The sequence below is a fragment of the Mesorhizobium sp. M0239 genome (assembly GCF_040321815.1).
In the GTDB taxonomy this organism is placed as follows: domain Bacteria; phylum Pseudomonadota; class Alphaproteobacteria; order Rhizobiales; family Rhizobiaceae; genus Mesorhizobium.
In genome coordinates, this window is the sequence record NZ_JAMYSG010000011.1 from 55,400 (window position 1) to 167,992 (window position 112,593).

Sequence of the window (112,593 nt, forward strand, 5' to 3'; positions counted from 1 at the left end):
TCTACCAGCAGCAACGCGCGATCGCCGACAAGCAGCAGCAGGCACAGTTCGAGCGCCAGCAGGCGATGCTGGCCAAGGAGATCGCCTTCATCGAGCGCTTCAAGGCGCGCGCCTCGCATGCCGCGCAGGTGCAGAGCCGGGTGAAGAAGCTGGACAAGATCGACCGCGTCGAGCCGCCCAAGCGCCGCCAGACCGTATCCTTCGATTTTCTGCCGGCGCCGCGCTGCGGCGAGGACGTGGTCACGCTGAAGAACGTCCACAAGGGCTATGGCAGCCGCTCCATCTATGAGGGGCTCGACTTCCAGGTTCGCCGCCGCGAGCGCTGGTGCATCATGGGCGTCAACGGCGCCGGCAAGTCGACGCTCTTGAAGCTGGTCGCCGGCGCTTCCGAGCCCGACACCGGCACGGTCGCGCGCGGGCCAAGTGTCAAAATGGGTTATTTCGCCCAGCACGCGATGGAAGTGCTGGAAGGCGAGCGCACTGTGTTTCAGACACTGGAGGACGCGTTTCCGCAAGCCGGCCAGGCGCCGCTCAGGGCACTTGCCGGCTGCTTCGGTTTTTCCGGCGACGAGATCGAGAAGAAATGCCGCGTGCTGTCAGGCGGCGAGAAGGCGCGGCTGGTGATGGCGCTGATGCTGTTCGATCCGCCCAACCTTCTGGTGCTGGACGAGCCGACCAACCATCTCGACATCGCCACCAAGGAGATGCTGATCACGGCATTGTCGCAGTACGAGGGCACCATGCTTTTCGTCTCGCACGACCGGCATTTTCTCGCCGCGCTGTCCAATCGCGTGCTGGAACTGACGCCCGAAGGCATCCACACCTATGGCGGCGGCTATACGGAATATGTCGAGCGGACGGGGCAGGAAGCGCCGGGGTTGAGGAGCTAGCCCTTACCGCAGCGAGATGCTCATACCACTAAGGTCGGCATTGACCTGCAGGCCGACCTGCCTGCCCGTCAATTCGAGCCGGGCGCCCTTGTCATTGCTCATGACGATCACCTGAGCCCCTTTGCCAAGCGCGCCGCCACCCCCCGCCGCACCATAGACCCCGGTCACATCCCGTGCACGTTTGATGTGGCGCACGGTACCTTGGAAGTAGGTCTTGGAGACGCCGAAGGCGAGACCGCCCGAGACGCCGCCGACCGAGATGGGATAGCGACGGCCATGGAAGGTCAGCGTTCCTTCGCCTCCGGAGCCGCCGACGAAGAAGGCCGCCTTGTAGATGGCGAAGCGGATCGTGCCGCTGTCGGCATGCGCGGCGCTGGAAAAGCCGATGCTCGCGGTAGCGATGGCGGCCACCGCGATGGAACGAAATCCGGATGAAATCTTCATGGTGAGAACTCCTCAATGTCGCCGCTTTGCCCGGCCGCAGCGTGGGATCAAAGTTACAACTGAACAGTCTCGCCCGTGATTTGGTTCCAGGCCCCGCGATTTGGTTCCAGCATGGATCGAATCCGGCGGCTGGAGGGCCGGGGAGAAGACGGCAGGTTGCGGAGGGTGGGGAAGGCGCCCGACCGCAGCTATCGCCTTGTGGGATGAAGAGGTCTATGCAGGCCCTTCACAAGGCTCAGGAGAGGCTTCGGATGAGAATCGCAATCTGCCTCGCATTGACTGCGGCAGTGGCCGGATGCGCAGCCTCCCCGGTCGACTATGAGGCGTCGCTTTCGCAGCAGGACCAGAAATGGGCTTCGCCGGCATGCCAGCAGGCCCGCAGGGCGGCTTCGGATTACGAGGCTCGCGAGAAAGAGCATCCGGGATGGGGTTTCGGCGTCTTGCTTGGTCCATACTCGATGGGGCTCGTCGCAGCTATCAAGGAGCATGAGCAGAAGCAACGAAAGCTGTTCGCCCGGGAAGTGCACCTGCAATGTTCAAGCTTGCCGCTGCCGAAGGAACTGCAGGGCGATTTGAACCCTGGCGTACCGCCAACGAAGTATCCATAGCCTTGGCGGCGCCTTCCGGGCAAAAGGCGCCGGGGCTGCGGAGCGCGCGAGTGATGGATAGGGGCCGTTGGCGCGCACCAGCCCCGAGGCCGTTGAAGCGCGGCTGCAAAGCATCGGCGACGCCCCGAAGCTCCAATGCCTCGTGCAGCAGCTGGCCAGCAACGATAGTCTCTCCGTCAAGAGCAGCCTGCGCTACGTCGACAGGATCGTCAAAAGCATCGAGAGTGGCTTCAACAAGGTTGATGGCGATATTCCGGTCAAGAATGACAAAGGCCAGTAGCGGCTTGTGATTTCTCGATCTCGTTCAAGGGCCAGGCGATGCTGACCTCCAGGGACACATTCGAAGCCTTCACGGGCTGAGTCCCCCTCGCGGCGCCCGTCACCTCGGCGTGAATTTCCCGGTGCTGACGACCCTGCTGACCATCCTGCAGGCGGATCCTGTTTGTGCTGATCGTGCTGTTCGTGACGGCAGCTTATTTGAGGATTGTCGAGGAAAGGTAGGGGGCGAACGGGCCCCAGACGGATAACTGCCTCCGACCCGTGGCAGGCTCTAAATTGTTCGGAGCAGCGGCCTCACGCAAGATTTCGGCGACGCCAACCCGGTTGCGAAACTTGTGAGTTTTGCAGCAACCTTGTTGGCGAGAGATACAATATTTTGTATACCTTGAACGGTCGCTGGGCGTTCCTAGCTGAGCAGGCTAAGGATCCGCAGCGGATGCAAGTTCAGTTGAAGCAGCTAAACGGAAGTTGGAACCTGGGGTATGCGCTGCACAAGCACACCCTTTCGAGTGTCTATTTGGGCGATGACGCATACGGTCATGCTCAGTTTGATACGACGCGCTCCGAACCAGGCGAAGCCCTCTTCAAGCTCAAGTATCGCAGTGATTGGGCGCAGGTTGGCCCGATCGCTGCGCAAGTCCAAACCTCGTTGCTGCCTCTTTTCCAGAATGTCGGGCTAATCATTCCTATGCCTGCATCGACTGTCCGGGCTCGCCAGCCTGTCAATGAGATCGCCAACGAGCTCGGTAAACTCACGAATATTCCGGTCTTCAACAGCGTCGTGGTAAAGGCCGAGACGCCGGAGGGAAGCCCACAACTCAAAAATATGAATACCAGGGAGGAAAAGGACGCAGCCCTGCAAGGACGGTTTTCTATAAATCCCAGCATAACAAACGAGGGCCGTTGGAACGCTTTGCTGCTCGACGACTTATTTGACACTGGTGCAACTATGGATGCGGTCTGCCAGGTCCTTCGAACCTACCCAAAAATTGGCCAAATCTATGCAGCCGCCGTTACGTGGAAGTAAGCCCATGACCACTGTATTCATTGCAGGATCGATCGCTATCAGCAGGCTTCATGAGAAGGTCAAAGCGCGGATTGAAAAAATCGTCGCTTCAGACCTAGACATTGTCGTCGGCGATGCTGACGGCGCAGATTCTTCTATCCAAGAATGCCTTCTTGCTTACGGAGCAAAACGAGTAAAAGTTTATTGCAGTGGCGATCGTCCCCGAAATAATCTTGCCGACTGGCCTATTAATAATGTCTATTCGAAGGCAACGCCCGGCAGTAGAGCGTTCTATACCGCAAAAGACCTGGAAATGGCTCATGCCAGCAATTATGGCCTCATGATTTGGGATTGCAAGAGCACAGGAACGCTGAGTAACGTAGTCGAATTAATTAGGGAAGAGAAAAAATCTGTTGTTTTTGTCAACAAAAATAAGGAATTTATTACCGTATCTAATGTTGATGGACTAAATCATTTACTTTCGTTCATGTCGGACCATGCTCGCGCAAAGGCCGAGGAAAAAATCGGACTTTCCTCAAAAATCGCGGCCATCTCACCGCAGCAATTCTCTTTGGCTATGGAAGAAAATCAATCCAATCAAAAGCCTGATATAGCCGTCACGCCTGCAGTGGAAGACGCAGATCTGGCACGCACCGCAAACATGAAGCTTCGATCTACTTTGATGGAAGCCATCGAAAAACATGTTAAGGCGCAGGGATGGACGCAAGCAGAGGCTGCACGCAAACTTGGTGTTACGCAACCACGCATTTCTGACCTCTTGCGTCACAAGACCGGGGTGTTTGGTCTTGATTCGCTTGTTAACATGGTCGCGGCTGCCGGCCTGCACATCGAAGTTCGCGTAGCAGCATGAACTATTCCTGTCGCAAAAAATAGCGACCGCTCCCTGCATATCGCCCCGCGCAGACATGAGATGCCCGAAGGGGCTGACGTCTGGAAAGGCGGTTCTGTAGTCACTGGTGATCGCTTCCGGCCATCGGAACGATGGGATTCATATCGCAACGATCGCGCTAACTTCAGCCAACAGAAGCGGCGATAGGCCAAGGCTGTCGGGTGGTCGGGTCCTTAGCCATTGAAGGGCGGCTGCGACGTCGAGATCCTTCCGCGCGGAAAGCTCGTTGAGCTTCATCGCGGTGACTCGCGAAAGCCCAAGCGCAATGAAACTGATCATTGTCTTGTCGGATGCTCCGACTTCTAGATAGAGAGGAAGCGACGGGATGCTCGCTACGAGGTCGACCATTCCTGCACTGTCGAGCGCATGTACCAGGAGAGCGCTGTAGCAGCCGAACAAGCGAACCGCCTGAAACCGAATTTCGGTCTCGATCAGATCGAGCGTGTTACGAATAATGGTCTGCGGAGCCTTCTTGGCGTCGCGTTTGATTTGTTCGTCGATGATCTGCGGAAGGGGCAATCCTCGCATCCATTTGATCGCCATAAGAGCATGAAAACGATGTAAGCCTTTCGACGTGTCGATTCCAAGAATGATCTCATGGCACAGCTCAAGAATACCCGCGTATGACTGGAAGGCTTCGCTTTCACGCGGGTGACGCGGAATGAGAGTCTTCGCTGCATCGACGCCCTGGCCAACAGTCACCTTGAGACGGGCAAAGAGACGCTGCTGCTTGTGCGCCGAAATGTTGGGCGTGCGGCGCAATATCTCGGCCGGAATGGACACCATAGCTTCGGCCGCCATTAGTGCAGCTGACAAGGCCCGGGCCTCAGGACCGTCTGCAGCAATGCCAATTCGTGCAAACGTGGTGGATAGTTCGCCGCGCTTGTGGTCGGAATAGAGGCGCCCGAAGGCAGTCTCAAGATCGGGTTGATCTCTCAGACCGGCTGCTACCTGATCAATAATGACAGTGACAAGCTGTGCCTCATGCTCCCTCACGCTGGTCTCGATAGCCGGGACGACAATGGAATCCTTCGGACCATCCAAAGGTTTCTTCTTCCAATTGGCGTAGTCGATGAGAAAAATATTGCCTTGGAATTCGCGCCGCAGGCGACCGGCACGGCCGGAGAGGTTCCAAAAATCGGTGGATTCAAGCGCGTTGGTACGTCCTTTCTCGGGGGCGTACATGAAAATGTTCTTGGCAGGCAGATTGACGCCTTGAAGAAGCGTACTGGTACATACTAGGTAGTCGATATAGCCAGAAGAAACAGCGGCTTCCACGGCTCGGCGAAGCTGCGTCGGGATGTTCGAATAGTGAAAAGCGATGCCCCGTTTGACGCATTCCACAAGGACATAATTCGGGTGAACCGCCTCCTTGGCAAGTTCGGCCAAAGCTAGCTGCTCCGTGGTGGGCTCCCGATCAGAGAAGAGGTCCGCCAGCTGAATCGCTATCTTCTCTGCCTCTGCGGCGCCATTGGCGTAAACGATATTCGATTGGCCGAGTCCAAACCGAGCAGCAACGTGCACCAGCTTCTCCACGCGGCTCGCAATCGTTTGATTTAACTGGAGGCTGATTACTTCGACAGGTGCTGCAGACCCGTCGCCGATGGTATGGACAACTATTCGGCCCTTAGTCGCAGAGTCGATTTTTAAGGTAAGAAAGTTCTGCGCGACGGTGGGCTCGACCGACATGAATTCAACCACGTTTGGCAGGCCGAACAGTCGAGCAAAGACACCGAGGTTTCGAATGCTGGGGCTAGCAAAAAGTATCTGAGTCTCGGGATTGCGAGCCAGCAAGTCGTCAATGACCCACTGAAGAAGAACCCCGCGAGCTCCATCTGCGATGGAGTGAGCCTCGTCGACCACTACCACATGCATATTGAAATCGGGATGAGCCGCAAGCGCAAGTTGAATGCGCTCCTGTGTCATGACGTAAATCGCTCGAGTCGGAAGCGCCGTTTCCGCGTCAATCGGGATCGTGACGATATCCGGAACCTGGCCAGCGAAACCTTGGAATTGAGTAGCGAGATCTTCTGCCACTTGGCCGATGAGCGCACGTGTAGGCACGAGGTACACAACGGATTGGGGTCGGTCAGCAGCGAAGAGCGACGATAGGTAATTTTGCAGAACGTAAGATTTTCCGGCAGACGTGGGTGCGGCCAGTGCAATCCGTTTTCTGGCTACAAGGCTCGTCCATAGGTCGTGCTGAAAATCGGTGAGATAGATCTTCTGCTGATTGACGGCGATTTCGCGCCCGTCGGCTGAGGCAATCTCTTCGGCGGCTAGAATCAGTGGCAGTGACGGCCGGGCATGGGCAACTTCCGACCGCGTGCTAAACGACGGAAAATTCCCAAGCCGCGCGAGGACAACACGAAGCGCCTGGTCCAACGGGAGTGTCGATGCGCCAAAAAGTTCATACGTACAGGTCGCCACGCGGAATGCCGTCTTGCGGTGCCGCTGGTCGCTCGAGCATGAGAGAATCGCAGCGGCGCGGATTAGCTTGCTTGCTTCCTCTGCAGTGACGATGATCTCCTTGGCACCGAGTTCCTTGCGCAGCCACGCTAGCTCGATGCGGCGTGAAGCCTCATGAAAGTTCGCGTTGCTCCAAACCTTCTCGATTAGCTCCAGGGTCATGATTTCCAGCCGATCTTGGCCTGAAACAGATCGCGCAATTCCTGGACCGAAGGCACTGGGAAGAAGAAAATCTCTATGGGACGGTTGACCAGATTCGCCGCCTTGATGGTCTGTGCCAGCTTGGGTGCCAAATCCTTCAACTTCGCTTCCGCGAGTTTTACGAACTCAGCGTCGGTCTTCTCGGGTTGTGTCGACGCCAGTGCTTGAAAGGCGTCAAAATTGAAACCAAGCAGACAGGTCGTCACGTCATGGCGTTCATTGTAAGCGTCGTCGTAAGGGTCAAGATATTTGAGGATGGCCGATTTACTTGCGTCATTCAGGCCGGAAAAATCGATATTCCGCTGCACAAGCTCAATCTCGTGCTGCATTTTAGCGGGCTCCAACGCGTCTGTGATTGATGAAATTGCTGCGGCTATCGCGTCGCCGACGTCCGAATAGAGTTTCGACTCTCCCCAATATAAGAGCAGCCGTGATTGCTCGGCAGAATAACGCACATGGATACCATCCGAGCCATGTACGGGCATCTCTCGGTTGGTCTTTAGGGACATTTTCGCAACCAACTGCGGCGCGTCCAAAACCCACTCAGTCAATAGGTACAAGAGCAGCTCGCCGGCTTCGCCACTACGGTTGGTGGCTTCATTGGCGCGTTTGAAGAGCGCCTTTGCGGATTCCGAAAGCTGCGAGATCTTAAATTTAAAATCGTCCACGCTCACTTTGCCGTAGAGGTCGTCGACGGCCTTAACGTCTGATCGCGGCAACGCGAAGGATGTTAAAAAATGAACGACGGCATCTACGAGTTCGTGGACGGTAGCCTTTCCCTGTCGGAACGCCGGAAAATGCAGTCGCAGGACTACACCTTCACATTCGCACTGGACGGTGTGTTCGAGTGCCCGAAGGCGCGGTAATAATTTCGAGTAATCACGCCGCAGACCTGCAAGAGCGACCTCCAAATCCAAAGCCTCATACTCTGCATTCTCGATTGCCGTCACGTTGTCCCGCAAATCAATCCAGTGAATTCACGCACGTTGGGGCTTTGTTAGTATCAAATGCAAGTGGGCGAGACCAATTTAGTGGTGCACAGGATCAAGAGCCTGCTGTGTCACGACGACAACAGAATGGATGCTTTGTTGGCTCAAGCGTAATCCGGGCGAACGTGGGGCCAATAAGCGGAGGATTTGTATCAATTTGCCGAGTTCATCCTGGCTTGAGAAGCCTGGAATGACGCCTAACAGTTGAGTGGCTTCTTGAGCGGAATGAACGTCAGTGTTTATTGCACACTAGAGACATTGCTGAGTTGTCGCCTCTCGCCGATTCAGTGGTGTTCTGCTCTTACCCATCCCCCTCACATCGCTACCCCCTCCGCCTCCATCGCCTTGCCTGCCTGCAGGTCTTGCGAAAGTCCGGCCGCCCCTCGCGTCATGCACGACGTCGTTGCTGGCGCCCAGCGGCAACTCGGTCGGAGGCCGAGGCGACTACACACCGGCAGTATCATCGACGCACTGATCCTCATCATGCTGGCGACGCTGCTGTCGATCCTGCAGATGCCGGAGGTGACAATCGTGCGGTTCGTAACGGCGGCTTATTTGCGGATTATCGAGGAACGGTAAGTGTTCGCTCACCCCCCCGCCAGCCTCGGCAACAAAAAAATCTCCGCTCCCTGCGGCAGCTTCTTCGACCACGTATCCCTATAGATCGTCCCGTCGATCGCAACCGCGATGCCTTTGTCGATCAAGGGCTCGAGGCCGGGATACTGTTCAGCCAGCTTCCTGAACAGTTCCCTTATGTCCTTGGCCTCGATCTCGACCTTGCTGTTGCCTCCGGCGGTCGCGGCGAGCGAGCCCCAGAGCGTTACTTCGACCATTCGCGAGACCCCTATTCGGGATGGAGCATGATGTTATCCGAAAACCGCCTCGCACTTTTCGGCATCATGCTCTAGCCGCCTCGATCGCCGCCAGGATGCGTGGCGGCGACATCGGGATGTGGGTCATGCGCACGCCCGCGGCGTTCGACACCGCGTTGGCGATCGCCGCCAGCGGCGGCACGATCGACGTCTCGCCGACCCCGCGCACCCCATAGGGATGGTTGGGGTTGGGGATTTCGAGGATCTGCGTGTCGATCATCGGCAGGTCCGAGCAGACCGGGATGCGGTAGTCGAGGAAGCCGGCGTTCTGCAGCCGCCCGTCCTTGCCGTAGATATACTCCTCGTTGAGCGCCCAGCCGATGCCTTGCGCGGCACCGCCCTGGTACTGTCCCTCGACATAGGTCGGGTGCACCGCCTTGCCGGCATCCTGCACCACCGTGTAGCGGATGACCCTGGTGGCGCCGGTCTCGGGATCGACCTCGATATCGCAGATATGGGTGGCGAAGGAGACGCCGGCGCCATCGGCGACGAGCTCGCTGTGGCCGGCGATCGGTCCGCCGGTCTTGCCCGATTCGACCGCGATCTCCTTCAGCGACAGCTTGCCGAGATTGCCGTGCTTCTCGCCCTTGGCAATCGCGTGGCCCTGTTCCCAGACCACGTCGTCGACGGCAATATCCCACATCTGCGCAGCGCGTTCGCGCAGGATCAGAATCGCATTGCGGGCGGCCGAGATCGTCGCCATGGAAGACGAGAAGGTGCCGCGGCTGCCGTCCGTCATGTCGTTGTAGCCGAGGCTGGAGGTGTCGGCGACGATTGCCTTGACCTGGGAATAGTCGATGCCGAGTTCCTCCGCCGCCACCAGCGACAGCGACGCGCGCGAACCGCCGACGTCGACCGTGCCGACGGCCAGCGAGACCGAGCCGTCCATGCCGATGTTGAGGTCGGTGCAGGTCTGGCCGCCAAAGTTGAACCAGAAGCCGCAAGCCATGCCGCGGCCCTGGTTCGGGCCGAGCGGCGCCTTCATGTGCGGATGGCTCTTCACCGCCTCGAGCGTCGGGCCGATGCCGATCGGGCCGTAGACCGGGCCGTAGGAGGACCGTGTGCCTTCCTGCGCGGCGTTCCTGATCCGGAAGTCGACCGGGTCCATGCCGATCTTCTTGGCCAGCTCGTCGACCGTGCTTTCCACCGCAAACGCCGCCATCGGCGCCGAAGGCGCGCGATAGGCCGCGGTCTTCGGCCGGTTGACCAGCACTTCGTAGCCGACCGTCTTGACGTTATCGAGCTTGTAGCAGGCGAAGGCCGTCATGGCGCCGATCTCGGCCCAGGAGCCGGCATACGGGCCGCAGCTGTAGCGCAGCGTCGCTTCGGCGGCGGTGATCGTGCCGTCCTTGCGGGCGCCGATCTTCACGTCGATCGAGGTGGCGCTGGTCGGGCCCGAGGCGCGGAACACCTCGTCGCGGGTCATCACCAGCTTCACCGGCCGGCCTGCCTTGCGCGACAGCGCCAGCGCCACCGGCTCGGCCCAGACATGGGTCTTGCCGCCAAAACCGCCGCCGATCTCCGAGGAGGTGACGCGCAGTTTCGAGGCTTCCATGCCAAGCAGCTGGGCGCAGTGCTGGCGGTAGACGAAATGGCCCTGCGTGCACACCCAAAGGTCGGCGGTGCCGTCCGAGCTGAAATTGGCCACGCAGGCATGCGGCTCGATATAGCCCTGGTGCGTCTGCTCGGTCTTGAAGGAGCGCTCGACGATGAAGTCGGCGTGGCCGAAACCCTGATGGACATCGCCGTGGCCAAACTGGCTGCGCTTGGTGACGTTGGAGGGTTTTACCGGCTTTTCCTCAAGGCCCTCGGTGAAGATGGCATCATTGATCAAGGGCGCCGTGTGCTTCGCCGCCTCGTCGACATCGGTGACATGCGGCAAAAGCTCGTATTCAATCTCGATGAGCTTCAGCGCCTGCCTGGCGGTGCGGGCGTCGATCGCGGCGACCGCGGCCACCGCGTGGCCGTCATAGAGCGCTTTCGTGCGCGCCATGCAATTGTCGAGGACGTCGTACATGGCGGCATCGCCATCGGTGAGGTCCGGCAGGTCGGCCGCGGTGATCACCGCCTTGACGCCGGCGAGCCTTTCCGCCTTCGAAATGTCGATCTTCACGATCCTGGCGTGGGCGTGCGGGCTTCTGAGAACACGCCCGACCAGTTGGCCGGCCATGTTGAAGTCGGCGCCGTAGCGCGCGCGGCCCGTCACCTTGTCGATGCCGTCGGGACGGATCGGACGCGTGCCGACGGAGGTGAATTTACGTCCGGAAAAACGTGGATCGAAATTCATCTCAGGCTCCCTTCATCACGATGGCCGCGTCCTGGACGGCGCGCACGATCTTGTCGTAGCCGGTGCAGCGGCACAGGTTCCCGGCGAGGCCGAAGCGGATTTCTTCCTCGGTCGGGTCGGGGTTCTTGGCCAAAAGGTCCTTGGCCGCGATCAGGAAGCCCGGCGTGCAGATGCCGCATTGCAGCGCCGCATGCTCGAGGAACTTCTGCTGCAGCGGGTGCAGCGTATCGCCATGGGCCATGCCCTCGATGGTCTCGACGCGGCGGCCTTCAGCCTCGGCGCCGAGCACCAGACATGAGCACACCAGCCGGTCGTCGAGGATGATGCTGCAGGCGCCGCAGTCGCCGGTGCCGCAGCCTTCCTTGGCGCCCGTCAGCCCCAGCCGATCGCGCAGGACATCGAGCAGCGTCTCGTCCGGCTGGCAAAGATACTCGACAGCGTCGCCGTTGATTGTCGTTGAAACCGCAACTCCAGCCATTATTTGCCTCCCGCACGTGCATAGGCGGTCGTGGCGGCCCGCTTGGCCAGCACGCCCGCAACTTTTCTTCTGAATTCGATGGTGCCGCGCTTGTCGTCGATGGGACGGCATGCCCCCGCGCAAACCTTGGCGAGCCGCTCCAGCGTCGCTTCGTCCAGCCTGGAGCCGATGAGCACCTCCGCCGCCTCTTCGACCAGAAGCACCGTCGCCGCCACGGCGCCCAGCGCCACGCGGGCCGATTTGACCACACCGTGCTCATCGAGCGTCAGGTTCACGCCGGCGCTGACCACCGCGATGTCCATTTCGGTGCGTGGAATGAAACGCAGATAGGCATCGCCCGAGCGCGGCGCTTGGCTGTCGAGCAGGATCGCCTCGATGATCTCGCCTTTGGCGAGCGACGTCTTGCCCGGCGCGGTCGGCACGCTCTGCACGGGGACAGTGCGCCTGCCCGCCGGCCCGACGACCACTGCCTTGGCGCCGGCGGCAACCAGCGCCGGCACGCTGTCGGCAGCCGGCGAGGCGTTGCAGAGATTGCCCACGATGGTGCAGCGTCCCTGCACCTGCTTCGAGCCGATCAGCTTGGCCGCCTCGACGACACCGGGCCATGCCTTTTTGAGGGCGGTGTTCTCTCCCAGGACGGCGCAGGGAACCGCGGCGCCGATGCTGAAGCCTTCAGCCGTTTCCCGGATTTCGCTCAAGCCGTCGATCGCCTTGATGTCGACGATCAACTCTGGTTCGGCAAAGCCGCCCTTCATTCTGACCAGGAGGTCGCTGCCTCCCGCAAGGATGGCGGCCGTACCAGCCGACCCGGCCAACTGGCCAACGGCATCTTCTATTGAAAGCGGACGTATGTAGCGCATCGTCTCCCCTTGGTCATCGCGATTTCAGCGACCGTTATAAACAGTCTCCTCATAATGGCCATCCGGTTCCTCATCTGCGGCGATTGGGCCAGGCGCCGCAATATCCAGTCCAACAGACCGAAAGTGGCGCACTGAATGGCAGCAACCGGCTTTGAGACGAGTTTCGTGAAACTTCGGTTGTGGATCAAGTGCGCTCATTCGCTTTTGTCCGCCTTTGGACCGGAACGGCCTTTAGGCCGGGCAGAGCCGCTGCCTGGCCGCCCCGGCTGAAGCCCCTGTGTTCGGCAGCCGCCCGAAACGCCTGCGGCGGCTGGCCAAGGGTACGCAGGAAGGCGCGCCGCATGCGGCCGGGATCGCCAAAACCGGCGGTTTCGGCGATGCGCTCAAGCGGGAGATGGCTGGTCTCGATCGCCGTTCGGGCCGTCTCAAGGCGCATGCGCTCTACGGCTTTTGCCGGCGTGACGCCGGTCTCGGCGGTGAAGGCGCGGGCGAAGTTGCGGGGACTCATGGCCGCGTGATCGGCCAGGCATTCGACGGTCAGCGGTTCGGCCAGGTTTGCCCGCACCCATTCGATCAGCGCGGCAAAGCGCCCGGTTCGCCCGCCCAGCTCGACGAAGGCCGAGAATTGCGACTGGCCGCCCGGCCGGCGCTGGTGCACGACGATCTGCTGCGCGGTGCGGCGCGCCACCTCAGCGCCAAGGTCATCTTCGACGAGGGCGAGCGCCAGGTCTATTCCGGCCGAGATGCCGGCCGACGTCCAGATGTCGCCATCCCTGATGAAAATACGCTCGGCATCCAGCCTGACCTTCGGGTAGCGGCGGTGGAAGTCGTCGCTGCTGGCCCAGTGCGTGGTCGCGCGGCGGCCGTCGAGCAATCCCGCCTTTGCCAGCAGGTACGCGCCCGTGCAGACGCTGCTGATGCGCCGCGCCGAGACGCGCCTCAACCAGGCGACGATCTCGTCCATCGCCTCCATGGAGCGGATGATTTCGCCGCCCGATACGATAACGGTGTCGAAAGGGCCGTCGCGCAGAGGCCTGGTGAGGAGCTTCAGACCCGAAGAGCTTTCAACGTCGCCGCCGCCGGGCGCCAGCAAAACCAGCTCATAGCTGTCCGGGCGGCAGCGCTCCGCAATCTCGAAGACTGTAGTCGGCCCAGCCGCATCCAGAAGCTGGAAACCGGGGTGAACGACGACGGCAACTTGCCTGCGCATGGCAGTATTCGCCCGATTTATGTCATGTCGGACGAAACGTAACGCCGATACCCTCGTCGTCAAGCCATCTGGAGATCGGACCCCATGAGCTGGCGACTTGCCTTGTGGAGCAGTGCCGGTGCCGCCGGCCTTGTCGTGGCGGAGCACGGATTGCTACGCCAACTGGCCCACAGGGCGCTTGCTAGCGCCAGCCACGGTGCCCGCACGGCCGACTTCGTCGCCATGCAACTCGAATATCCCGGGTCGGGCGCATCGCGGTGACGATGCCGTGCTGAAGCGACGGCGGGTGTGTGGCCGTCCTGCGAGCACCGATCTTTCACAGCAAGGGAGTGACTGATGAAAGCATTGATCGCCGGGGCCGGCATCGGCGGCCTCACCACTGCTCTGTTCCTGCATGGGGCAGGCATCGAGGTCGAACTGTTCGAGCGGGCCGACGACATCCGCGAACTTGGCGTCGGCATCAACATGCTCCCGCACGCTGTCAAGGAGTTGGCCGGGCTTGGGCTGATGCCGGCGCTCGACGCGGAGGGGGTGAGGACACGCGAGCTTGTCTACACCAACCGCTTCGGCCAGATCGTATGGCAGGAATTGCGCGGCATCGATGCCGGCTATGAGGTTCCGCAAATCAGCATTCATCGCGGCAGACTGCTGGGGCTGATCCACAGGGCCGTGGTGAGCAGGCTTGGCGGCGACATCATCAATACGGCAAGCCTTGTCGATGCCTTCGAGCAGAGCGAAGGCGGGGTCGTGGCGCATTTCCGCCGGCATGACGGTTCGCGAGGCGAGGCGCATGGCGACCTGCTCATAGGCGCTGACGGGATCCATTCCGCCGTCAGGGCCGTGCTCTATCCCGAAGAAGGGCCGCCGATCTGGAACGGCACGATGCTGTGGCGCGGCGCCACGCCATGGCCGGTCTGGCGCGACGGGCGCACCATGGCGGTTGCCGGCGGCAATTTCGCCAAGTTCGTGTATTATCCGATCGAACCGGATCGCGAAGAGCCGGAGACCAGGCTGACGAACTGGGCGGTGATGGCCAATACCGGTGATAGCGGCACATCACCGCTGCGTCCCGGCGACTGGAGCCGCCCGGGCGTGATCGACGATGTGCTGCCCTTCGTGCGCGACCGGTTTCAGCTTGATTTTGTCGACCCTGCCTCGATCATCCAGGCAACGGATGGCTTCTACGAATATCCGAACTGCGACCGCGACCCGCTGCCGCGATGGTCGTTCGGGCGGGTGACGCTGCTCGGCGATGCGGCGCATCCCATGTATCCGGTCGGGTCGAACGGAGCCAGCCAGGCAATACTCGACGCCGGTTGCCTCGCGATGCATCTGGCCGCGGGACCAACCGTCGAAGCCGCGCTCGCGCGATATGATGGGGAGCGGCGGCCGGCCACATCGGCCATCGTGCTGGCCAATCGGCAAGGCGGGCCGGAAGCGGTCATAGACTTGGTCGAGGCCCGGGCGCCGCATGGCTTTGATGACATCGACGCCGTCGCTTCGCGCGAAGAACGCAAGAGCGTGGTACGCGGCTATGCGTCCCTGGCCGGGTTTGCAAAACCGAATTGACCGGGAGCGGGCGTTTTTGCGCCCTAGAGATCGGCCTCGGCGAAGATGCGCGAGGCCCAGTCGAGGAAGACGCGCAGGCGTGGCGAGAGCTGACGGTTCTGCGGGTAGAGCGCCGACAGCGGCGTTGGCGAGGGCGGATAGTCGGCCAGCACCTCGACGAGTGTCCCATCCGCCAGATCCTTTTCGAAGCGATAGCGCGGCGCCTGGATGAGGCCGAGGCCAAGCCGCGCCAGATCGGCGGCGGTGTCGGAATTGTTGGCGGCGACGCGGCCGGGCAGCCGCACCTCACGGATATTGCCGGCGACGGTGAATTCGAACGGAAGGGTCTCGCCAGTGCGCGACGAAACAAAGCCCACCGCCTGGTGACCGTCGAGCGCATCGGGGGAGGCGGGCGTGCCGTGGCGTTCGAGATAGCCACGGCTGGCGCAGGTGATCTCGCGGATGACAGCCAGCCGCCGCATGATCATGCCGCTGTCGGGTAGCTCGCCGACGCGGATGACACAGTCGACGCCTTCACGCACGAGATCGACCAGCCGGTCGCTTTGGCCGATCTGCAGGTCGATTCTGGCATAGCGGTCGAGGAACTCCGGCAGGCGCGGCAACAGGAATGTGCGGGTGAGCAGCGTGCTGGCATCGATGCGCAGCAGGCCGAAAGGCTCGGCATTGCGAAAGGCGGCCTCCGCATCCTCGATTTCGGCCAGGATCGACAGGCAGCGCCGATAGTAGGCTTCGCCGTCCTGGGTGGCGTTCACCTGCCGCGTCGTTCGTTCCAGAAGCCGCGCGCCGAGATGCTCTTCCAGTCGCCGGATGGCTTCCGTCGCCGTTGAACGCGGCAGGCCGAGATCGGCTGCGGCAGCGGTGAAGCTGCGCCGCTCCAGAACGCGAACGAAGAGCCGCATCGTGTCCAGTCGATCCATGGCCTTTGTTCGCAGTTTCCGAATAGTGATGTCAATAGGTGGCTGATTATCCGGAAAGCGGGCCGGCCTATATCCGTGTGATCAAGCGGAGACACTTCCATGACAAATGATCAAACCAGAACGGCGATCGTGACCGGCGCCTCCAAGGGCATCGGAGCCGCGATCGCGCAGCGGCTCGCCCGCGACGGCGTTGCCGTCGTCGTCAACTATGCACGGGGACGCGCGGAGGCCGAGGAGCTTGTGCGCGCCATCGAAGCCGGCGGCGGCAAGGCGATCGCCGTACAGGCCGATATCGCCGATCCGGCCGGCATAGCGGCGCTGTTCGACGCCGGCGAGAAGGCGTTCGGCGGCATCGACATCCTCGTCAACAATGCCGGCGTCATGAAGACGTCGCCGGTCGCGCAGACCGATGACGCCTCGTTCGACACGCAGGTCGCGATCAATCTCGGCGGCGTGTTCCGTGGCATGCGGGAAGGCGCGCGCCGGCTTCGCGACGGCGGCCGCATCGTCAATTTTTCCAGCAGCGTCGTCGGTCTCTACCAGCCGGGCTACGGCGTCTACGCCGCCACCAAGGCAGGCGTCGAGGCAATGACCCACATCCTGGCCAAGGAGCTTGGCGCGCGCCGCATCACCGTCAACGCGGTGGCGCCCGGACCGATCGAGACGGCGCTGTTCACGGACGGCAAGAGCGAGGCCCAGATCGAGGCCATCGGCAAGATGATCCCGCTCGGCCGGCTCGGCCAGCCCGACGACATTGCCGGGCTGGTCTCGTTCCTGGCCGGACCGGACAGCGGCTGGGTCAACGGACAAATCATCCGCGCCAATGGCGGGGTGGTCTGAGGATAGACAATCTTGATCACCGGCGCTTCCAGCAGCTTCGCCGAAGTGCTCCATCCCAAAGCCTGAAACCCACCTCACACAGCAAGGAAGCCACCATGCCATTCGCCAACATCAAGATACCGCAGGCCGCGCTTTCCAAGGCGCAGAAGGAAGACCTCATCCATCGCACGACCGCCATGTTCGTCGACTTTTTCGGCGAGGGCGTTCGCCCTTACACGATGGTGCTGGTGGAGGAGGTCGCCGATGGCGGCTATGGCCGGGCCGACGAAGTGTTTGTCGTGCCGGACCCCTATTGCGCCAGGGAGTAGGCGTTTGCCCACGTCACCACTGAAGTCCTCCGTCTCGGCTTCGCCGAGCCACCTCTCCGCTTTGCGGGGCGAGGAACCCAAGCTGGAATGAAGCCGCATCCTTCGCCCCGTCACCCCTTCCGTTTCTCCACCTCCGCCTTCCGCAACAGAAACCTTTGAATCTTGCCGCTCGGCGTCTTCGGCAACTCGCTGACGAACTCGACCTCGCGCGGATAGGCGTGGGCCGAGAGGCGCTTGCGGACATGCTGCGCCAGTTCCTCGGCCAGCGCCTCGCTGCCTCGAAAGGCGGGCGCCAGAACGACGAAGGCCTTGACGATTTCGGTGCGCTGCGGATCGGGCACGCCGACGACCGCTGCCTCGTTGACCGCCGGATGCTCGAGCAGCGCGCTTTCGACGTCGAACGGGCCGATGCGGTAGCCGGCCGAGGTGATGACGTCGTCGGCGCGGCCGATGAAGGAGATCGAACCGTCGGGCTCGAACTCGACCGTGTCGCCGGTGCGGTAATAGCCACCCGCAATGGCAGGGGTTTCGGCCTGATGATAGCCGCCGAACCAGCGCAGCGGCGAGTTGGCGATGTCGACGGCGAGAATGCCGGGCTGGTTGGGGCTAAGCTCGTTGCCGGCCTCGTCGAGCACGACGACGCGGTAGCCCGGCATGGCAAAGCCGGCCGAGCCGTGGCGTACGGGGTGCGACAGGCCGTGATGGTTGTTGACCATCATGCCGTTCTCGGTCTGGCCGTAATGGTCGTGGATGGCGGCGGCGAGATGAGCGTCGAACCAGCGGATCACCTCCGGGTTGAGCGGCTCGCCGGCGCTGCTCACCACACGCAGGCGGCCCTTGACGCGGGCGGCGGCCTCGGGTCCTTCGGCCAGCAGCAGGCGGAAGGCGGTGGGCGAGCCGGCAAGGCTGGTGACGCCGAGGCGCTCGATGATGTCGTAGGTGCTCCTGGCGGTGAAGGCGCCCTCGTTGAAGGTCGTGGCGATGCCAAGCAGCAGCGGGCCTGTTATGGCGTAATAGAGGCCGTAGGCCCAGCCGGGATCGGCGATGTTCCAGAAGACGTCGGCGGGCCGCAGCCCGATGGCATCGCGCATATAGGCGCCGAAGGCCAGCAGCGCGCTGAGCGGCACCGGAACGCCCTTGGGGAAACCTGTCGTGCCCGAGGTCGACATCATCATGAACAAATCGTCGCCCTTGCGCATCACCGGCTGGCAGTCAGGCGAGGCGGCGGCGAAGTCGGCGCGGAAATCGATATCGCCGGCCGGCAGGGCTTCGCCTGGGGCAAGGATGGTTGCAACCCGAGGGCAATCCTCCACCTGGTCGAGTTTGCCGCGATTGGCAATGTTGGTGACGACGAGCTTCGCGCCGCTGGTCCTGAGCCGGTGGTCGATGGCCTTGGGGCCAAAGGCGGTGAACAGCGGCTGGTAGACCGCGCCGATGCGCCAGGTGCCGAGGATGAGCGCCACCAGTTCGGGAATGCGCGGCAGCATGCCGGCGACGATGTCGCCGGAGCCGACGCCAGCCGCTTTCAGCATGTTGCCGACGCGCGCCGACATCTCCTTGAGATCGTCGAAGCTGAACTCCCGCAGCTCGCCACCGGCGGAGATGGCGCGCAGCGCCAGCCGGTTCTGGCCGGTATGGCGATCGCAGCATTCGATGCAGGCGTTGATGCCCGTCGCGGGATCGCCGTGAAGTCTTGCGATCTCATCGTCGATGCGAAAGCGTGCAATGGCATCGGTATAGCGCGGCAGCGCCGGTGTATTGGTCATGGCAGTCCTCCCTGGCGGCGCCGCATCTCCCCATGCGGCGCTGTCGGGTGCGAGCTTGCCCGAAATTGTGGTTGTGGTCGATGCGGCGAAAGTTGGTGGGTGGGAAGGTTGGTGCTTGAACACCCCCCTCTGCCCTGCCGGGCATCTCCCCCGCAAGGGGGAGATCGGCGCCTCAACGACATCCAATCTCCCCCCTTGCGGGGGAGATGTCCGGCAGGACAGAGGGGGGTGTGAAGGATCACAGCGCTGACAATCTGCGTGGTTGACCTAATCAGTCATCCAGCGGATAGGTCCGGCCCAAATATACCCGCCCGAGAAACTCCGATGACCACAGACACCAAATTCCACCCCGACACCGCCTGGCAGGCCGAAATTCGCGCCGGCGTGCGCCACGTGCGCGATCTGGCGTCCCTGCCGTTGTCGCCAGCTGAGCGCGCGGCGGCGCAAGCGGCGGCGGTGAACCACAAGGTGCGTGCGCCCAAAGCCTATCTGGACCTGATCGACTGGAACGACCCGGCCGATCCGATCCGGGCGCAGGTCATCCCCTCTCCGCAGGAACTGGAGGAGGTGGAAGGCGAACTCGACGATCCGATCGCCGACCATGAATTCAGCCCGGTGCCGCGATTGACGCATCGCCATGCCGACCGGGTGCTGCTGTTCCCGACCTATCAATGCGCCGTCTATTGCCGGTTCTGCTTCCGCAAGGAATCGCTGACCGCGATCGGCCGCGGCTACACGCGCGAGGCGCTGGAACCGGCGCTGGCCTATATCGCGGATCACCCCGAAATCCGTGAGGTGATCCTGACCGGCGGCGATCCGCTGTCGCTGCCCGACAAGGCACTGGCCGAAATCTTCGCGCGCATCGAAGCGATCCCCCATGTGCGGCTGCTGCGCATCCATACGCGCGTGCCGGTGGTGCTGCCGTCGCGCATTACATCAGGGCTCGTCGCGGCGCTGCAGGGCCGGCTGATGGTCACTGTCGTCACCCATTTCAACCACGCGCGCGAGATCACCGACGCAACCGAGGCCGCCTGCCGCACGCTTCGGCAAGCCGGCTTCGTGCTGCTGAACCAGAGCGTTCTGCTCAAGGGCGTCAACGACAGCATCGAGGCGCTGGAAGAACTCTGCCGCGAGCTGATGTACCGCCTCGGCGTCAAACCCTACTACCTGCACCATGGCGACCTCGCGCGCGGCATGGCGCACCGGCGCACGACGATTGCACAGGGACAGGCGCTGACTGAAGCGCTGCGGGCGCGGCTGTCGGGCATCTGCAACCCCGTCTATGTGCTCGACCTGCCGGAGGGCGGCGGCAAGGTGCCGATCGGGCCTTGCCATGTCGAGGGACGGGACGGCGAGAACTGGCGGCTGCGCGGGCTCGATGGCGAGGTGAGGGGATATAGGGAGATCGTTGGCGAATAGGGCTGCGCGCTACCGCGCGTTTTTCTCGACAAATGCCAGCACCACCACGCGCGGGGCAACGCAATAGGCGAGGCTGGCCTTGCGGCGCGTCTTCGTCGTTGCGCGGCCTGCGTTCAGGTCGATGGCGATGTTCTCATAGCCCAGCACCTCGCGATCGAGCGGATAGACGGCCTTGTAAACGGCTTCCTTGGCGGCAAAGAGGATGCGGCCGGCAAGATGCCGGTCGGCTGCGTCCGTGCGGTCCGCGGGTGTTGTCACGAGCGCCAAAATGTCATCCGGGAGAGGCTGCGCGGGCTCGACGTCGATGCCGAGCGAGGCGATATCGCCAATCGGTGCAATCGCCGCCACGGCCATGTCGTCGTCGTGCGCGAGCGAACCGGTTATTCCGTCAGGCCAGACCGGCGCGCCGGTTGGCGAGCGCAAGATGGCGACGTCGCCAACGCCAAGCTCCGCCAGCAATCCGTGCGCGATCCACCGGGCCGCGCCGCTGGCGCGCCGCATGCCAGGCTGACGCGCGGGGATGGAATGCGCTTCCCCAGGCAGCAGATGGGCGTCGTCGCCGTCGCGGATCATCCGGCATCCGATCCGGACTCCCGATGGTGCGATGGCGGCGATCGCTTCGGCCAAGGCGATTTCCTCGGGCAGCCGCATCACGGCGCGTGCGTCCGGGCCGGCAAAGCGAGATCGGCGATCATTTCTCCGTCCTCGTCGAGCCCTTCTTCGACGAAACCGGCGCTGCGATAGAGATTTCGCGCCGCATCGTTCTCCGGTTCGTAGCAGATCGAGACGTGGCTGATGTGGCCGAGCCCCTGTATTTCGACCAGCACTTCGAGCAGTGCGGCCTTGCCGTAGCCTTTGCCCTGAGCGGCGCGGTCGATCATGAAGCGATAGATGCGTGCCTCGTCGTCATCCTTGGGCGCCTCGTACATGAGGAAACCGACGACACGGGTCCCGGCCATGACGACGCGTGGCCGCGCGTCTTTGTCGGTTTCGGCTTCTTCCAGCGACTCCGCATTGCCGGCGACGAAATCCCTCTGCTCCGGAGCCAGTTCCAGGGCCGTGACCAGGGCACGGTTGGCCTCGGTCACGGCAACGAGACGGATATCTCCGGTGTTCAAGCCGATGCCCTTCTTCAAGCCGATGCCCTTCTTAAAGCCAATGCCGGGGCCGATACCTTGGAGCCATCGTCGGTGATCGGCTCGACGAAGCGGTGCAGCTTGGCCGGGTTGCCCCGCCATATGGAGTTGGGCTCCAGCTCTTCGCCCTTCATGACGAAGGAGTCGACATCGACCACCGAGCCTTCACCCATCACGACGCCGTAATGGACAAAGGCGGAGGGTCCGAGCGTGCAGCCCTTGCCGATGCGGATGAAGTCGGACTTGAAGGCGCCTTCTTCCAGCGAATGGGCCTGGATGACGCAGCCCTCGTTGAGGGTGGCGTCGTCGCCGATCTCCACCAGCGAGCGTTCGGTCAGATTGCTGCCGCCGTCATAGACACGGCTGCCGATCTTGACGCCCAGCATGCGCAGGATCATCGGGCGGAACGGCGTGCCGGCGAACAGGCGCACGATCGGCGAATCCGCCAGCTTCCAGTGGCGTTCGTGGCGCCAGAACGTGACGTCGTAGATCGTCGTCATCTGCGGCTTCAGCCGGCCGAAACCAAGGCTCGCCCGTTCCACGAAGATGTAGAACGGAATGGTGATCGCCGAGGTCAGGAGCACGGCGACGAACAGTGCGACTTCAGCCCATTCGGTATAGTAGTTCAGCGCCCGGTCCCAGATCGCTAGCGTGGCGAACAACATGATCCATTGCGTTGCCACGAACAGCAGGATCGTCACCAGATTGTGGCGGTTCTTGTGCGGGATGCGCCGGCGCCGGTCGTCCTCGTCGATGCCGGCGATGAGTTCCTTGTCGCGGTTCACCATGCGCGGGATTTCAAATGCCGGCGAACCCAGAAGCCCGACATTCTCGCGCAGCGGCCCGTCGATGGGGATCATCACCTTGGTGCCGAGCAGGACGTTGTCGCCGGTGCGCCCGTCCGGCGGATAATAGATGTTGTTGCCGAGATAGTTGCGCTCGCCGATCCTCGTCGGCTCGAGCCGGAAGGCGGCGGCGGATTTGTGCATGTTGATCATGAACAGGCCGTCCGACACCATGGTCTCGGTGCCGATCTCGCACAGAAGCGGGTTTTCGTGCTGCTGGTTGGAGCCGAAATTGGAGCCGGTCTGCACCACCTTGTTGAGGTTCCAGCCGATGGCTCGCATGTAGTGCACGATGGCCGAGCTGTCGCCGGCCAGCAGGCCGAGCACGCGGGAGTTGCTGGAAAATTCAGCGACAGTCTGCAGCCAGTAGCGGAAGCCGTACAGCGTGTAGGTGCGGCCGGGCTTCAACAGCAGGCTGACCAGGCGCGGCACCAGCGTCGCCGCCAGGAAGGATGCGGCCATGTAGCCGAACAGCGTGACCGTGGTGCCGATCGCGACGACGCCGATGGTCTCCTGGTAGTCGTCGCCGACGTTTTCCCAATAGCTGTGGAATAGGAGCGGCAAGGGAGTGACGATGGCAAACAGCCCGATCAGCTGAACCGCTTCGAACAGAAAGCGCCGGATGTTGGACGGATCGACATTGCGCACCTTGCAATAGTCGGCCGTGGTCGGCACGGCCGGCGAGCCATGCCAGCGTTCGCCGTCCGGGATGCTTTGCCCGCGGTGCAGCGAGGACGAATGGCCGAGCTGGGCGCCATCGCCGATCCTGGTGTCGATGTCGAGCGTCGAGCCGACGCCGACGAAGGCATCGCGACCGATGGTCAGCGGCCCGGTGTGGATATAGCCGGACTGCGCCCGGAAGCCGAGGATCATCGATTCCTTGCGCAGGATGGTGTTGGCGCCGATCGAGATGAGATCCGTGCAGACGGGCACGGATTTCGATTCGATGACGGCGTTCTTGCCGAGCTTGGTGCCGAGAAGCTGCAGATAGATGCTGTAGAGCGGGCTGCCGCGGAACAGCACGACGGGCGCGGTGCGGATCAACGTCTTGACCACCCAGAAGCGGAAGTAACGCACGCCCCAGATGGGAAACGCCTCGGCCTTCCAGCGGCCGACCAGCACCCATTTGGCGATGACGGCAAAGCCCGACATGCCGAAGAACACGGCGGCCGAAAGCGCCACGCACCTGATGTACAGCTGCAGCGGATCGTCGAGCGCGTCATACATCCAGTTGAGGCCGTCATTGACCGCCCACAGGGCGCCATAGCTGTAGAGCGCGTAGAACAGCAGCTGTGCGGCGCCGCAGGTCCAGTAGGCGAAGTTCGAGGCCCGGCGGGTGAGGACGGGCTCGTTGGTGGCCGTCGTCATCTCGTCCGCCACGCCCAGATGCAGCGCGAGCCGCGCCACGGTCGGGTGGAGATAGATGTCGCGCATCGACGCCGTCGCCCATTCCTTCCTGGTGCGCAGACGCGCGCAGAAATGCGCCATCAGCAGCGAGTTGGCGCCGAGATCGTCGAAGAAATTGTCCTCGACGGACACGTCTTCGAATTTCAATACGGCGGCCAGCGCGTCGGCCAGGAAACGCTCGTCGTCATTGCCGGGCGCGACCATGGCGCGATCGCCCGAAAGCCGCACACTTGTCGGCTTCGGCAGCTGGCGCAAATCCACCTTGTTGGAAACCGTCATCGGGATGGCCGGCAGTTCCTCCAGATAGGAGGGCACCATGTAGTCGGGCAGCCGCCGCTTCATCGTCCTGGCGAGGTCGGCGCGCGAGATCGCCTTCTGGCCGGCCTTCGCTGCGAAATAGGCGACGAGTTCGACGCGGCCGGGCTCGATCTCCCAGGTGGTGACGGCGGCCTGGGCGATTTCGGGCTGGTCGAGCAGCACCGCCTCGATCTCGCCGAGCTCGATGCGGTAGCCGCGGATCTTCACCTGGGTGTCGATGCGGCCGTTATATTCGATCTCGCCCTGGTCGTTGATGCGGCCAAGGTCGCCGGTCCGGTAGATGCGCTTCGACGGGTTGTTCGGCAGGCCGACGAAATCGGCGATGAATTTCTGTTCGGTCAGGTCGGGCCTGTTGAGATAGCCGACCGCGAGCCCGATGCCGGCAATGCCGATCTCGCCCAGTTCGCCCGGCTCGGCAAGCTGCGGCAGCGAAGCGTCGAGAATGACGATCGAGTAGGTCGGCAGCGGCGCGCCGATGGTGACGGGGCTGTTCGGCGTCAGCGCGCCCATGGTGGCGGTGACGGTCGCCTCGGTCGGGCCATAGGTGTTGAGGATCTGCCGCCCCGGCTTCGACCAGCGCACCACCAGATTGTGCGGGCAGGCCTCGCCGCCGACCAGCAGCGTGCGCAGGCTGGGCACATCCGACGTCATCGACGACAGCAGCGTCGGGCTGCAGGCGATGCAGGTGATGTCATGGAGGCGCAGGAAATCGGCCAGTTCCTCGCCCACCAGCGGCATCTGGCCCGGTGCCGGCACCACCGTCGCGCCGGCGACGAACGGCACCCAGATCTCCTCGGAGGAAAAGTCGAAGGCGATGGTCATGCCCTGGTAGACGCGATCGCCCGGCCGGTAGCCGTAGGAGGCCGCGGCGACGCGGATGAAGTTGACGAAACTCTGGTGCTTGATGACGACGCCCTTGGGCTTGCCTGTGGTGCCCGAGGTGTAGAGGATGTAGCAGGTGTCGTCTGATGAAGCGGCCTTCGCATTCGGCTTCAGCGGCGCGCCGGACTCTTTGGAGATTTCGGCGGCGGCGCTGTCGATCAGCAGATGCGGGACCGGCAGCTGACCGGCGCGCGACGCATAGGCGGCGATGGTGACGATCAGGCTGACGCCGGCGTCTTCGATGATGAGCGCCATCCGCTCCTCGGGAAAAGCGGTGGCCAGCGGCACGAAGGCCGCACCCGCCTTCATCACGGCGAGCAGCGCGACATAGGTTTCCGCCGAGCGGTCGAGGATAAGCCCGACGCGGTGGCCCGGTCGCACGCCGCGCTTGACCAGCAGGCGGGCGAACTGGTTGGCCCGGCTGTCCAGTTCACGATAGGTCCAGACACGCCCGTCGGAGATCACCGCCGGCAGCGCTGCAAACATTTCGGCGAGCTGTTCGAAGACGGTGTCGAGCCGCTCGCCGGGGAGGCCGTGCCGGGCAAAGTCGGCGCCTGTCAGGATTTGCCCGCGCCTGGCCGTTGCGGGGGCCGTTTTTACCAGCGCATCGACATCTGCCGGGCCGCTTTCCAGCCCCGATCGTTCCGCGTCCAGTTCGGCGATGTCGACACCGTGATCCATTTCCATACTTTCCCGTCCAGGCCGGGCATCGCCCGGCACGGCCATTTTTCCAGTTGTTGTGGGATGCTTATGCCATCCGATCTTTTCGCCAGTTTTTCCGAACTGTTGAATATTGTTTCTGAACTGTGTCTGGGCGGGGGTTTTGGCCCTCTTTGTCGGGGCTTGCGGGGGAGGGAAGCCTCCGCCCGTCGCGCCCTACGGCGCCCCCCTCTGGCCTGCCGGCCGTTCGTCGTTCGGAAAGCCAAGCAATTGGCTTTCCGTCCGCTACGCGGAGCACTTCTCAACCCCCACTTGTGGGGAGATTGGTAGCTTCGGCGCCGGCCTTTTTCTGGAACCAGCCTTGAGGCCCCGCATTCTATGAGCAGGGACTTAAGGAGCGTGTCGTGAAAGCGGTTTTGGGACTGGTCTGCGGCTTCGTGCTGACCCTTGCGGTCTTCGGCAGCGGACTGGGCTTCGCCGCCTGGCTGCTTGCCGCGAAGCCGCCACGCCAGGCAACGGCTACTGTCAGCGTGGCGGAGCTGTGGACCAAGAAGGCGCGGCCGGTGAACAAAGCCGGGCAGGGCCTCGAACGCCTGCCGGCCAAACAGTCCGCGCCGCCCGACATCCCCGCCAAACCGCAGGAAACACCGCCCGACCCCACCGTCACCGGCGCCATCGCGCCCAAGACGACCGGATTGCCGCCTCCGCATCTCGCCTGGTGCGCCAGCCGCTATCGCTCCTACCACCCGGACGACAACAACTATCTCTCCTACAGCGGGCAGCTGCGCCCCTGCATCTCGCCCTATCTCGAAGCCGCCGGCCAGCTCGTCCAGCCCACTGCCGCCGATGGCGACGAAAACGGCGCCGGCCTGGGGGTCTACGCTGCCGACGATGGCGGCGAAGCACTTTCGGCCGACCATGTCGATTACTGCTTCAGCCGCTACCGCTCCTATCGCCCGGAAGACAACTCCTATCAGCCATACTCCGGCGGGCCGAGACGGCAATGCCAATAGAGCCCGCGCGCCGCAGGCAGGCGATCCGATCGCGCGGATTTTCCGGAGCGTTCGCATTGGCGCGACGTTCAACCCTGACCTAAGGAGGACTGACCATGAGCGACGACCGGGACGACAGAATTCGTGAGCGCGCCTACCAGATCTGGGAACGGGAAGGCCGCATGCAGGGCGACCCCGAACGGCACTGGCACCAGGCCGAGGCGGAGATCGACCGCGAGGCGGCCCTGCCGCTGACGGCGGACGATGCGCTGCCTGAGACTGGCGAGGTCGCCAGCACCGACGTGCTGGAGGTCGAGGCGCTGGCGGTGCGCACCGGCATATCGGGCGACGAGGCACAGGAACTGCTCGACCGCTTGGGCAACGACCGCGCCGCGGTGGAGCAAGCCGCCCGCAGCCTCAAGGCCAAAAGGCGGCGAAACCCCGATGAGGGACTGGCCAAATGATCGAAAGCTGAAGGACGGAAATACCGGCTCCATTCACTCAAGAAGGGCGAAAACGGCGACGCCTCATCATCTTCGGCTCTGTCGCCAATCTTTTTCGCCATGGCCAGAGCCTTGGACTGGTCGTGAGCACGGCCCGCCAACGCGGCTTCTCGAAACGCTCAGGTTGCGACGGGCTGGTCGGTCATCACTTGCGCTGGACCGCGAAAGCGAAAGCCCGCGCCTCTGGCGGAGGACGCGGGCCGATCGGACGGCCGATCTTCGGCAGGCGGTGGAGGGCACCACCTGCCGCACACATAAACAATTAGCTATGACTAATGTTCCGTCAAGCTGGATCTACTTTCGTTCGAATGTCGGCCTTGACTGCGATTGCGCCGCTGGCCTGGGAATGCATGCGTCCGGCGGGCAGCTTGCGTCAGTGGCGATAGGAATTTATTCTTGACCCGTGAGGGCAGTTATGCTACATTTCTATCTATGGTGCTGATTTGCGCCAGTGACCCGCCGCACAGGCGGGTTTTTTGCGTGTTGGCTGGCGCTGCGCCAATTTTCAACGTTGCCAGCGCGAGGTGATCGTAGTTGCGCAACATCGCGAGCATAGAATACCCGGCACTAGCGTAGGGCGTTACGGCGACCCAGCAGCAGAGCGATGCCCAACGCCGGAAGCGTCGCCATCGCGACGGCGAAGAAGACGAATTGCAGCCCGGCCGACGCGGCGACCAAGCCGAGCGCTGGACTGCCGAAGCCGAGCGCCACGTCGAGGAAGACGGTGTAGAGTCCCATGGCCAGGCCGCGGCTGCGCGACGGAAGATGGCTTACTGCCTCGGCACCGAGACCGGGATAGACCAGCGAGTAGCCAAGGCCAGTGAGACCCGCCCCAATTGCGGCGACAACAGGCCCGGTCGCAAGCCAGATCAGCATCAGCCCTGCGGCCTCGACGGCGACGAAGATCACAGCGACGCGTGCGCCCCCAAGCCTGTCGGGCAGGTGGCCGAAGCATAGCCTTGCCACGATCAGCGCCGCGGCATAGGCCGTGAAGGGAAGCCAGATCGGCTGCCATCCCCGTTCGGCAAAGAGCAACGCGGCAAAGGCCAGGATTGCGCCATAGCCGAGGCTGCTGAAAGCTGCTCCCACTCCGGGAAGCCAGACCGCTTGAGCCACGCTCGTCCATGACTGCGGCACGCTGCTCGCGGCGGTGCTGGTGCCACGCATCGGCAGGATGGCAAGCAGCGTCGCAAGCGGCAGGACGATGGTCGCGAGTGCGATCGCGGTGAAACCGCTCGCCGCATAAAGCGCAGATCCGACCGGCGCTCCAAGCGCGAGCGCCGCAAACATCGCCGTGCCCACCCAGGCTATGACTTTTCCGGAGTTCTGTCCGCCCGCAAGGGAGAGGCCCCAGGCGACGCCGCCGGTGATGATGAAGCTCTCCGACGCGCCCAATACCGCCCGGCCGGCGAAGAGCGCCGATGCGGACGCTACCGGCCGGTCGAGCAATGCCAGTGAGCCGAGGTAAAATAATCCCGCCAGGGCAGCGGCAATGAGGCCGACGACGACGGCCCGCTTGCCGCCGCGCCCATCGGCATAGTTTCCGGCCCCAATGCGCGACAACATCGAGGCGACGAACTGGCTGCCCGTCACCAGTCCGACCGCGAAGGGGCCGAAGCCGAGTTGCTGATGAAGATGCAGCGGCAGGACGGGTAGCGCCAAGCCGATCAGAAGGAAGCCGGCGAAGACAGCCGCCATGATTGGCACCAGTTCCGCCATCGCTCCATTTCGGTCTGAAGTCCCCGCCACTTTGGCCATCGGCAACACCTTGAACCCAACAGTTCAGATCAGTAGCGTTCGTAGGTCACACGCCAGCCTTCGGCCGGATTGTCCGGCGTGAGGACCAGTTTGTTGTCCGAGACTTCGAATTTGCGTTTCATGCTCTTCCCGACAAGGTTGCGGACTAGGGAGGACTCGATCGTGATGACGAAGGTCTTGTCCTGGTCGTTGATGGCGACGGGCCCGTAATAGGCTTCGTAGCCATTCGCTGTGTAAGGCGTGTCCGGCGCCTTGGCGTCGGGGTTCTGGGCCTGCACCGAGAGGGAGCCGGCCTCGGTGAAGATGACCTGGCCGGAATACGGCACTGGCTTGAGGTTTCCCTCGGCACCGGCCTCGAGCGACCTCATGCGCCATGCGCCAATGATCGGGGACTCTTGCGAGAACGCCGGCGTGGCGACGGAAAGCGCAAGCGCAAGGGCGGCGATCTTCGATCTCATAGTCATATGTCGTTGTTCCTTTTCTGATTTGGCGGGGGGCGGACAGGCCGTCCGCCCAATCTTCGCTCACACGGAAAGCATGACCTTGATGGCACGCCGCTCGTCCATGGCGCGGTAGCCTTCAGCGACCTCTGCCAACGGCAGCTTGAGGTCGAAGACCTTGCCGGGCTTGATCCTGCCTCGCAGTACACGGTCCATCAGGTCGGGCAGGAAGCGGCGCACTGGCGCTGGGCCGCCCATCATGCGCTTTTGGCCGAAGAATAGTTTTTGGCCGTCGAAGCTCACGCCATGCGGCACGCCGACATAGCCGATGGTGCCGCCGGGACGAGAGCAGGCCAGCGCCTGGTCGAAGGATTCTCCCGTGCCGACGCATTCCAGCACGGAGTCCGCGCCGACGCCCTTGGTGAGTTCCTTGATGCGCGTGACGCCTTCCTCGCCACGCTCGGCCACAATGTCGGTGGCGCCAAACTCGCGGGCGAGCTTTTGGCGGCTGGCGTGCCGGCTCATGGCGATGATGCGCTCGGCGCCCATCTCCTTGGCCGCAAGCACGCCCATCAGGCCGACCGCACCGTCGCCGACCACCACCACCGTCGATCCTTCTCGGACCTCGGCCGCGTCGGCCGCATACCAGCCGGTGCCGAGCACATCGGACACAGCCAGCAAGTCAGGGATGAGTTCGGCCGGCGGCACCTCGGCGGTGGCGACCAGTGTGCCATCCGCCAACGGCACGCGAGCGTAAGGCGCCTGCGCGCCCGACATGAATTCGCGCTGCACACAAGACGACTGGAAGCCGAAGCGGCAATGCGGGCAGGTATTGTCGGAAAGGCAGAACGACCCGACGACGAACTGGCCGGGACGGACCGTGCGCACCTCTGCGCCGACCTCGACGACGATACCACAATATTCGTGGCCCATGTGCATCGGGCCGTCGACCGGCTGCAGCCCGCGATAGGGCCACAGGTCCGAGCCGCAGATGCAGCTTGCCGAGAGCTTGATGATTGCGTCCGTCGGCCGCATGATTTTCGGATCGGCGATTTCCTCGCAGCGGATGTCGCCCGGTTTGTGAAGAATGGTTGCGATCATTTTGGTTCCTTTCGAGTGGAGAGAATCAAGCGCCGTAGTCGGCGTCGCTGACATGTTCCAGCCAGTCCACGACCTTGCCGTCCTTGACCTCCTGGAGGGCAATGTGGGTCATGGCGGTCAGAGGCGACGCGCCGTGCCAGTGCTTCTCGCCGGGCGCGAACCAGACGACGTCGCCGGCACGGATTTCCTCGACCGGACCGCCCTCGCGCTGCACGCGGCCAAGGCCGGAGACGACGATCAGCGTCTGGCCGAGCGGATGCGTGTGCCAGGCGGTGCGGGCGCCAGGCTCGAAGGTCACCTGTGCGCCTTGGACTCGCCCGGCATCGAAGGGATTGAAGAGTGGATCGATCCGCACCGTTCCGGTGAACCAGTCAGGTGGTCCCTTGCCGGAAGGCCTCGTGCCAGCGCGAAGAATGTCCATGGTGATCTCCTTTGCGTCCTCAAATGCGTTCGATGCGAAGCGGGAACTCGCCGCGAATGTGCAGGGCCTGCTCGCCCTCATCGAAGCGGCCGATCCTGATCAGCCCGGGATGGCGATAGTCGGCGTGGAACATGGCCAGATTGCCCCAGGGCATGAAATAGCACAGGTCGTAGGGCTGCTCGTTGGCGAACGGGCCACTTCCCTCCTCAGTCAGCTTGCGCGGCAGATAGGCGATCTTCTCGTTATGCGCGTAGTCCTCGATCTTGAGATCGAGCGGCAGCATGGAAAAGAAGTCGCGCGCTGAGGGATTGTCGTAGAGGGTGGCGGTCATGAGGCGGCCGTTGAAGGCCATCCTGATCTTCATGTCGGTGGGCTCCTGGCTGACGGGAGATTGGCCTTCCTGGCTGGCGGCTGCGCGATGCAGGGCCGCCACCGCGAGCGCGGCGCCGAGCAATGTCCGGCGGCTAAGCGGCGCACGCTCGATGGTCATGGCAAAGACTTCCGGGTCATATGCGATGCGGCAAGGGCGGCGAGCGCCGATCCGCAGAGCAGCACTGCGCCTAGAGTGAACGCTCCCCACCAGCCGACTGTATCGAAGAGCGTGCCGCCGATTGCGGCGCCGCCGGTGATGGCGAGCTGGATGACGGCTACCTGCAACCCGCCGCCGGCCTCTGCGTCGTCCGGCAGCGTTCGGCTGAGCCACGTGCCCCAGCCAACGGGCGCGGCCGTGCCGAAGAAGCCCCAGGCAACCAGCAGCAGTGTTGTGGGACCCGGGAGTGCACCGAAAGCGATGAGTGCAGCGGCCAGCGCGGCCATGACCAGCGGGATAGCGATGAGGATGCTGAACAGGCGCGTGCGCAAAAGCCGGCCGACGCACCATGTGCCGAGCACCCCCGCCAACCCCATCGCCAGCAGGACCGCCGAGAGGGCAGCGATGTCGAGCCGGGTGACGCTCTCGAGGAAGGGCCGAAGATAGGTGAAGAGCGCGAACTGGCCCATGAACAGCATCATGATCGACGCCATGCCGATGGCGACTGAAAGACGACCGAGCAGCGCCAGCGGATTGCCAGGACGCTTCCTCCGGCGCGGGGGCAGCGCCGGCAGGCTGGTCCACTGCCAGGCCAGCGCCAGGAGCCCAAACGGCACGACGAGGAAGAAAGCGCCGCGCCAGCCGACATAGGCGCCAAGAAAGCTGCCCAGCGGCGCCGCGATGGTGGCCGCAATGGCGTTGCCCGCGTTTAGCATGGCGAGACCCTTCGGAACCATGTCTTGCGGCACGAGGCGCATGACGATCGCGGTCGACATCGACCAGAACCCGCCGATCGCGATGCCGAGCAGTGCCCGGCCGACCATGAGGAACGCGTAGTTCGGCGCGAAGGTCACAGCCAAACCGGACACGATGAGGAGGAGGGTGAAGCCAGTCACGACCAGTCGGCGGTCGATGCGGCGCGTGAGACCGGCGACCAGCAGGCTGGTCACGACAGCGAAAACGCCCGAAATCGAGATCGCCTGTCCCGCGTGGCCCTCGGTGATGCCGAGATCGGACGCTAGCGGCGACAGCAGGCTGACCGGCATGAATTCAGACGCGATGAGCACGAAAACACACAGCGCCATCGACAACACCGCGCCCCATGCGGCGCGGTCTTCAACAAGCCTTGTGTCGTACGTCGTTTCCACAATTGGCATCCTTGCAAGGCGACCGGGTGGATCAGCCGCCAATCCCTGTCGCGATGCCAAGAAGATATTGCAGAGGAACCCATTTTATTAGGCTAAGTAATCCGCATGGACTTATCTGCTCGTGATATAAATGCCCGACGGGAGGTGCCCTATGCAGCGCGATGGCATGAAGGATCTGCTATGGTTCGTGGCGGTCGCGCGGGAGCGCAGCTTCACCAAGGCGGCGGCCAAGCTCGGAACCTCGCAGTCGACCCTGAGTTCGACAATCAAGGAGCTTGAAGCTCGTCTTGGCGTCCGTCTGCTGACACGTACGACGCGGAGCGTCGCACCAACCGAGGCCGGCGAGCGACTTTTCCAGTCTCTTGTTCCCCGCTTCGAGGAAATCGAAGCCGACCTTGCAAGTCTGGTGGCCTTTCGCGACAAGCCCTCCGGAACGGTCCGTATCACGCTGTCCGACCATGCGCTCCAGACGACCGTCTGGCCGAAGCTGCAGCCCTTGCTCAGCGACTATCCTGACGTGTGCGTCGAACTCTACAGCGACAACGGCATGAAGAACATTGTGGAGGAGCGCTTCGACGCGGGCGTGCGGCTAGGTGAGAGCATCGACAGGGATATGATCGCGGTTAGGATCGGGCCGGATTGGAGGCTCGTGGCCGTGGCTTCGCCGGAGTACTTTTCCCGCCATCCGGTTCCGACCGCGCCCCAGGACCTGGTCGATCATGACTGCATCAATATGCGGCAGGCGACGTTCGGCGGATTATATGCCTGGGAATTCGCCAAGCAAGGCCGCGACCTTCGTGTGCGGGTGGAAGGCCAGCTCACCTTCAATTCGTCCATCCCCATGATCGAGGCTGCGATAAGCGGTTTCGGGATCGCCTATGTCCCGGAAAACCTCGTCAGCCACCATATCGCCACGGGATGCCTTAGGCTCGTGCTTGACGATTGGAGTCCGCCATTTGCTGGCTATCACCTGTACTACCCGAGCAGGCGACAGCTCTCGCCTGCGATGGCGATGATCGTCGACGCGCTTCGTCATCGCATCTGACCCCCAAGACTGTGCATTGGCAAATGGGGTCCCGCGCGCAAAGCTTTCGTGGCGCGCTGCTGCCTCAAAAACCCGCAGCGCATTGAGTGAAAGGAAACGGATCGACTGTCACTGCCTTGGCGTTGGCTGACCTTCCAACTTCTCGCAAATTGGCCCTCCACCCCCTCGAATTAACCATTCGTTAACCATTCCCTCGCTAGCGTTTACCTCTCAGTAAGGATTCGCCAGCCGTGACCTTTGCCGCCCCCCTCGAGGCCAAATCCATTCGCTTTCGTGCTCGTTCTTTCGTCGCTTTCACGCTGACGCCCGAAGCGCCTTTGGACGTGTGGCTCGAGGGGCTGGATCACTGGATCGGCAACTCGCCCGGCTATTTTGCCGGGCGGCCGGTGGTGCTTGATCTCAACACCTTGAAGCCCGATGTCGCCGCGATCGAATCGCTGGTCGACGTGCTTGGCCATCGCGGCATTCGTGTCTACGCCATCGAGCTCGACGGCTACGCCGCACTCGCGCCCAACCTGCCGCCGGTTTTGGTCGGTGCCAAGGAGGCGACGACGGATGGGTTGCTGCCCCGCGAGGCGCGGGCGGAGAGTTTCGACAAGGCCGAGGGCAGGGCGCCTGAACAACTCGCGGACGCGGGTAGCTCGGCCAAGGTCGGCGACGGCAAGGCTGACGCAAGCAAGGCCGGCGATAGCGAGCCGCAGGTTGAAGCTTCGGGCACGCTCATGATCAAGGCGCCGATCCGCTCCGGCCAGGCGATCGTGCATCCGCATGGCGACGTCATCGTGCTGGGTTCGGTCGCGTCCGGTTCGGAGATCATCGCGGCGGGCTCGATCCATGTCTACGGCACGCTGCGCGGGCGCGCTTCGGCGGGTGCGCTGGGCAACAGGGGCGCGCGTATCTTCTGCCGCAAGAACGAGGCCGAGCTTCTGGCGGTCGACGGCTGGTACGTCACCGCCGAGGAGATGGAAGGGGTTTCGCGCGGCAAGCCGGTGCAGGCGTTTCTCGACGGGGACGCGCTGCGGGTTTCGACGCTGAGCTGACATTCGTTTCGATATTGGGGCGGCCGATGGTCGCCCGACCAAGAAAACAACAACGGAGGCTTTTCAATGGGCAAGGTAGTGGTGGTCACCTCGGGCAAGGGGGGCGTCGGCAAGACGACCTCGACGGCGGCCCTCGGGGCGGCCGTGGCCAAGACCGGCAAGAAGGTGGCCTTGGTCGACTTTGACGTCGGCCTGCGCAACCTCGACCTGATCATGGGCGCCGAGCGGCGGGTGGTGTTCGACCTCGTCAACGTCATCCAGGGCCAGGCGAAACTCTCGCAGGCGCTGATTCGCGACAAGCGGGTCGAGACGCTGTTCCTGCTGCCTGCCTCGCAGACGCGCGACAAGGATGCGCTGACCGAGGAGGGCGTCGGCGAAGTCATCGACAAGCTGCGCTCGGTGTTCGACTACGTGTTCTGCGACAGCCCGGCCGGCATCGAGCGCGGCGCGCAGCTCGCCATGCGCTTTGCCGACGAGGCGGTCATCGTCACCAATCCGGAAGTGTCGTCGGTGCGCGATTCCGATCGTATCATCGGCCTGCTCGACGCCCGCACCTTGCGGGCCGAGCAGGGCGAGCAGATCGCCAAGCATGTGCTGGTCACCCGCTACGATGCAGCGCGCGCCTCGCGTGGCGAAATGCTGTCCATCGATGACGTGCTGGAAATCCTGTCCGTGCCGCTGCTCGGCATCATTCCGGAAAGCCAGGACGTGCTGCGCGCCTCCAACCTCGGTTCGCCGGTGACGCTGTCGGAGCCGCTCAATTCTGCCGCCAAGGCTTATATCGACGCTGCCAGGCGGCTGGAGGGCGAGGAATTGCCCGTCATCGTGCCCTTCGAGCGCAAGGGCTTCCTCGATCGTCTTTTGGGAAGGAGGGCGGCATGAACCTGCTCGACATCTTCAAGCGGCGCTCCAGCGCCCCGGTGGCGCGCGAGCGGCTGCAAGTGCTGCTCGCCTATGAGCGCCGCAACCGCAGCCAGCCCGATCTCGTCTCCATCCTGCGCGAGGAGATCATGGCCGTCATCGCCAAGCATGTGCAGATCGACCAGGACTATCTGCAGGTCTCGATGGACCGCGGCGAGACCATGTCGACGCTGGAAATCGACATCCAGATCCCCAACAAAAGCGCCGTGCCGATGGCCATGGCGGGGTGACTTTACCCTCCCCCTTGTGGGGGTCCGAAGGAAGGGCGAGACCGGTGGCTCGCCCCGGCAAGTCGATCCGCAAAGCGGATCGGGGTGGGGGTTGGCGCCAGCACCCCCACCCGGACCTGCGGTCCGACCTCCCCACAAGGGGGAGGTGGGGAGCCCAGTCCGCTCCCTCCGCGTGTGGAGCGGCATCGCCTGCCATCGTTAGGACGTTGATAAGCATTTGGTAATAAAAAGCCGGAAATGAGATGCTGGCTCGATTTGACATGCGCAATGCTGTCGTTCTCGGCGGAGCCATGACATGCGTATCAAGAGCCAGATCATTCTCTCCATGGTGGCCGCCGCGGCCCTGATCGGGCTGGTCGGCGGCGTTGCGATCTTTACGCAGATCGCGGCGACCAAATCGTTGGGGTTGACCGAAGCGACCAACGTCGCGCGGGAATTGGCCGACACCATCGTTTTCAAATCATCCGATGGGACGCCTTCGCTGCTCGAGCGGCCCGAGGCGCTCAAGCAATTCATGGAGCACCAGCACCGCCGCCTGCACCGGGATTTCCTGGTCCTCGACAACAACAAGACCATCCTTGCCCATGCCGCCGACGAAGAGCACCAGGTCGGCGACAAATTCGGTCACGACCCGGCAACGAAATAGGCCAGACCTTGGCGGACGGCATTCCGCGCAGATTTGTCGACCCGGAGGAAGTGAACGCCATACTGGCCGTTCCGATCGAAAATCCCGAGGATACGATCATCGGCGCCGTGCTGCTGGAATATGACCCCGTTCTGCAGGCCGCCGAACAAAGCACCAACAGCCTGCTCTGGCTGGTTGGCCTCAGCGCGACGGCCGCCGTGCTGGTCGCGGTCGGCTTCGCATGGCTGCTGCTCCGTCGTTTCAGCTCTGGCCTCGGGGACATGATGCGCGGCATGGAAGCGCTGGCGAAAGGCAACGCCATGACGCGCATCAGCCACGCCCGCAACGATGAATTCGGGCAGCTGGCCCATGGCTTCAACACGATGGCGGACCAGCTTGCATCGGCGCGTGCGCATGTCGAGGACATCGTCGAAACGGCTGCCGAAGGCATCGCGGTTCTGAACGGCGACGGCCGCGTCGCCAGCGCCAATCCAGCGGCGGCAACGATGATCGGGCGGCGCGCCGACAAGATCGTCGGGCAGCAATGGGATTCGGTGCTGACGGTTCGCGACCCCAGAGGCGGTGCGTTCGCCGCTGGCGCTTCTCCCATCGAAATGGCGTTAGCCACGGGCCGGCAACACCAGGGCGAAGTGCGCCTGACCAGATCCGACGGCTCGCATCTGCCGGTCATCGCCAGTTGCAGTCCGCTCAGCAGGTCCGAAGGCGGCCTGGTCCTCACGCTCAACGACATCAGCGAGCTGCGCCGCGCGGAAGGAGTGGTCAACGAGCGTGCCGATCAGCTGGCGCTCCTCAACCGCGAGCTGCACGACAAGTCCGAGACCACGACCCGTCTGGTGAAGCTTGGCGAACTGCTGCAGGCCTGCGTCACCTTCCCGGAAGCGTTCTCGGTGGTCGGCACGGCCATGGCCGAGTTCCTCGGTGGCTTGAGCGGAACCGTCCACTTGACCAGCGCGTCGCGCAACCTGGTGGAAGAGATGGCGCATTGGGGCGACGTCCGCTCGAGCGCCACGCAATTCGCGCCGGAAGACTGCTGGGCGCTCAGGCGCGGCCAGGAACATGTCGCTGGCCCCGGCATGCTCACGCCGCGCTGCGCGCATATCACCGAGAACGGCAAGAAGGGCTATGTCTGCATGCCTCTGGCGGCCCAAGGCGAGACGCTGGGCATCCTTCATCTGTGCGAGCCGAATGCGGCCGAGAAGCCACAATGGCTGACTGAAAGACAGCAGATCCTGCGCGGTGTCGTCGACACGCTGGCGCTCGCCCTGGCCAATCTGCGCCTGCGCGAGACGCTGCGGCAGCAGTCGATCCGCGATCCGAACACCAGTCTGTTCAACCGGCGATATCTCGAGGAGACGAGCAGCCGCGAACTGCGCGTTTGGGGTAGAGCACTCGGCCCGGCCCGCGATAGTCATCCTGCGCCTGCCAAGAGGGATCAGGCAAGTTCTCTCTGCCCTCGAGGTCTCGCGCGCGGGCTCTTCCTGAGCGGCCGCGGTCTTGCCGTCCTTCAGACCTCCACACTGTCAGAGGATCCGGCTCTTTTCGGCTGCGGCATTGGTTGTTCGGGCTTATTTCAACCCCCAAATGTCCCAAATTTACCTTTGTGCCGACGGGGCTTCCCCTGCGCAAGCAGCGGATGTAAGGATATATTAGCAATTTGTTAAGTTCGAAGCGAGGTATGCGTAAGGGGAGTTTGGTGATGAACTTCAGAGGCCTGATCAAGCGTGCTGAAGACGTGGATAAAGCGATCCAGGACCTGCAGATCGATTTGGCGGACGCGCTGGATGCAAGTCTCGACGCCAACGACCTGGTGCCGTCGGAGAGCGACGATGTGCCGGATGCCCAGGCGGCAGCCGATGACGGGCCACCCCAGGCCGACGCGGCAAATGACGACAACGCCAGGAAGGCCGACGCTGCGGGCGATGCGGACAGTTCCGAAACCGCGCCACGACTGACGGCCCATACACAGACCCGGCTGGCTGCATTGAGCGCCTTCGAAGGTCTCTTCCATGACGCCAGGGACTATCTGGAGGAGATCAACGACAAGCTGTCGGAGATCGGCACCTCACACCATCTGACGCGTGAATTCCTCAACATCCTGCACAGCGACATCCTGCGCGCCAACGAGCTGGAGGTTGCCAATGCCGCTCTGGCCGCCGAACAGAGGGCGCTGTCGGAGAAGCTGCACGATGCGACGAGAAAATTGCGCGAGCGTGACGGCGCTTTCGAAGCGCTGCAGCAGCGCGAGACAAGCCTGGTTCAGGACCGGGAGACGCTTCGTGCGGCACTTGCCGCGGTAAGGCTGGAACTGGTGGAGACAGCCAATGCGAGCGCCAAACGTGAAGCGGAGTTCGGCGACATCGCCAAGCGGCTGACCGCCAGGACGGTCGAGGCCAACAGGCGCTTGCGCGAAAGCAAGATGCTGCGCGAAAAGCACGTCAACCTCTCGATCGAACTCGACAAGGCGCTGAAGCGGGAATCGCAGGCGCGCCACAGGCTCGACGAGCTCTCGACGATCCATGCCAGCGAAGCAGCGCGGCTGGCGGAGCTGCTGGCCGCGCTCGGCAAGAGCGACAAAGAGGAGATGCGGCTCCAGAAGTCGCTCGAGGCCGCACAGGCGAAGCTGTCGGAAACGAACGAAGCAGCACGCATGATGGAAGGCGACAAGGAAGCCGAGCTGGCTCGCAGCCAGGCGGAAATGCGCGGGTTGAGCTCGGAGATCCAGAACCTGCAATCGCGGCTGGAGCAAACCTCGACCGAAAACAGCGAAGCCGCAGGCGAGATCGCCAGGCTCAAGAGCGAACTGAACGATGCCTTGGCCGAAAAGAAGATCGCCGATGAAAGATTGTCCGCGCTGACCCAGGAGAGCGAAAGCGACAAGATGAGTCTTTCCAAGGTGAACGCCAACCTTTCTCAGCTGACGCTGCAACAGGCGTCCGAACAGATACAGTTCGACGTGCAGAGGCAGGAATGCGAGGACCTCAAAGCTGAAATCGCATCGCTCAATGCCCGCATCAAGGAACTGCTGCCCTACGAGCGGCTCCACAAGGCCACCAATGGCAGGCCGCGCGAGGACGGCGTGGTCGAGATAGCCGGGGCGATGGCGAAGAAAGCACGGACGACGGGCAGGCGGCGCATGCGCAGGAATGTCGGCGCCGCTAGCTGAAGTGTGGCGCTGAAGGGCTTCAGGTGACCCGCTTCAGGTCTTTTGTGCATGGGAGGCCGGCACCTCACCCGGAGAGTAAGCCCAATGGGGCACCGGCCAGGCGGATCGACAGGTCCGCCGCACAGGCAAGGTAGCGCGCCTCGGTCCCGCACGGCATTGGTGCGATCACGGAAGGTGCCAGCGGCACTTCCCCAAGCTTCTGATTCGAACCTTTGCGACGGCCCGCCGGCCGGAGGCTGCAAACACGCCCGGGAAACGATCGCGGCCGGCCCGGTGCCTCCTCAGTCGAGCGGCTCGTGCTGATAAAGCTCGTCCATGCTGAGCGAGGCCAGGGCGCCGAAAGGGGCCTGCTTTTTCACGCGGCCGCCGCTCAGGATGACCACGTCGTCGCAGAACGAGATTGTGCTGTGGTGGTGGCTGATGACGATAGTCGTGCGGCGGCCGGCTCTCGACTTCAGGGTCTCGACGATGGCCGCTTCCGACAGCCCGTCCACCGCATTGGTGGCTTCGTCCAGGATGAGGAGATCGGGATCGCGGACCAGGGCTCTCGCCAAGGCGATCCGCTGCCTCTGTCCCGCCGACAGATTGACGCCCCTGTAGCCGACCAGCGTCTCGTAGCCCTGAGGCAGCCTTTCGATGAACTCGTGCGCTTCGGCCAGTCTTGCGGCGGCCTCGGCGTCGCCGGCTGTCGCCGTATCCTGCCCGTAGGTTATGTTTTCAAAAATGCTGCCATCGACCAATTCCAGTTCCTGACTGGCCAGGGCGATGTGCCGTCGCCACTGGCTGGCGTCGATCCCGTCGAGCGGCGATCCATCGACGAGGATGCTGCCAGTGTCCGGTTCGACGAAGCGGCACAGGAGATTGACGATCGTCGTTTTGCCGGCGCCCGAGCGGCCGATCAGCGCCGTCGAGCGGCCGCCGCGGATTTCGAATGTCGCCGCATGCAGCACGACCTCGCGCCGGTCCGTACCGGAATAGGTGAATGTCACATCGTCGAACTTGATGCCCTGGCGCAGGCCGTGGAACGGCTCGTCGCCTTGCGGCGGTTGCGGCTTGCCGGCGGGATCCAGCAGCCATGTCACCTCTTCGAGCGATCCGCTCAGGCCCTGCAACTGGCTCCACGACCCCTGCAGGGCCCGCATATGCGGCTGCAGCCTGTAGAGCAGGATGACGAACGCGATGATCAGCGGGAAACTCACCTGCGCCAGCCAGGCGCCGATCACCACCGCCAGGAACAGCATGGCGTGGAGAACCTCCGTCAGCGGCGGCAGCGCTCCCTGGCGCACGAGCAGCGCGAAGGAGGCGCGGCGAACCGCATCCGACGCCGTGTCGAATATCGCCTTTTCCCGGTTCTCCTGTCCGAAGATGCGGATCAGCCGTCCGGCATGCACAAGGTGAAGCATCTGCGAGGCGAGGTGGCCGTTGCGCGAAGCGACGCTGCGGCTGGGCTCCTTCAGATTGGCAGAGAGGATGGCGTGCGCGATCTGGACGAGCGCCAGTCCGAGCGTGACCAGAAGCGTCATGCGCCACGAAAGCAGCAACAGGAAAGCCAAGAGGATGATGGCGGCCGATGCGCTGACGATGGCCGACAGCATGATCTGGATCGCATCGGAGGCCCGCCAGGATTCGTTGGAGATGATGTTGAGCAGGCGCCCGGGGCTTTGCCGCAGGAAGAATGGGTAGCCGACCCGCAACAGCTGCTCCGACAGGGCGCTGCGGATGGAATGGCTTGCCTTGCCGGAGATGAAGGTCGTCAGCAGCGTGTTGGCGAAGGCGAAGACGTTCTTCAGGATGATCGAGCCGAGGATGGCGACCGAAATGACGATCAGCCGGTGGCGCTCGCTCAAGCCCGATCCGACATGCTGGAGGACAGCGGAGAAGCCGCCCATTCCGGCCGCATCCCCATGTCCCATGATGATGCCCAGCAATGGGATGATCAGGCCGATGCCGAACCCTTCGAGGACGGCGCTGAGCAGGCCGAGTACCACCACCGCCGGAAGCAGGCGCAGTTGCCGCTTTCCGCACGCCCGGAACAGCATCGGCAGGCTTGGCGGCAGCATCGGCATTATAGCGTTTCACCTCGCCTGGGCATTGGCTTGCTGATCTTGCCGCACTGGCTCGGCCCGCGGCCGTCTGGCCAGAAGGAGAACCGCGAACCTGGCCGCGCCGAGCAAATTCATGGCGACGATCGGCCAGTGCGGCAGGTTGAGTTCACGATCGAAGGCGGGGCCTCCCGCCAATTCCCGGATAGCCCCTCTTGCGGCCCAGCAGAAATGGCGAAGCAGCCAGGGCGCATGGCGAATATGCTTCAGGCAGAGCCCGCCATTGCCCAGGCTGTAGTCGCGGTGGAGCTTTTCGATGGCTTTGCGATCCCGCCGGCCATGATGATGGAATATCGTCATATCAGGCACATACTCGACTGCGATGCCGAGCAGCATCGCGCGCACGAGATAATCGGTATCCTCGGCCGACCGCAATGGTCCGCCCGCGCCGAAGCGTTCGTCGAAATAGCCGATGCGGGCCGCGACGTCGCGGTGCATCGTCATGTTGCAGCCCAGCACGAAACCGCCGGGATGAACATCTGGCGTCAGCCGCTCGCGCGCCCACGACCGCTTGATGGTGAACGGCAAATCCCTGGCATCGCCAAGCTCGACACGTCCGCCCCGGATGAGCCATTGTTCCCCGGACGCATAGTGTCGCTCCAGATCGCGCAAATAGTCGCGATGGACCGCGCAGTCATCGTCGACGAAGACCAGCACACGGCCGCGCGCGCGCCGCAGCCCGGCGTTGCGCGCGGCCGCCAGTCCGGGGCGCGGCTCGCAGACCGGCGTGAACGGAATGTCCGACGCAGCGGCGATGCTGGCCAGGCGTTCGGCCGTGCGGTCGCTCGAACCGTTGTCGACGACCACGAGTTCGGCGGCGAAGCCGGCATGTGCGCGGCACGCGGCTTGCACCGACTTGATACAGGCATCGAGCACGGCGACGCGATTGCGCGTGCAGATGATGAAGCTGACTTCCGGCGCCGCTCGTTCCGGGCGGGGACCGGCCGGGGCAGGGCCAAGCGCCGTCGAACGATCGCGCTGCAGAGGTTGGTTGGCTTTGACGATCATGCCCCTAACTCAACCGATGAGACGCCAGAACCGCCGCGGCGGGCGCGGATTTGAAGAAGTATGCCATGGCATCGGCTTGTCTGGCGGCCGACAGCGAGGCAAGGCTGAGCCAGGGCGCCCAGGCGCCGGGCCGCAGCGCATATTGCTCGCGGCGCCGGATGGCATTCCATTTCGCGGTCCGCGTCAGCAATTCATGCGTCAGCGCGGGCTGCTTTTCGTCGGCCACCAGCTGGTAGAGGAAATAGAACAGGTTCAGCGCGCCGGCCTCGAAGCTCGGCCGCGTCGCCGCCGGCAGCGAGCGGATTTCCTCCTCCAGCGCGACGATGAAGCCGGCCGCACGGGCAACCGTGTCGTGGCTGACCGCGTCGCCAATGTCGCGCAGGTCCCGCGTGGCCTGCGCCAGGCCCTCGCGCTCGAGGTTCTCGGCCACGATCCGCAAATGCGTCCTGCGCATCTCCTTGACGTGCCGGCTGGTCACGCTTGCCTGATGGACGCGGTACACGACCAGGTTTTCGGGCATCATGGCTGCCGGGTAGCGGCTGGCCAGCCGCCTGAAAAGATCGAAGTCCTCGGCGTGCCTGTAGGTCTGGTCGTAGTGGAGAACGCCGTCGTCGATGACCTTCCTGTTGTAGACGACCGTCGGGTGCATGAAGATCGTGAAGAACATCGCCAATACAGGGATGCGGCCGAACTGGAACACCGGATCCGGCCTGCCGATGGCGATGCGGCCGCGGATCAACATGTCGACGCCGGCGCCGCAGAAGCCCAGTTCGGGCCGCCGCTCGAACAGCGCCACCTGGCGCGACAAACGCCAGGGATAGGCGACGTCGTCGGCGTCCATCCGCGCGACCAGTTCGCCCCGGGCGAGCGCCAGCCCTTCGTTGAGCGTCGCGACAAGGCCGCGGTTTTCACGCGAGACGATCGAAATGCGGCTGTCGGCCTTTTGGCAGCGCTCGAGTATCTCGAGCGAATTGTCGGTCGAGCCGTCATCGATAGCGATGATCTCCAGGCGGCCGTAGTCCTGCCGCAGGATGCTTCCCAGCGCGGCGGCGAGATAGGGGCCGGCATTGTAGACCGGCAACAGGACGGAGACGAGCGGCGCGGCGGTCATCGTCTTGCATCCGTGCGCTGGAGTTCGAGCGCCGGTGTGCGGCCATCGGGCGATCCGCCGGCCGCCGTCGCGAGCCAGCCGCCAGGGCTGCCCTGTGCGGAGCGGGTGCGCGCGACATAGGGGAAGTGGCGCTTCAGGCTGTTGAGCGGCCTCTCGAAAACCACCCAGGAAATCGAGGCCGCGACAATCGTGGCGGCGCTCGCAACCAGGAATCGCCCTGGCCCTTGCTCCGAGACGTTGAGCGGAATCCAGGGCTGCGCCTTGACGGCGAGCGACAGCAATATCGGATGGTAGAGATAGATGCCGTAGCTGATGCGGCCGAGGCCAAGCAGCGGCGGCAGTTCGGCAAGCTTGCCCAGGATGCCGCCAAGGCCGCGCGAACAGGCGGCTACGATGACCATCAGTGGCACCAGGGGCAGGACCTGCCGCACGAGCCAGTGGGTCCATTCCAGCATCGGATCGGCAGGCGCTGGCACAAACCACTCGATGACAAGGAATGCGGCCGCGAAGCCAGGCCAGCCCAGTCGCATCCAATGCGGCAGGGCCGCCCCCCTGGACCGCCAGCAGGCAAGCAGCGCGCCCGTCGCCAGCGCATCCATGGACGCCGGCGGCAGCAGGTCGCGCGCCAGCGCCGGCGTGGCGGTGATCGGCCAATAGAAGCGATAGGCCAGCGACAGTGCGATGACGCCGATGCAGATCTGTTCGAAGCGGCGGCGTGGGGCCAAAAGGACGACCAGCGGCCAGGCAAGATAGAACTGCTCCTCGATGCTCAGGCTCCAGAAATGGCACAGCACCCAAGGGTTCCAGTCATTGCGCAGCGCATACCAGAAATTCGACAGGTAAAGCGCATGCCAGACCAGCGATCCCCTGGATTGGTCCAGGTCGACCAGCCAGACGAAACCCAGGACGGCAAAATAGGGCGGAAATATCCGCAAGCCTCGCCTGATATAGAAGGATCGCAGCGCGGGGCCGGTCTCGAATTCGGCGGCCGAACGCGCGTCCAGGAGCAGGCGCGTGATGAGGAAGCCGCTCAGCACGAAGAACAGCCGCACGCCGATATGGCCCCAGAATGAAGATCCTCCAGCGGCGAAGAAATGGGAATACAACACCATCGTCACGGCGATGGCTCTCAACGCATCAAGTTGGACGTCGCGGGCGCTTCCCATCAGCGGCTTCCGCCGGCGTTACGCCAGCCCGCCGTTTCGAGCGGCAGGCCAAGGCGGACGAGATCCGCCATGGCGCCGGCAAACGCGCGCTTTGCGAGTCCGATTGGGGCGAGTCCGATCGGGCTCGGCCCGAAATCGACGGACGGACAGCTCAAGCTAGTCAACCTGACGGGATCCTCCACGGCATATGTCCAGTCGCAAACGAGTCCCCCGGGAGATCGTTCGGCTACGGCATTGTGCGGCGCAACACAAAAAATCTACCCAGCTGAAATACTTATGTGAGCAAGCGCTAAAAATTGACAAAAACCGGGCGGTTATCGCCAATTTTGGCAATTTTCTTCAGAACTTAAACGCTGTGGTTTAAGTTGTTCCGATGTTCCCGCCTCGGTTGATCGGAGAACACTTGGCTTGAGAGCCTGGTTCTTTGTTAGATCACAAGAAATTTTGTAATCTATATTTTGGATATATGGGCTCGGTCCTGGATCCTTAGAGAAATGATTTGGAACCATTGGCTTTGCGCGGTGCAGCATCGTCTCTATTTTTCGTCGGTTGCCGTGCGCAACGCCGGTTACTCGGCTGACCGCCGACCGTCACACGGCCTCGAACACCACCGTCTGCTCCAGTCCGCCGCCCCGGCGGTTTTGCAGCGTCACGATGCCGCCGTAGCGCTCGATGATTTCCTTGGCGATGGCGAGGCCAAGACCGGCTCCGGGAACGGATTGCAGGCGGCCGGGGTCGACGCGGAAGAAGGGCTCGAACGCCTTGTTCAGGAGTTCCGTGGGTATGCCCGGGCCATGGTCAGATATGGTCAGCACGGCGCGATTGTCGGCTGCGGCCAAGTCGATGCGGCACGCCTTGCCATGGGTGGCGGCGTTGACGATCAGGTTGCGCAAGGCGCGGCGCAGGCCAAGCGCGCCGGCCCGCACGCAAACCTTGTCCAGGTGCCCGATCGAGACGGCATGGCCGAGCGATACCATCTCGGCTTCGATATCGCGCACCGTCTTTGCCAGGTCGACCGGTTCGACGGCGTCCTGGTTCACTTCTTCGCGCACCAAGCGGATGGCGCTATCGGCGATGCGGTCGAGTTCGTCGAGGTCGTGAAGCCATTTGTCGCGTTCGTCGTCGAGGAATTCGGCGCGCAGCCGCATGCGCGTCATCGGCGTTCGCAGATCATGGCCGGCGGCGGCGACCAGCCGCATTCGGCTTTCCATGGCGGTCCGCAGCCGCGACGAGAGCTGGTTCAGCGCATGCGCGGTGGCCTTGACCTCGGCCGAGCCCACTTCCGGCACCGCCGCCAGGACGCCATCCGATCCGATCTTGGAGACGGCGGCCTCCAGCATCTCGAGCGGGCGGATCAGCACCGAGGTGAAATAGACCGACACCGCCGTGGCGCCGGCGACGATCAGCGAGATCCAGCCGGCCAAGACCAGCCATTCGCGCCTTGGGGGCTTGAGATGCGGCACCTCCATGATCGCCCAGCGGCGGTCAGGCAGGTGCATCGATGCGATCTGGCCGGGTTCGTCCGTCTTCTCGTTGACGACCGCCGGAAAGTCGAGGCCACGGCGGTGCAGGATGTCGTTGAGCATCGCCGTTTCCGCACGAGCCACCTTGCCGCCCGCCGGATGGTCGGCGAATTGCACCCGCAGGACGTCGGGGATCGGCCCCGGCAAAAGCCGCACCACCAGTTCCATCTGTTGGGCAATCCAGGGCACGGTCAGTTCCGGCGGCGGTCCGCCGCCGCGCACGCTGATGACGGCGGCCGTCGCCAGGCCGACGACGCCGACGATCGAGGCGACCAGCAGCAGGATGAGACGGCGGCGCAGCGAGTTCACGCGTGGCTCTCCACGGTCTCGACGCGCGCGGTGAGTTGGTAGCCGCCATTGCGCACGGTCTTGAACAGCGGCCCGTCGCCGGTGTCGGAAAATTTCCGGCGCAGCCGGCTCACCAGCACATCGACCGAACGCTCCAGCGGGTCGCGCTCGCGGCCTTGCGTCAGGTCGAGAAGCTGGTCGCGCGATAAAAGCCGGCCGGGGCGGTCGAGAAACACCTGCAAGAGGTCGAACTCGGCGCCCGTAAGGTCGACGGCCACGCCTTGTGCATCCGTCACCTTGCGGGTGTCCGGCTCCAGCCTGTAGCCGGCGAAGCGGTAGGTACGCGCGCGAGGGGAGGCGGGCGCCTCCTCGGGAGCCGAGCGCCTGAGCACGGCGCGGATGCGGGCAATGAGCTCACGCGGGTTGAACGGCTTGCCGAGATAGTCGTCGGCGCCGAGTTCCAGGCCGATGATGCGGTCGACATCTTCTTTCAGCGCCGTCAGCAGGATGACCGGGATATGCGGCTTGCGGTCACGCAAGGCCCGGCAGATATCGAGCCCCGAGCCGTCCGGCAGCATGACGTCGAGCACGATCAGGTCGAACTGGCCCGCGCCCAGCCTCTGTTCGCATTCGCGCCGGTCCGCCGCAGCTGTGACACGAAAGCCCTGGCTGTCGAGATAGCGCTGGAGAAGCGTCCTGATCTCGCGGTCGTCGTCGACGACGAGGATATGGGGTTGTGACTGCATGACCGTGCCCTTGCCTTGGCCGCGATTATAGGGAGAGCCGCGTCCAAGCGGCACGGAAAATTGCAACTGAATGTTTCCGGCAGGCCGTGGGAAACATTCAGTTACAAATTGCCCTCTTGCGGAAACCTTCGGCAATACGCCGACGCGAAGCGGACAAATACGCTTCCTATCCTCTCATTTGTCCGAAGCATGAGAGAAAGGAACACCGTCATGCGAAGCAGACTTCTTGCGCTCGGCCTGTTTTCCGTCGCCGCAATTCACCCCGTGCTGGCGACACAGCGCGATCCGGGTGCCGCCCCCGGCGAGCCGCCACCGGTCATGGCCCAGCAGAGTGGGGCAATGCAGGATGGACCCGATCATGGCCCGATGGCCGGACCCGGCCCGCACGGGCCGATGCGGCATGGTCCGCAGGGTTTTGGCCCGCGAGGTTTTGGACCGGAAGGCTTTGGCCCCCGCCGCATGGGTCCGCCGCCGGAATTCATGCTGGCCGCCCGGCTGGCAGCGCTCGAGACCCGCGTCGGCATCCGCTCCGAACAGCTCGACGCCTGGCGCGACTACACCAGCGCGCTGCAGGCCGTGCTGGCGCCGCCACGGCCCGATCATGGGCGGCCCGGTGGTCCTGATGGCTCCGGCAGTCCTGAAGCGAAGGGCTCCGACTCAGCCGGCCCTGACGGCAAGCGCGATCCCTTCGCCTTCCAGGAAAAACTGGCCGACGACGTCACGGCCCGCGCGGTTTCGGCCGGCAAGCTGAAAGACGCGATCGCGGCACTGCGCGCCAAGCTGACGCCCGAACAGCTCGAAATCCTCGCTTCGGCGGAACGTCCCCACGGACCACCCCCCGGTCCCTGGGGCGGTCCGCCGGATGATGCAGCCGGCCCCCGAGGTCTGCCCAACGATGGCAGTCCGCCGCCCCAGCCCGGGAACGGCTGATAACTGTGCCCGGCTGCGCGGCCCGGCCCGGTACCCAACCCGTTCTCGGGCCGGCCGGTCTCTTTCAGGGATGGCGGGCGTATCTTCGCCATCCCTGTTTTTCAAATCATGCCCAGTTCAAATCAAACGGAAGCACGACGATGTGGGAAGCCATGATACTGCTGCGGCTGCTCGCGTCCGCCAGCCCGAGATTGTCACTCGACCATGCCGGACGCGGCCTGCCACTGGCTCTGCCGGCCGACACGCTGAAGGGCGCGATCCGCCTGCGCTTCGCCGCCTGGCGGGTGTCGCTTCCGCTCTCGCAGCCGCTCGACAATCATGGACATCATGACCGCAAGATCGCGTGAACTCCGGCAAGGCGCTTGGCATGTCCTCGCTGATCGGCATAATGATGTCGGTGGGCATCGCGGCCAGCTACTCGACCTTCGAGCAGCTCCGGCCGACGAGAAGGAGCGCGACATGAGCCGCTTCGAAGCATTGCTCGTCGCCGCCCGCCGACGGGTGCGGCCTATCATCATATGGATCGGCATGCCCCTCGACCAAGCGGTCCATTGCCAGCGCGTACGCAACTCCAGGGAAAGATCCAGGCCATGATTTCCAAGTCTAGCCAGCCTCGTTTTTCGGCACGCCGTCTGGCGCCCTGGGCCGCGATGTTCGCCGCCACTCTTCTGCTGGCGGCCTGCTCGCAGGAGAGCAGCGCCCCCGCCGGCATGGGCGCGCCCGGCAAACCGCAAGTCGGTGTCGTCACCTTGCATCCGCAATCGGTGGCGATCACCGCCGAACTGTCGGGACGCACCGCGGCCTCGCTGGTTGCCGAGGTGCGCCCGCAAGTGAACGGCATCATCCAGCAGCGCCTGTTCAAGGAGGGCAGCGAGGTGGCGGCGGGACAGCCGCTCTACCTCATCGATCCGGCGAGCTACAAGGCGTCGTATGACAGCGCGGTCGCCGCACAGCAGAAGGCGCAAGCGGCGGTGCCCACCGCACAGGCCAAGTTCGACCGTTATGCCGGTCTGTTGAAGCAGAACGTTGTTTCCAAACAGGATTATGACGATGCCGCCGCCACGCTGGCACAGGCGCAAGCCGATGTCGCCTCGGCCAAGGCCAGTGCCGAGACCGCGCGCATCAGCCTCGACCGGACCTCGATCACCGCGCCGATCGCCGGGCGCATCGACAAGTCCACGCTGACGCCGGGTGCGCTGGTGACCGCCAACCAGGACACTGTGCTGACGACCATCCGTGCCCTCGATCCGATCAATGTCGACGTCACACAGTCGAGCACCAACCTGCTCAATCTGCGCCAGGCGATCTCGGAAGGGCGGCTGAAGTTCAGCGGCCCCAATGTCAGCGTCAAGCTGAAGCTCGAGAACGGCACCATCTACACGCAGACCGGCAAGCTGGAATTCGCCGGCGCCAATGTCGACCAGACCACCGGCACCTTCGCGCTCAGAGCCGAGTTTCCCAATCCCGATCGCCTGCTTTTGCCCGGCATGTATGTGCGGGCGCTGGTCGAGGAGGGCGTCGCGCAGAATAGTTTCCTGGTGCCGCAGCGCGCCGTCAGCCGCAACACCAAGGGCGAGGCCACCGCCATGGTCATCAATGCGCAGGGCAAGGTCGAGACGCGCGTGCTCGCAGTGCGCAACAGCGTCGGCAACAACTGGCTGGTGGATTCGGGTGTCGGCGACGGCGACCGCGTCATCGTCGAGGGCATGCAGCTGGTGCGCCCCGGCGGCGACGCGACGGGCGTCGAAGTGACGATCGACGAGACGACAGGCGAGGTCAAGGACCGCGGGCAGGGCACTTCCGCCGCGCCCGCCGCGTCCAACGCTGCCAAACCGGCGCCTGCCGCCGCAACCGGGAACTGAGCGATGTCCGTATTCTTCATCAACCGGCCGATCTTCGCCTGGGTGATCGCCATCGTGATCATGCTGGGCGGGCTTCTGGCGCTCACCTCGCTGCCGATCTCGCAATATCCGCAGATCGCGCCGACCACGGTCAATATCAGCGCCACCTATCCGGGCGCCGACGCGCAGACCGTCGAGAACTCCGTGACCAAGGTCATCGAGCAGGGCATGACCGGCATCGACAATCTCGACTACATGACGGCGACGTCGACCTCGACCGGTTCGGCCTCGATCACGCTGACCTTCACCACTGCAGCCGATCCCGATACCGCCCAGGTGCAGACGCAGAACAAGCTGCAGCTGGTGCAGTCGCAGCTGCCGCAGGTGGTGCAGAGCAACGGTATCACCGTCTCCAAATCCTCGACCGGCTTCCTGATGGTCATTGGCTTCGTGTCGACCGACGGCAAGATGAACTCGACCGATCTCGCCGACTATGTCGATGCCACCGTCAACGACACGCTGAAGCGCGTCGAGGGTGTCGGCTCGACGCAGCTGTTCGGCTCCGGCTATGCCATGCGCATCTGGCTCGACCCCGACAAGCTCGCCAAATACGCCTTGATGCCGAGCGACGTGGCCTCGGCGATCGAGGCGCAGAACACGCAGGTTTCGGCCGGCCAGCTCGGCGGCCTGCCGGCGCGCAAGGGCCAGCAGCTCAATGCCACCGTGACGGCCAAGAGCCGGCTGCAGACCGCCGAACAGTTCCGCAACATCATCCTGAAGAGCCAGACGGACGGCTCGCTGGTACGCCTCAACGACGTCGCCACCGTCGAACTCGGCGCCGAAAGCTATACGACGCAGGCCAATTACAACGGCAAGCCGGCGGCGGGCGTCGCCGTCAATTTGGCGACCGGCGCCAATGCCATCAACACCGCCGAGGCGGTGCGCTCGACGATCGCCCGGCTGAGCTCGACCTTCCCGCAAGGCGTCGAGGTCGTCTATCCCTACGACACTTCGCCTTTCGTGCGGCTGTCGATCGAGGAGGTGGTCAAGACGCTGGCCGAAGCGATCGTGCTGGTGTTCCTGGTGATGTTCATCTTCCTGCAGAATTTGCGCGCCACCATCATCCCGACGATTGCCGTGCCGGTGGTGCTGCTCGGCACGTTCGGCGTGCTGTCGCTGTTCGGCTATTCCGTCAACACGCTGACCATGTTCGCCATGGTGCTGGCGATCGGCCTGCTGGTCGACGACGCCATCGTCGTGGTCGAGAATGTCGAACGCGTGATGCAGGAAGAGGGCCTGCCGCCGAAAGAGGCGACGCGCAAGTCGATGCACGAAATCACCGGCGCGCTGATCGGCATCGCCACCGTGCTTTCGGCCGTGTTCGTGCCGATGGCTTTCTTCGGCGGTTCGACCGGCATCATCTACCGGCAATTCTCGGTGACCATCGTCTCGGCGATGGTGCTGTCCGTGCTGGTCGCACTGGTGCTGACGCCCGCACTTTGCGCCACGATCCTGCGGCCGCCCAAGGACCATGCGACGCAGACCGGTCCGTTCGGCTGGTTCAACCGCGTCTTCGATCGCGGCACGCTTGCCTATCGCGACGGCTCGCACGGCATCATCAACCGGTCCTGGCGCTTCCTCGTCGTGTTCCTGGCCATCGTCGTTGCCGTGGGCTGGATGTTTGCCCGGCTGCCGAGTTCGTTCCTGCCGGAAGAGGACCAGGGCATCCTGATCACCAGCGTGCAGCTGCCGGTCGGCGCGACGCAGGATCGCACGGAGCGCGTGCTGGCAGAGGTGACCAACCATTATCTCAACCAGGAGAAGGACGTCGTCGACGGGGTGTTCACCGCCTCCGGCTTCGGCTTCGGCGGCGCAGGGCAGAATGTCGGCATCGCTTTCGTGCGGCTGAAGGATTTCGACCTGCGCAAATCGCCGGCTTCCGCCGCGCAGGCAATCGCCGGCCGGGCGATGGGCGCGTTTTCGAAGATCAGGGATGCGCAGGTGTTCGCGCTCGCGCCTCCGGCCATCCAGGGCTTCGGCAACACCAACGGCTTCGACTTCTACCTGCAGGACGTCAACGGCGCTGGCCATGACGCGCTGATCCAGACGCGCAACCAGCTTCTGGCCCTGGCCGGGCAGAGCAAGCTGCTCGCCAACACAAGGCCCAACGGCCAGGAAGACCAGCCGCAATTCTCGGTCGACATCGACCAGGAAAAGGCCAGCGCGCTGGGCGTCAGCCTGGCCGACATCAACAACACGCTTTCCACCGCCTGGGGCAGCGACTACGTCAACGACTTCATCGATCGCGGGCGGGTGAAACCGGTCTATCTGCAGTCGGACCTGAACTTCCGCATGCAGCCGGAAGATTTGGACAAATGGCAGGTCCGCAATGCCAGCGGCGCGATGGTGCCGTTCTCGGCCTTTGCCTCCAGCCATTGGACATTCGGTTCGCCCAGGCTGGAGCGCTACAATGGTTCGGCGGCGGTCGAGATCCAGGGCGCGGCGGCGACAGGCGTCAGCTCGGGTGCCGCCATGGACGAGATCGACAAGCTTGTCGCGCAACTGCCCGCCGGCTATTCCCACGAATGGACAGGGCTGTCGCACCAGGAGAAGCTTTCCGGCAACCAGGCACTGTCGCTCTATGCGATCTCGGCCCTTGTGGTGTTCCTTTGCCTGGCAGCACTTTATGAGAGCTGGTCGATCCCGTTCGCGGTCATGCTGTCGGTGCCGATCGGCATCTTCGGCGCGCTGCTGGCGGCAAGCCTGTTCGGCCAGTCCAACGACGTCTATTTCAAGGTCGGCCTGCTGACCACGATCGGTCTCGCCGCCAAGAACGCCATCCTCATCGTCGAGTTCGCCATCGAGCGGCAGACCGCCGGGATGGGGCTGGTCGAAGCGACGCTGGAGGCGGCGCGACAACGGCTGCGACCGATCCTGATGACGTCTCTGGCCTTCATCCTCGGCGTGCTGCCGCTGGCGATTGCCAGCGGCGCGGGCTCAGGCGCGCAGAACTCCGTCGGCATCGGCGTGATGGGCGGCATGATCGCGGCGACGGTCATTGGCGTGTTCCTGGTGCCGCTGTTGTTCGTCACCGTGCGGCGCATCTTCAAGGGCAGGGCGGCCAAACCAGATACGGGCGAGACGCCGGTGACGGTCAACCAGCAATAAGGAAAACTTCACATGACAGGCTTGGAACGTGGCTCGGTGGCCGCGAGGCGGCTCCTTGCGTCTATGCTTACCGCTGTCCTGCTCGCGGGATGCGTCGTCGGTCCGGATTATCAGACGCCGATATTGGCGATGCCTGCAAGCTGGAGCGGCCAGAAGCCAAAGCCTGCCCAGCCGGCGCAACTGTCGAAATGGTGGCAGCGGCTGCGCGATCCCGAGTTGAACACGCTTGTCGAGGAAGCGGTTGCCGGCAATCTCGATGTCGCCAAGGATCCGCGAGGCGCGCGCCAGCTATCGCCAGAGTGCAGGCACGTTGCTGCCGTCGGCCGAGGGCTCCGGCTCGGTCTCCCGCAACAAGTCGGCCGAGACCACATCAGGCTCGGATGCCACCTACAGCGAGTATCAGGCCGGCTTTGACGCCAGCTGGGAACTCGACCTGTTCGGCGCCAACCGCAGGGGCGTCGAGGCCGCGCGTTACGGGCTGGACGCCTCGCAGGAGGAACTGCGCTCGACGCTTCTCACCCTGGTCGGCGATGTCGCTTCCTATTATGCCCAGGCGCGCGGCTACCAGGCCCGCATCGCGCTCGCCCGGCGCTCGGCCGCGTCGCAAAGGCAGACCGCCGAACTTACCCGCACCATGGCGCAGGCGGGCACGGCGACCGCCGCCGATGTCGCCAAGGCGATGGGGCAGGCAGCGAGCACCGAAGCCGCGGTGCCGACGCTGGAGGCAAGCTATGCCCAGGCCGTGCATCGTCTCGCGGTGCTGGCCGGCCGGCCGCCTGCCTCGCTCAGCGAGCGGCTGAAGCGGGTCGCCCCGATCCCTGCACCACGCCTGCCGATGCCCACCGGAATTCCCGCCGACCTCCTGCTTTCGCGGCCCGATTTGCGCATGGCGGAGCGCCAATATGCGCAATACACCGCCAAGATCGGCCAGGCAGAGGCCGCCCGCTATCCCTCGGTCAGCCTGACGGGAGACATCAGCACGGCGGCGCTGAAGCTTGGCGATCTCGGCAAGAATTCGTCGATTGGCTGGTCGTTCGGGCCGACGCTCAGCGTGCCGGTGTTCAATGCCGGCCAATTGCAGGCCGCCGTCGAGGTCGCCAAGGCGCAGCGCGATCAATATTTCATCGCATATCGGTCTTCGGTGCTGACGGCGCTCGAGGATGTCGAGAATGCGCTGGTGCTGTTGTCGCAGGAGCGCATCCGGATCGGCAAGCTCGCCTCGTCGGCGAGGTCCTATGGCGAGGCGGCAAGTCTCGAAGGCACGCTCTACAAGGCCGGCGAGACAAGCCTTCTCGATGTGCTCGACGCCCAGCGCTCTCTCTACTCGGCCGAGGACTCGCTGCTGCAAAGCCGCGTCCTGCTGGCGACCAACTACATCGCCCTCAACAAGGCGTTCGCCGGCGGTTGGGACGGCGCGGTGGACAGTGCCAAGCCTGAGATCGTCGACGTCAGGACCGCGCCAAGGCTGGCGTCGAAGCCGGCCTCCTGAGCGGGCCTCGGTCAAGTATTTCGACGCGGCTACGCAGATTTCGAGATTGTGCGACACACCGCTCGTGGCGGCGCGTGAAATGCCGGCTCGTGCTTTGGCGATGGCGGGGAGATCGCATCGCTGTTATTGATGGTGATCACACAGCACAGGCGTCGCAGATGACATCCGATACACAGAAGGCCGAAGCGGTCGGGCAGCTGCTCGAAACGCCGGACCTTGCCAGCGCGCTGGAAAGCGAACAGTTCAAGAAGTTCCTCGACCAGGTGCCGATCGCCATTGCCGTCTCCGACCTCGGTGCGAAGGAGCGTGTCGTCTATGCCAATCCGGAATTCGAGAAACTGTCCGGCCTCAAGGCGGCGACGCTCGCTCGGCAACACTGGGCGGCGCTTTCCGGCACCGGCCTGCACAAGCAGAAGGGCCGGCCGCTGTTCGAGGCCGTGGTCGAGGACACCGATTTCATCGGCACGTTCCGGCTGGAGCGGAAGGAAGACCAACAGGCGATCGTCGACGTCTATTCCAATGTCATCGAGGACGACAATGGCAAGGCCTGCTTCCGGCTGGTGGCGCTGGTCGACGTCTCTGCCCATGGCGAAACCGAAGATGCGCGATCGATCGATGAGCGCATCCGCGAGAAGGACACGCTGCTGCGCGAACTGCAGCACCGGGTGAAGAACAATCTGCAGATGATCACCGCACTGATCCGGATGGAGACGCGAAACGCGGCCGAGCCGGACCAGAAGCGTTTCGAGAGGCTGGCAGGGCGCGTCGACGCGCTGGCGATCCTCTACCAGACGCTGTCGGGGGACGATGGCAAGGATGAGGTCGATCTCGGCGTCTATCTCAGCCAGATCGCGTCGGCGGTGATGAACTCGCATGCGGTCGAGGGCATCCGCCTCGACATGAAGGTCGACACCTATCCGGTGTCGATCAATGTCGCCATGCCGACCGGACTGGTGGTGAACGAACTTTTGACCAATGCGCTCAAACATGCCTTCCAGGGGCGAGACGGCGGCACGATCACGCTGCACAGCATCGTCGACGGTGATGGCTGCCGCATCGTGATCGCCGATGACGGCATCGGCCTGCCGGACGGCGAGACCTGGCCCAAGAGCGGCAAGCTCGGCGCGCTGATCGCCCGCTCGCTAACCGAGAATGCTAGGGCGGAGTTCGACGTGAGGTCGAGCGCTGCCGAGGGTACGCGGGTCACCATCGTCTTCAAGCGCTCGGCTGCCACCGCCTAAAGCGTTGTCGTTGCGCTCTCACACCTACAGGATCATCTCCAGCTATTCCTTGTCCGCCGCGGCAATGAACGCTTCGCGGCCCGGGAGGCTCATAGCGTGCCTGCAGTCCTTGCCCTAGCAGCCAGTTGCCGCTGCCTCACGACAGGCCGGCCGGTTCGCCCTATCTCCATGCGCCGGTCGGGTTTGGACCCGGCGGTATGGAGGATGGGATCACGTGACATCGACGCCGATTGCCAGTCGCGAAGCGGCGCCCTTGCCGGTCGCGGCACTGATGGGCGCCATGGTGTCGATCGAGATCGGCGCCACCTTCGCCAAGGGCCTGTTCCCGCAGATCGGCGCGCAAGGCACGACGACGCTCAGGCTGGTCATCGGTGCGCTGATGCTGATCGCGGTGTTGCGGCCCTGGCAGATGCGGCCCTCGCGTGCCACCATGCCGTGGCTGGTCGCCTATGGGGTGACGCTCGCCGCGCTCAATCTCCTGTTCTACGCAGCGCTGGCCAGGATTCCGCTCGGCATCGCGGTAGCGCTGGAGTTTACCGGCCCGCTTCTGGTGGCGACCTTGAGCTCGCGGCGCGCCAGCGACTTTGCCTGGATCGCGCTGGCGGTGGCCGGCATCCTGCTGTTGTCGCCCTTCGTTCATTCCCTCGCGCCGCTTGATCCGATCGGGGTGATGCTGGCGCTGGCGGCCGGCGGGTTTTGGGCGCTCTACATCGTGCTGGCCCAGAAGGCCGGCGCGGAGCTTGGCACTCGCACCACCGCCTACGGCATGGCGATCGCCGCCGTGCTGGTGCTGCCCTTCGGTGTGGCACAGGCGGGAACCGCGCTGCTGGCGCCGTCGATCCTGGTCAGCGCGCTGCTGGTCGGCCTGTTTTCCAGCGCGTTGCCATTCTTCCTGGAGATGGTGGCGCTGACCCGCATGCCGGCGCGCATCTACGGCACGCTGACCTGCCTGGAGCCGGGGCTGGGCGCACTGGCCGGCTTCCTGTTCCTGCATGAAAGCCTGACCGCAACGCAACTGGCCGGGATCGCAGCCGTCGTTGTCGCCGCCTTCGGCACGGCGCTGACATCACGGCCGCCGGTTCCATCGCCGGAGTAGGGTGGGGCGGAGTAGGGTGGGAGGGATATGCGGAATCGTGCCGTAAAGCCGGTCCCGTCGCCGACCGCCGTTCGGGCGTTGCCTTTGTCCGGCCGGCGCGCTTCGTTGCTGTTCAGAACTTGATGCCGAGATCGACCTTGGCGCCCTGATCGACCGTGCCGCCACCGAACTGGCCGGAATAGGACACACCGAGCGTCGCGTTGGCCGACATGTTGAAGTCGAGACCGGCCTCGATGACGGCGCTGTCCCTGGCGATCGGCACGCCGGCGATGCTGAATTGATCGCCGCCGGCGAAGGCGAAGCTGGAGGTCGGCGTGACGTCGCCGAACGCGTGGCGCCAGCCGAGCATGCCGCGCGCCGTGGCGTTCATGCCGCCGAGCGCGAAATCGGTCGAACCGCGCAGGCCCAGCGTGGTGAAGGTCGCATCATCGTTCGAGCCGGCGCTGGTCAGTGCCGCATCGCCACCGTCTTCGGTGAAGCCATCGGTATGGACGCTGACATAGGCCAGATTGGCGAAGGGCTCGAACTTGAATTGTCCGGCATCGGCCCGGTAGGCGAGTTCGCCGAACATTTGCGCGGTGCCGGCATCATAGTCGGCCGACAACCCATCCGTGAAGCCGTTGAAAGCAACCGAGCGTTTGGTCGAAAGGCTGCTCCAGCTGTAGGCAGCACCGGTACGGAAAGCGATGGCGCCCCAGTTGGTGCCACCATAGAGGCCGAGATGATAGCTGTCGCTCTTGCCCGAAGAGTTGCGATCGTCGGCGTCGAAGCTCGAATGGCTGTAGCCGCCGAGCAGGCCGACGCGCCAGCCGCCCACCAGCGTGTCGGCGCCGGCCAGCAGGCCGCCGGTCGAACGATCGAAGGCGGCGGCGTTGCCGTCGCTGTCGGTATTGCCCCACGACCCAAAGGCCTGGCCCCAGACGGCGAAACGGTCGGTGTCGGCCGCGACCATTTCGGGGCCACCTTCGCCATAAGCCATGACCGGCAATGCGGCCGCGCCAACATCGCCGAAAGCGGACATGATACGATTGGTGACTGCGTCGCGAACGAAGCGGCTGTCCTCGACCAGCATGCCCTTGGCCGAGGCGTGGATTTCGCCAGACAGCTGGTCGAAAGCAGCGCGTGCAGAAGCTGCTGTCGGCAGCGCCAGAAGGGCGTCATGGATAGGATTGCCGGCCTCAAGGCTTTCAGCGCCGCCGCCGGTGGCGATTTGGTTGGGTGTCAGCCCGATATCGGTGAAGCCGTACACCAGCACATCGAGATAGGCATTGTTCAAGTCATAGGCATCCGTCACCGACAGGAACGCGGTGCTGGTGATCCCCGTCACAGAGGCGAACTCGCCGGTGAGTCCCAGATCGGCGGTCAGCACGGTGTAGCGGCCGGCGGTGATGCCTTGCGCCGTCACCGCCAGGGTCGAGCCGGTGATGGTGGCAGTGCCGGTGGTGTGAAGGAGATCCGACTGAAGTGCGGCGTTGATGTCGACGGCGTAGGTCGAACCGGCCGCCAGAGCCACAGTGGCGGCAAGCTCCGTGCGGTCGCCGGCGCCGCCATCCTGCATGGTGAGACGTCCGGCATTGGACAGCAACTCGAGCCCGCTGAAGGTGGTGGTCTCCTGCGTTGCGCCATTGCTGGCGGTTCTGAGAGAGGCTGCGGCTGTATTCGTCACGGTGTCGATGCCGGCGCCGAACAGGCTGGTGCCGCCGGTTGTCCAGGTAGCGTGGTTGGTCAGGAGGTCGGCATAACCGCCAAGCTCCACCCGGCCGGTCAGTGCACCGCCATTGAGAATTGTCGTGGCACCATCAGAGGTAGTGATGGCCAGCGCCGCGGCCGTCAGGGCGGTGTTGTGCGTCGCGCCGGAAAGGGTGATGCCGATCGCATTGCCGCTGTTCGATTGCGCCGAAATCGCGGCGATATCGCCTTCGACCGTGCCGTTGGTGATGATGCCGATCGCGCCCGTGCCGTTGTTGAGGGTGCGGATACCGGTCGTGCCCGAGACGTTGCCCGCGGTCACGTTGACCGCACCCGAGCCCGCTGCCTTGGTCTGCTGGGCGATGATGGCCGTGTTGCCGGTGGACGTCACGTCGCCCGCCGTCACCGTGACGGCGGCGCCGGCCGACTGCGCATAGATGCCGTTGCCGCTGGTCGCGGTGACCGGACCGACCGTGGTCACCGTGGTCGAGCCTGATCCGAAGTTCTCGGCGTCGATGCCGAACCGGGCGTCGATGGAGCCGTTGGCGGTCACGTCGATGTTGCCGGTCCCCGAAGCGTTGAGGATCGCGGCCACCATGCCGGCATTGCCCGCCTGGAGGTTACCGTTGGCGACCTCCGTGATATCGGCGGTCGTCGACTGGGTCTGGACGTCGATGGCATCCTTGCCCGCGGTCAGTGCGGTCACCGCGCCCGTGGTGACGCTGATGTCGCCGCCGGCCGCCGTGTCGCGCACGACGAAGCCTTCGCCGCCGGTGGAGCTGCTCGCGCCGGAGATGTCGACCGTGACCGTGCCCGAGCCGTTGTTCTGGATGGTCGCAGCGTTGCCGGTCCCGCCGACGAACCCGCCGGCGCCGGTGACGCTGATGTCGCCCGCACCGCCGGTGCCGCCGGTCAGCGACAGGCCGATCGTGGCGCCGGTCACCGTGTCGGCGACGCTCACGCTCACCGCGCCGTTGCCGGTCGCCTTGATGCCCTCGGCAAGTGTGCCGGTCACCGTGCCATTGGCGGTGATGCCGATCGCGCCGGTGCCGTAGTTGGTTGCCTCGATGCCGGTCGTCCCCGAGACATCGCCCGCGGTCACGTTGACCGCACCCGAGCCCGCTGCCTTGGTCTGCCGGGCGATGATGGCCGTGTTGCCGGTGGACGCCACGTCGCCCGCCGTTATGGTGACGGCGGCGCCGGCCGACTGCGCATAGATGCCGTTCCCGCTGGTCGCGGTGACCGGACCGACCGTGGTCACCGTGGTCGAGCCCGATCCGAAGTTCTCGGCGTCGATGCCGAACCGGGCGTCGATGGAGCCGTTGGCGGTCACGTCGATGTTGCCGGTCCCCGAGGCGTTGAGGATCGCGGCCACCATGCCGGCGTTGCCCGCCTTGATGTCGCCGTTGGCGACCTCCGTGATATTGCCTGTCAACGACTGGGTCTGGACGTCGATGGCATCCTTGCCTGCGGTGAGTGCGGTCACCGCGTTTGTGGTCACCGAAATGCCGGTGCTGGTCGCGACGTCGCGGACAGTAATACCTTCGCCTGCCGCCGAAAAGATATTGCCGGAGACGTTAATGTCTATCGAGCCGACACCGCCGGTCTGCGTCACATCGAACGCGTTGCCGGCGCCATGGTTGATGATGTTTCCACCCGTGTAGGTGATGGCGCCGCCAGCCGCCGAGACCGACAGGGCCGCCGTGCCGCCCGCGGTCGGCGTGTTGCCGGCATCGACGCTGATCGTGCCATTGTTGGTAACGGTGACGCCGCCGGTGTCGGCGTTGGAAACCGCAAGGCCATAACCGCTCACCGTCGTTCCCGGATCGACGGTGACGATGACTGGTGTGGGCAACAAGTTCTGATAGTTGCGATCGTTGGGTGCGTCAGCGGGAAATGTCGTGTCGGTGGTGGAGGTCGTGTCGCATTGGACAGTGACGGCACCGACGAGACAATCCGCCCAGGCTTGGCCGGACGCCAGCAGACTCACGCCCGCGGCCGCAGCAATCCCGATGGCGGATCGCAGCGCAAGCTGGCTCGCCTGTGAACGCAGGTTGCTCTGTCGGGCTGAATTCGGGGGGGTCTGGCTTAGGTCCGAAGGCCTAAGACCGGCGGAATCTTGAACACGCCCCATGATTTGCCCCTCGCAGCCAATTCATGCGACCCCGGATCAGTCCGGGGCGGACTTGCCTGATAGAAATCTCTAATGTGATGCTTGGAGTTATGTCAACTGAGTACCTGAGAAAAATACCAAATACAAAACGTTCCATTCCAAACTCTTCTTCGAGGAATAACTAGCAACGCTATCGTGCAGACGTCACTGTGAGCTTCTCAAATTTCGATTTCGAATCGCTGAACGTCGTACGGGAGTGGTTCAGTTGCGAGGGCGGTGTTTTATTTCTGGAATCAACCGGCCAAATCTAAAAAACTTAAGTCAACCCTTGTCCAGGGTGGCACTGAAGTTGTCACCTGGCGCACAAGTATTTCCGGCCCTGGACAGATCGTGATCTGGTCCAATACGGTGCGTGTCGAAATGAAGACTGCGATTGTGGAAAAGGCCGGTCGTCCCTTGCAAAAGAACGTCTTCTCATCGGCGGATTTGCCGTCGCATCTGGATCATCGCGCGCGCTTCGCGCTTTGCAGGACATTCGCCGGCGATGGTGAAGAGATCGCCGCCGGCAAAAGCGAACGTCGAGGTCGGCGTGACATCACCGAAGGCATGGCGTCAGCCGAGCATGCCGCGCGCCGTCGCCTTGATTCGCCGAGGCCCAAATCGGTGGAAGCACGCAGGCTGAGCGTGATGAAGGTGGCGTCGGTGGTTGAATTCGCGCTGGTCAGCGCCGCAGATCCGCCCGTTTCGCTTAAGCCGTCGATCGGCCATTGCATTCGGAGGCGCCATTGATCGCCGCCGGATCTCGGCTTTTGACGGAGAGGTAATCGGAATCGAGTCGTGTGTAGGTTTCCGGGTATCCGGTTCTATCTGGCGCTCGTCGGCGTGTAGCCGAAGCGGCGGCGAAAGCAGCGATTGAAGTACGACACATCGCTGAAGCCACTGGTCATGGCAATTTCGCTGACGCGCATCTCGCCATTCTGTCTCTGCGAAAGCATTTTGTGGGCCGTCTGCAGGCGCAGTTCGAGAACGCGCTCGGAGAAGCTGATACCCGACTTCTGCAAAAGATTGTGAACATAGCGCGCCGACAGGCCGAGTTCCTGTGCGACGCCTTGCGCCGAGATGCCGGGCTTGGCGAAATTGTCCGCGATCTTCACCAGGACCGCTTGCAACCTGGCTGCCCGCAGACCGCGCAAGCCGGCCAGTTCGGCAACCTCACCCTTGGCGCCTGTCACCAGGCCGATCAGATCGACGATCGTTTCCGTTGCGTGCGCAATCAGATCGGGCGAGATGAGAGGGCGGCCGGTTTCAAGAAGTTGGCAATAACGCTTGAGAAGATCGAGAGCTTCGTTCTCGGCGCCGATCTTCAACGCCAGCCTGTCGTCGATCTGCGGGAAGGCCCGTGCGAGGACGCTGCGCGGGACCGCCACGTTTGTCCACACATTGCTGTCGGCGCCGGCCATTTTCAGCGCTTCCGATGCTGTGACCAGCACCGCTTCTCCCTGCCCGACATCATAGTCGCGGCCGGCCTGGACGCCGGTCAACAGTGTGTCGGATTTGTTGATCAGCAGGAGATAACCGCCGTTGCCGTCATCGGCGATATTGCTCGCGTTCCTCGTCGCATGCTTGATCGTTCCGGACATCTGGCCAAGAACCAGTGATCCGACAGCTGTGGCTTCGATCGCAGCTTCGAAAGGCAGGTTGTCCGACATGCCGTATTCGACCGACCATATCTGCGCGACATGGATGTCTTGCCAGAGGGAAAATCGATCGCGATCATTGAGATGCGACGGCAGTTGAGCCGATGAAAACACCGCCTTTCGTGACAATGGAACACCCCGATACCCACAGCTTCAGAGAATATCGAAACGAAATGTTTCCTGATCCTGGAACATTGATCGTTTGGCGTTCAACTGATCGAATTAGATATATAATCCAGCATGATCACGCATGGCGTCACCCGAAAGTATGACGCGGCAAATCCTCCGAGGTGAGATTGCCTCTTTTACAACGAACGGCGGCCCGCCCATCCGGGGAGGTGGGCACGTCAGGAAACTGGGGGCGTGGTGGAGAGACTGAGCAGCGAGGTCCTTTCGTCGATCATCGGCGATATCTACGATTGCGTTTTGAATCCGGAAGGCTGGGCCGGGGTAATGATCCGGATCACGGAGGCTGTAGACGCAGCCTATACCACCGTCGCGCTTGCCAGCACTGCCGGCAATCATGGCCGCTTCGCGGCCCAATCGCCCTGGGATCCCGTGCAAATGCGCGTGCTCCAGGAGGACTATGACTTTGACGCAATTCCCGGACTGAAGGCCGCGGTTGTCGGCGACATCGACACACCCGTTGCGACGCTGTCGCATATGAGCGAAGCCGAACTCCAGCAGACGCCATTTTTCCAGAATTGGGCCAAACCGCAGGGATTGCGCGAAGCCTGCATCACCAAATTCGTCCATACGCCGGACCGGATCGGGCTCATGGGCTGCACTACGCGGGCCGACAGGGGAATCATATCAGCTGAAGAACAGCGCTTCCTGGCATTGCTCTCGCCGCACCTGCGCCGTGCGTCGCTGATTGGAGATCTGCTCGATCAGGCTCGCGTTACCGCCGACCTTTACCGCCAGGCGCTCGATCATCTCGCCGTGCCTGTCGTGCTTACCGGCGCCAACGGAGCAATCCTCCATGCGAATGGGGCTGCCGAACGGATGTTTTCGCTGCAAGGGCCCATTTTTTCCAGGAACGGTCTGCTCCAGGTGCAGAATTCGGCGGTGGCCCGCGCCCTGCTGGATGCAATCGCCAGTGCCGCGAGCGCGGATGCCTCGCTTGGCTCCCGCGGTATAGGCCTGCCCATTTCGGCCCCAGGTCAGCCCCCCGCCGTCGCCTATATATTGCCGTTGACCGAAGGAACCGCTCGCGCTGCTTTCCGGCCCGCATGTGCCGCCGTCTTCATTTCGACCACGACGTCTTCTTCTCCACTCCCGGAAGCCGTTCTCGCCACTCTGTTCGACCTTACGCCCGCGGAGGCGCGGGTCCTGCTGCGCATCGGCAGCGGATTGTCCGCGTCGAAGAGCGCGCTGGCGCTCGGTGTCGGCGAAAACACTTTGAAGACCCACCTCAACCGCATCTTCGCCAAAACCGGCACGAGACGCCAAGCCGATCTCGTCAAACTCGTTTCGGACATAGGCACGCCGCTGGCAACTCAGTGAAAGGCGCCGATCGCCGGGGACCCAACATCCTCGTCGACGCGCACCTCGATGAACGCGCGCCAGCCGTAGCGGGAATGGTTGCCGTCAGGCTCCGCGCTGGGCAGTGCCAGCTGGTGTCATTCGACTGAGGCTGAATGGCCACACCGGCCGAAAAAGCGTGGCATTGCATTTCAGGACAATTCGCGTGCGGCCCAGCCCAAGACACGTCCGACGGACAATGCGACATCGGGGCGGCGACAACACCGGATCTCCGCGAGGCATTCGCGGCGGGGACCACAACATTCTTGGGGCGGTAGACAACAATGAAAACTCTTCTTCTCGCAACGGCCTTGATTCTCGCGCCGCTCGGTATGGCGTGTGCGGCTGATATCAATGAGGTTTCGCCTGTTGCATCCGGCTACGACTGGTCCGGACTCTATGCCGGCGTCGACATCGGCTACGCGGCCGGAAAATCCAATCTGTTCATCGCCGGCGGCGGACTGGGCGGGGCCACCGATCTCAATGTCTCCACCGATCCGAACGGATTTATCGGCGGTGTCCATATAGGCGCCAATTACCAGATGGAGAACAGCTTCGTGATCGGCGCCGAGGCCGACATTGTGTACAGCAATATAGATGGGCTGACGGCCCTCGACGCCGGCGGCGGCGGTGTCACCACCTTGCTCAAGAGCGAACTCAAATGGTCGGGGTCGGCGCGGCTGCGGGCCGGCTATGCTTTCGATCGGACCTTGCCCTACATCACTGCCGGCGTCGCCGCGGCCAAGTATGAGCTTATTGCGGTCAGCGCCGGTGGCCCTGCCGCCGAAGTAACGCTCCACAGCGACAGCCATGTCGGCTGGACCGTTGGCGCCGGCATCGAGCACGCCTTCACCGACAAGTGGATCGCTCGAGCCGAATATCGCTACTCGGATTTCGGCAGCCAGGACCTCTCGGTGGCCGCCGGCCTGCCCACGGAAACCCATGTCGACCTCCAGACGCAGGATATCCGGGTCGGGCTCAGCTACAAGTTCTGATTGCTGGTGCTACAAATCTCCCTCGGGAGATGGCCGGCAGGCCAGGGGCGGCGGGGCTCGGCCTGCTGCCGCAGACGGGGTCGGCGCTCTACACGCGGCGACCCCCTCTGTTGCCTCTGGCGACATCTCCCTCGAGTGGGAGATCAGCCACCGCCCTCAGATTAGCTTCTCCAGTGTGATCGGCAGATCCCTGATCCTCTTTCCCGTCGCATGGAACACCGCGTTGGCAATCGCCGGCGCCACGCCGACAATGGCCAGTTCGCCGACGCCTTTGCCGCCGAGCACGGAGGAATGCGGGTCGGGGATACCGACCGAGATCACCTCGACGTCGGGAATGTCGGCGTTGGTTGGCACGAGATAGTCGGCGAGGTTGTTGTTGACGACGCGGCCGTGGCGGCGGTCGACGATGCCTTCTTCCAGCAGTGCCTGGCCGATGCCCATGATGATGCCACCCTTCCACTGGCTTTCGGCCAGCTTGGGATTGTAGAGCCGGCCCGAATCCAGCGCCGACACCACGCGTGACACGCGCACCGTGCCGAAGTCCTCGTCGACGCGCACCTCGATGAAATGCGCGCACCAGGAGTGGCGGGAATAGTCGCCCTCGGTGTGCGGCACCGACATGGCGATGGTGGTGTAGTTCTTGTAGCGATCCTCTGGCGTCGAATTGGCCGGCATGGTGTCGCCGGTGGCTTCGATGTGGTCGCGGCCGACGCTTTTGAGCAGTTCGGCGATCGAGACATCGGGACCGTCGCCGCGCGGCGAGGCGATGCGGCCGTTGGCGACGACCAAGGTGTTGGCCTGCAGCGCGTGGAAGGGCGAGCGCGGATCGCTGATGGCGAGGCCGATCAGCTGGTCGAGCGCCGAGGTCGCCGCCTTGTAGACCGCACCCGTCATGACGCCGGCAAGCCGCGAACCGCCGGTGACGCCGGCGCGGGGGAAACGGGAGTCGCCGAGCTTCACCACCACGTCGTCGGCTCGCACGCCGACCGTTTCGGCGGCGGTTTGCGCCAGGATTGTGTAGGTGCCCTGGCCCATGTCGATCGAGGAGCTCTCGACCTCGACCGAGCCGTCCGCCAGGATACGCACGATCGCCTCGCCATAGGCGCGCCGAACCGGATAGGTGCCGGCCGCTACTCCCCAGCCGATCAGCTGGTTGCCGTCGCGCATCGAGCGCGGTTCGGGCGAGCGCCTGGCCCAGCCGAAGCGCTCCGCGCCTGCGGCAAAAGCCTCGCGCAACTGTCTGGTCGACCAGGCTTTCTTGGCATGCGGATCCTGTTCGGCATAATTTCTCAGCCGGATCTCCAGGGGGTCGATGCCGACCTCGTAGGCGAGTTCGTCGATGGCGCTTTCGATGCCGAAGGCCGAAGGGTTTTCGCCCGGCGCGCGCATGGCGCCCGGCACCACCGAATTGACCCGCACGACATTCTGCCTGGAGGAGAAATTCGGCGTCGCGTACATGATCGAGATGACCGATCCGAGCGGCTCGACCCACATGCCGTCCATCGACGTCTCGTTGATGCCACGATGCACGATCGACTGGATTTTTCCTTGCGCGTCGGCGCCAATCGTCACCGTCTGGCGCGTCGCCGCGCGGCCACCATAGCCGGTAAAGGTCTGCGGCCGCGTCATCACCAGGCGCACCGGCCGGCCGAGCATTCTGGCGGCACATGCGGCCACCGCGCCATGGCTGAGCGCCAGCGCCTTGGAGCCGAAGCCACCGCCAATATAGGGCGAGACCAGCCGCACATTCTCGAACGGCACGCCGAACCATTCGGCATAGGTGCGCGCCATCCCGTCCAGCCACTGGCTCGGCTCCCATACGGTGAGCTTATCGCCTTCCCAGCGCGCGATCAGCCCATGCGGCTCTATCGGCGCCTGGTATTCGCGCGGCGTGTTGTAGGCGGCGCAGATGCGGACCGGTGCCGACGCGAACGCACCTTGCGCATCGCCCCATTCCTTGGTCATGGCGTCGATCGGGATGCCGTCGCCGGCCTTGGCATCGCTGAGGTCGACGATGGCAGGCGTCTCGTCATAGCTGACCTTGACCAGTGCTGCCGCCGCCACCGCCTGTTCGAAGGTCTCGGCGACGACAGCGGCGACATGCTGGCCCGAAAAAGTGATGTCGCGCGCAAGCGGGCAATAGGGCTTGTCGGGCGGCGGTGTGCCGAACCAGTCCGCCGCGGTCCTCAGGCTGATGATGGTGTCCGGCGTCAGCACCTGCAGCACGCCGGGCGCCGCCTCGGCGGCCATGGTGTCGATCGCGCGCACCTTGCCGGATGCAATCGTGCTCTCGACCAGTACGGCGTAGGCGAGGCCTTCGAGCTGCTGCTCGACGGCGTATTTGGCCGCACCGGTGATCTTGGCCGGGCCGTCGACGCGCGACAGCCGGCCGCCGACGGCTTCGGCAAAAGCGCCGTCGGACGCATCGCCGTGTCTTCCGACGTGAACGGTGCTTGCGATGTGAACGGTCATGCCGTCTCTCCCAATTTGAGGATGGCGCGCGCGACGACGCGCGGCGCGAGTTCGACCTTGTAGCGGTTGGCGCCATGATCGATGGCGCCTTGGATAGCGAGCAGGCTGGCGGCGCGCACAGTGTCCGGTTCCAGAACCTTGCCCTTCAGCGCGTCTTCCACGGCCCGCGCCCGCCATGGCTTGGTCGCGACGCCGCCAAGCGCCACGCGCAAATCGCGGATCGTTCGGCCGTCAGGTTCGAACTCGATGCCGACCGCCGCGCTCGCGGCGGCAAACTCATAGGATTGCCGGTCGCGGATTTTCAGGTAGGTCGACCGCCGGGCAGCGGCCGAGCCGGGGATTTCAATGGCGGTGATCATCTCGCCCGGTTCAATCGCATGTTCCCTATCCGGCGTGGTGCCGGGCAGCAGGAAAAAGTCGTCGACCGGGATCTGGCGCTCGCCCAGATGCACGATCGCATCGAAGGCGACCAGCGCCACGGCCAGGTCACCCGGATACATGGCGATGCAGGCCTCGCTGGTGCCGAGTACGGCATGGCCACGGGTAACGCCGCCGATCGCCGAACAGCCAGAGCCGGGCTCACGCTTGTTGCAGGCGGAGAAATTCGAGGGATCGCGGAAATAGGGGCAGCGCGTGCGCTGCATCAGATTGCCGCCGATGGTCGCCATGTTGCGGATCTGCGCGGAAGCCGCCTGCCACAGGGCTTCCGACACCGCAGGAAAGCGGCTCTTGATGTCGGCATGGTCGGCGACATGGCTCATCCTGGCCAGCGCGCCGATGGTGGCGCCGCGTTCGTCCACCTCGATGCTGTCCAATCCCTTGAGATGAGCGATGTCGACCAGTGTCTCGGGCTCGGCGACGCCGCATTTGGCGAGATCGATCAGCGTGGTGCCGCCGGCCAAGAGCATGGCGCCGGGCAGGGCGGCCGCCTGGCGTGCCGCACCGACCGAGCTGGCGCGAAAATAGGAAAAGTCCCTCATGATGCGACCTCCAAGGCGGCTTGGCGAATGGCGGCGACGATGTGCGGATAGGCGCCGCAGCGGCAGAGATTGCCGGCCATGTATTCGCGGATCTCGTCGTCGGAGCCGGCATGGCCTTCCCGGATGCAAGCGACCGCCGACATGATCTGGCCCGGCGTGCAATAGCCGCACTGGAAAGCGTCGTGCTCAAGGAAGGCAGCCTGCACGGGATGCATTTCGCCCTCCCGTGCAAGCCCCTCTATGGTGGTGACGGTGCGGCCCTCGACCTGAGCGGCCAGCGTCAGGCAAGCCAGTACACGCTCGCCGTCGATATGCACCGTGCAGGCGCCGCACTGGCCGTGGTCGCAGCCCTTCTTGGTGCCGGTCAGGCCGAGCCGGTCGCGCAAGGCGTCGAGCAGCGTCACACGCGGCTCGAGTTGCAGATCGTGATGACGGCGGTTGATATCGAGATGAACTGGGATCGTTGTTTTGGTCATGGGCGTCTGGCTCCAGTGCTTGACGCGAAGTCGGTTGACTCATGTTGGCCGGCGGGACCTCGCGCCGGCTGTGCGGCCCTTCGCTGCCGCTCCCTGTCCTTCGGGCGTTCAGCCCCTTAAAAAGGTCCACTGGACCTTTTGATCCGCCCGAAGGCGGACCGGGCTTTCACCGTTCGTCGTTCGGGAAGCCGAGCAATTGGCTTCCCGTCCGCTAGGCGGACCACTCCTCACCCCAGCAGGTCCTCGATGCGGATCGGAAAGCGCTGCGGCCGCACGCCGGTTGCATGCCAGACTGCATTGGCGACGGCGCCGGCCGTGCCGGTGATGCCGATTTCGCCGACACCCTTGATGCCGAGCGCGTTGACGTGAGGGTCGTCCTCGTGGACGAGCAGCGCCTCGACCGACGGCACGTCGGCATTCACCGGGACATGGTATTCGGCGAGGTTGGCATTCTGGATCCGGCCCGAGCGCCGGTCGGTGATGGCTTCCTCATGCAGCGCGAACGAGACGCCCCAGATCATGCCGCCATAATACTGGCTGCGCACCAGCCTGGGATTGATAACCCGTCCGGCGGCGAACGCGCCGACCAGCCTTGTGACGCGGATCTGGCCGAAATCCGGATCGACCTTCACCTCGGCGAACACGGCGCCGTGCGCGTGCTTGGCATAGGTTTCCTGGGATGCCGGGTCGGGAGCGCCTTTGCCATGGCCGTCGATCTCGCTGAGGCCCGCGCGCGTGAGGATCTCGGCATAGCTTTCACCGCGGCTTTCATCGTCGCGCCGATAGAGGTGGCCACCGCGCGCCAGCACGCCTTCATTGCCGGCGCCGAACAGCGGCGAGGCCTCGTTGCCGGTGGCGAGATCGGCAAGCCTGGCGATGACGGCGGCACCCGCATTGTGGATCGCCATGCCGGCCGTCGCCGTGTGGCCGGAGCCGCCGGCAATGCCTGCATTGGGCAGGTCGGAACTGCCGGCCCTGAAATCGACCTGGTCGATATCCAGTCCCAGTCCGTCGGCCGCGATCTGGGCGAAGGCGGTCCAGGCGCCTTGCCCCATGTCCTGCGCGCCGGTCTCCATCAGGCCGCTGCCATCGGCCCTCAGCACCGCACGCGCTTCGGCCTGGAACATGAGCGCTGGAAAGGTCGCCGTGCCCATGCCCCAGCCGGTGAGGAAACCGTCGGCGTCGCGCATCAGCCGAGGCTGAAGCGGGCGGCTCGCCCAGCCGAACGTCTCGGCCGCTTGCCTGTAGCACTCGCGCAGCGCCTTGGAGGAAAACGGCTTGCCGGTCATCGGCTCGACCTCGGCATAGTTCCGCAGCCGGAACTCCAGCGGGTCCATGCCGCAAGCGTGTGCCGCCTCATCGATGGCGCTTTCGAGTGCGATCGAGCCGGTGGCTTCGCCGGGCGCCCGCATGAACAGCGGCGTACCGGTGTCCAACCGCACCGCATCGTGCGAGGTGGCGATGGCCGGGCTGGCATAGAGCGTGTGCGAGACATCCGCCGCCGGTTCGAAGAAATCGTCGAACGTGCTCGACGCAGTCTTGGCGTGATGGTCGAGTGCCGTCAGCTGCCCTTCGCCATCCATGCCCATGCGCAGCGTCTGGCGCGTCGGCGCACGGTGGCCGACCGGGCCGTACATCTGCTCACGCCGCAGCACCAGCTTGACCGGACGGCCGACGAGGCGCGCCGCCAGAATGCCGAGCACCTGCGGCCCGGAGATCATGCCTTTCGAGCCAAAGCCGCCACCTAGGAACGGGCTCCGGATGTGGACGTTTTCCGGCGCGATGCCGAACAGGCCGGCGATGCGGCCCTGCGCCATGGCAAGGCCCTGACTCGGTGTGTCGATCGACAATGTGTCGCCATCCCAGGCGACGACGATCGCATGCGGCTCCATGGCGTTGTGGTACTGGGCCGGCGTCTCGTAGGTGGCTTCGATCCGCGTCTTTGCGGATTTGAGGCCGGCCTCGACATCGCCCTTGTGCTGCACCGCCGGACCGCCGACGCCGACACCGCGCGGCACGAAGCTTTCAGCGCCGTCGAGGCCAACGCGCGCCGGCAGCACTTCATAACGCGGCGACAGCAGCGCCGCCCCCTCGGTCGCCGCCTCCAGCGTCTCGGCGATCACCACGGCGATGCTCTGGTTGGGGTAGCGGACCTGATCGTTTTGCAGCAGGTCGAGCCGGAACATGAAGGGATGGTCCTTGGCATCCGGATCGGCGGCGAGCGCCGGCCGGTTCTTGGGCGTCATCACCTCGACCACGCCCTGGTGCGCCTTGGCCGCCTCGATATCCAGCGCGGCAACGCGGCCGCGCGCGATGCTAGAGACAGCGAGCACGGCGTAAAGCATGCCGGGCGGATGGTTGTCGGCGGCATAGCGCGCGGCTCCGGTGACTTTCAGAAAGCCGTCGCGACGGGTCAGCGGCTGGCCGATGCTGGAGCCCTGCCGGGCATGGGCGGGTTGCTGGTTGAGGCTGAGTTCAAGCGTCATGGCGCGCTCCGGGAATGTTCGAGAACGGGGAGGCAGGAAGGGCAGGCAGCCGCTCGGGCGTTCCCGCCTGGGCAGACATCAGCGCCCTGACCACGATGCGTCGGGCAAGCTCGATCTTGAACGCATTGTCGCCGGATGGGCTGGCATCGGCCAGGGCGGCCTCCGCCGCGCTGGCGAAGTTCACCTCGTTGGCGTCCGCGCCAAGCAGGACGGCTTCCGCCGTTCGTGCCCGCCACGGCTTGGCCGCGACGCCGCCCAGCGCCAGCCTTGCGGCGCGGATCTTGCCGTCATCGACGACGAGCGCTGCCGCGGCCGATACGACGGCAAAAGCATAAGAGGTGCGTTCGCGGACTTTCAGGTAACGGGCATTGGCGGAGAAGGAGGCCGCCTCCGCCGGCAGGCGCACTGCCACGATCAGGTCGCCGGGCTCCAGCGCATTCTCCCGTTGCGGCGTTTCGCCGGGAAGCCGGTGGAATTCCTCCAGCGTCACATGGCGCCGGCCCTTCTTGCCCTCGATCTCGACCACCGCATCGAGCGCCACCAGCGGCACGCAGAAGTCCGACGGATGGGTGGCGATGCAGGCATCGCTCCAGCCGAGCACGGCGTGCAGGCGGTTCTCGCCTTCCAGCGCGTCGCAGCCGGCGCCAGGCTCGCGCCTGTTGCAGGCGCTGGCGGTGTCGTAGAAATAGCTGCAGCGCGTGCGCTGCAGCAGATTGCCGCCGACGGTCGCGGCGTTGCGAAGCTGAGCCGAAGCGCCCGACAGCAGCGCCTCGGCCACCGCCGGATAGGATTTGGCGAACGCCGGATCGTAGGCAAGGTCGGCATTACGGACCAGCGCACCGATGCGCAGGCCACCATCGTCCAGCCGTTCGATGCGGTTGAGCTCCGGCAACCGGGAAATGTCGACGATACGCTCGGGACTGGTGATGCCGCCTTTCATCAGGTCGAGCAGATTGGTGCCGCCGGCGAGATAGGCCGAGCCCGGCTCGGCTGCCGCGGCGATGGCGTCGGGGATGGTGGCGGGCCTGATGTAGTCGAAGTCTCTCATGCCGCGGTCCTCCGGTCGGCTTTGACAAGCTGTTGCTGGGCTTCCAGGACGGCCTCAACGATGCCGCCATAGGCCGCGCAGCGGCATATGTTGCCGCTCAGCCCCTCGCGGATGCGTTCGGGATCGTCGCCGGCCTGTCCCTCGGCGATCAGGCCGAGCGTGCTCATGATCTGGCCGGGCGTGCAGAACCCGCACTGGAAGCCGTCATGGGCGATGAAGGCGGCCTGCACAGGATGCAGTTCCTCGCCGTGGGCGACGCCTTCGATGGTCAAGACTTGGGCGCCGTCATGGCTGACCGCCAGCGCCAGGCACGAGTTGATGCGCTTGCCGTCGACCAGCACCGTGCAGGCGCCGCACTGGCCGCGATCGCAGCCCTTCTTGGTGCCCGTGAGATCGAGCCGCTCGCGAAGCAGGTCGAGCAGGGTTACGCGTGGATCGACCTCCAGTTCGTGTTTGTGTCCGTTGATGGTGAGGGTGATGGGAAGGCTGGTCATGGGCGTCTGGCTCCAGTTGCTTGACGCGGATGGGATTGAACTGGTGCCTTGCCGCAGAAGGGCAAGGTAACCGTTCGGTCAGGTCTTGACGGCGAAAGCGGAGATGGCAGCGGGTCTCCCGCGAGGCAGGCGGGCAGGGGAGATGTCGGCTTGCGTGTTCGAAAGACGTGACATACCGGTTCCCCTGATTATATGATAAAGGTGCTCCACTAAAACGGAGGCGCCTCCGTTTATTACGTGGTGGCTGACCCGGCCGGGTTCAAGCCCCCTGACACGATGTGGAGAAAAAATTGGCCAGCGAGCCGTCCGCCATTGCTGAACAGAAGGCCGAGGCCGTAGACGCAAAGCCGCTGCGCGCCGATGCGCGGCGCAACCGCGACCGGCTGGTCGAGGTGGCGGTGTCAGTCTTTGCCGAGCGCGGCATCGATGGCTCGCTGGAGGAGATCGCGCGCCGCGCCGGCGTCGGCATCGGCACGCTCTACCGGCATTTCCCGACGCGCGAGCATCTGGTCGAGGTGGTCTATCGTCGTGAGGTGGAAGCGCTGTGCGCGGCCGCCGGCGAACTTGCCCAAAAACATCCGTCCGATGTCGCGCTGGAACAGTGGATGCAGCGCTTCGTCGACTACATCGCCACCAAGCGCGGCCTGGCGACCAGCCTGCGCATTGTGCTCACCACCAATTCGACGCTGTTTTCCGACACGTTCGGCCGGGTGTCGCAAGCCTTGCGACGACTGGTCGAGGCGGCGGTGGCCGACGGCACCATCCGCGGCGACGTCGACGCTTCCGACGTGCTGCACGCGCTGTCGGGCATCTACTCGGCACCCGACACCCCGGAATGGCGCGACCGTTCGCGCCGGCTGGTCAAGCTGCTGATGGACGGGTTGCGGTTCGGGGCTGCAAAGGCGCAATGAGGCGACGAGATTCCGGCGGTGCAAAACCACACCTGTCGATAAGTTGAGGGGACCCGATGTATGTAGGCCGTTCCTACAAAATAGTGGATTTCGCGCTCTGGTCGCGGCGCAGCGTCATCTACATGGTGGTGGTGAGCGGACTGGCCGTGGCGGCCTACCGTTTTCCGGGCATCGCCGGGTTCTCGGTGCCATGGTCGGTGGTGCTGGTGCTTGGCACCACCGTATCACTCGTTGCCGGGTTCAAGAATTCGCAGGTGTTCACCCGCAGCAGCGACGCGCTGCAGGCTTTTACGCAAATTACGGCCAGCAGCCGGTTGTGGTCCAATTTCTGCAGGGATTTCCTCGACGCGCCGACGGCCAGACAGCTCATCTATCGCCACATCGCCTGGATGACGGCATTGCGTTTTTCCCTGCGCCGGCCGATGCCATGGGAATCCATGGCGCGGGCCGCCAATATCGAATACCGGCGGCGCTACCGTATCCATGAGGATGCGAGCTCGGTCGCCAACGAGCTGGCTCCACTGCTCGCCGAACAGGCCGAGGACGTCCTGAAATCGCCCCAGCCGGCGATAGCCCTGCTCGAACTGCAATCTGTCCAGGTCAATGCGCTGTTCAAGGACACAAAGCTCCCTCCTCAGATCTATGGCGAACTGACCAAGCTGATCCGCGACTTCCATGACCAGCAGGCGCGCTGCGATCGCATCAAGAACAATCCCTATCCCAGGCAATACGCCATCGTCAGTTCGATGTTCGTGATGATCTTCTGCACGCTGCTGCCATTCGGGGTCGTTCCCGTCTTTGCCGATATGGGCAAACTGGGTGGCGCGCTCGGGTCGATCGCAATCTGGCTGACGATCCCGTTCAGCACGCTGCTGGGCTGGGCTTACATGTCCCTCGACCAGGTCGGCGAAAGCAGCGCCAACCCATTCGAGGGCAACGCCAACGACGTTCCGATCTCGCAGATATGCCGCGACATCGAGATCGAGTTGCGCAGCGGGCTCGGTGAGGCCGACCTTCCCAAGCCCCTGCTGCCGGTCAACGACATCGCGACCTAGGCAGAATCACGACGAAGGCACGGACCCGACGGCTGCTGGTGGAGAGCGCTCAAACTTCAAGGCAGACCTTGCCGAAATGCTTTTGGGTTTCGTAGTGCGCGAAGGCGGTGGCGATGTCCTGCAGCGGAAAGTGGCGGTCTATGACGGGTTTCAGCCTGTTGGACTCTATCGCGCGGATCATATCCTCCTGGTCGACCCGGCTGCCGATGGAAATGCCGCTGATGCGGATCTGGTTGGAAAACAGGGCGGGGATAGACACTTCCGCCGCAAAGCCGGTCAGGACGCCGACCAGCGCGATATGCCCGCCCGTTCTGCAGGCCGCAATGGACTGCGCCAGCGTGGCGGGTCCGCCGACCTCGATCACGTGATCGACGCCGCGTCCGTCGGTCAAATCCCTGGCCTTGCGGCCCCAGTCCGGGACGGACTTGTAGTTGATGATGGCGTCGGCTCCGAGGCGCTTGAGCCGCTCCAGCTTCTGCTCGTCGGATGAGGTGGCGATGACCCGGGCGCCGGCGGCTTTGGCGAATTGCAGCGCGAACAGCGATACGCTGCCCGAACCGAGGACCAGCACCGCGTCGCCCGGCTTCACCTTGCCGCACACAACCAGGCCGCGCCAGGCAGTAACGCCGGTGCAGGTGAGCGACGCCGCCTCGACATGCGTATAACCTGCCGGTGCCCTGGTGAAAGCGTGCGCCGGCATGCAGACATACTCGCTGGCGAAGCCGTCGAAACTGTCTCCCGGAATATCGCGCCGGGTCGAGGGCGTCATGTCGCCGCCCAGCCACCAGGGATAGAAGACGCTGACGACGCTGTCTCCGGGCTTGAGTGCATCGACACCGTCGCCAAGGGCAATCACCTCGCCGGCGCCGTCGGAGAGCGGAACGCGGCCGTCGGCGAGAGGCATCTTGCCTTGCACGGCAAAGTCGTCGCGCATGTTCAACGCGCAGGCCCGGATCCTGACCAGCACCTCGCCCGGCCCTGGCTGGGGCGGATCTTCCTCGACCAGGCCGAGATTGCCCAAGCCGCCCGGCGCTCTCAGCCTGACCAGTCTCATTGTCTTCTCCGATGTGTGGGGTGTTTGGAATTGGAACGGCGCGCTGCGCCTAGCGGACCTGCCTGCCGGAAATCACCCGCAGCCAGGGCGCCAGATGGAAGGCGCTCATCAGGAGATACATCGCGGCCATACCCGTGAGGGGCGAGGCGTCGGTGCCCATGCACTGCATGGCCGCATCGCCGCTGAAGATGCAGGTGAGCAGCGCCATCACGGCGAAGGTCGGTGCCGCGGCAAGGCAAAGCCAGTCGGCCAGCCCGAGGGTGGTCGCTTCCGGGATCGTGCTGCCGGCACCTGTGTGAATATCGCTCATGGTCTTGATCCCTGATGATTATGCCAGCCACGACTGGTTCCTCTCCTCACGGAGCGGGGAGAGGAACCCAGGCTGGACAACCGTTACTACTCGCCCTTGTCGCGGAACGCCGCCTCGCCGGCAGCAGACACTTCTTCCCATTTCTTGTCGGCCCCGGCGTCGTAATTGTCGTGCCAGTTCCACCAGGAGTAGAGCGGAGTCTGTGGATAGCCCTCAGGCGAGTCTTCCCAGATTTCCTGGCGGCCGAGCGGCGTCGCGTCGAGATAGCTCCAGACAGTGCCCATCGCCTCGTCGCCGCGGCTGTTGATCAAGTAGGTGCGGAAGATGCGGTCGCCGTCATGGATGAAGACGTTGTGGCCGTGCCATTCGTCGACGCCGAAGTCCTTGTCGAAACTGTCGGTGATTGTGTACCACGGCATCTCCCAGCCCATCCGCTGCTTCAGCCGCGCAATGTCGGCCTGCGGGGCACGTGAAGCGTAGGCAAGCGTGGTGTCGCGGGCATTGAGATGGGCGAGGTGGCCGACCTGGTCGGCGCCAAGGGAACAGCCGCGGCACGCGTGATCGGGCCAGCCATGCACGCCGGGCTCGAAGAAGGCGCGATAGACGATCAACTGGCGGCGGCCTTCGAACAGATCGAGCAGGCTCGCCTTGCCGTTCGGCCCCTCGAACACATAGGCCTTGTCCACTTCCATCCAGGGCATGCGCCGGCGCTCGGCGGCCAATGCGTCCTTGGCGCGCAGCGTTGCCTTTTCCTTCACCAGCATCTGTTCGCGGGCGGCTTCCCAGTCCTGCCGCGAAACGATCGGCGGGGTCTTCATTGCGATGTGCTTGGTCATTGGTCGTCTCCTTTGCCAGTCTGTTGTCGCGCTGTTGCGACGTGTGGTTGCTTGCCGTGAGCTAGAATAGGGCGGTCAATCGCGGGGGTGGGAGTTACAAGTGTGACGGGATTTGAAAGAGCCGGCCCGCCGCAGCAGGGGTGGCGCATCCGCTCGGTGCCCCCGACAGTGTCGTTCATCGCGTGGTTCTCCCTTGTTGTGCCGCTGCCGATACGGCTTGCTGGTTGGCGGCCATGACTTAAGTTAGGGCGCTGAGCGCTGGGGGTGGGAGTTACAAGTGTGACGGGATTTGAATGGACTCGCTGATCACCGCGGCTGGACTGGCGTTGGCGGCAGGTGATCCGCTTGGCGCGCTGGACCGCGTTGCCTTGCGTGAGGATGCGCCGGCGCTGGCGCTGCGCGGCATCGCGATGGCGCAGCTCGGCGATCTTGATCGCGCCAAGGCGCTGCTGCGGCGGGCCGCGCGTGGCTTCGGCCCCAAAGAAGCGGTAGCGCGTGCCAGATGCGTCGTCGCCGAGGCCGAGATCGCGCTGGTCTCACGGGATCTCGGCTGGCCGGCCAAGGCTTTGGATGCGGCGCGGACGACGCTGGAAAAGCATGGCGACCGGCTGAACGCCGCGCATGCCGGCCACCTCAAGGTGCGGCGTCTGCTGCTGATCGGCCGTCTCGATGAGGCTGAAGATGTGCTGGCCGTGCTCGATCCGATGCCGCTTCCACCAGCCTCGAGGGCCGCGCACGAGCTCGCCGTTGCCGGCATCGCGATGCGGCGCCTCAAGACGAAGCCGGCGCGCAGGGCGTTGGAGTGGGCACGCCACGCCGCCCGCCGGGCCGGCATTCCGGGCCTGATGGCAGAGGTCGACAGCGCTTTCCTGGCGCTGGACACGCCGGCGGCGCGGCTGATCGTAGGTGGTGGGCAGCGCCCCTTGCTGCTCGAGGAGGTCGAGGCGCTGCAGGCGTCGCCGGCGCTGCTGGTCGATAGCTTTCGCTACGTCGTGCGCAAACAGGAGAAAGCGGTCTCGCTGGCAACGCGCCCGGTGCTGTTTGCGCTAGCCCGTACGCTCGCCGAAGCGTGGCCAGGCGATGTGTCGAGGGCGAGGCTGATCGCTGAAGCCTTCGGCGGCAGGCACGCCGATGAATCGCATAGGGCGCGGCTGCGGGTCGAGATCGGCCGGTTGCGCACCGAATTGCGCGGGCTGGCCGACATCGGCGCGACCAGCCAGGGCTTCGCGCTGGCGCCGCGCCAGGCACGCGAGGTGCTGGTGCTGGCGCGGCCGATCGAGGAGCGGCACGCGGCGGTGCTGGCCTTCCTTGCCGATGGTGAATCCTGGGCGAGTTCGGCGCTGGCACTGGCGCTCGGTACCGGCCAGCGCAGCGTGCAGCGGGCGCTGGAGCAGCTTGGCGAGGCCGGCAAGGTGCAGTTTTTCGGTCACGGTCGGGCGCGCCGCTGGATGACGCCGCCGGTGGCCGGATTCACGACCACCTTGTTACTCCCGGCGCCATTGCCGAGTGGTTAGTAAGGCACATCAGATCATCTCGTGAGGATAAAGACATGAAACATTCAAAAGCCGAAATCCTGTGCGAATACGGACCCTTTGCCGATGTGGAGAGGGTGCATGGGGTGAGCTTTGACGGCAACAACGTCTGGTTTGCCTCGGGCGAGAAGCTGAACGCCTTCGATCCGGAAAGCGGGCAGGCGCTGCGCTCGATCGATGTCGCGGCACATGCCGGCACCGCTTATGACGGCCAGCATTTCTTCCAGCTTGCCAATGACCGCATCCAGAAGATCGACCCAGATACCGGCCAGGTGCTGGCGACCATTCCGGCGCCCGGCGGCGGCGGCGATTCCGGGCTGACCTGGGCCGAAGGGACGCTGTGGGTGGGGCAATACCGCGAACGCAAGATCCATCAGATCGACCCGGAGACGGGGGCGATCCTGCGCACCATCGAATCCAACCGTTTCGTCACCGGGGTGACATGGGTCGAGGGCGAGCTATGGCACGCCACCTGGGAAGGCGAGCAGAGCGACCTGCGCCGCGTCGACCCGCGATCAGGCAAGGTTCTGGAGAAGCTCGACATGCCGGCGGGCATGGGCGTGTCGGGGCTGGAATCCGATGGCGGCGACCGCCTCTATTGCGGCAGCACTTCGGCCGGTGTGGTGCGGGCGGTGCGCCGGCCGCGATGAGATTGCGGCTGACGCCGAGATAACGGCTGCAGGCGCACTTCACACGGCAATTTGTCCGCTGTCGGGTGGTCGTCGCACCCTGTCGGACCTAGATAGCCTGTGCACCGGGCAGAACGCCCGGACCCGCTTTGCAAAGGATCCCCCATGCCCGAACAGATCGCATTGAACGACGGCTCCGCCATTCCCCAACTCGGCCTTGGCGTGTGGCAGGTCGACCAGGATATTACCGCCGAGGTGGTGGGTTGGGGCATCGAGGCCGGCTATCGCCTGATCGACACCGCCGAAGGCTACCAGAACGAGGAAGGGGTCGGAAAGGCGATCCGCAGCGCCGGCGTGTCGCGGGCTGAGCTGTTCATCACCTCGAAACTGCGCAACGGCGCACACCAGCGCGATGCGGCGCTACGCGCCTTCGATGACACCATGGCCAAGCTCGGCATTGAGCAGATCGACCTGTTCCTGATCCACTGGCCTGTGCCCAGCCAAGACAAGTATGTCGAGGCCTGGAAGACGCTGGTCGAACTCCGGCAGGCCGGCCGCATCAAGTCGATCGGCGTTTCGAATTTCAACCCGGACCATCTGGAGCGGATCATCGCGGAAACCGGCGTGACGCCCGTCGTCAACCAGATCGAGCTGCATCCCCAGTTCCAGCAACGCGGTGTCAGGGACTTTCACACCAAGCACGACATCCGTATCGAAAGCTGGAGCCCGTTGGGCAGCGGCCGGCTGCTCGGCGATCCGACCATTGCAGACATCGCCAAAAAACATGGCAAGTCCGTCGCCCAGACGATCATCCGCTGGCATCTCCAGGAGGGGCTGATCGTCATTCCAAAGTCGATCCGCAGGGATCGCATCGCCGCCAATTTCGATGTCTTCGATTTCGAACTGGATGCGCAGGACCTGCAGACGATCCGCGGCATGGATTCGCCCGAAGGCCGCAACGGGCCCAACCCCGCCACGGCCGCGTTCCTGTTCTGAGAGGAGCAGGTTAGAGACGCCGACCGTGGAGTTGCCAATCTCCGGCCTCTCCGCGCTCTTAAATCCCGGACCCATCCAGCTGCTGGGCGTCTTCGCCTTCCCACGGCGCCGGCATCGACGCGCGGCTGAGGTTGGCCGTCGGCAGCGGCATCCAGCACTTCAGTTCCGGGTCAGCGTATTCGATAACGCGCCCCGGCGAGGAGTCCGACGCGCGCCAGCCTTCCGAGGCGAACTGGTCGGCACGCGACCAATAGGCAAGGTCGACTTCCGCCGGCCCCTGTTCGGACGGACGCACAGTGACCAGGATGCGGCTGCCATCCTTCGGCGCCGTCGACATGTGGCGCCACCGTTCGGGCTCGTCCATCGCTTTTCTCCTCGTACTCCTAGCGTTGGGTGGAGTGTCGCCTCGTGGTCCGAAGGGGTCAACCCAAAGTTTGCGCCAGGCATCGGCTGATGACCCTCCAGGCGGTGCCTGCACAGTTGTGCGCAACACGCCGCAGGCGGTCATGCACGCTCGACGGGCTGTGACCCAGTTGATAAGCCCGTCTGCGAAGGAGCGCCTGAGTCGAGATGACCGTTGCGATCGAGATGGGACAGACGACCGCAGGCGCCCCGGCGAAGCTGGATCTTGAGGAGTTGCTCGCGACGCGCCTTTTGGTGCAGGGCAATTCAGGCTCCGGCAAGTCGCATCTGTTGCGGCGCCTGCTGGAGCAGAGCGCGCCCTGGGTGCAGCAGACCATCATCGATCCCGAGGGCGACTTCGTTTCGCTGGGCGACCGTTACGGCCATCTGGTGATCGATGCCGAGCAGCATACCGAGCGCGGCCTGCAGGCGGCCGGCGAGCGGGCGCGCATGCATCGCGTCTCCACCGTGCTCAATCTCGAAGGGCTCGACGCCGAGAACCAGATGCGGCGTGCCGCCGCCTTCCTCGGCGGGCTGTTCGAGGTCGCCCGTGACCACTGGTACCCGATGCTGGTGGTGGTGGATGAGGCGCAGCTGTTCGCGCCAGCGGTGGCCGGAGAGGTGTCGGACGAAGCGCGAAAGCTCTCGCTCGGCGCCATGACCAATTTGATGTGTCGTGGCCGCAAGCGCGGGCTGGCCGGCATCATTGCCACCCAGCGCCTGGCCAAGCTCGCCAAGAACGTCGCAGCCGAGGCGTCCAATTTTCTCATGGGCCGCACCTTCCTCGATATCGACATGGCGCGTGCCGCCGATCTTTTGGGCATGGAGAGACGCCAGGCGGAAGCGTTCCGTGATCTGGAACGCGGGCAGTTCATGGCGCTCGGTCCGGCGCTGTCGCGCCGTCCGCTGGGGCTGCGCATCGGCCCGACCGACACCAGCCCGCGCAACGGCACGCCGCGGCTCATGGCAATGCCGGAATCCGCGCTGGAAGATGCACGCGCGATCATCCTGGCGGCGCCGCCCCCCGAGACGGTGCGCACGCCGCGCCGCCCGGCGTCGCCGGACCTGCTCGACCAGCTGATGGCGGCCAAATCGGCGGCACTGGAAATGCGCCCCGAGCCGGCGGAGCCACAAATCAGCGCCGAGGATCTGGCCGAGCGTCGTGAGCGCGTCGACCGTGTGCTGCGCGCCATCCTGGCGCAGCCCGATGCGGGTTTTCGCGTGATCGGGGTGCTCTATCAGGAATTCGTGGTCCGCTGCCGCATAGAAGGCCTCGCGTCGGTTGTGCCGGACCTGCCGGAGTTCCGCCGCATGCTGACGCGCGCCCGTGCCGGCCTTGGTTCCGAGACGACGCAGGATGACGCGTGGCGGGACGTTTCTGTCCGCGCGTCGCTGCTGCCCGACGACATGCAGGGCGTGTTCATGATGATCGCCCGTGCGGCGAAAGAGGGCTGGCCGTGCCCGAGCGACGCCGCGATCGCCCGCGCCTACGGCTCGCACTCGCTGCGCCGCGCCCGGCGCCTCTTGACCTATATCGAGGAGCAGGGGCTCATCGTCTGCCAACTCGACGGGACAGGCCGGCGCACCGTGACGCTGGTCGAATTGGCCTGGGCCACCGCACCGGGAGATCCGAATGCCGAGGAGGTGGAGCAGGGGAGCCTGGCGCTGTGAGGCGGCGCGGGTGCTTTGAGCGAATGGGGCGATAGGCTTTTTCAGTCACCGTCATCGCGGCCAATTTTTGACGGCAACGGTGAAATCGCCGACGCCGAAATGCGCCGTGCAGGGCGCATGCGTTTCGATGGCGCTCACCGGTTCGCCCCGATCACCCACTGTTCCTGGTCGACGAGCGTGCCGGTCATCGGCCCGGCAGCATCCGAAAGCAGGAAGACTGCGAGGTTGGCGATGTCGCTCGTCGAGAACAGGCGGCCGAAGGGTTGCGAGGCGTTCGCGGCATCGAGCCAGCCCGGCCCGTTGCCCAGCGTGTCGGCCTGCATGGCACGTTCGGCCGGCGTGTCGGTCCAGCCGACATTGATGCCGTTGACGCGGATGCGATCGAAGCGATGGGCGTTGGCGGCGTTCTTGGTCAGCGTGGCCAGCGCGCCCTTGCTGGCGGAATAGACGGCGAGCTCCGGCGAGCCGCAATGGGCGTTGATCGACAGGATGTTGACGATGGCGCCGCCCTGACCGCGCTTCTTCATGTCGGCGATGGCCGCCTGCATGAGGAAGAACGGCGCCCGCGCGTTAACGGCGAACAGCGAGGCCCAGCCGTCGAGATCGGCATCGAGGAACGAGGCCCGGTCGGTCAGCCCTGCGGCGTTGACCAGCGCATCGATGCGGCCGAAGCGCTCGATGCACGCTTGCGCCAAAAGGGCAGGGGCGGCCGGGTCGGCGAGGTCGGTGGCGACGAAGAGCGTTGGTGTGCCAAGCTGCGAAAGCTCCGCCGCCACCGCATCGCCGCGGGCCTTATCACGCCCGGTGACGAGCAGGCCGCCGGCGCCGGAACGCGCCAAGGTCTCGGCGATGGCGCGGCCAATGCCTTGCGTCGAGCCGGTGACCAGCGCCACCTTGCCATTGAGTTGAAGCTCCATTCCTCTTCCCCGCATCGCATCTGGTTTCAGGCTAGCGCGGCACGATCGTTTTACAACATGGAAATTGGAAATTTTGGAGGGGAGGCTGTTGGCTGTCGCTGCGTGAGGCCGGCGAGAGCCTGCCCTAACGCCGCCGCTCCAGGCGAAGCAGGAGCGGAGGCCGTCGCAAAGACCCTAGTGGACCGTGATGATGCCCTCGACGGCCCGCCATTCCGAAGGCTGGATGAGCCGGTGATGAGCAACGCGGACCGAGTGCAGCGGACCGTCGAGTTCGCGCTCCCAATATTGGAGAAAGCCCTTGAGTTCGGGGAAGGCCGGAGCGAGATCATAGTCCTGCCAGACATAGAGCTGAAGCAGGCTCGGATGATCGGGCAGGTGATAGTGGATTTCGGCCGTCGTCAGGCCATAACCTTCCATTTGCAGGCGGAATTCGCTGCTGACCGTATCGGCCATATCTTTCTCCTTCTCTCTCCGTTCAGGCATCCAGCCTGCGACATTTGTATTGAACCTGCCCGATGCCGGGCCGGGACGATCGGTCTGTCGGTCCGTCTTCGAACAACGCCACGAGAAGCTCGGGGGTTCCGAAAATAGCCGCGCCATAACAGTGCGTTGGCGCCCTTTCTGGTCGAATGTAAAAATTTTTTCGCCGGTCTCTTGAAATCGGAAAACGGCAAAACTAGCTCGATATGCGCCGCGATGCCTGACGAAGGGTCCCGGCGTTCCGCACCGGTCCGATATTGCCGGTTCGGTGCGGAGGAACCTCAAAAACCTGTTTGTCCACGAGGAGAACGACATGGCGTTCCGTCCATTGCATGACCGTATTCTGGTCCGCCGCCTTGAAGCCGAGGAGAAGACCTCCGGCGGCATCATCATCCCCGATACCGCAAAAGAAAAACCGCAGGAAGGCGAAGTGCTCGCCGTCGGTCCCGGCGCGCGCGACGACAGCGGCAAGCTTGTCGAACTTGATGTCAAGGTCGGCGACCGCATCCTGTTCGGCAAATGGTCCGGCACCGAAATCAAACTCGACGGCGAGGACCTGCTCATCATGAAGGAAAGCGACGTGATGGGTGTCATCGATAAGATCGTCGAAGTGAAGAAGGCCGCCTGACGGCTTCCTCGTATCCAACCAGTCAACGAATGCTGCCTAGATAGAGGAGTGATCCAATGGCTGCCAAAGAAGTGAAATTCCATACCGAAGCGCGCGAGAAGATGCTGCGCGGCGTCGACATCCTTGCCAATGCGGTGAAGGTGACGCTCGGTCCCAAGGGGCGCAATGTCGTCATCGACAAGTCGTTCGGCGCGCCGCGCATCACCAAGGATGGCGTTACCGTCGCCAAGGAGATCGAACTGGAGGACAAGTTCGAGAATATGGGCGCCCAGATGGTGCGCGAGGTGGCCTCCAAGACAAACGACCTTGCCGGCGACGGCACGACGACCGCAACCGTGCTTGCACAGGCGATCGTCAGGGAAGGGGCCAAGGCGGTTGCCTCGGGCATGAACCCGATGGATCTGAAGCGCGGCATCGACAAGGCGGTCGACGCGGTGGTCGCCGAGCTGAAGACCAATGCCCGCAAGGTCACCCGAAACGACGAGATCGCGCAGGTCGGCACAATCTCCGCCAATGGCGATGCCGAGATCGGCCGTTTCCTCGCCGAGGCGATGGAGAAGGTCGGCAATGAAGGCGTCATTACGGTGGAAGAGGCCAAGACCGCCGAGACCGAACTGGAAGTCGTGGAAGGTATGCAGTTCGACCGCGGCTATCTCTCGCCCTATTTCGTCACCAACCAGGACAAGATGCGCGTCGAACTCGACGAGCCTTTTGTGGTGATCCACGAGAAGAAGCTCTCCAATCTGCAAGCGATGCTGCCCGTGCTCGAAGCCGTGGTGCAGTCGGGCAAGCCGCTCCTAATTATCGCCGAGGATGTGGAAGGCGAGGCGCTTGCCACGCTGGTCGTCAACAAGCTGCGGGGCGGCCTCAAGGTCGCGGCTGTCAAGGCGCCAGGCTTCGGCGACCGCCGCAAGGCCATGCTGGAAGACATCGCCATTCTCACCGGCGGCACCGCGATCTCGGAAGATCTCGGCATCAAGCTGGATAATGTGACGCTGCAGATGCTGGGCCGCGCCAAGAAGGTGGTGATCGAGAAGGAAAACACCACCATCGTCGACGGTGTCGGCCGCAAGGAAGAGATCCAGGGCCGTGTCGCACAGATCAAGGCGCAGATCGAGGAGACCACCTCCGACTACGACCGCGAGAAGCTGCAGGAGCGGCTGGCCAAGCTCGCTGGCGGCGTTGCGGTGATCCGGGTCGGCGGCTCGACCGAGGTCGAGGTCAAGGAGCGTAAGGACCGCGTCGACGATGCGCTGCATGCGACCCGCGCGGCCGTCGAGGAGGGCGTGCTGCCCGGCGGCGGCGTCGCGTTGCTGCGGGCAGCAAAGGCGCTCGATGCCGTGCAGACCGACAATGCGGACCAGAAGACTGGCGTCGACATCGTGCGCCGTGCCATCGAAACGCCGGTCCGGCAGATCGCCGAGAATGCCGGCGCCGAAGGCTCGATCATCGTCGGCAAACTGCGCGAGAAAACCGAATTCGGCTGGGGCTGGAACGCCCAGACCAACGAATTCGGCGATCTCTACGGCCAGGGCGTCATCGACCCGGCCAAGGTGGTGCGCACCGCTCTCCAGGACGCGGCATCGGTCGCAGGCCTGCTGGTGACCACGGAGGCGATGGTGGCCGAGAAGCCGAAGAAGGAAGCCGCCGCCCCGGCAATGCCCGCCGGCGCCGGCATGGACTTTTGAGGTCGCGGCCAATCCGCCCGCTTCCCTGGCGGGGAGCGGGCGTCAGTCGAGAGAGAGTGGAGGTAAAGATGGACGCAATGGCTGGCATCGAATCCGTACCGGCTCCTACGCACCAAGCGAAGGAATTCCTGGCCTATGAAACAGAATGCAGGAACGTGCTGAAGCCGCTGCTGGCAGGGCTGCTCGACATGGCTGAAGCCGCCGGCTGGAATCGGCGAACCGCGGCGTCGGCACTGATGTTCCTCGCAGCACAGCAAGTGTCGGCAACATCCGAGGTATCCGCCGGCAGCGGCTGAACGGAAATCGGCCAGTCCATTCACCTATCCGCGGCGGGCCGTGCTGCCCGGTGTTCGGTCCGCTGCAGGCCCTGAACAATCGAGAGGAGGCACAAGCCATGAATCGCGGGCAATTTGAGGAACCGGTCACACTTCTGGTCGGAATGGGCTTTCCGAGGAAGATCGACAGCGTGATGGAAGCCTATGCACTGCTGCAGGACTGGCCGAGCGCCGGCCGCAACGGCGCCCATGCCGTCGCGCTCAACGCTTGCAAGGCGGGCATCGTCGGCGAGATCGATCCGGAGACGGTGCGGGCCACGCTGATCAGCTTCGCGCGCCGCCACGACATACTGGTGCCTGATATGGTTACGCCGCTCGCGACGGCGGCCGGTGGTGCTGTGCACGAGGTGAACTGACGGATGCGGCGCTTCAACAGCGCTTGCAGACCATGTTCTTGAGATAAGCCAGGCGAACACGGAGACGCCGGAATTCCTTCCCGGGCGGGCGGCATCGTCGTCGGTCAATTGAGCGAACGTGTCAGCAAGACTGACCTGTTCTGCCCGAATAACGCCTCTGAGCGCCGCCTCCCGGTTAAAAAAGTATCATCCGTTGTCTTGAATCGTGGTGGCGCCTGTTGTCATGAGCCGGTACCTTGGCTCTTGAAATGCAGAGCCGAAACCAATTCGGCCGGTTTAGGGAATTGGGCCGAACGCGGCAAATATCCGTGCCGGCCCGGGAGGAAACGGACATGGAACCGGACCTGGAAGTAGTCCAGATACGACGCGGTGAGTCCTTCAAGGCGTGGTCGCATGGCTACCCCTTCCACACGGTGCGTTGGCACTTCCATCCCGAATATGAACTGCATCAGGTGATCTTCACCAACGGCCGCTATTTCGTCGGCGATTTCATCGGCGAGTTCGAGCCGGGCAATCTGGTGCTGACCGGGCCGAACCTGCCGCACAACTGGGTCAGCGACATCCCCAGGGACAGCTCCATCCCGCTGCGCGGCCGCATCATCCAGTTTTCCGAAAGTTTCATCGGCGACGCCATGCATGTGCTGCCGGAGCTGGCGGGGCTTGGCCATCTGCTTGAGGCGTCGCGGCGTGGCGTGCTGTTTTCCAATCGCACCAGCAAGGCGCTGGCGCCGCTGATGGAAGAAATGATGCAGGCGCAGGGCGTGCGCCGCATCGAGCTGTTCATGATGATCGCCGGCCTGCTCAGCCGCGCCCAGGAATTCCAGCTTTTGGCCAGCGCCAGCTATCGGCCCGATCCCTCCGGCTACATGACCGCCGGCATGAACAAGGCGCTCGCCTATATCAGGGAAAACCTGACGCAGCTGTTCGACGAGGCGGATCTCGCCGCCATCGCCGGCCAGTCGACCGGCGCCTTCTCGCGCTCGTTTCGCCGTCACACCGGCATGTCGCTGGTGCAGTATGTCAAACGGCTGCGCATCAATCTCGCCTGCCAGATACTGATGAGCGACGAGCAGGCCTCGATCACCGACATCTGCTACGAGGTCGGCTTCAACAACCTGTCCAATTTCAACCGGCAGTTCCTGGCGGAGAAGGGCATGCCGCCCTCGCGCTTCAGGCGCCTGCTGGCCGACAACATCAACGCGGGCAAAGCCGCTTAACGGAGGAGCCAGGGAGGAACCAAGGGAGGATTTTTCTTTTGCATGACGACGTGAGCCGCGTGGAGCGGTTCACGATAGAGAACGCTTGTCTCGAATTCCTCCGTCGGCGGAGGTTGTCGGCGCGGCTCGAAAGGCCGGCGCCGGGTCCCGGTTCCCAATGCAGTTGGGCGAGGGCGGATGGGTGTCTTCAGACCAAAGCAGTCAACGACCTTCTTACAACCATATCCAAAAACGGAGAAGACCGAATGACCAAACTTTCAATTTCATTAAAGTCCGCTGGGAAGTCCGCCGCCATGGCAGCCCTTGCGCTGTCGCTGCTGGCCGGCACCGCCGCGATCGCCAGGGCCGCCGAAGTCACCGACGCCACCGTCGCCTTCCTGATGCCCGACCAGGCCTCGACCCGCTACGAGCAGCATGATTATCCCGGCTTCGCCGCCGAGATGAAGAAGCTGTGCCCGGGCTGCAAGGTGCTCTACCAGAATGCCGATGCCGACGCCTCGCGCCAGCAGCAGCAGTTCAACTCGGTGATCTCGCAGGGCGCCAAGGCGATCGTGCTCGACCCGGTCGACTCGACCGCCGCCGCCTCGCTGGTCAAGCTGGCGCAGAGCCAGGGCATCAAGGTCATCGCCTACGACCGGCCGATCCCGACTGCGCCGGCCGATTTCTATGTGTCGTTCAACAATGAAGGCATCGGCAAGGCCATCGCCGACTCGCTGGTCGAGCACCTGAAGGCGCTGAAGGTCGATCCGGCCAGCGGCGGTGTGCTGCAGATCAACGGCTCGCCGACCGATGCGGCGGCCGGCCTGATCAAGAAGGGCATCCATGCCGGCCTTGACAACAGCGGCTACAAGATCCTGGCCGAATACGACACGCCGGAATGGGCGCCGCCGAAGGCGCAGCAATGGGCCGGCGGCCAGATCACCCGCTTCGGACCAAAAATCCTCGGCGTCGTCGCCGCCAATGACGGCACCGGTGGCGGCGCCATCGCCGCCTTCAAGGCGGCCGGCGTCGATCCGGTGCCGCCGGTGACCGGCAATGACGCGACGATCGCGGCACTGCAGCTGATCATCGCCGGCGACCAGTACAACACCATCTCCAAGCCGAGCGAGATCGTGGCGGCGGCCGCCGCCAACATCGCCATCAAGCTGCTTTCGGGCGAAACGCCGAAGGCCGAGATGACGCTGTACGACACGCCCTCGCAGCTGTTCACGCCGGCCGTGGTGACGCAGGAAAACCTGAAGGCCGAGATCATCGACAAGAAGATCAACACTGCGGCTGAACTCTGCGTCGATCGTTATGCGGAAGGCTGCAAGAAGCTGGGCATCGGGAACTGACCGCGACCCTTGCCCGCTCCGCTGCCTGGCCGCCCACGCGGTGGCCAGGCAGCGCTCATCCGACATTTTGAACCGGTTTTGAAAGGCTTCCTGGCATGATCGATACCCCGGACGAACCGGTTCCGGCAGGCGAGCTGGTGCTCAGCCTGCGCGGCGTTTCGAAGAATTTCGGCGCCGTTTCAGCGCTCACCGACATCGATCTCGATGTCCATGCTGGGGAGGTGGTGGCGCTGGTCGGCGACAATGGCGCCGGCAAGTCGACACTGGTCAAGATCCTGGCCGGCGTGCATCAGCCGAGCTCAGGCACGATCAGTTTTCGCGGCAAGCAGGTGACGCTTGCAGATCCGAGTGCGGCGCTGACGCTCGGCATAGCCACAGTGTTCCAGGACCTGGCGCTGTGCGAGAACCTCGACATCGTCGCCAACATCTTTCTCGGCCGTGAGCTCAACCCGCTGCGCCTGGACGAGGTGGCGATGGAGGTGCGCGCCTGGACGTTGCTCAACGAGCTTTCGGCGCGCATCCCCAGTGTCCGCGAAGTCGTCGCGTCGCTGTCGGGCGGCCAGCGCCAGACGGTGGCGATCGCCCGCTCGCTGCTGCTCGAACCCAAGCTCATCCTGCTTGACGAGCCGACGGCGGCGCTAGGCGTGGCACAGACGGCGGAAGTGCTCAACCTGATCGAGCGGGTGCGCGACCGCGGCCTCGGCGTCGTCATCATCAGCCACAATATGGAAGACGTGCGCGCCGTCGCCGACCGCATCGTCGTGCTGCGGCTTGGCCGCAACAACGGCATCTTCTCGCCCGACGCCTCGAACCAGGAACTTGTCAGCGCCATCACCGGCGCGTCGAACAATTCGGTGTCACGGCGCGCCGAGCGCAAGCAGTCGCGACAGGATCAAACCACCCTGCAAGATCAAAAAGGGGAGCCACGCCCATGAGCCGTGAAGCCGAACAGGCGGCCTCCGTGCCGCCGCAGCTCGACCGCGCCGATGTGCGCGTCAAGCATGAGGCGGGGCTCGGCGGCGCCATCCGTAGGTTCTTCGACCGGGTCCGCTCGGGCGATCTCGGCTCGCTGCCGGTGATCGTCGGGCTGGTCATCATCTGGACGGTGTTCGCCAGCATCAACCCGATCTTCCTGTCGAGCAGCAATCTGGTCAATCTGCTGTTCGATTGCTCCACCGTCGGCGTCATTGCGCTCGGCATCGTCTGCGTTTTGATGGTCGGCGAGATCGACCTGTCTGTCGGTTCGATCAGCGGCTTTGCCTCGGCGATGGTCGGCACGCTGTGGGTCAATCAGGGCTGGCCGGTGGCGCTCGCCATCCTCGCCGCTGTGGCCGTCGGCGGCTTCATCGGCGCGCTCTATGCGCTGCTGTTCAACCGGCTCGGCATGCCGAGTTTCGTTTCGACGCTTGCCGGCCTGCTGGCGGTGCTCGGCCTGCAGCTCTATATCCTCGGCTCGACCGGCTCGATCAATCTGCCCTATGGCTCGAACCTGGTGAATTTCGGCCAGCTGCTGATGATGCCGAAATTTGTTTCGTTCGCTCTGGCGGCCGTGCCCGGCATCGTCATGCTGGTCACCGGCCTGCGCACCGTCGCGCGCCGCCGCGCCGCCAATCTGTCGGCGCCGTCGACCGGCGGGCTCATCACGCGGGCGATCGTCATCACGGTCATTCTCGAACTCATCGTCTTCTATCTCAACCAGGCGCGCGGCATTCCGTGGATGTTCGGCCTGTTCGTCGGCCTGGTCATATCAATGCACTACGCGCTGACGCGGACGAAATGGGGCCGCTCGATGTCGGCGGTCGGCGGTAACCGCGAGGCGGCAAGGCGCGCCGGCATCAATGTGCGACTGATCTATTCGAGCGCCTTCGTGCTGTGCTCGATGCTGGCCGCTTTCGGCGGCGTGCTGTCGGCGGCCCGCCTTGCCTCGGCCAGCCAGCAGGCCGGCACCGGCGACGTGAACCTTAACGCCATCGCGGCGGCGGTCATTGGCGGCACCAGCCTGTTCGGCGGCCGCGGCAGCGCCTATTCGGCACTGCTCGGCATCATCGTCATCCAGTCGATCGCCAGCGGCCTGACGCTGCTCGATCTGTCCTCGTCGCTTCGGTACATGATCACCGGCGCCGTGCTTGCCATCGCAGTTATCGTCGACTCGCTGGCACGCCGCTCGCGTGTTTCCCATGGCCGGGCCTGAACCCATCAACAGGAAGCAAGACATGAGCGAAGAACTGTCCGGAAAAGTTGCCGCCGTCACCGGCGCGGCATCAGGCATCGGCCTCGAATGCGCCAGGCATATGCTGGCGGCGGGCGCCACCGTGGTGCTGGTCGACCGCGCCGAAGCGACGCTGACCAAACTGTGCGCCGAGCTTGGCCCCAAGGCGATCCCGCTGGTGATCGACCTGATGCAGCCGGCAAGCGTCGCCACCATGATGCCGCAAATCCTGGAGAAGGCCGGCCAGCTTGACATCTTCCACGCCAATGCCGGCGCCTATGTCGGCGGCGAGGTGGCGACTGGCGATCCCGACGTCTGGGACCGGATGCTCAACCTCAACATCAATGCCTGCTTCCGCTCGATCCAGGCGGTGCTGCCCCACATGATCGAACGCAAGACCGGCGACATCATCGTCACCAGTTCGATCGCCGGACTGGTGCCGGTAGTGTGGGAGCCGATCTACACGGCCTCCAAGCACGCCGTGCAGGCCTTCGTCCACACGGTGCGCCGGCAGGTCGCCAAGCACGGCCTGCGCGTCGGCGCCGTGGCGCCCGGCCCGGTGGTGACGGCGCTGGTCAGCGATTGGCCAAAGGCGAAGCTCGAGGAAGAACTCGCCGCCGGCGGCCTGATGCAGCCGCGCGAGGTGGCAGAGGCGGTCATGTTCATGCTGACCCGGCCGCGCAACGTGACGATCCGGGATCTGGTGATTTTGCCGCAGAGCAATGATTTGTGAGGCAGTAGGGAATGGGCAATAGGCAATAGGGAAGATGTAGACACAGTCTTACAGGCCCCGCTCAAAAGTGCTTCGCGCGTCCTATCCTACTAACTAATCGCTTACTGCCTACTGCCTATCCCCTATTCCCTGAACCGGAGGTTCCTCATGCCCCATTATCTCGGCATCGATGTCGGCACCGGCAGCGCGCGGGCCGGGGTGTTCGACCACACCGGCACCTTGCTCGCCTCGGCCAAGCGGGACATCGAGGTCTGGCGCGAGGCCGGCGACATTGTCGAGCAGTCGAGCAACGACATCTGGCGGGCGGTGTGCGCGGCCACGCGGGAAGCGGTCGCTCAATCGGGCGTGGCAGCTGAGGCCATCGCCGGCATCGGGTTCGACGCCACTTGTTCGCTGGTGGTGCTGGGCGAGGGCGGCGTGCCGCTGCCGGTAAGCAAGTCCGGCAATTCGGAACGCAACATCATCGTCTGGATGGATCACCGCGCGGTCGAGCAGACGCGCCGCATCAACCGCAGCGGCGAGGCGGTGCTGAACTATGTCGGCGGCGTCATCTCGCCGGAAATGGAAACGCCGAAACTCCTTTGGCTAGCGGAAAACCTGCCCGACACGTTCAACGCCGCCTGGCAGTTCATGGACCTCGCCGATTTCCTCACCTGGCGCGCGAGCGGCAGCCTTGCCCGCTCGGTCTGCACGGTGACTTGCAAATGGACCTATCTGGCGCATGAAAGCCGCTGGGACGAGGCCTATTTCCGCACCATCGGACTAGGGAGCCTGGCCGACGAGGGGTTCGCGCGCATCGGCACGCAGATCGTGCCGGCGGGTGCCGCACTTGGCGGCGGGCTGACCGCGCAGGCGGCTGCGGACCTTGGCCTGCGCCCCGGCACGGCCGTGGCGGCGGGGCTGATCGACGCGCATGCCGGCGGTGTCGGCACGGTCGGCGCGCGCGGCGCGTTCGGCAGCGTTCTGTCGCGCATGGCCTATGTCTTCGGCACCTCGGCCTGCACCATGTCGTCGACCGCCGAGCCGGCCTTCGTCGACGGCGTCTGGGGTCCGTATTTCTCGGCCATGGTGCCGGGCCTGTGGCTGAACGAGGGCGGCCAATCTGCGGCGGGTGCGGCCATCGACCATCTAGTGCGCATGCATCCGGCGGCCGGCGAAGCGACCGCCAAGGCGCAGGCCGAGGGGCTCAGCCTCAGCGCCTGGCTGTCGCTGCAGGCGCAGAGCCGCAACGGGGCAGCGGCGACGCCGGCCTTGGTCGGCGGCATCCATGTCGTGCCGGAATTCCTTGGCAACCGCGCGCCTTTCGCCGACCCGGACGCACGCGCGCTGATCGCCGGGCTCGATCTCGACACCAGCCTCGACAGCCTGGTCGGGCTCTATGTCGCCGGGGTCTGCGGGCTGGGCTATGGCGCGCGCCAGATCGTGCGGGCCGAGCATGACAAAGGCATTGCCGTCGACACCATCGTCATCAGTGGCGGCGCCGGGCAAAGTCCGCTGGTGCGCCAGCTGCTTGCCGACACGACAGGCATGGTGGTGGTGGCGTCGACTTCGCCGGAACCGGTGCTGCTCGGCTCGGCGATGCTGGGCGCCGTCGCCGCCGGGACCTACAAGGATGTGGCGGCGGCAATGGCCGGCATGTCGGAACTCGGCGAGGTCTATCATCCCGACGCTACGCTGGCCGGCTGGCACGCGAAGCGCTTCGCGGCGTTCGAGCTGCTGCAGCAGGCCGGCAGGGCCATCCGAGGCTGAAGCGAGCGGCTCCTGTCGGGCTCTGTCAGGAGCGTGGCGAACACCGCTTGGCGATGATGCCGGAAGCTGGCAGCTTTGTTCTGTCGTAGACCCTCCTGCGGCTTGCGACGAGGGCAGGGCGACAGGATCAGGAGGCCCCAATGGCTGACGAGAAAGCGCCCGTGCCATTCGCATCGGATGAGGTGCCGTGGACGGAATGGTCCGATGTGCCGCGCTTCGGCGTGCGCTATCGGCATTTGTCGCTGGCCGCGCTTGGCGAAAACTACCATGTCGGCGTGGCGATCGAGGAGTTGCCGGCGGGCAAGCAGACTTCGCCGGCGCATTACCATATTTTCGAGGAAGAGCATGTCTTCATCCTCGAGGGGATGCTTACCGCGCATGTCGGCGACGCCGCCTACGCCATGAAGGCCGGCGACTACATCTGCTTTCCGGCAGGTGCAGCGGCGGGGCATTGCCTCATCAACACCAGCGACGCACCCTGCCGCTACGTCCTCGTCGGCGAGCGCAACCCGAACGACGTTGTCGTCTACACCGCCTCCAACAAGGTGCTGGTGCGCGCCTTGGGCAGCCGTGCGATCTTCGATCTCGCGGCGACCCGAACCTACTGGGACGGTGAGAGCACCGGCCTCGCCGCCGGCGATCCGTTGCCGTCGGATGTGACGGCCGGTGTCACCAAGGCCCCGGCCGCGCCGATCCCGCCGGTCGCCAGCGATGCTGTCGAGTGGAAACAGGAAGGCGAGGGGGCGCGGTTCGGTGGTCGGTCCAAACACCTCACCTGTGCCGCCTTGGGACGGCCCGACTACCATGTCGGCGTGCTGATCGAGGCGCCGGCCCCCGGCATGCGCCTGGCGCCCAGGCACTACCATATGCTGGAAGAAGAGCATGCGCTGATCCTGGAAGGGCAGGTGACGCTGCTGCTTGGCGAGGAGCGCCACGAGATGAAGGCCGGCGATTATGTCTGCTTTCCCGCCGGCCTGGCGGTCGGGCATTCCTTCCTCAACAGCGGTACGGAACCGTGCCGCTATCTGATGATCGGCGAGAAAAACCCCAACGAGGTCTGCGTCTATCCCGATTCCAACAAGATGGCGGTCGACGCCTTGCGCCGGCGCGACGGCATTTTCGATATGGCCGGGGTTAGGCGGTATTGGGATGGCGAAGCGTAGAACTGAAAGTGTCGATATCCGACTCAAATAGCCGCGCTCTGAACGCGAGAACCGTTCGGAGATAGGCGTTGTTGCCACCCTACCTGGGTGACGCTAGTCTGGTTCGGGCACTTCAACGGGGGAGTTGGCGGGGATGCTCCTGCCATTCTTGCGATGGCCTTCACGCTATCACCGCCGCCTTGGCAGGCTGAGATGGGTGGCTTTGTTCGCGCCGTTCATTCTGTTGTCGGGCTATATCGTCTATGGCTTCGTCGGCATTCGGTTTGATACGCCTCTCTCGGTGCTGAGGCACCTTGCCGCGTTCCCGAACTGCACGGCCGCCCGCAGGGGCGAACCTGGCTATTGGCCGACTCACGATGCCGACCATGACGGCATAGCCTGCGAGCCCTGGCACGGGGCAAGCCGACGACACGGGGCAAGCTCCACTGGCGTTCGGGTCCATCGTTACTCGCGTACCGGCCCATAGCCTTTGCCTTGGCTTCACAGCTCCTTCTCCGCCAGTTCCCTGAATTCATCCGGCACCGAGCGCGCCGCTTCCAGTGCCACCGTGCCGTAGCCGACCGCCTGTTTGCCGAAGCGCTCGCGGATCTTGTCGATGGCGCGGTCGGCGTCGAAGCGTGCCAGGCCTTTCCTGGTACCGGGCCGGCGTTTCTCATCGGCGAGGCCGAGCGGCAGTTCGAGTTGCAGCTCGAAGCTTTCCTCGAGGTGCGAGACCGAGATCGCCAGCAGCGAGATCGTTTTGTCATGCGGGTGGTCGGCGAGCACGCCGCGCACCAGGTCGCCGGCGATCTCGGCCAGGATGGTTGTCGCCGAGATCGGCTGGTCAAGCGTGATCGATCGTGTGACTGCGCTGAGATCGGCAAAGCGCACACGCACGGTCACCGTGCGGCCGGGCCGTGCCTTGGCGCGCAGGCGGCTGGCGACGCGGTCGGCCAGATGCAGCAGAGTGGGCACGATGACCCGTGCTACGGCAGGCTTCTCTCCGAGTGCCGATTGTGCGCCGGCGGAATGCGCGCGGCGCTTCGTCTCCAGTTTGCGCGGGTCACGGTTCCAGGACAATGCGGCCAGCTTTTCGCCGGCGGCGGGGCCGAGCAGCCGCGTCAGCGCGCCGCTGCGCGTCCTGGCCAGCTGGCCGATGGTCTCGACGCCGATTTCCGCCAGCCGCGCTTTGGTCGCCGAGCCGACGCCCCACATCAGCCCGACCGGCAGGTCGTGCAGGAAAGCGAGCTCGCTGCCGGGTTCGACGACCACCAGCCCATCGGGTTTTGCCACCTGCGAGGCGATCTTGGCCAGATGCTTGGTGCGGGCGACGCCGATCGAGATCGGCAGGCCGAGTTCGGCGCGTACCCGGCTGCGGATCGTCGTGGCGATCTCCTGTGGGGAGCCGAACAGATGCGTGCAGCCGGCAACGTCGGCAAAGGCCTCGTCGATGGAGATGCGCTCGACCAATGGCGTAAAATCGTCGAGCACCTTGATCGCCGCGTCGCCTAGCCGCTGGTAATGGCTGAAATTGCCACCGACGAAGATCAGATGCGGGCAGAGTTCGCGCGCCTTGCGCCCGGGCATGCCGCCGCGCACGCCGAAGGCGCGGGCCTCGTAGGAAGCGGCGAGCACGACACCGCCGCCCACCGCGATCGGCTTGCCGCGCAGCGACGGATCGAGCAACTGCTCGACCGAGGCGTAGAAAGCGTCGAGATCGGCATGCAGGATGGTGGCTGTCGTTTCCATCCCGACCGCACATCCGCAGTTGCTGATAGATTGGAACAAATAAAGAACAAAGATGGATCATTGTCAAGGAGGGGCGATTTGTGCGGCAACAGCCATGCCGGTTCCGCCTGAACGCAACCGCCTAGACAATATGCTCCGCTCGCAGCGCCGCTTTCATCCTTTCCAGCGCCGCTTCGCCGCCTGCCGCCAGTTCGTCGGCAATCCTGGCCAGCTTATCGTCGGCCTTGCGGTGCTTGCTGCCCCAGGCGCCGAGCGTCGCCAGCACCGGCAAGAGGTCGATGCCTGCTTCGGTCAGCCGGTAGACGGTTCTCAAGCCATGCGTCGGGTCGTCGCTTCGGGTGAGGATGCCCTCCTCCTGAAGCGTTTGCAGTCGCTCGGCCAGCGTGCGCGAGGAGATGCCTTCGTCGGATTGCAGGAATTCGCGAAAGTGCTTTTTCCCGGCGAAGACCATGTCGCGGACGATGAGCAGCGTCCAGCGGTCGCCGATCAGTTCGAGTGACAGGTTGATCGGGCAGCCGGACTTTTCGCGCGTCGACATCTATGGTTCCATTTTTAAATCACTTTACTATTGACATCATTTTGGCCTTGCGTCAACGGTTCCAAATGTAAACTGTTTTGCGATGGCCCTGAGGAGAATGACGGTGAAAAAGCTGGTCCTGCAGATGCAGATGTCGGTCGACGGCTTTGTCGGCGCCAATGAGGACCATTCCTGGCAGCTCTGGGAGTGGGGTGACGAGAGCGCCTGGGACGGTGCGCTGAAGCAGGACTTTAACGCCGTCTTCGCAGGCATCGATACCATCCTGCTCAGCCGCAAGATGGCGCAGGAGGGCTATCTCACCCATTGGGGCAATGCGGCGAAGAAGTTTCCGCGCGATCCGTTCTACGCCTTTGCGCAGCGCATCGTCGACTCCCGCAAGGTGGTGCTCAGCAACAAGCTCAGGCAATCGGCCTCGGAGCCGGCTTGGGAGCGCACCAGTGTGGTCAGCGGCGACCTGCCGCGCGAAGTCAATGCGCTGAAAGCGGGCGAGGGCGGCGACATGGCGGTGTTCGGCGGCGCCGGTTTCGCGTCGGCGCTGATTGCGGCCGGGCTGGTCGACGAGTTCCAGCTTTTCATCAACCCGGCGGTGCTGGGTGCGGGCCGCCGGATTTTTGATCAGGGCGGTTTTAGGAACCTGTGGCTACTCGGCTCGAAGGCCTATGCCTGTGGCATGGTGGTCAGCCGCTATGCGCCGGCGGGGTGAGGGGGACCTCCATCTTCTCCCTGGTCACTTCGCATCGTGAAAAATGATCCCGACCGTGTGGCGCATGCCTGAGCGCAACCGGCTGACGCCATGGCGCAGGTTGACCCGGTAATTGCCTTTGGTGCCCTGCACCGGCCGGTTGTGGACGGCGAAGACAACGGCGTCGCCCTGGCGCAGCGACACCACTTCGACCCGGCTCTGCATGCGCGGGCGCTGCTCGGTCAGGGCGAACTCGCCGCCGCTGAAATCCCGGCCCGGTTCGGAGAGCAGGATCGCCACCTGCAGCGGAAAGGCGAGGTCGCCATAGAGATCCTGGTGGAGGCAGTTGAAGTCGCCAGGCACATATTGCAGCAGCAGCGGCGTCGGCCGTGACTGGCCGGCGGCATGGCACTGATCGAGAAACGCGGCGTGCGTCGCGGGATAACGCATGGCCTGCCCCATGCGCTCGTTCCACCGATTGGCGACCTCGGCCAGCCTGGGGTAGAGCGCGCTGCGCAGGCCACCCAGGAGGTCGGGCAAGGGATAGCGGAAATAGCGGTACTCGCCCTTGCCGAAGCCGTGCCTGGCCATATGGATGTGGCTGCGGAAATATTTCTCATCCGAATAGAGGTCGGCGATCCGCCGGCACTCCTCGGGCGACAACAGCTTTTCGATCACGGCACAGCCGAAGCCGTCGAGTTCGGCGGCAAGGGCCGGCCAGTCGTAACCGGCGACGCGTGTCTCGGCGGCTTCGATCACCGATCTGGCAATTTTGGCATGGGCATTCATATCGTAGCCTCCTTGTCGAGCAGGGCGCGTTTGCGTTCGACACCCCAGCGGTAACCGGCCAGTGAGCCGTCGGCGCGGACGACACGGTGGCAGGGAATGCCCAGCGCGATTGCGTTGGCCGCACAGGCCGTCGCCACAGCGCGGGCGCCGTTCGGCTGGCCGAGACGCCGGGCGAGCGCGGTGTAGGTGATGGTGGCGCCGCACGGGATGCTGCGCAGCACATCCCAAACCTGTTGCTGGAATGGCGTGCCGTGGCGCATGTCGAGCGGCAGGTCGAGGCCGACGCCGGGCATTTGGATGAAGCGCGCGATTGTCGCGAGATCGTCGCGCAGTGCGGCCTCGTCCTCGACCAGTATCTTGTCGGGGAAGCAATGGCCAAGGTCCCGCTCCAGCGCGCCGGCGTCCGAGCCGATCAGGATGGCGCAGACGCCGATCTGGCTGCGCGCTGCCAGGACGTCGCCGATTGCGGATTCACCGATGGCGTAGCTTATGGTGTCGAAGGCATTGGGGACGCTCGCCGGTGGCGCCATTTGGGTTTGCATGAGGTTCATTGCGTTTACTCCTTTGTCTGTGCGTGAACCCTACAGAGACGGCTTCTCGCGCTCACTCCGGTGCTTGCTTTCAAATTCGAATTTCGAAGGTAGGTGCTCTACGGCGCCCCCCCTCTGCCGGACAGAGGGGGGCGCCGTAGAGCACTGACTTGAACCGTTTTACGCGACACGAGTAACAGCGACCTCGCCGAGCAAAAACACCTCACCCGTCAACAACCGCAGCTCGATCTCGCCGGCCGCGGTGCGGCTCCATTCGGCTCTGCCGTGATCGACCATCTCGCCAATGGCCGCCATCACCAGTAACTTCGAGCCTTCGGCGCGCCGGCTGCCGACAGCTTGGGTCCGGCTGGTCGCATCGGTGGTGGGAGACCTTGCCATCGCGCGCATTGCCGGTCCTGGTCAGGCCCGAATTGACCGGTTGGCATTGTCGGACGCCGCCTCACGCTCCAGCAGTGCGCGCTTGCGCTCAACGCCCCAGGCGTAGCCGGACAGGGCGCCATCCCTGCGGATCACGCGGTGGCAGGGAATGGCGACGGCATGATTGTTGGCGGCGCAGGCGGCGGCGATGGCGCGGGTTGCCTTCGGCGCACCGATGCGCTGCGCGATCTCGGCATAGGAAACCGTGCGGCCGGCGGGGATGTCGCGCAAGGCCTGCCAGACGCGCCGCTGGAACGCGGTGCCGCGCACGTCGAGCGGCAAATCGAGGCCCAGCGCCGGAGCCTCGACGAAACCGACGACGCGGGCGACCAGCGCCTCGTAGTCGCGGTCGCCGCCGATCAGCCGCGCCCTGGGGAAACGGTCCTGCAGGTCGCGCACAAGCGCGTCGGGATCGTCGCCGAGCAGGATCGAGGCGACGCCCTTTTGACTGGACGCGACCAGGATGGCGCCGAGCGAAGTCTCGCCGACGGCGAAGCGGATCTCTTCATCAGCGCCGCCGGCGCGATAGCGCGTCGGCGTCATGCCGAGCATCCCGGTGGATTTCTCGTAAAAACGTCCGCTTGAATTGAAACCGGCATCGTAGATCGCCGTCGTCACGCTTGCGCCGTCTTCCAGGCCCTGGCGACCCGGGCGGCGCGGTGCGCGGCGGCATAGTCCTTCGGTGTCAGCCCGGTGGCCGCCTTGAAGATACGATGGAAATAACCGGCGCTACGGCCGGCGGCATCAGCCAGCTCAGCGAGCGACGGTTCTTCCTCGCTCTGCTCGATCCTGCGGCAGGCATCGGCGACCATCGCGGCATTACCGGCCTCGAGCGATGGGCCATCCGGGTTGCAGCGCCGGCACGGGCGAAAGCCGGTTGTCCTGGCCTGATCGAGCGTGCCGTGCAGTTGCACATTTTTCGGATTGGCGCGCCGCGACGGGCAGGAAGGCCGGCAATAGACGCCGGTCGTCGCCACCGAATACCAGAATGCGCCGTCGGCCGACTTGTCGCGCGCAACGATACGCGCCCAGCGCGGATCGTCGGCGATTTGCGGCGGCGCGGATTTCAGATTTTTCGCCAGGGTGATGAACATGGCCGGCATTGAAGCCGCCAAAAGCCGGCCTCGCCACCCGTTTCCTGCCAAGAGCCCCACTCTCCTAAGCCGCGCGTTTGGGCTCCACCGCGAACGGGCTGAGCCCGAGCCAGGTCTGCATCTTCCTGCCAATGGCCTGGTCGCCGGTCAGGGCAACCTTGGCGCCGGCCTTCTCGACGGTCAGCAGTCCCATCCAGATCGCCGTCATGGTGTGCAGATCGGTCGAGACGTAAAGGTCGACGTCGAAACCCGGATCGTACCAGCACAGATCGACCTCGCCGTGCTTCTCGACGATCAGCCACCATGACCGTTTGGACGCCGGCAGGTCCTGATACAGAAATTGTATCACCGTGCGTCCCTCGGGCAGCGGCGAGGGGTTCAAATTGCGCCGCATGTCCCACATCAGCAATGACGGATCGAGGTTCTTGAGCGACAGCCGGGACTCGACCCATTTCTGCCCCCAGAAGCCCATCGCCTCGACGACTGGGCGCAAATCGCGGCCGGCCTCCGTCAGCCGATAATCGAAGATCCCCTTCTCGCCCCGGACCTCCCCGCGCTCGACGATCCCGGCGATCTCAAGCTCCTTCAGCCGTTGCGACAGAAGGGTTGGCGACATTTTGGGGACACCGCGGCGCAGGTCGTTGAAGCGGGTCGAACCCGCCACCAATTCGCGCATCAGCACCATCGTCCAGCGGGTGCACAGCACCTCCGCGGCCATCGATAGCGGGCAGAATTGCTTGTATCCGTGCTGGTTCATGATTGCGCCTCTCCCTCCAACCTGGCCGAACATTAGGCCTTCATGAATGAAGCGGCCAGTACGGAAACTGTACTGCCCCAGTACAGATCGCGGACTGGTTGGCGAGCGCCTTGCCATGCGAGCCCTTTGGCCGGTTGCACGGGATACCCTGTGCGCCGCAACCAGGAGACTACCATGACCGCTTACGTTATCGCAGACATCAAGATAAACGACCCGCAATGGGTGCCGGCCTACGCCGCATCGGTGCACGACCTCGTCCACAAGCATGGCGGCAGATATCTGTCGCGCAGCGGTAATGTGAAGACGCTTGAAGGCAAGCCGCTCGACACCACGCTGATCGCCCTGATGGCGTTCCCGTCGGAAGCGGCGGCCCGCGCCTTCGCCAACGATCCGGCCTATGCGCCCTTCGTTTCGGCCCGTCGGGGCGGTAGCGACAGCCGTTTCCAGATGATCGACAACACCGATCTGGCTGGAACGATCCCGTATCTGCCGAAGGGATGATCCTTCCCGGTAGTCGTCACATCGATTTCGGGATCTCCAAGCAACAACAGTCACAGCGCTTGCCCGCCGGGCCTCCGTATTTTCGGCGGCCGGCCAGCTGGGCTTTTTCAAGAAGAATGGAATGAAGATGATATCGAACTTTCACAATAAGCTTGCCATGGCCGGGGCCATGCTGGCTGTCTGCACCACCTTCGCACAGGCGCATCAGGAAGCCGCCGCGCCGGTGGCCGGCCTCAATCCGCTGGCCGACAAGGTGCGGGCCGCCAACAGCCGGTTTCTCGACGTCAAGGCCGCTACATCAGAGGGCTATGCGCCCATTCCCTGCGCCAGCGGCATCACCGGTGGCGCCATGGGCATCCACTATGTCAACGGCGGATATCTGAAGGACGACAAGATCGATATCGCCCGGCCTGAGGCCGTGATGTACGAGCCGATGGCCGACGGCACGCTGCAACTGGTGGCGGTCGAATACATCACCTCGAAGGGGCCGGCGTCGCTGGACGGACAGCTGTTCAATTTCAACAGCGCGCCCAACCGCTATGGCCTGGGCGAATTCTACGAACTGCATGTCTGGGCCTGGAGGGGCAACCCGACCGGCACTTTCGCCGACATGAACCCGAAAGTGTCATGCGAACACACGATGGCGCCGAGCCAGTAAGCAATGAAGCCAGGCGGCGTCAATGCCGCCTGGTCGCCCTCCGCGACAGTTGGCAGCTCCGGCCCAGCGGCCGCTTTCGGCGAGGAAAAGCCGGGGAGGTGCGTGCCGCTGGCGCTCCTCGCGGCGTCAGGCAGGTACGGTCTTTATGCCGCTTGATCCGGGATCGCCAATCCCACCTCGGCGGTATCCCGGCTCGCTTGCGGCGGCAAGACGAGGCGTCCCGTCACATACCAGAGCAGGGACACGACAAGGATCGAGAGATAGCCATCCACGGCATAGTGCCAGCCGGTGTAAACCGAACCGAACAGGATGAAGGCCGCGAAGGACCAGCCGGCGGTTGCCCACCGGCGGCCGAATCGGGTCAGGAAGAATGCGTTGAGCGTGGCGATCGCAACATGCATGCTGGGCATGGCCGAGATGCCGCCGCCGAGTTCCGGGCGGCCACTCTGGTAGGCTGTAAACAGATAATCGGCGTACAGATGGACCGACGCGCCGTAGCCCTTCTGCGCCAGGGCGGCCTGCAGCGCGACAAACCGGTCGCCGCCGTAGATTTGGTCGTGGAATATCGGGCCGGCGGACGACAGCAGGGTCGCAAGAACGGTGCCGCACAGCATCGTGGTCAGCGCAAATGCCCATAGGTAGCGCAAACGCCCGACCGGATTGTTCCAGAAGGCGACGAAGAGCACGGCGCCGAACCATTGCAGAAGCCAGCCATAACCATAGCCGGCGAAAATGACGACCGACACCGGTTCGGAAACGATGCTGTGCGCCCATGTCCAGGGATCGGCGCCATGCAGCCGAAGATCGAGGTCCGCCAGGGCGCGGTCGGCGTAGAACGGCACCATGTCCGGGATGGCGACCTTCAAGGTGGTGAATGCGGTGACGCCGAGAAAGAACAAGAAGATGACGGGTGCGGCTGCAAGCCAGCGGTGCCTGAGTACGCCGAGGATGAACCTCGTCGGCGCATGCCGGGCAAATGCCAGCCCCGCCACACCAAGGCCCGCCGCCAGAAGCGCGGGCAGGAAAAAGGCGAACGGCTTGGCATAGGATTGCGCCAGATGCAGGTAGCGGTCCGGCTGCAGGCAAACAGCGGTCACGGCATAGGTCAGACACAAGGCAACCAGCAGCCAGCCGCTCCTGGTTGTCGCGATGTCGAGGTCAAGGATGGCAGCTGGGCGGCGATTGTTGCCGTGCTGACCTGTGTGCTCACTCATCGAAGGACATCCCGCCAGTTGTCCAGAAAAATAATTGGATTATTTCGCAGGCGATATATTACCATCAGGTTACACTTGTGTGCGAATAGATCTCCAAATATTAGACCGATAGATGCCTGTTGGCAAAGAGTCTGTTTACGAAAGCGTTGCGCCGCCCTCTTTGTCTCTGCATGGGCTCATCGGCGCCGCCGATGATCCGGGATCATCGGATTGGCCGATGACCTGGAGCCATGACTAGGAAGATCCGGCCGATGCGAAACTCCGGTTCTTGCCGGCCAATCGAAGAGCAGAGGCGGCAGGCGGGGAGCCAACAAAGCAGCCCGCCATCGCCGCGGTAACTGTTTCTTCTCTGGTTTTGCCGCAGATTGCCCCGCGGTGGAGCAGGCGAAGCAGACGATGGCGCGTCAGGGCAAGAAAAGTCGCAATGGAACGTTCTGGGCCAAGGCCCTGGAGCGCGCCCATCTTGGCGTCTGGGACTGGGATCTTGTGACCGGCGACTGCTTCTATTCCGCGACCTGGGCGCGGATGCTGGGCTACGATGAGAGCGAACTTGCCGACACCAGCGACCTGTGGCTGCAACTGACCCATCCTGACGACCGCGAGCGGGCGCTGGCCAGCGGCGACCGCCACATTGCCGGCCTGACCGACACCATCGAGACCGAATTGCGGCTGAAGCACAAGCAGGGACACTGGGTGTGGGTGCTCGATCGCGGCGGCGTCGTCGAGCGCGACGCGATGGGAAAGCCGCTCAGGCTGATGGGTGTGCAGACCGACATCTCCAAGCAGAAAGCCGCAGAAGCCGAACTCGAGCAGGTCAATGTGCGCTTCCGCCTGGCGCTCGCCGCCAGCGGTACCGGCATCTGGCACCACGACCTCGCCACCGGCAAAAGCTATTGGGACGAACGCACCAGGGAGATTTTCGGACTTGTCTCCGACACCGCCGAAGTCGAGCGCGACCACTGGTTCGGCTATCTGCATCCGGACGACAAGGAGGCCGCGTCGCGCACACATCTGGTGCCGCTCGAAACGGACAAGGTCACCGCGGTGCAATACCGCATCGTCCGACGCGACGGAGAGGTCCGGCACATAGAATCCCTGCTGCGTTTCATCGCCGACCCGCAAATCCCGGACCGCCGGCTGGCGGGGCAGATCCTGGGCACGGTGCGCGACATCACCGAAGACAAGCAGCGTGAGCAGGAACTTGCCTATGCGGCCCGCCACGATGCGCTCACCGGTCTCTGGAACCGTGCCGCGTTCGACCGGCTGCTGGCCGATCATATCGCGGCCGCGCAGCGGCTGCCGCTCTCCGTGTTCTATGTCGATCTCGACTACTTCAAGGCGCTCAATGATTTTGCCGGCCACGCGGCCGGCGACCTGGCACTGAAAAGCGTTGCCCAAGGCATTCTGGGCTGCCTTCCCCCGACGGCGCATGCCGCGCGCCTGGGCGGTGACGAGTTCGCGCTGCTGATGCCCAATTGCGATACGGCGCAGGCCGGGCGGCTGGCCGACGCGGTACTTGCAGCGGTTCGCGATGCCGAACTAGGATCGACGGCCACGTCGCGCAAGCTGGCGGCCTCGATCGGCATCGCTTTCGTCGATGATGCAAACACGACGGTGGCCGACGCGCTGGCCTGCGCCGACGACGCCTGCTACGCGGCCAAGGCCGCCGGGCGAAACCGATTTGCCGTCTTCTCCACCGATACGGCATCGGGTTCGGGTGGCCTCAACGCGGCGCGCGTCGTCGCCGATACGGTCGATGCCATGGAAGACGGGAGGCTGAAGCTGTTTGGCCAGGAAATCCATCGGCTGGGCCGTCCCTGGCTGGAAAGCCGCCATGTCGAAGTGTTGGCCAGGCTCGCCGCCCGCAACGGCCGGCTGGTGCCACCCGGCGAGTTCATTCCGGTGGCCGAGCGGTTCGGCATCGCGTCGCGGCTCGACCGCTGGATCATCCGCACCGCGCTGTCGCGGCATGGTGCCGCCTTGCGTTCGGGGGCGTTGACGCTTGGCTTCAATCTGTCGGCGCAGACGCTGAGCGACCCGCAGCTTTGGGACTTCGTGGACAACGTCATAGAAGAAACCGGGGCGCCGCATTCGGGCATCGGCTTCGAGATCACCGAAACCGCCGCCGTCACCAATTTCGACGCCGCCGAACAGTTTGTGCGCAAGGCGCGCGAGCGGCGCTGCCGAGTCAGCCTCGATGATTTCGGCGCTGGTATGAGCTCGTTCGAATATCTCCGGCGGTTCCCCGTCGACGCGATCAAGATCGACGGTTCCTTCATCGAGCACATCACGCAAAGCCGTTTCGACCGCGAGATCGTGCTGGCCATCACCAGCATCGCCCGCAGCCTCGGCTGTGACGTGGTCGGCGAGAAGATCGAACGGCAGGACACGCTGGCCATGTTGAGCGACATGGGCGTCGCCTTCGGCCAGGGATTTTTGCTGCACCGGCCGGAGCCGCTGGAGCGGATTGTCGTGCGTGCGACCAAGGGAGCGGCGGCCCGCAAGGCATCGTGATCCGGGTGCGGCGAGTTTCAGGCCAGGCCGGACTGACCTGAAACTCGCCACAGTCTATCCGGTTCGCCGCGCCGTTGATTGCGGAAACTCCAGCACTCCAGCCTCGGGTCGCCTGTGCTGCGCCTCCGTCACCGCTTCGATCAACAGATCGAGCGCTTCACAGGCCGTGCGACTCGTCTCGTCGTTGCCTTGCAGATAATGATAGGCGCGTTCGAGGTGGATGCGGGCGGCTGAAAAATCGCTGGTCAATGGTCCCTCCATGATCCCGCCCTAGAAGACCTTGCCGGAGACGAGGGAACGCGGGGTAAATATCCACAAGCGGCTTTTATTCAAATGCCGCAGAAACAGGGCGCGGCAGATGCGCTGTCAGGAGTGACGCCACCCAACTCTTTGCGGTGCCTTGCCGCGCGACTAGACTGTCGGCTCCCTTGTCCGAGGTGAGACCGATGATCGTCCAGGCCTGCATCAACGGCGCGCGTCCGCGCGATTTCCATCCCGCGCTACCGCTGACTGCCGAGGCGATGGCCGGCGATGCCGCCGCCTGCGTCGCCGCGGGTGCCTCCGAACTGCACATCCACCCGCGCGGCCTTGATGGGCGCGAAAGCCTCGCGGCCGTCGATGCCACCGTGCTGGCGGTGCGTCAGGCCTGTCCGGGCACGCTTATAGGCGTGTCGACGGGCGCCTGGATCGAGAACGATGTCGAGCGGACCCGTGCGGCGATCTCCGGCTGGCGGGAACTGCCCGACTATGCATCGGTCAATCTGTCGGAGGTGGATGCGCCTCGCGTGATGGAGCTGTTGCGCCAGCGTGGCGTCGGCATCGAGGCCGGGCTTGCCACCGTCGCCGACGCTGAGCGCTTCGTGGCGCTTCCCGACCACGACCGGGTGCTGCGCATCTTGATCGAGATCGACATCCCGGATCTGTCCGTGGCACTCGACGAGGCACACGGCATCGCCACGGTGCTCGATCGCGCAGGGGTGCGGCGGTCGATCCTGCTGCATGGCGTCGACACAACTGTCTGGCCCCTCGTCGAGCTTGCGTATCGCAAGCGCTGGTCGACACGGGTCGGCCTGGAAGACGGCAAGACGCTCGCCGATGGAACTGTGGCGAAGGATAACGCGGCGATCATCGCTGCCGCCGTGGCGATCTTTCGCGGCTAGTTTTCCAGAATGATCTGGATCGCCTTATCCACCACCGGATGCAAGCCGCTGGCCTGGAAGGACAGGCGGTTGCCGGAGCCGACATTGCTGGTCATGGCGATGGTCAGCTCTGAGATCGGGTCATGCAGCATGACGGCGACGTAGCCGGGGATACTGCCCTGGTGGCCGTAAAAGGCGCGGTTGGCGTAGTCGCTCTGGAACATGCCGGCGCCGGTCTCGCGCATGCGGGTGCCCGGAAAACTCGCTGGCACGCGGTGTTCGAACATCTCGGCGAAGAACGGCGGCGACAGCACTCTGCCGGAAAAGAGACCGCGCATGAAGCTCACCATGTCGGACGGCGTCGACACCATGTCGCCGCAGCCATAAGCGGCGCCGAACGGGAAGGAATCGGAAGAATCCTGCAATTCGTCGGAGTAGCGCAGCACGCCGTCCACGCGCCACATCTCGCCGCCGGAGGCGATGTCGGTGGGCGCATTCGCCGGCGGCGGGGGGCGGTGGTAGTAGCCACGCACCATCGACTTTTCCGGAAAGGCTTCGGTGGCCGGCGACCAGGTATTCTCCAAGCCGAGCGGCTGCAGCACCGCGCTTCTGACATAGCCGCCCAGCGACTGGCCTGTCACCGCCTCGATCACCATGCCGGCCAGCACATAGCCGGTGTTGTTGTAGACGGCGGGTCCGCCCGGCGCCTTCTGCTTGTCGGAAGCGAAGGCGATGTCGACCAGTTGCCGCGGCGTCCATTGCCGGCTCGGATCCATCGGAATGTAATATTCGAACTCCGGCAGGCCGCTGCGGTGGTTGATCAACTGGCGCACCGAAATGTCTTTTGCTTCCGGCAGGTAAGGAAACCAGCCGGAGATCGGCGCTCCGAGATCGAGCTTGCCGTCCTGGGCGAGCTTGGCCAGGGCCGCGGCAACGAAGGTCTTGGTGCAGCTGCCGATCTTGAACAGGCGTTCAGGCGAGACGGCAATGCCATGCTCCCGGTCGGCGAGGCCGGCGGTCAGGGGGGTTGGTGCGGCGCCAGTGGAGTATGCGAGTGATGCGCCTACCGCGCCATCGGTGAGATAGGTCTTGAGGAGGGCGTTCAGGTCTTCACACATGGATTCTGCTTTCGCCGCTAAATTGCTGGTTTCATAGATGATGTCGGTGCGTCCTCGGGCCGAGCCCGAGGGCAGGGTCGCCAAGCTTCACTCCGCCATATCGACAGCGGCAAAGTTCTGCCGGCCGAAGGGGTCGAGCACGTAGTTGAGCACGCTCTTGCGGATCGGGATCGCCACCACCGAATGGGCGATCGGCGCCACCGGCACCTCAACCTTCAGGATCGCTTGCGCCCTGGCATAGATCTCGGCGCGCTGTTTCGGATCGGCGGCGACGCGGCCGTCCTGCAGCAGCTTCTCGAAGGCCGGATCGCACCAGCGCGAGCGGTTGGAGCCGCCCTTCACGCCGTCGCAGGACAGCAGGTAGCTCAGCATGTTGTCGGGGTCGCCATTGTCGCTGCTGCCGCCGAGCAGGTAGGCGTCCTGTTCGCCCGCCGCGGTGCGCTTGAGATATTCGCCCCATTCAAAGCTGACGATCTCGGCCTTGACGCCGACTTTCGCCCAGTCGGCCTGGATCATCTCGGCCATGCGCTTGGCGTTGGGATTGTACGGCCGCGATACCGGCATCGCCCACAGGCTGATTTTCAGGTCGCTCTCGTGGCCGGCTTCCTTCAGCAGCGCCTTCGCGCCATCCGGGTCATAGTCGATGCCGGCATCGGTGACGGCGCCGATCTGCGCCGGCGGCACGACGCTGCCGGCGACCGTGCCGGCGCCGGCATAGACGGCGTCGACGATCGCCTTGCGGTCGACGGCCTTGGCCAGCGCCATGCGCACGCGGACATCGCCGAGCGGCTGATGTTCGACATTGAAGCCGAGAATGCCAATGTTCTGGCCCTTGAGGTCGAGCACGGTGATGTCGGGATCGGTGCGCAAATCGGCGACGGCGCTTGGCGGGGGCGGGGCGGCGACCTGGCACTCATTGGCCTTGAGACGCTCGACGCGCGTGGTCGGTTCGGGCGTAACGGCGAAGACCAGAGTGTCGATCTTCGGCGCGCCGCGCCAATAATCCTTGTTGGCGGCGTAGCGGATCTGGCTGTCGGGGACATAGGCCTGCAGCACGAACGGGCCGGTGCCCACGGGCTCGCTATCGATCAGTTCCGGCGTGCCGGCGGCGACCATCTTTTCGGTCTGCTCCAGGGACAGGATGGAGAGATAGTCGAGCGCAATGCCGGGCAGGAAGGTGACATTGGCAGCCGTCAGCGTGAAGCGCACGGTGTGGTCGTCGACCTTGTCGATCTTGTCGATCAGCGTGCCCATGCCCAGTGCGTTGAAATACTCGTAAGCGCCGCCGCCGAGCTTGTGGTAGGGATTGCTGGCGTCGCGCTGGCGGTTGAAGGTGTACAGCACGTCGTCGGCATTGAACTCGCGCGACGGTGTAAAGTGGTCGTTCGACTGGAATTTCACGCCGTGGCGTAGGTGGAAGGTGTAGATCTTGCCTTCGGCTGAGACCTCCCAGCTTTCGGCCAGCGCCGGCCCGACTTCGGTCGTGCCAGGCTTGAACTCGACCAGCCGGTTGAAGATCGTCTTGGCGGCGGCATCCATGGTGGAGTCCGCCGTGCCGATCGCCGGGTTGAAGGTCTCGGGATTGGCTTCCGAGCAATAGACCAAGGTTTTGGCGTAGGCCTGTCCGCCAAGAAGGACGGACGAGGCCAGCAAGGACGAGGTAAGGACTGCGCGCAGAACGGATTTCATCGCAAACGCTCCTGATGACACTTTACGGGTTGGGGGAAGGGCAGGCCGGTGAAGTTCATGGCGTCGCCGCCGGGGTGATGAAACGGTTGGGCGCAAGCGCGGCGGACGTGATACCGCGTGCCGTGAGATCGTCCGGCAGCGGCTGGCCGCGCAGCAGCACTGAGCCCAGCCGCGCCAGCGTCAGCGACACCTGGAAACCGTAGCCGCCCTGGCCGCCAAGCCAGAAGAAGCCGGGCAGGCGAGGGTCGAAACCGATGACCGGCGTGCGGTCAGGCGAAAAGGTGCGCAGGCCCGCCCAGGGCGTCGACGGACGGCCGATGCGCAGCGACGTCGCCTGTTCGATGCGGTCGACGGCGATGGCGACGTCGATGTCTTCCGGATAGGTGTCGCAGGGTTCGGAATCGGTCTCGTCGGCCAGCGAGCCGATCAGCCTGCCGGCATCGGGCTTGAAGTAGAATTGTTCATGCAAATCGACCACCAGCGGCCAGGCGCTGATGTCCATGCCGGCGGGCGGATCGAACAGGAAGGCGGTGCGGCGCTTCGGCCGGAAGCCGAGACCGGAGAGACCGGCCAGCCCGGCGACGACATCGACCCAGGCGCCAGCGGCGTCGACGACGATGTCGGCCTGGTAGGCGCCGGCACTGGTGGTGACGCTGAAGCCGTTTGCGACGCGGGAAATCTCCAGCACTTCCTCGCCGGTGCGGATCACGCCGCCGCCGGCCTTGAGCGCGGAGGCTGAAGCCGCAAGCATCTTTCCCGTGTCGACATCGAGCGCGCCGGGTTCATGCACGCCGCCGCAAGTGGTTGCCGTGGCGATGACCGGCACCAGAGCGGTGACTTCTGCTGCTGACAGGCGCCGTACGCTCGGCACCAGTGCCTGCATCTCGGCCGCCATGCGGTCGACGGCTGCACTGTCTTCGACACCGCCGACGTGCAGCGCGCCGCGCCGGTGGGCGGCGAAGCCGCCATCGATGATCGCCTGTCGGCTGGCTAGCGACAGCGCCCGCACCAGTGCATTGCCATAGGTTTCTGAAAACAGCGCGGCCGAGCGGCCGCTGGCGTGATAGCCGAGATGCGGCTCGCGCTCGAGCACTGTGACCTCGGCCCAGGGCTGCACGGCAGCCGCCAGCGAAAGGCCGGCAATGCCGCCGCCGATGACGACGATTTTTTGGATAGACTTGGATTGCATGCCCTAGGGGTAGAAATAATTTCGTATCCAGTCAATATTTAGCGTATAAGAAAATTGTTGGTGTTGTTGATGGCGGCAGAGAGTTGGACTACCTAGGGTGGACTGGCGGCTCGATGGGCCGCGCAACGGAGCTGACGATGTCGGAGCAACCGAACCTCGGTGATTGTCTGCGCGGCTTGAGGAAAACGCATGGCTGGACCTTGCAGGAGGTCAGCACGCTGACCGGCGTCGCGGTGTCGACGCTGTCCAAAGTCGAGAACGACCAGATGTCGCTGAGCTACGACAAGCTGCTGCAGATCTGCGAGGGGCTGAACATCCATGTCACCGAGCTGCTCAGCGGCGACCGCAAGCAGCCGGCCGCGCGCACCCGTCGTTCGGTGACTTCGCAGTCCAACACGCTGCGCCAGCTGACCCGCAACTACGACTACCGCTATCTGGCCACCGATCTGGTGCGCAAGCGCATGGTGCCGATCCACGCCTATGCACGCGCCCGCACGCCGCAGGAATTCGGCCCGCTGACCAGGCATGCCGGCGAGGAATTTTTGATCGTGCTCAAGGGCGAGATCGAACTGCACACCGACCAGTACGCGCCGGTGCGGCTGAAACAGGGCGACAGCGTC

103 protein-coding genes and 3 pseudogenes (2 of these 106 only partly in view) are annotated in these 112,593 nt (G+C 64.2%); 55 read left to right on the forward strand and 51 right to left on the reverse strand.

Annotated features, from left to right (window positions below; translation table 11 throughout):
- Positions 1-890, forward strand: the 3' portion of a protein-coding gene (locus NKI99_RS13500) for an ABC-F family ATP-binding cassette domain-containing protein (RefSeq protein ID WP_127267001.1). The gene continues 733 nt to the left of window position 1, outside the view; only the last 890 of its 1,623 coding nucleotides appear in the window; the start codon falls outside the window, past its left edge; it ends in the stop codon at positions 888-890.
- A gap of 3 nt (positions 891-893) precedes the next feature.
- On the opposite strand, the gene NKI99_RS13505 is transcribed toward NKI99_RS13500, so the two are convergent.
- Positions 894-1,334 (reverse strand): lipid-binding SYLF domain-containing protein, encoded by a 441-nt coding sequence (locus NKI99_RS13505; protein WP_352611082.1) that lies wholly within the window; start codon positions 1,332-1,334, stop codon positions 894-896.
- A gap of 251 nt (positions 1,335-1,585) precedes the next feature.
- Between NKI99_RS13505 and NKI99_RS13510 the strand changes: the two genes are divergently transcribed.
- From NKI99_RS13510 to NKI99_RS13530, 5 genes and pseudogenes are all read left to right on the forward strand, one after another.
- On the forward strand, positions 1,586-1,942 hold the full coding sequence (locus NKI99_RS13510) for a hypothetical protein (RefSeq protein ID WP_352611083.1): 357 nt from the start codon (positions 1,586-1,588) through the stop codon (positions 1,940-1,942).
- Positions 1,943-2,009: 67 nt separating this feature from the next.
- Positions 2,010-2,222 (forward strand): hypothetical protein, encoded by a 213-nt coding sequence (locus NKI99_RS13515; protein WP_352611085.1) that lies wholly within the window; start codon positions 2,010-2,012, stop codon positions 2,220-2,222.
- Between the two features lie 121 nt (positions 2,223-2,343).
- A pseudogene (locus tag NKI99_RS13520) lies at positions 2,344-2,443 on the forward strand (ABC transporter permease); the annotation flags it as partial.
- A 154-nt stretch (positions 2,444-2,597) separates the two neighbouring features.
- A complete protein-coding gene (locus NKI99_RS13525; protein ID WP_352611087.1) occupies positions 2,598-3,248 on the forward strand; it encodes a ComF family protein in 651 nt (216 codons plus the stop codon).
- 4 nt (positions 3,249-3,252) lie between these two features.
- Positions 3,253-4,098, forward strand: a complete 846-nt coding sequence (locus NKI99_RS13530) for a helix-turn-helix domain-containing protein (RefSeq protein WP_352611089.1) — start codon at positions 3,253-3,255, stop codon at positions 4,096-4,098.
- Positions 4,099-4,236: 138 nt separating this feature from the next.
- Here NKI99_RS13530 and NKI99_RS13535 read toward each other — a convergent pair whose 3' ends face one another.
- Positions 4,237-6,768 (reverse strand): DEAD/DEAH box helicase, encoded by a 2,532-nt coding sequence (locus NKI99_RS13535; protein ID WP_352611091.1) that lies wholly within the window; start codon positions 6,766-6,768, stop codon positions 4,237-4,239.
- Positions 6,765-7,757 carry a HamA C-terminal domain-containing protein gene (locus tag NKI99_RS13540; RefSeq protein WP_352611093.1) on the reverse strand — a complete coding sequence of 331 codons (993 nt, stop codon included), beginning with the start codon at positions 7,755-7,757 and terminating at the stop codon, positions 6,765-6,767. Before NKI99_RS13540 ends, NKI99_RS13535 begins: the two co-directional genes overlap by 4 nt.
- A 429-nt stretch (positions 7,758-8,186) precedes the next feature.
- Here NKI99_RS13540 and NKI99_RS13545 point away from each other — a divergent pair, with 429 nt between their 5' ends.
- Complete coding sequence (locus tag NKI99_RS13545) at positions 8,187-8,375, forward strand: hypothetical protein (protein WP_352611095.1); 189 nt, start codon at positions 8,187-8,189, stop codon at positions 8,373-8,375.
- Between the two features lie 8 nt (positions 8,376-8,383).
- Here the strand turns inward: NKI99_RS13545 and NKI99_RS13550 are convergent, their stop codons facing one another.
- From NKI99_RS13550 to NKI99_RS13570, 5 genes are all read right to left on the reverse strand, one after another.
- Positions 8,384-8,629, reverse strand: a complete 246-nt coding sequence (locus NKI99_RS13550) for a MoaD/ThiS family protein (RefSeq protein WP_013530645.1) — start codon at positions 8,627-8,629, stop codon at positions 8,384-8,386.
- A 64-nt stretch (positions 8,630-8,693) separates the two neighbouring features.
- A complete protein-coding gene (locus NKI99_RS13555; RefSeq protein WP_352611097.1) occupies positions 8,694-10,955 on the reverse strand; it encodes a xanthine dehydrogenase family protein molybdopterin-binding subunit in 2,262 nt (753 codons plus the stop codon).
- A gap of 1 nt (position 10,956) precedes the next feature.
- Positions 10,957-11,433 (reverse strand): (2Fe-2S)-binding protein, encoded by a 477-nt coding sequence (locus NKI99_RS13560; protein ID WP_023813348.1) that lies wholly within the window; start codon positions 11,431-11,433, stop codon positions 10,957-10,959.
- The gene (locus tag NKI99_RS13565) at positions 11,433-12,293 is read right to left on the reverse strand and encodes an FAD binding domain-containing protein (protein WP_352611099.1); all 861 of its coding nucleotides are present in this window, start codon (positions 12,291-12,293) and stop codon (positions 11,433-11,435) included. Before NKI99_RS13565 ends, NKI99_RS13560 begins: the two co-directional genes overlap by 1 nt.
- Before the next feature lie 184 nt (positions 12,294-12,477).
- The gene (locus tag NKI99_RS13570) at positions 12,478-13,503 is read right to left on the reverse strand and encodes a GlxA family transcriptional regulator (RefSeq protein WP_352611101.1); all 1,026 of its coding nucleotides are present in this window, start codon (positions 13,501-13,503) and stop codon (positions 12,478-12,480) included.
- An 84-nt stretch (positions 13,504-13,587) separates the two neighbouring features.
- Here NKI99_RS13570 and NKI99_RS13575 point away from each other — a divergent pair, with 84 nt between their 5' ends.
- The gene (locus tag NKI99_RS13575) at positions 13,588-13,764 is read left to right on the forward strand and encodes a hypothetical protein (RefSeq protein ID WP_023813351.1); all 177 of its coding nucleotides are present in this window, start codon (positions 13,588-13,590) and stop codon (positions 13,762-13,764) included.
- A gap of 75 nt (positions 13,765-13,839) precedes the next feature.
- Entirely contained in the window at positions 13,840-15,072 is a 1,233-nt protein-coding gene (locus NKI99_RS13580) for a flavin-dependent oxidoreductase (RefSeq protein ID WP_352611103.1), read from the forward strand.
- A 23-nt stretch (positions 15,073-15,095) separates the two neighbouring features.
- On the opposite strand, the gene NKI99_RS13585 is transcribed toward NKI99_RS13580, so the two are convergent.
- Positions 15,096-15,989 (reverse strand): LysR family transcriptional regulator, encoded by an 894-nt coding sequence (locus tag NKI99_RS13585; RefSeq protein ID WP_352611105.1) that lies wholly within the window; start codon positions 15,987-15,989, stop codon positions 15,096-15,098.
- A 99-nt stretch (positions 15,990-16,088) separates the two neighbouring features.
- On the opposite strand from NKI99_RS13585, the gene NKI99_RS13590 reads away from it, so the two are divergent.
- Together NKI99_RS13590 and NKI99_RS13595 are read left to right on the forward strand one after the other, a co-directional pair.
- Entirely contained in the window at positions 16,089-16,829 is a 741-nt protein-coding gene (locus NKI99_RS13590; RefSeq protein ID WP_352611107.1) for an SDR family oxidoreductase, read from the forward strand.
- 95 nt (positions 16,830-16,924) lie between these two features.
- Complete coding sequence (locus NKI99_RS13595; protein WP_352611109.1) at positions 16,925-17,137, forward strand: tautomerase family protein; 213 nt, start codon at positions 16,925-16,927, stop codon at positions 17,135-17,137.
- 110 nt (positions 17,138-17,247) lie between these two features.
- Here NKI99_RS13595 and NKI99_RS13600 read toward each other — a convergent pair whose 3' ends face one another.
- Positions 17,248-18,903: an acyl-CoA synthetase gene (locus NKI99_RS13600; RefSeq protein WP_352611111.1), complete on the reverse strand. Its 1,656-nt coding sequence runs from the start codon at positions 18,901-18,903 to the stop codon at positions 17,248-17,250.
- A gap of 324 nt (positions 18,904-19,227) precedes the next feature.
- Between NKI99_RS13600 and NKI99_RS13605 the strand changes: the two genes are divergently transcribed.
- Positions 19,228-20,322, forward strand: coding sequence for a KamA family radical SAM protein (locus NKI99_RS13605; protein WP_352611113.1), 1,095 nt, complete (start codon positions 19,228-19,230; stop codon positions 20,320-20,322).
- Between the two features lie 9 nt (positions 20,323-20,331).
- Here the strand turns inward: NKI99_RS13605 and NKI99_RS13610 are convergent, their stop codons facing one another.
- From NKI99_RS13610 to NKI99_RS13620, 3 genes are read right to left on the reverse strand one after another with little or no spacing between them, the layout of a single operon-like run.
- Entirely contained in the window at positions 20,332-20,973 is a 642-nt protein-coding gene (locus tag NKI99_RS13610) for a 4'-phosphopantetheinyl transferase family protein (RefSeq protein ID WP_352611224.1), read from the reverse strand.
- Positions 20,973-21,458, reverse strand: coding sequence for a GNAT family N-acetyltransferase (locus NKI99_RS13615; RefSeq protein WP_352611115.1), 486 nt, complete (start codon positions 21,456-21,458; stop codon positions 20,973-20,975). The genes NKI99_RS13610 and NKI99_RS13615 overlap by 1 nt, the downstream gene beginning before the upstream one ends.
- On the reverse strand, positions 21,455-25,597 hold the full coding sequence (locus NKI99_RS13620) for a Pls/PosA family non-ribosomal peptide synthetase (protein ID WP_352611117.1): 4,143 nt from the start codon (positions 25,595-25,597) through the stop codon (positions 21,455-21,457). Before NKI99_RS13620 ends, NKI99_RS13615 begins: the two co-directional genes overlap by 4 nt.
- A 377-nt stretch (positions 25,598-25,974) precedes the next feature.
- On the opposite strand from NKI99_RS13620, the gene NKI99_RS13625 reads away from it, so the two are divergent.
- A complete protein-coding gene (locus tag NKI99_RS13625; protein ID WP_352611118.1) occupies positions 25,975-26,583 on the forward strand; it encodes a BA14K family protein in 609 nt (202 codons plus the stop codon).
- 95 nt (positions 26,584-26,678) lie between these two features.
- Entirely contained in the window at positions 26,679-27,026 is a 348-nt protein-coding gene (locus NKI99_RS13630; RefSeq protein WP_352611119.1) for a DUF2934 domain-containing protein, read from the forward strand.
- A 606-nt stretch (positions 27,027-27,632) separates the two neighbouring features.
- On the opposite strand, the gene NKI99_RS13635 is transcribed toward NKI99_RS13630, so the two are convergent.
- Genes NKI99_RS13635 through NKI99_RS13660 form a run of 6 tightly spaced genes read right to left on the reverse strand, consistent with a single transcriptional unit; the run spans position 27,633 to position 32,471 of the window.
- The gene (locus NKI99_RS13635) at positions 27,633-28,823 is read right to left on the reverse strand and encodes an arabinose transporter (RefSeq protein ID WP_352611120.1); all 1,191 of its coding nucleotides are present in this window, start codon (positions 28,821-28,823) and stop codon (positions 27,633-27,635) included.
- Between the two features lie 29 nt (positions 28,824-28,852).
- A complete protein-coding gene (locus NKI99_RS13640) occupies positions 28,853-29,287 on the reverse strand; it encodes a lipocalin-like domain-containing protein (RefSeq protein ID WP_206535327.1) in 435 nt (144 codons plus the stop codon).
- Between the two features lie 60 nt (positions 29,288-29,347).
- On the reverse strand, positions 29,348-30,364 hold the full coding sequence (locus NKI99_RS13645; protein WP_127296952.1) for a zinc-dependent alcohol dehydrogenase family protein: 1,017 nt from the start codon (positions 30,362-30,364) through the stop codon (positions 29,348-29,350).
- A gap of 25 nt (positions 30,365-30,389) precedes the next feature.
- Complete coding sequence (locus tag NKI99_RS13650) at positions 30,390-30,785, reverse strand: (R)-mandelonitrile lyase (RefSeq protein ID WP_127296953.1); 396 nt, start codon at positions 30,783-30,785, stop codon at positions 30,390-30,392.
- A 19-nt stretch (positions 30,786-30,804) separates the two neighbouring features.
- Positions 30,805-31,275, reverse strand: coding sequence for a cyclophilin-like fold protein (locus NKI99_RS13655; RefSeq protein WP_352611122.1), 471 nt, complete (start codon positions 31,273-31,275; stop codon positions 30,805-30,807).
- The gene (locus NKI99_RS13660) at positions 31,272-32,471 is read right to left on the reverse strand and encodes an MFS transporter (protein ID WP_352630327.1); all 1,200 of its coding nucleotides are present in this window, start codon (positions 32,469-32,471) and stop codon (positions 31,272-31,274) included. The genes NKI99_RS13655 and NKI99_RS13660 overlap by 4 nt, the downstream gene beginning before the upstream one ends.
- A gap of 142 nt (positions 32,472-32,613) precedes the next feature.
- Here NKI99_RS13660 and NKI99_RS13665 point away from each other — a divergent pair, with 142 nt between their 5' ends.
- From NKI99_RS13665 to NKI99_RS13695, 7 genes are all read left to right on the forward strand, one after another.
- Positions 32,614-33,507: a LysR family transcriptional regulator gene (locus NKI99_RS13665; protein ID WP_352611126.1), complete on the forward strand. Its 894-nt coding sequence runs from the start codon at positions 32,614-32,616 to the stop codon at positions 33,505-33,507.
- Between the two features lie 230 nt (positions 33,508-33,737).
- Positions 33,738-34,547, forward strand: coding sequence for a septum site-determining protein MinC (minC, locus tag NKI99_RS13670; RefSeq protein ID WP_352611127.1), 810 nt, complete (start codon positions 33,738-33,740; stop codon positions 34,545-34,547).
- 66 nt (positions 34,548-34,613) lie between these two features.
- Complete coding sequence (minD, locus tag NKI99_RS13675; protein WP_013530671.1) at positions 34,614-35,429, forward strand: septum site-determining protein MinD; 816 nt, start codon at positions 34,614-34,616, stop codon at positions 35,427-35,429.
- Positions 35,426-35,698: a cell division topological specificity factor MinE gene (gene minE / locus NKI99_RS13680; RefSeq protein WP_023813379.1), complete on the forward strand. Its 273-nt coding sequence runs from the start codon at positions 35,426-35,428 to the stop codon at positions 35,696-35,698. The genes minD and minE overlap by 4 nt, the downstream gene beginning before the upstream one ends.
- Positions 35,699-35,993: 295 nt before the next feature.
- Positions 35,994-36,344, forward strand: coding sequence for a hypothetical protein (locus NKI99_RS13685; protein WP_352611129.1), 351 nt, complete (start codon positions 35,994-35,996; stop codon positions 36,342-36,344).
- Positions 36,345-36,352: 8 nt separating this feature from the next.
- The gene (locus tag NKI99_RS13690) at positions 36,353-38,005 is read left to right on the forward strand and encodes a PAS domain-containing protein (protein ID WP_352611130.1); all 1,653 of its coding nucleotides are present in this window, start codon (positions 36,353-36,355) and stop codon (positions 38,003-38,005) included.
- A 35-nt stretch (positions 38,006-38,040) separates the two neighbouring features.
- Positions 38,041-39,507, forward strand: a complete 1,467-nt coding sequence (locus tag NKI99_RS13695) for a coiled-coil domain-containing protein (RefSeq protein WP_352611131.1) — start codon at positions 38,041-38,043, stop codon at positions 39,505-39,507.
- A gap of 281 nt (positions 39,508-39,788) precedes the next feature.
- Here the strand turns inward: NKI99_RS13695 and NKI99_RS13700 are convergent, their stop codons facing one another.
- The 6 genes from NKI99_RS13700 to NKI99_RS13725 form a co-directional block, all read right to left on the reverse strand.
- Complete coding sequence (locus NKI99_RS13700) at positions 39,789-41,573, reverse strand: ABC transporter ATP-binding protein (RefSeq protein WP_352611132.1); 1,785 nt, start codon at positions 41,571-41,573, stop codon at positions 39,789-39,791.
- A gap of 9 nt (positions 41,574-41,582) precedes the next feature.
- Positions 41,583-42,617: a glycosyltransferase family 2 protein gene (locus tag NKI99_RS13705; protein ID WP_128305732.1), complete on the reverse strand. Its 1,035-nt coding sequence runs from the start codon at positions 42,615-42,617 to the stop codon at positions 41,583-41,585.
- A gap of 4 nt (positions 42,618-42,621) precedes the next feature.
- Positions 42,622-43,728: a glycosyltransferase family 2 protein gene (locus tag NKI99_RS13710; RefSeq protein WP_352611133.1), complete on the reverse strand. Its 1,107-nt coding sequence runs from the start codon at positions 43,726-43,728 to the stop codon at positions 42,622-42,624.
- Positions 43,725-44,894 (reverse strand): acyltransferase family protein, encoded by a 1,170-nt coding sequence (locus NKI99_RS13715; protein WP_352611135.1) that lies wholly within the window; start codon positions 44,892-44,894, stop codon positions 43,725-43,727. Before NKI99_RS13715 ends, NKI99_RS13710 begins: the two co-directional genes overlap by 4 nt.
- Before the next feature lie 590 nt (positions 44,895-45,484).
- Positions 45,485-46,726 (reverse strand): ATP-binding protein, encoded by a 1,242-nt coding sequence (locus tag NKI99_RS13720; protein WP_352441812.1) that lies wholly within the window; start codon positions 46,724-46,726, stop codon positions 45,485-45,487.
- The gene (locus NKI99_RS13725; protein ID WP_127296965.1) at positions 46,723-47,451 is read right to left on the reverse strand and encodes a response regulator; all 729 of its coding nucleotides are present in this window, start codon (positions 47,449-47,451) and stop codon (positions 46,723-46,725) included. Before NKI99_RS13725 ends, NKI99_RS13720 begins: the two co-directional genes overlap by 4 nt.
- A 210-nt stretch (positions 47,452-47,661) precedes the next feature.
- Here NKI99_RS13725 and NKI99_RS13730 point away from each other — a divergent pair, with 210 nt between their 5' ends.
- The 7 genes and pseudogenes from NKI99_RS13730 to NKI99_RS13760 all read left to right on the forward strand — a co-directional run bounded on the left by NKI99_RS13730 (position 47,662) and on the right by NKI99_RS13760 (position 57,216).
- Positions 47,662-48,381 carry a hypothetical protein gene (locus tag NKI99_RS13730; protein WP_023814319.1) on the forward strand — a complete coding sequence of 240 codons (720 nt, stop codon included), beginning with the start codon at positions 47,662-47,664 and terminating at the stop codon, positions 48,379-48,381.
- Between the two features lie 140 nt (positions 48,382-48,521).
- Positions 48,522-48,728, forward strand: coding sequence for a hypothetical protein (locus tag NKI99_RS13735; protein WP_352611136.1), 207 nt, complete (start codon positions 48,522-48,524; stop codon positions 48,726-48,728).
- 243 nt (positions 48,729-48,971) lie between these two features.
- Positions 48,972-50,243, forward strand: a complete 1,272-nt coding sequence (locus NKI99_RS13740; RefSeq protein ID WP_502905545.1) for an efflux RND transporter periplasmic adaptor subunit — start codon at positions 48,972-48,974, stop codon at positions 50,241-50,243.
- A gap of 3 nt (positions 50,244-50,246) precedes the next feature.
- Positions 50,247-53,390 carry an efflux RND transporter permease subunit gene (locus tag NKI99_RS13745; protein WP_352611137.1) on the forward strand — a complete coding sequence of 1,048 codons (3,144 nt, stop codon included), beginning with the start codon at positions 50,247-50,249 and terminating at the stop codon, positions 53,388-53,390.
- Positions 53,391-53,402: 12 nt separating this feature from the next.
- A pseudogene (locus NKI99_RS13750) lies at positions 53,403-54,879 on the forward strand (efflux transporter outer membrane subunit).
- 158 nt (positions 54,880-55,037) lie between these two features.
- Positions 55,038-56,120, forward strand: a complete 1,083-nt coding sequence (locus tag NKI99_RS13755) for a sensor histidine kinase (RefSeq protein WP_352611138.1) — start codon at positions 55,038-55,040, stop codon at positions 56,118-56,120.
- A 214-nt stretch (positions 56,121-56,334) separates the two neighbouring features.
- Positions 56,335-57,216 (forward strand): EamA family transporter, encoded by an 882-nt coding sequence (locus tag NKI99_RS13760; protein WP_352611139.1) that lies wholly within the window; start codon positions 56,335-56,337, stop codon positions 57,214-57,216.
- 112 nt (positions 57,217-57,328) lie between these two features.
- Here NKI99_RS13760 and NKI99_RS13765 read toward each other — a convergent pair whose 3' ends face one another.
- Positions 57,329-60,895, reverse strand: a complete 3,567-nt coding sequence (locus NKI99_RS13765) for an autotransporter domain-containing protein (protein WP_352611140.1) — start codon at positions 60,893-60,895, stop codon at positions 57,329-57,331.
- A 399-nt stretch (positions 60,896-61,294) separates the two neighbouring features.
- Here NKI99_RS13765 and NKI99_RS13770 point away from each other — a divergent pair, with 399 nt between their 5' ends.
- Positions 61,295-61,807 carry a hypothetical protein gene (locus tag NKI99_RS13770; protein WP_128305774.1) on the forward strand — a complete coding sequence of 171 codons (513 nt, stop codon included), beginning with the start codon at positions 61,295-61,297 and terminating at the stop codon, positions 61,805-61,807.
- Positions 61,808-61,881: 74 nt separating this feature from the next.
- Here the strand turns inward: NKI99_RS13770 and NKI99_RS13775 are convergent, their stop codons facing one another.
- Positions 61,882-62,829, reverse strand: a complete 948-nt coding sequence (locus NKI99_RS13775; RefSeq protein WP_352611141.1) for an AraC family transcriptional regulator — start codon at positions 62,827-62,829, stop codon at positions 61,882-61,884.
- A 249-nt stretch (positions 62,830-63,078) separates the two neighbouring features.
- Between NKI99_RS13775 and NKI99_RS13780 the strand changes: the two genes are divergently transcribed.
- Both NKI99_RS13780 and NKI99_RS13785 read left to right on the forward strand, forming a co-directional pair.
- Positions 63,079-64,221: a helix-turn-helix transcriptional regulator gene (locus NKI99_RS13780; RefSeq protein ID WP_352611142.1), complete on the forward strand. Its 1,143-nt coding sequence runs from the start codon at positions 63,079-63,081 to the stop codon at positions 64,219-64,221.
- A gap of 302 nt (positions 64,222-64,523) precedes the next feature.
- The gene (locus NKI99_RS13785) at positions 64,524-65,234 is read left to right on the forward strand and encodes an outer membrane protein (RefSeq protein WP_023814333.1); all 711 of its coding nucleotides are present in this window, start codon (positions 64,524-64,526) and stop codon (positions 65,232-65,234) included.
- A 156-nt stretch (positions 65,235-65,390) separates the two neighbouring features.
- Here the strand turns inward: NKI99_RS13785 and NKI99_RS13790 are convergent, their stop codons facing one another.
- The 6 genes from NKI99_RS13790 to NKI99_RS13815 form a co-directional block, all read right to left on the reverse strand.
- Positions 65,391-67,706 (reverse strand): xanthine dehydrogenase family protein molybdopterin-binding subunit, encoded by a 2,316-nt coding sequence (locus NKI99_RS13790; protein ID WP_352611143.1) that lies wholly within the window; start codon positions 67,704-67,706, stop codon positions 65,391-65,393.
- Positions 67,703-68,686, reverse strand: coding sequence for an FAD binding domain-containing protein (locus tag NKI99_RS13795; RefSeq protein ID WP_352611144.1), 984 nt, complete (start codon positions 68,684-68,686; stop codon positions 67,703-67,705). The genes NKI99_RS13790 and NKI99_RS13795 overlap by 4 nt, the downstream gene beginning before the upstream one ends.
- Positions 68,683-69,162, reverse strand: a complete 480-nt coding sequence (locus NKI99_RS13800; protein WP_352611146.1) for a (2Fe-2S)-binding protein — start codon at positions 69,160-69,162, stop codon at positions 68,683-68,685. The genes NKI99_RS13795 and NKI99_RS13800 overlap by 4 nt, the downstream gene beginning before the upstream one ends.
- A 227-nt stretch (positions 69,163-69,389) precedes the next feature.
- Entirely contained in the window at positions 69,390-71,648 is a 2,259-nt protein-coding gene (locus tag NKI99_RS13805; protein WP_352611148.1) for a xanthine dehydrogenase family protein molybdopterin-binding subunit, read from the reverse strand.
- Positions 71,638-72,696, reverse strand: a complete 1,059-nt coding sequence (locus tag NKI99_RS13810) for an FAD binding domain-containing protein (RefSeq protein WP_352554559.1) — start codon at positions 72,694-72,696, stop codon at positions 71,638-71,640. Before NKI99_RS13810 ends, NKI99_RS13805 begins: the two co-directional genes overlap by 11 nt.
- A complete protein-coding gene (locus NKI99_RS13815; RefSeq protein ID WP_023814339.1) occupies positions 72,693-73,190 on the reverse strand; it encodes a (2Fe-2S)-binding protein in 498 nt (165 codons plus the stop codon). The genes NKI99_RS13810 and NKI99_RS13815 overlap by 4 nt, the downstream gene beginning before the upstream one ends.
- 290 nt (positions 73,191-73,480) lie before the next feature.
- Here NKI99_RS13815 and NKI99_RS13820 point away from each other — a divergent pair, with 290 nt between their 5' ends.
- Complete coding sequence (locus tag NKI99_RS13820; RefSeq protein ID WP_352611149.1) at positions 73,481-74,101, forward strand: TetR/AcrR family transcriptional regulator; 621 nt, start codon at positions 73,481-73,483, stop codon at positions 74,099-74,101.
- Between the two features lie 56 nt (positions 74,102-74,157).
- The gene (locus NKI99_RS13825) at positions 74,158-75,156 is read left to right on the forward strand and encodes a bestrophin family protein (protein ID WP_352611150.1); all 999 of its coding nucleotides are present in this window, start codon (positions 74,158-74,160) and stop codon (positions 75,154-75,156) included.
- 49 nt (positions 75,157-75,205) lie between these two features.
- On the opposite strand, the gene NKI99_RS13830 is transcribed toward NKI99_RS13825, so the two are convergent.
- The 3 genes from NKI99_RS13830 to NKI99_RS13840 all read right to left on the reverse strand — a co-directional run bounded on the left by NKI99_RS13830 (position 75,206) and on the right by NKI99_RS13840 (position 77,356).
- On the reverse strand, positions 75,206-76,210 hold the full coding sequence (locus NKI99_RS13830; RefSeq protein WP_128305765.1) for a zinc-dependent alcohol dehydrogenase family protein: 1,005 nt from the start codon (positions 76,208-76,210) through the stop codon (positions 75,206-75,208).
- Positions 76,211-76,259: 49 nt separating this feature from the next.
- A complete protein-coding gene (locus tag NKI99_RS13835; RefSeq protein WP_127297078.1) occupies positions 76,260-76,520 on the reverse strand; it encodes a hypothetical protein in 261 nt (86 codons plus the stop codon).
- A gap of 86 nt (positions 76,521-76,606) precedes the next feature.
- Positions 76,607-77,356 (reverse strand): DUF899 domain-containing protein, encoded by a 750-nt coding sequence (locus tag NKI99_RS13840; protein ID WP_352554556.1) that lies wholly within the window; start codon positions 77,354-77,356, stop codon positions 76,607-76,609.
- A gap of 293 nt (positions 77,357-77,649) precedes the next feature.
- Here NKI99_RS13840 and NKI99_RS13845 point away from each other — a divergent pair, with 293 nt between their 5' ends.
- The 3 genes from NKI99_RS13845 (at position 77,650) to NKI99_RS13855 (ending at position 80,513) form a co-directional block, all read left to right on the forward strand.
- Positions 77,650-78,870 carry a helix-turn-helix domain-containing protein gene (locus tag NKI99_RS13845; protein WP_352611151.1) on the forward strand — a complete coding sequence of 407 codons (1,221 nt, stop codon included), beginning with the start codon at positions 77,650-77,652 and terminating at the stop codon, positions 78,868-78,870.
- A gap of 35 nt (positions 78,871-78,905) precedes the next feature.
- A complete protein-coding gene (locus NKI99_RS13850) occupies positions 78,906-79,538 on the forward strand; it encodes a Vgb family protein (protein ID WP_352611152.1) in 633 nt (210 codons plus the stop codon).
- Between the two features lie 144 nt (positions 79,539-79,682).
- A complete protein-coding gene (locus tag NKI99_RS13855; protein ID WP_127297075.1) occupies positions 79,683-80,513 on the forward strand; it encodes an aldo/keto reductase in 831 nt (276 codons plus the stop codon).
- 58 nt (positions 80,514-80,571) lie between these two features.
- On the opposite strand, the gene NKI99_RS13860 is transcribed toward NKI99_RS13855, so the two are convergent.
- Positions 80,572-80,877: a hypothetical protein gene (locus tag NKI99_RS13860; protein WP_013530714.1), complete on the reverse strand. Its 306-nt coding sequence runs from the start codon at positions 80,875-80,877 to the stop codon at positions 80,572-80,574.
- Positions 80,878-81,083: 206 nt separating this feature from the next.
- Between NKI99_RS13860 and NKI99_RS13865 the strand changes: the two genes are divergently transcribed.
- The gene (locus NKI99_RS13865; protein ID WP_127297074.1) at positions 81,084-82,586 is read left to right on the forward strand and encodes a helicase HerA domain-containing protein; all 1,503 of its coding nucleotides are present in this window, start codon (positions 81,084-81,086) and stop codon (positions 82,584-82,586) included.
- A 134-nt stretch (positions 82,587-82,720) separates the two neighbouring features.
- On the opposite strand, the gene NKI99_RS13870 is transcribed toward NKI99_RS13865, so the two are convergent.
- Together NKI99_RS13870 and NKI99_RS13875 are read right to left on the reverse strand one after the other, a co-directional pair.
- On the reverse strand, positions 82,721-83,503 hold the full coding sequence (locus tag NKI99_RS13870) for an SDR family oxidoreductase (RefSeq protein ID WP_128305760.1): 783 nt from the start codon (positions 83,501-83,503) through the stop codon (positions 82,721-82,723).
- Positions 83,504-83,677: 174 nt separating this feature from the next.
- On the reverse strand, positions 83,678-83,956 hold the full coding sequence (locus tag NKI99_RS13875; protein WP_127809820.1) for an usg protein: 279 nt from the start codon (positions 83,954-83,956) through the stop codon (positions 83,678-83,680).
- Positions 83,957-84,296: 340 nt separating this feature from the next.
- On the opposite strand from NKI99_RS13875, the gene groES reads away from it, so the two are divergent.
- The 12 genes from groES (at position 84,297) to NKI99_RS13935 (ending at position 95,861) form a co-directional block, all read left to right on the forward strand.
- Complete coding sequence (gene groES, locus NKI99_RS13880) at positions 84,297-84,611, forward strand: co-chaperone GroES (protein WP_127297072.1); 315 nt, start codon at positions 84,297-84,299, stop codon at positions 84,609-84,611.
- Between the two features lie 56 nt (positions 84,612-84,667).
- Entirely contained in the window at positions 84,668-86,299 is a 1,632-nt protein-coding gene (gene groL, locus NKI99_RS13885; RefSeq protein WP_352554552.1) for a chaperonin GroEL, read from the forward strand.
- A 77-nt stretch (positions 86,300-86,376) separates the two neighbouring features.
- Positions 86,377-86,595: a hypothetical protein gene (locus tag NKI99_RS13890; RefSeq protein ID WP_023814433.1), complete on the forward strand. Its 219-nt coding sequence runs from the start codon at positions 86,377-86,379 to the stop codon at positions 86,593-86,595.
- Between the two features lie 98 nt (positions 86,596-86,693).
- Positions 86,694-86,990 (forward strand): DUF982 domain-containing protein, encoded by a 297-nt coding sequence (locus NKI99_RS13895; protein ID WP_031214038.1) that lies wholly within the window; start codon positions 86,694-86,696, stop codon positions 86,988-86,990.
- Between the two features lie 332 nt (positions 86,991-87,322).
- A complete protein-coding gene (locus NKI99_RS13900) occupies positions 87,323-88,207 on the forward strand; it encodes an AraC family transcriptional regulator (protein ID WP_109660775.1) in 885 nt (294 codons plus the stop codon).
- Positions 88,208-88,452: 245 nt separating this feature from the next.
- Complete coding sequence (locus NKI99_RS13905; protein ID WP_352554551.1) at positions 88,453-89,541, forward strand: ABC transporter substrate-binding protein; 1,089 nt, start codon at positions 88,453-88,455, stop codon at positions 89,539-89,541.
- A 95-nt stretch (positions 89,542-89,636) separates the two neighbouring features.
- Positions 89,637-90,476, forward strand: a complete 840-nt coding sequence (locus NKI99_RS13910; RefSeq protein WP_352554550.1) for an ATP-binding cassette domain-containing protein — start codon at positions 89,637-89,639, stop codon at positions 90,474-90,476.
- Positions 90,473-91,732, forward strand: a complete 1,260-nt coding sequence (locus NKI99_RS13915; protein ID WP_352611155.1) for a sugar ABC transporter permease — start codon at positions 90,473-90,475, stop codon at positions 91,730-91,732. Before NKI99_RS13910 ends, NKI99_RS13915 begins: the two co-directional genes overlap by 4 nt.
- 22 nt (positions 91,733-91,754) lie before the next feature.
- Entirely contained in the window at positions 91,755-92,483 is a 729-nt protein-coding gene (locus NKI99_RS13920) for an SDR family oxidoreductase (protein WP_352611157.1), read from the forward strand.
- A gap of 147 nt (positions 92,484-92,630) precedes the next feature.
- Complete coding sequence (locus tag NKI99_RS13925) at positions 92,631-94,232, forward strand: FGGY-family carbohydrate kinase (protein WP_352611159.1); 1,602 nt, start codon at positions 92,631-92,633, stop codon at positions 94,230-94,232.
- Positions 94,233-94,372: 140 nt separating this feature from the next.
- Positions 94,373-95,395, forward strand: coding sequence for a cupin domain-containing protein (locus tag NKI99_RS13930; RefSeq protein ID WP_352611161.1), 1,023 nt, complete (start codon positions 94,373-94,375; stop codon positions 95,393-95,395).
- Positions 95,396-95,528: 133 nt separating this feature from the next.
- Positions 95,529-95,861 (forward strand): excalibur calcium-binding domain-containing protein, encoded by a 333-nt coding sequence (locus tag NKI99_RS13935; RefSeq protein WP_128305750.1) that lies wholly within the window; start codon positions 95,529-95,531, stop codon positions 95,859-95,861.
- Positions 95,862-95,875: 14 nt separating this feature from the next.
- Here the strand turns inward: NKI99_RS13935 and dinB are convergent, their stop codons facing one another.
- Together dinB and NKI99_RS13945 are read right to left on the reverse strand one after the other, a co-directional pair.
- The gene (dinB, locus tag NKI99_RS13940) at positions 95,876-97,123 is read right to left on the reverse strand and encodes a DNA polymerase IV (RefSeq protein WP_352611163.1); all 1,248 of its coding nucleotides are present in this window, start codon (positions 97,121-97,123) and stop codon (positions 95,876-95,878) included.
- A gap of 121 nt (positions 97,124-97,244) precedes the next feature.
- Positions 97,245-97,661 (reverse strand): winged helix-turn-helix transcriptional regulator, encoded by a 417-nt coding sequence (locus NKI99_RS13945; RefSeq protein ID WP_023813870.1) that lies wholly within the window; start codon positions 97,659-97,661, stop codon positions 97,245-97,247.
- A gap of 103 nt (positions 97,662-97,764) precedes the next feature.
- Here NKI99_RS13945 and NKI99_RS13950 point away from each other — a divergent pair, with 103 nt between their 5' ends.
- On the forward strand, positions 97,765-98,364 hold the full coding sequence (locus tag NKI99_RS13950) for a dihydrofolate reductase family protein (protein ID WP_352611165.1): 600 nt from the start codon (positions 97,765-97,767) through the stop codon (positions 98,362-98,364).
- A gap of 24 nt (positions 98,365-98,388) precedes the next feature.
- Here the strand turns inward: NKI99_RS13950 and NKI99_RS13955 are convergent, their stop codons facing one another.
- From NKI99_RS13955 to NKI99_RS13975, 5 genes and pseudogenes are all read right to left on the reverse strand, one after another.
- Entirely contained in the window at positions 98,389-99,132 is a 744-nt protein-coding gene (locus NKI99_RS13955; RefSeq protein ID WP_023813869.1) for a 2OG-Fe(II) oxygenase, read from the reverse strand.
- Positions 99,129-99,683, reverse strand: coding sequence for a methylated-DNA--[protein]-cysteine S-methyltransferase (locus NKI99_RS13960; RefSeq protein ID WP_352611167.1), 555 nt, complete (start codon positions 99,681-99,683; stop codon positions 99,129-99,131). The genes NKI99_RS13955 and NKI99_RS13960 overlap by 4 nt, the downstream gene beginning before the upstream one ends.
- Positions 99,684-99,842: 159 nt before the next feature.
- Positions 99,843-100,070: a hypothetical protein gene (locus NKI99_RS13965; RefSeq protein ID WP_352611169.1), complete on the reverse strand. Its 228-nt coding sequence runs from the start codon at positions 100,068-100,070 to the stop codon at positions 99,843-99,845.
- Positions 100,071-100,082: 12 nt separating this feature from the next.
- Positions 100,083-101,194, reverse strand: a pseudogene (ada, locus tag NKI99_RS13970) (bifunctional DNA-binding transcriptional regulator/O6-methylguanine-DNA methyltransferase Ada).
- 64 nt (positions 101,195-101,258) lie between these two features.
- Positions 101,259-101,951, reverse strand: coding sequence for a winged helix-turn-helix transcriptional regulator (locus NKI99_RS13975; protein ID WP_127297522.1), 693 nt, complete (start codon positions 101,949-101,951; stop codon positions 101,259-101,261).
- 174 nt (positions 101,952-102,125) lie between these two features.
- Between NKI99_RS13975 and NKI99_RS13980 the strand changes: the two genes are divergently transcribed.
- On the forward strand, positions 102,126-102,452 hold the full coding sequence (locus NKI99_RS13980) for a DUF1330 domain-containing protein (protein WP_352611171.1): 327 nt from the start codon (positions 102,126-102,128) through the stop codon (positions 102,450-102,452).
- A gap of 157 nt (positions 102,453-102,609) precedes the next feature.
- Entirely contained in the window at positions 102,610-103,110 is a 501-nt protein-coding gene (locus NKI99_RS13985) for a hypothetical protein (protein WP_502895816.1), read from the forward strand.
- 143 nt (positions 103,111-103,253) lie between these two features.
- Here the strand turns inward: NKI99_RS13985 and NKI99_RS13990 are convergent, their stop codons facing one another.
- Entirely contained in the window at positions 103,254-104,324 is a 1,071-nt protein-coding gene (locus NKI99_RS13990) for a phosphatase PAP2 family protein (RefSeq protein ID WP_352611173.1), read from the reverse strand.
- A 396-nt stretch (positions 104,325-104,720) separates the two neighbouring features.
- Between NKI99_RS13990 and NKI99_RS13995 the strand changes: the two genes are divergently transcribed.
- Positions 104,721-106,838 (forward strand): EAL domain-containing protein, encoded by a 2,118-nt coding sequence (locus tag NKI99_RS13995; protein ID WP_352611174.1) that lies wholly within the window; start codon positions 104,721-104,723, stop codon positions 106,836-106,838.
- Between the two features lie 54 nt (positions 106,839-106,892).
- Here NKI99_RS13995 and NKI99_RS14000 read toward each other — a convergent pair whose 3' ends face one another.
- Entirely contained in the window at positions 106,893-107,087 is a 195-nt protein-coding gene (locus NKI99_RS14000) for a hypothetical protein (RefSeq protein ID WP_023813860.1), read from the reverse strand.
- A gap of 197 nt (positions 107,088-107,284) precedes the next feature.
- Here NKI99_RS14000 and NKI99_RS14005 point away from each other — a divergent pair, with 197 nt between their 5' ends.
- A complete protein-coding gene (locus NKI99_RS14005; protein ID WP_352441261.1) occupies positions 107,285-107,998 on the forward strand; it encodes a 3-keto-5-aminohexanoate cleavage protein in 714 nt (237 codons plus the stop codon).
- Here NKI99_RS14005 and NKI99_RS14010 read toward each other — a convergent pair.
- The 3 genes from NKI99_RS14010 to NKI99_RS14020 are packed head-to-tail and all read right to left on the reverse strand — an operon-like array spanning position 107,995 to position 111,973.
- On the reverse strand, positions 107,995-109,179 hold the full coding sequence (locus NKI99_RS14010; RefSeq protein WP_352611175.1) for a serine hydrolase domain-containing protein: 1,185 nt from the start codon (positions 109,177-109,179) through the stop codon (positions 107,995-107,997). The two genes, NKI99_RS14005 and NKI99_RS14010, sit on opposite strands and share 4 nt — an antisense overlap.
- Before the next feature lie 3 nt (positions 109,180-109,182).
- Positions 109,183-110,784 carry an ABC transporter substrate-binding protein gene (locus NKI99_RS14015; RefSeq protein WP_352611177.1) on the reverse strand — a complete coding sequence of 534 codons (1,602 nt, stop codon included), beginning with the start codon at positions 110,782-110,784 and terminating at the stop codon, positions 109,183-109,185.
- Positions 110,785-110,839: 55 nt separating this feature from the next.
- Positions 110,840-111,973 carry an NAD(P)/FAD-dependent oxidoreductase gene (locus tag NKI99_RS14020; protein WP_128306019.1) on the reverse strand — a complete coding sequence of 378 codons (1,134 nt, stop codon included), beginning with the start codon at positions 111,971-111,973 and terminating at the stop codon, positions 110,840-110,842.
- A gap of 137 nt (positions 111,974-112,110) precedes the next feature.
- On the opposite strand from NKI99_RS14020, the gene NKI99_RS14025 reads away from it, so the two are divergent.
- Positions 112,111-112,593 carry the 5' portion of a helix-turn-helix domain-containing protein gene (locus NKI99_RS14025; RefSeq protein WP_128306018.1) on the forward strand. The gene runs 135 nt beyond the window's last position, so only the first 483 of its 618 coding nucleotides appear in the window; it begins with the start codon at positions 112,111-112,113; its stop codon lies off the right edge, out of view.

Excerpts from the sequence above, each read along its gene's own strand:
- NKI99_RS13505 (WP_352611082.1), bottom strand. The coding sequence starts at position 1,334 with ATGAAGATTTCATCCGGATTTCGTTCCATCGCGGTGGCCGCCATCGCT.
- NKI99_RS13510 (WP_352611083.1), top strand. The coding sequence starts at position 1,586 with ATGAGAATCGCAATCTGCCTCGCATTGACTGCGGCAGTGGCCGGATGC.
- NKI99_RS13530 (WP_352611089.1), top strand. The coding sequence starts at position 3,253 with ATGACCACTGTATTCATTGCAGGATCGATCGCTATCAGCAGGCTTCAT.
- NKI99_RS13535 (WP_352611091.1), bottom strand. The coding sequence starts at position 6,768 with ATGACCCTGGAGCTAATCGAGAAGGTTTGGAGCAACGCGAACTTTCAT.
- NKI99_RS13545 (WP_352611095.1), top strand. The coding sequence starts at position 8,187 with ATGCACGACGTCGTTGCTGGCGCCCAGCGGCAACTCGGTCGGAGGCCG.
- NKI99_RS13550 (WP_013530645.1), bottom strand. The coding sequence starts at position 8,629 with ATGGTCGAAGTAACGCTCTGGGGCTCGCTCGCCGCGACCGCCGGAGGC.
- NKI99_RS13555 (WP_352611097.1), bottom strand. The coding sequence starts at position 10,955 with ATGAATTTCGATCCACGTTTTTCCGGACGTAAATTCACCTCCGTCGGC.
- NKI99_RS13560 (WP_023813348.1), bottom strand. The coding sequence starts at position 11,433 with ATGGCTGGAGTTGCGGTTTCAACGACAATCAACGGCGACGCTGTCGAG.
- NKI99_RS13565 (WP_352611099.1), bottom strand. The coding sequence starts at position 12,293 with ATGCGCTACATACGTCCGCTTTCAATAGAAGATGCCGTTGGCCAGTTG.
- NKI99_RS13570 (WP_352611101.1), bottom strand. The coding sequence starts at position 13,503 with ATGCGCAGGCAAGTTGCCGTCGTCGTTCACCCCGGTTTCCAGCTTCTG.
- NKI99_RS13575 (WP_023813351.1), top strand. The coding sequence starts at position 13,588 with ATGAGCTGGCGACTTGCCTTGTGGAGCAGTGCCGGTGCCGCCGGCCTT.
- NKI99_RS13580 (WP_352611103.1), top strand. The coding sequence starts at position 13,840 with ATGAAAGCATTGATCGCCGGGGCCGGCATCGGCGGCCTCACCACTGCT.
- NKI99_RS13585 (WP_352611105.1), bottom strand. The coding sequence starts at position 15,989 with ATGGATCGACTGGACACGATGCGGCTCTTCGTTCGCGTTCTGGAGCGG.
- NKI99_RS13590 (WP_352611107.1), top strand. The coding sequence starts at position 16,089 with ATGACAAATGATCAAACCAGAACGGCGATCGTGACCGGCGCCTCCAAG.
- NKI99_RS13595 (WP_352611109.1), top strand. The coding sequence starts at position 16,925 with ATGCCATTCGCCAACATCAAGATACCGCAGGCCGCGCTTTCCAAGGCG.
- NKI99_RS13600 (WP_352611111.1), bottom strand. The coding sequence starts at position 18,903 with ATGACCAATACACCGGCGCTGCCGCGCTATACCGATGCCATTGCACGC.
- NKI99_RS13605 (WP_352611113.1), top strand. The coding sequence starts at position 19,228 with ATGACCACAGACACCAAATTCCACCCCGACACCGCCTGGCAGGCCGAA.
- NKI99_RS13610 (WP_352611224.1), bottom strand. The coding sequence starts at position 20,973 with ATGCGGCTGCCCGAGGAAATCGCCTTGGCCGAAGCGATCGCCGCCATC.
- NKI99_RS13620 (WP_352611117.1), bottom strand. The coding sequence starts at position 25,597 with ATGGAAATGGATCACGGTGTCGACATCGCCGAACTGGACGCGGAACGA.
- NKI99_RS13630 (WP_352611119.1), top strand. The coding sequence starts at position 26,679 with ATGAGCGACGACCGGGACGACAGAATTCGTGAGCGCGCCTACCAGATC.
- NKI99_RS13635 (WP_352611120.1), bottom strand. The coding sequence starts at position 28,823 with ATGGCCAAAGTGGCGGGGACTTCAGACCGAAATGGAGCGATGGCGGAA.
- NKI99_RS13640 (WP_206535327.1), bottom strand. The coding sequence starts at position 29,287 with ATGACTATGAGATCGAAGATCGCCGCCCTTGCGCTTGCGCTTTCCGTC.
- NKI99_RS13645 (WP_127296952.1), bottom strand. The coding sequence starts at position 30,364 with ATGATCGCAACCATTCTTCACAAACCGGGCGACATCCGCTGCGAGGAA.
- NKI99_RS13650 (WP_127296953.1), bottom strand. The coding sequence starts at position 30,785 with ATGGACATTCTTCGCGCTGGCACGAGGCCTTCCGGCAAGGGACCACCT.
- NKI99_RS13655 (WP_352611122.1), bottom strand. The coding sequence starts at position 31,275 with ATGACCATCGAGCGTGCGCCGCTTAGCCGCCGGACATTGCTCGGCGCC.
- NKI99_RS13660 (WP_352630327.1), bottom strand. The coding sequence starts at position 32,471 with ATGCCAATTGTGGAAACGACGTACGACACAAGGCTTGTTGAAGACCGC.
- NKI99_RS13665 (WP_352611126.1), top strand. The coding sequence starts at position 32,614 with ATGCAGCGCGATGGCATGAAGGATCTGCTATGGTTCGTGGCGGTCGCG.
- minD (WP_013530671.1), top strand. The coding sequence starts at position 34,614 with ATGGGCAAGGTAGTGGTGGTCACCTCGGGCAAGGGGGGCGTCGGCAAG.
- minE (WP_023813379.1), top strand. The coding sequence starts at position 35,426 with ATGAACCTGCTCGACATCTTCAAGCGGCGCTCCAGCGCCCCGGTGGCG.
- NKI99_RS13685 (WP_352611129.1), top strand. The coding sequence starts at position 35,994 with ATGCGTATCAAGAGCCAGATCATTCTCTCCATGGTGGCCGCCGCGGCC.
- NKI99_RS13695 (WP_352611131.1), top strand. The coding sequence starts at position 38,041 with ATGAACTTCAGAGGCCTGATCAAGCGTGCTGAAGACGTGGATAAAGCG.
- NKI99_RS13700 (WP_352611132.1), bottom strand. The coding sequence starts at position 41,573 with ATGCCGATGCTGCCGCCAAGCCTGCCGATGCTGTTCCGGGCGTGCGGA.
- NKI99_RS13705 (WP_128305732.1), bottom strand. The coding sequence starts at position 42,617 with ATGATCGTCAAAGCCAACCAACCTCTGCAGCGCGATCGTTCGACGGCG.
- NKI99_RS13710 (WP_352611133.1), bottom strand. The coding sequence starts at position 43,728 with ATGACCGCCGCGCCGCTCGTCTCCGTCCTGTTGCCGGTCTACAATGCC.
- NKI99_RS13715 (WP_352611135.1), bottom strand. The coding sequence starts at position 44,894 with ATGGGAAGCGCCCGCGACGTCCAACTTGATGCGTTGAGAGCCATCGCC.
- NKI99_RS13725 (WP_127296965.1), bottom strand. The coding sequence starts at position 47,451 with ATGCAGTCACAACCCCATATCCTCGTCGTCGACGACGACCGCGAGATC.
- NKI99_RS13730 (WP_023814319.1), top strand. The coding sequence starts at position 47,662 with ATGCGAAGCAGACTTCTTGCGCTCGGCCTGTTTTCCGTCGCCGCAATT.
- NKI99_RS13735 (WP_352611136.1), top strand. The coding sequence starts at position 48,522 with ATGTGGGAAGCCATGATACTGCTGCGGCTGCTCGCGTCCGCCAGCCCG.
- NKI99_RS13740 (WP_502905545.1), top strand. The coding sequence starts at position 48,972 with ATGATTTCCAAGTCTAGCCAGCCTCGTTTTTCGGCACGCCGTCTGGCG.
- NKI99_RS13745 (WP_352611137.1), top strand. The coding sequence starts at position 50,247 with ATGTCCGTATTCTTCATCAACCGGCCGATCTTCGCCTGGGTGATCGCC.
- NKI99_RS13755 (WP_352611138.1), top strand. The coding sequence starts at position 55,038 with ATGACATCCGATACACAGAAGGCCGAAGCGGTCGGGCAGCTGCTCGAA.
- NKI99_RS13785 (WP_023814333.1), top strand. The coding sequence starts at position 64,524 with ATGAAAACTCTTCTTCTCGCAACGGCCTTGATTCTCGCGCCGCTCGGT.
- NKI99_RS13790 (WP_352611143.1), bottom strand. The coding sequence starts at position 67,706 with ATGACCGTTCACATCGCAAGCACCGTTCACGTCGGAAGACACGGCGAT.
- NKI99_RS13795 (WP_352611144.1), bottom strand. The coding sequence starts at position 68,686 with ATGAGGGACTTTTCCTATTTTCGCGCCAGCTCGGTCGGTGCGGCACGC.
- NKI99_RS13800 (WP_352611146.1), bottom strand. The coding sequence starts at position 69,162 with ATGACCAAAACAACGATCCCAGTTCATCTCGATATCAACCGCCGTCAT.
- NKI99_RS13805 (WP_352611148.1), bottom strand. The coding sequence starts at position 71,648 with ATGACGCTTGAACTCAGCCTCAACCAGCAACCCGCCCATGCCCGGCAG.
- NKI99_RS13810 (WP_352554559.1), bottom strand. The coding sequence starts at position 72,696 with ATGAGAGACTTCGACTACATCAGGCCCGCCACCATCCCCGACGCCATC.
- NKI99_RS13815 (WP_023814339.1), bottom strand. The coding sequence starts at position 73,190 with ATGACCAGCCTTCCCATCACCCTCACCATCAACGGACACAAACACGAA.
- NKI99_RS13825 (WP_352611150.1), top strand. The coding sequence starts at position 74,158 with ATGTATGTAGGCCGTTCCTACAAAATAGTGGATTTCGCGCTCTGGTCG.
- NKI99_RS13830 (WP_128305765.1), bottom strand. The coding sequence starts at position 76,210 with ATGAGACTGGTCAGGCTGAGAGCGCCGGGCGGCTTGGGCAATCTCGGC.
- NKI99_RS13835 (WP_127297078.1), bottom strand. The coding sequence starts at position 76,520 with ATGAGCGATATTCACACAGGTGCCGGCAGCACGATCCCGGAAGCGACC.
- NKI99_RS13840 (WP_352554556.1), bottom strand. The coding sequence starts at position 77,356 with ATGACCAAGCACATCGCAATGAAGACCCCGCCGATCGTTTCGCGGCAG.
- NKI99_RS13845 (WP_352611151.1), top strand. The coding sequence starts at position 77,650 with ATGGACTCGCTGATCACCGCGGCTGGACTGGCGTTGGCGGCAGGTGAT.
- NKI99_RS13850 (WP_352611152.1), top strand. The coding sequence starts at position 78,906 with ATGAAACATTCAAAAGCCGAAATCCTGTGCGAATACGGACCCTTTGCC.
- NKI99_RS13855 (WP_127297075.1), top strand. The coding sequence starts at position 79,683 with ATGCCCGAACAGATCGCATTGAACGACGGCTCCGCCATTCCCCAACTC.
- NKI99_RS13860 (WP_013530714.1), bottom strand. The coding sequence starts at position 80,877 with ATGGACGAGCCCGAACGGTGGCGCCACATGTCGACGGCGCCGAAGGAT.
- NKI99_RS13865 (WP_127297074.1), top strand. The coding sequence starts at position 81,084 with ATGACCGTTGCGATCGAGATGGGACAGACGACCGCAGGCGCCCCGGCG.
- NKI99_RS13870 (WP_128305760.1), bottom strand. The coding sequence starts at position 83,503 with ATGGAGCTTCAACTCAATGGCAAGGTGGCGCTGGTCACCGGCTCGACG.
- NKI99_RS13875 (WP_127809820.1), bottom strand. The coding sequence starts at position 83,956 with ATGGCCGATACGGTCAGCAGCGAATTCCGCCTGCAAATGGAAGGTTAT.
- groES (WP_127297072.1), top strand. The coding sequence starts at position 84,297 with ATGGCGTTCCGTCCATTGCATGACCGTATTCTGGTCCGCCGCCTTGAA.
- groL (WP_352554552.1), top strand. The coding sequence starts at position 84,668 with ATGGCTGCCAAAGAAGTGAAATTCCATACCGAAGCGCGCGAGAAGATG.
- NKI99_RS13890 (WP_023814433.1), top strand. The coding sequence starts at position 86,377 with ATGGCTGGCATCGAATCCGTACCGGCTCCTACGCACCAAGCGAAGGAA.
- NKI99_RS13895 (WP_031214038.1), top strand. The coding sequence starts at position 86,694 with ATGAATCGCGGGCAATTTGAGGAACCGGTCACACTTCTGGTCGGAATG.
- NKI99_RS13900 (WP_109660775.1), top strand. The coding sequence starts at position 87,323 with ATGGAACCGGACCTGGAAGTAGTCCAGATACGACGCGGTGAGTCCTTC.
- NKI99_RS13905 (WP_352554551.1), top strand. The coding sequence starts at position 88,453 with ATGACCAAACTTTCAATTTCATTAAAGTCCGCTGGGAAGTCCGCCGCC.
- NKI99_RS13910 (WP_352554550.1), top strand. The coding sequence starts at position 89,637 with ATGATCGATACCCCGGACGAACCGGTTCCGGCAGGCGAGCTGGTGCTC.
- NKI99_RS13915 (WP_352611155.1), top strand. The coding sequence starts at position 90,473 with ATGAGCCGTGAAGCCGAACAGGCGGCCTCCGTGCCGCCGCAGCTCGAC.
- NKI99_RS13920 (WP_352611157.1), top strand. The coding sequence starts at position 91,755 with ATGAGCGAAGAACTGTCCGGAAAAGTTGCCGCCGTCACCGGCGCGGCA.
- NKI99_RS13925 (WP_352611159.1), top strand. The coding sequence starts at position 92,631 with ATGCCCCATTATCTCGGCATCGATGTCGGCACCGGCAGCGCGCGGGCC.
- NKI99_RS13930 (WP_352611161.1), top strand. The coding sequence starts at position 94,373 with ATGGCTGACGAGAAAGCGCCCGTGCCATTCGCATCGGATGAGGTGCCG.
- NKI99_RS13935 (WP_128305750.1), top strand. The coding sequence starts at position 95,529 with ATGCTCCTGCCATTCTTGCGATGGCCTTCACGCTATCACCGCCGCCTT.
- dinB (WP_352611163.1), bottom strand. The coding sequence starts at position 97,123 with ATGGAAACGACAGCCACCATCCTGCATGCCGATCTCGACGCTTTCTAC.
- NKI99_RS13945 (WP_023813870.1), bottom strand. The coding sequence starts at position 97,661 with ATGTCGACGCGCGAAAAGTCCGGCTGCCCGATCAACCTGTCACTCGAA.
- NKI99_RS13955 (WP_023813869.1), bottom strand. The coding sequence starts at position 99,132 with ATGAATGCCCATGCCAAAATTGCCAGATCGGTGATCGAAGCCGCCGAG.
- NKI99_RS13960 (WP_352611167.1), bottom strand. The coding sequence starts at position 99,683 with ATGAACCTCATGCAAACCCAAATGGCGCCACCGGCGAGCGTCCCCAAT.
- NKI99_RS13965 (WP_352611169.1), bottom strand. The coding sequence starts at position 100,070 with ATGCGCGCGATGGCAAGGTCTCCCACCACCGATGCGACCAGCCGGACC.
- NKI99_RS13975 (WP_127297522.1), bottom strand. The coding sequence starts at position 101,951 with ATGAACCAGCACGGATACAAGCAATTCTGCCCGCTATCGATGGCCGCG.
- NKI99_RS13980 (WP_352611171.1), top strand. The coding sequence starts at position 102,126 with ATGACCGCTTACGTTATCGCAGACATCAAGATAAACGACCCGCAATGG.
- NKI99_RS13985 (WP_502895816.1), top strand. The coding sequence starts at position 102,610 with ATGGCCGGGGCCATGCTGGCTGTCTGCACCACCTTCGCACAGGCGCAT.
- NKI99_RS13990 (WP_352611173.1), bottom strand. The coding sequence starts at position 104,324 with ATGAGTGAGCACACAGGTCAGCACGGCAACAATCGCCGCCCAGCTGCC.
- NKI99_RS13995 (WP_352611174.1), top strand. The coding sequence starts at position 104,721 with ATGGCGCGTCAGGGCAAGAAAAGTCGCAATGGAACGTTCTGGGCCAAG.
- NKI99_RS14005 (WP_352441261.1), top strand. The coding sequence starts at position 107,285 with ATGATCGTCCAGGCCTGCATCAACGGCGCGCGTCCGCGCGATTTCCAT.
- NKI99_RS14015 (WP_352611177.1), bottom strand. The coding sequence starts at position 110,784 with ATGAAATCCGTTCTGCGCGCAGTCCTTACCTCGTCCTTGCTGGCCTCG.
- NKI99_RS14020 (WP_128306019.1), bottom strand. The coding sequence starts at position 111,973 with ATGCAATCCAAGTCTATCCAAAAAATCGTCGTCATCGGCGGCGGCATT.